Below are 115343 nucleotides of genomic sequence, written 5' to 3'. Positions count from 1 at the left end.
CCAGGCCCGTGCCGATCATCTCGACATTGATCGACATCCGGCGGCCGTCATCGGTAACGGTGCTGCCGGCGGCGATGTGATCGGGCGGGCAGCAGCGCTGGTATTCAGCCTCGGCAAGATTGAACAGCCAGTCGGCAATGTCGATCTTTTCGATCGGCACATCGATCTCGGCGCTGAATGCCGACTGCGACAGGATCGTATCGGTGAGAACCTTCATAGTTAATTCCTTTCGACTGTAACGGTGTCTTGTTGTGGGTACGGAGGGTGAAACGAGGGAACGGTCAGCCCTGGGTCGGCTTGCCGTCGACAAGGCGCCACAATCCCTGCGGATTGCCGTCGCGGATCGCATCCGGCAGCAAATCCAGGGGCAGGTTCTGGTACGAGATCGGGCGCAGGAAGCGGTCGATCGCGGTCGCGCCGACGGAGGTGAAGCGGGGATCGCTGGTCGCCGGGAACGGACCGCCATGGATGGTGGCGTGCGATATCTCGACCATGTTGGAGAAGCTGTTGGCGATGATGCGATTGGTGCGGGTCTCCAGCACCGGGATCAGGCGGCGGGCAAGGTCCATGTCCGCTTCGTCGACCTGTAGAGTCGCGGTCAACTGCCCGTTCATCCTTGCGGCAAATTCCAGCATCTGTTCGAAATCGGTGCAGCGCACCAGCATCGCCGAGGGGCCGAACATCTCCGAGGCAAGCTCGATGTTCGCAAGCAGGTCGGAAGCCGCAATCTCCAGGATATGGCTCTGACCCTCGCCAGGGCGGGAGACTTCGCCGCCGCTGGCGATCAGCTTCACATGCTCGCTCGCCATCTCTGCGGCGACTTCGCGGTTGTAGTTCCCTAGGATTCCGGGGCTCAGCATCGTCGCTGCCGGAGCGGCCCCGATCGCCGCCACAAGCGCAGAGCGCAGCGCCTCGTAGCCGTCTCCGTCGATCGCGAGGATCATTCCCGGCTTCAGGCACATCTGGCCGACACCGGCCGTCATCTGCCGGGCGAAGCCGGCCGCGAATTCGGCGGCGCGGGCGGCCTGGGCCGCAGGCAGGAGGAACGTGGGGTTGATGCTCGTCATCTCGGCAAAGACCGGGATCGGCTGGGGACGGGCGAGACCTCGGCGGACCAGCGCCATGCCGCCGCCCTGCGAGCCGGTAAAGCCGACAGCCTGGATCAGCGGATGGTCGACCAGCGCTTCGCCCAGTTCGTTGCCCGCGCCGATCAGCACCGAGAACACACCCTCATGCAGACCGTGATCGCCGACCGCCTTCTGGATGGCGCGTCCGACCAGTTCGGAGACCCCCATGTGCGAGCCATGCGCCTTGACCACCACCGGGCATCCGGCGGCGAGCGCCGAAGCCGTGTCCCCGCCGGCCACGGAATAGAGCATCGGGAAGTTGCTCGACCCGAATACGGCGACCGGGCCGATGCCGATCTTCTGCATGCGCTGGTCGAGACGCGGCGTGGGCTTGCGCTCCGGATCGGCGGTGTCGATCGTGGCGGAGCGCCAGCGGCCCTCCTCGGTCAGATCGGCGAACATGCGGAACTGTGCAACGGTGCGCGCGGTTTCGCCTTCTGCACGGGCCTTGGGAAGCCCCGTCTCGCGGGTCAGGCGATCGTAGAGGACATCGCCCAGCGCCGCGATATTGTCGGCTGCGGAGCGCATGAAGGCAGCACGCGCCGAAGGTGCCAGATTGCGATAGGAAGCGAAGGCTTCCGCTGCCAGGCGGCAGGCGCGATCGACTTCGGCAGCGCCGCCGCCATGGAAGACCGGGTCGATCTCGGCGTTGAGAGTGGGATCGAAGGCGCGGACCTGCCCACTGGTGCCGCGCACCGAGGCCTGGCCGATCAGCATCTCGCCAGTTACGTTCATTTCAAGCTCCAGAAGATTTCGTGTGGTTCGGATCGGGACTGCGGAAACCGGCAGGCGCCTAGTCGCCGCTCAACGGGCCGAGGGTTTCGCTGGCCCGTACCGAGGCGGAGATCGCGGCGGGAAAACCGGCGTAGAATGCCAGGTGCGTGATCAGTTCGCTGAACTCGTGCTTGGTCACGCCGTTGTCGATGCCGCGCCGCAGATGGGCCGGAAGCTCTTCGAAGGCCCGCAGCGCGACCAGCGCCGCAACCGTCACGAGACTGCGATCGCGCTTGCTGAGCGCCGTGCCCTCCCAGACCTTGCCGAACAGCGGGTCTTCGACATAACCCGTCAACTGAGGGGTGAAGGCCCGTGCCGCTTCACGCGGGCTCGTCATGTCGGTGGCTGCCATTCTCGTTACTCCGCATCATCATCCATGAGCGGCATCGACAGAATGGTTCCGCCTCGCCGCCGTCACGGATATCGACGCGAAAGCGCTGACTAACAGGCAAACCTTGGTTTAATGATTTGAGACATTGGCACTAGAGGCCGAATCCGGCGGTTCGGCTTCGTCGATTTTCAGGGACCGTAAAACCTCCGGGTTTCCCCACCGGGGATGGTCTGCCAAAGCCTCGGGCGATGAGCCTGTCCGAAATTCAATCTGCCGGAACAACGTCCTGGCGGTCCCTGCGACCGAGCACGACAGACCTGCTGCTGCTTGTCGTTTACGGCCTGGCCTTCGCCGTGCTGCACTGGAGCGCCAGTCCCTGGAGCGGAAAGGGGTTCTTCTCGCTGTGGTATCCGCCCGCTGGCCTTCGGTTCGCAGTGCTTTGGAGCCGGGGGGCGCGTCTTGCACCCTGGCTGATGCTGACCGAACTCATTGCCGACTGGTGCAGCGGCTCTCTGGTGATCGCCCATCCGGGAACGCTGCAGGCGGTCACGGGCATCATGCGCCCCGGACTGACTTGCGGGCTGGCAGTGGCAAGCGTGCGCCGGATCGCCCGTCGACGTGCCGATACCCTCTCGCTACCGCCCATGACCCTGGGTATCGCCGCAATCGCCGCGCCTGCCCTCAATGCCTTGACCGTCATTCCGATCGAGGCCCTGCTGCCCGCTGCGGCCGGGCGCTACCGGATCGACGTCGATATCGTCATCTCGCTTACCGGACTTGCCGTGGGCGATCTGCTCGGCATTCTCGTCCTGGCACCGCTGCTGCTGTGGATCGCCGCGCTGGTCGATAAGCCGCCTCGCGCCCGGCCCGGTTTGCCGCGGCTGCGCCCGGTGATCGAAGACGCGCTGGTGATCGGCGGCTGCCTGTTGCTGACGGTCGCCCTATGGCGCGCGGGGCTTGGTGCCCAGCCCGCCCCGGTCTGCTTGCGGGTGCCTGGATCGGCCTGCGCCACGGCCGTATCGGCGCCTGGTTGGCGATCCTGGCACAAATCGCGGTTTTCCTGCCCTATTCCGCCGGACACCTGAACGATGCGACCCGTCTGGAACTGCACCTCGGCCTCGCCGCCGTCGTTCTGGTCACCTGGCTGGCTGGCAGTTTCTCGGATGCCCAGAAAACCGCCGGCGAAGTCCTCGAACGGCGCAACCGCCTGCTGTTTCAGGCCGAGCGGCTCAAGACCCTGCGCGCCATGTCCGTCGCCGTGATACACGAGATCAGCCAGCCGCTTTCCACCCTCGCCATCGAGGCCGGACACCTGGCCCGCGCGACCAAGGGCCTGCCCGCCGATATCGCCGACAGCGCCGCGCTGGTCGACCGCAAGGCCCGCGCCCTTTCCGACCTCGTGCGAAGGCTGCGCCGCTTCGGCGGGCGTGATGTCGACGAACCCTCGCCGCTCCCGGTCTCCATGTTGCTGCAGACCGCGAGCCAGATCGTCGCCGCCGAGATGCGCGCATCAGGAGCACGGATCGCACTCCCCACCGTCGCGCCCGATCTGATCGTGCAGGCGCAGGAGATCGAATTGACGCAGGCGCTGGTAAACCTTCTGCGCAACGCCCTTGCCGCCAGTCCCGGCAAAACGATCTCGCTGCACGCGCAGGCGCGTGGAAACGACGCAGCGATTGAAGTGACAAATGCGCTTGGCACGGCGAACGGGGCGAGCGCAGGCATGAGTATCGGTCTCGTCGTCGCCCGCACCATCGTCGAGGCGCATGGCGGCACGCTCACCAGGCAGGACATGCCGGGTCACGCCCGCTTCATCGTTTCGCTTCCCCTCCTCGTCGGATCTTCAGAATGAACGATACTGCAAGCCTGCTCGTCGGCGTCGTCGACGACGATGCCGATCTCGGCGCCACCGTCGCACGGCTGCTCGGCCGCAACGGCCTTTCCGCGCGCGCCTTCGTGACGCCGCATGACCTGCTGGCCTCCCTGCCTGACTGCACCTTCGGCTGCGTGGTCAGCGACATCCAGATGGGCGAGATGGACGGGTTTGCCTTCGCCGACGCCTTGCGCGCCCGCGACCCCGCGGCGGCACTGGTGTTCATGACCGCCTGGCCCACGACCAGTCACGCCGTCGATGCGGTGCGCCGTCACGGCGGGCTGGACTACCTTGAAAAGCCGATCGACGAAGCGCGCCTGCTCGCATCCGTCCACGAGGGATTGGCCTGGTCGGCGCGAGAACGGCGCATCGCTGCGCTGACCGGACTGTTCACCCGGCGCGAGCGTCAGGTGTTCGACCTGCTGGTGCGCGGCCATTCCAACAAGGAAATTGCCGAACACCTGACGATCTCGGCACGCACGGTGGAAGATCACCGCGCCGCTATCGTCGCCAAGACGCGCACCAACGGCCTGGCCCAACTTGTCGCGCTCAGCCGGGGCGACGAGCTGTAACCCCTACCGCGGGGGAACGGCCAAGGCCTCTCACTTTCGTGGAAAGCGCGCCGGCTGCGATCGCGATCTCGACGTCTCCGGATCTCGCCTCGCCCGGTGTGCCGTCGGCCGAGCGGATGCGCCAGTCTCGCACGGTCGGGCTATCGATACGCAAGATGGCCTTGCGGGGCGGACCGGCCTGATGCTCCAGCGTGATCTCCCATTCATCGAGAGCGGGAGACAGCACGATCGGCACACCTGCGGCAAAGCGGGTGCCGCCTGGCAGCTCGATGTCCAGACCGGCCCCCTCCAGGCGGGCATGGAAGCGCCGTCGCACGCCGTCGCGCGGCTCGACCAGCAAGTGCTTCCCGCGCCGTTCCAGCGTTCCGCCGATCGCCACGCGCCCGAACAGGTCGTCATCGACCAAAGTCGTGCGGGCCGCACGAAGCGCGCCGCAGAACCCAAGGTCGATCTCGCAGGAATAGTACCATGAGCCATGGCGGTGCGGCTGATCGAGCCAGGTCTTGCCTAGCGCGGCCGGTTCGAACCCGCCGCCCGCCGCGCCGTCGTTCGCCTTGCCGGGATACCAGTAGCCGTAATCGCTCTCCGCGGTGCCGCTGTTGAGCAAAGCCCAGCTGCTCAGCGCCGAAGCATGGCCGAGCCGCAACAGGGCGCGCGGATCTTCGGCGTCGTTCAGCGCATAGTCGAGGATTGCCCATCCGCCCATCTGCGCCATGTAGCTCAGCAGGTAACTGTCCCCCGCATCTGCCCGGTAATCGCTGCCAAGCGTATAGTAGGCGGGTTGCAGCCACCCCCGGCAGAACAGATTGGACTTCATCTGGTGGTGGCTGAAAGCCCGCGCGCGCACCGGGGAAAAGCGCTCGGGCCGATCGAGCGCATAGCGGGCGATCGCCTGCGTGGATTCGAACCCCGTAGAATCGAAAGCATATTCCGAAACGAACAGATCATCCACTTCGTCGATGAAGTGCGCGACCTTGTGCTCCCAGATCGCGGTCAGTTCTTCGGCCTGCACCGCCCGTCCTTCGAGGCGGAGCGCCGCGATCAGGTCGGGAATGACGATTTCGTTGTAATAGCCGATCGAATTCGCTTCCCAATCCGCAAAGGCCTTGGGAATCACGAACATCGCCCTGGCCGTGCCGAATGCCCGCTCCAGGTACTCGGCTGCCGGAAGCCGCGTATGCACGCCCGGATGATCCCGCGCGATGCGGAAGAGCGAATAGTACATCAAGACGATATGCGGATAGTCGTAGGGCCGCCAGAAATGCTGCTGTCCCTTCGGCCCCGGATCGCCGCTGTCCCGGTTCCGTTTCCAATCGGGAATGCCGTAGATCGCATAAGCATGGCTTTCGCCGGTCGAACGCTGGAGCCCACCCCAGACGAAGTGCTCGACATAGTCGTCGAGTGCGTCGATTTCGGCCTGGACCGGCAGCTCCGCATTCTTGGCCGCCAGGAACGCGGGCTTCGACAGACCGGGATCGTCGCAAGTGACTTCGTAGATGCGCCAGCCCTTGATGCGATCGTAATTGTCGGGGCCGAGCAGGACCTCGCTTTCCATGTTCCACTCAGCCAGCAACCCGTCGTACCATTTGGCGGGATCGCGATATCTGTGCGCGGCTATGAAGGCGCCGCGCTTGGCGATCATCGTCTCGACCGGCTGGGTCACGAAGAATTCCAGCGTGGTGAGGCCGCCATCCGCCTGCTCGACGGTTATCTGGTTTTCGCCGAGACGGCTGAAGCGCAACTGGAAGACCTGCCGCCCCGCTCTTTCCGGCAGGGACCGGACTTGCGTGGCATTGGCATGCTCCGCCGTCAGGCCGCGAACCGCAACGGTGGAGCCGATGGATAACAATACGTCCAGATCGCTGGGCACGGTCATGCCCGGAACCACCTCGATGTCGAGCAGGCCATTGCCGGCAATCGTGCGGCGCATGTCCTCATAGCCGCTCACGAAGAAGAAGCGCAGGCCCATCTCCCGGCGTTCTCCGGCAGGCACGACAAGGCTGGTGGCAGGCAGGCGCCAGCGAGAACCCGCCGCTTTCCAGGCGGAAACTTGCGTCGCACCGTGGAAATGGATGCGGAAGCTATCGGCGGCGTCCCCCGGTCGGTCCCAACATTCCAGGGCGGTTCCCGGTGATGGCAGCATCGCCAGCCAGGGTTCCTTGAGGTCCTTGCGCTGCCAGAAGATGTGGGAACTGCGACCCGAAATGAAGCTGTGCTTCAAAAGGGCATCGGGGTCCTTTTCGTCGCTATGGATCTTGTTGATCGGCAAGGGCAGCGCGATATCGCCGAATTCGACCGGGTTCGGGGTATGATTGGCAAGCTCCACGGCAAGATGCAGACCTGCCTCGTCGAGCGAGAAACGGCACACGGCCTCCACTCCTTTCCCGATCGCATAGCGAACGGATAGCCCGCCTTCGGGCAGAGGGCGGATTTCGCCCTCCAGATCGGCCGTGTCGAACGGCTGCCATTCTCCCAGGCCCGTCCGAAAACATCCCGCGACATTGCCGAGCCTGCCGCCGGCATGCAGGAAGTCGCCGGGAATCTGCCCACCGGCGTCGCGAAGGCTGGTGATGCGCCCGCCGTCGAACCCGATGGTGAAAGGCCGCCCCGGACCGGCCAGTGTCCGGCTGACCTTACGCGGCAGAGGCGCCGATTTCGCCTGCGCCGGGCTGCGATATGCGAATGCAAGCGCGAGCAGACTTGCTCCCAGCATCGCCCGGCGATCCAAGCCGCCGAAACAGGGCAATCGGGTCGGCGAACGGAAGCCAAATCGCCCGATCGAGCGCGGAGCAAGGCGAGACATCGAATACCCTTCTACGGTTTCGAATATCGTATACCATTATAAATGCGGCGCAATCCGTTTTTAAGCCCGATGCCGCAACGATCCGCGCCTTATATAAAGCTGCTCCATGCGCCGGAGATACCAGTTCGGGCGTTCTCGCCGCAGGATCGAAGTGAACGACAGCCGAGCGGGCACGGAAATGCGGTATCATTTCAGGCGAACTCACGCCTGGCTCGAAACTGCCGTCCCAGAAGCAGATCGGGAGGCAAACCTCCACCGCCTGCTGGATGACTGGCCAGTTGATGAACGTCATGCCTTAGCCGACCAAGGCGTGCCATACTCCCGGAATGCTCATGCCTGTCTCAAGACTGCCTTTTTCGGAGCGAGATCGTGCATTGGAAAACGCATGAAATCGATCGCAGCTATCCAGCGCACCGAATTGCATTCAGCCTGAGAAAGCCGCCTCCGTATGACGCGGCACCCAGAGCAAACCGACAAGGCTGAGCACCGCGGCAACCGAGATGTAGAGGCCGACGAACAGCACCCCGCCCTTGTCCACCAGCCCCTGCGCAACCGCCGGCGCGAAACCGCCGCCGAGAATACCCCCGACGTTGAAGGCGATCGAAGATCCGGTGTAACGCACCCGCGCGCCGAACAGTTGCGGCAGCAGTGAGGCAAGCGGACCGTAGACGAAGCCCATCGTAAACAGGCCCAGCGACAGGAACGCGGCGATTGCGCCCAGCGATCCGGCCGCGAACATCGGCCCCATCAGCAGGCCGACGACAATGGCACCAGCACTCCCCGCGATCAGCACCCCGCGCGAGGTCCAGCGATCCGCCGCATAGCCGGCCAGCACGATACCCACCGCCATGAACAGGATCGCGAACAACTGTACGCCGAGGACCGCCTGACGATCATACCCAAGCGTCGTGGTTCCGTAGCCCAGCGCGAAAGCGGTGGTCAGGTAATAGATCGCAAAACAGGCGACGACCGCGAATGTGCCCGCCAAGGTCTGGCGCATGTGGGTGCGGAACAATTCGACGATCGGGATCGATTTCGGTTGCTCGCCGTGCATGGCCGCGAAAGATGGCGTTTCGGCAAGGCGGAAGCGGATCCACAAACCGAGGCCGACCAGCACCGAACTCAGCAGGAACGGAATGCGCCAGCCCCAGCGCACGAAATCGCTCTCGGAAAGAGTGAGGCTCAGGACGAGGAACAGACCGTTCGCCGCGATAAACCCCACCGGCGCGCCCAGTTGCGGGAACATGCCGAAGCGCGCACGCCAGCCGGGCGGGGCATTCTCCACCGCCAGTAGTGCCGCGCCGCCCCACTCACCGCCAAGTCCAAGGCCCTGTGCGAAGCGCATCAGGCAGAGCAGGAAAGGCGCGATCCAGCCGACGCTCTCGTACGTCGGCAGCAAACCGATGGCGACTGTCGCGCCGCCCATGAGGAGCAGCGAGGCGACAAGCGTGGACTTCCTGCCGATTCTGTCCCCGAAATGGCCGAACAACGTGGCCCCGACCGGTCGGGCGACAAAAGCCACGCCAAAGCTGGCATAGGCGGCAAGCTGCTGGATCGAAGCGGAATGGGCGGGGAAGAACAAAGGACCGAACACCAGCGCTGCGGCAGTGGCGTAGACGTAGAAGTCGTAGAACTCGACCGCGGTGCCGACGAGACTGGCAGTCAGGATGCGCGCGTTGCGACGGTACTCGTTCACCGGCCCGCGCCTTCAACCACGCGGTCACCCCGATCTGCCGTCACTTGTCCTGCCCTTTACGAAAATTACGAATCGGCGTGGATTTACGGCAATTGTTGCTTGAGTACACCCAAACTTACGCATTTTTCGGGGAGCGCCTCACGGTCAGAACCTACGATATGCTCGCACTGATGGGATCGGTTGGCACAATCGTGGCACGAGGAGGCGTTTCCGTGCGTAATGTGATCCGCCTTTTATAGGCACATTTTCCGCTGTCCCACAGTGCCGCCAAAGGTGGATGACGTCGATCAATTAGCGACATCGTCTTCGTCACAGCAACGGCCTGCGATGGCGCGATGCGCCAAGCGACTATGGCTCGGCGCAGACGACCTGCCACCGCTTGATCCCGCCGAGCTGGGCACCTCGAAGAACCGTCGAATTCCGGCAGTATGGACCGCAGAGGGTTAACAGAGCAGGCGCGGCTACGCATTCTGAGGACATTTCTACGTCGCCGGTGTCAATGGAGAACTGCATTCGCATCAAACAAGCGCAGTTCCCCCTCGATCCAGGTCAGGCGCTGGAAGTTATAGGCAAGGTTGAGCAATACCTATCTTGACGATGACGCGAGCAATGCCGATAGCGCGCAAGACGAGTTCCATCCGATGCTTTATGCCCAGCGAACATATGCTCGAACTGAGCACGGATCTTGGATCGCCAGCTGTTTGCTTTGGCGATCTGCTCTGGCAGCGGGCGCTAAGATCAGGACTTCTGTGGTTGCCGCCCGTGATGCAAGAGGTTTCTGACCGTGTGGGTTGGTGATCGAGTGCGGTCTTCTGTCAGGCCTTTTGATACGGCATTCAGAAGCCGCTGGCCGGTATGGTGATCCGCGGATCAGATCCAAATCTCATTGGCGAGCTGTAGCGCTCAGAGTCCTGAACTGGTTTTTCTGATCCAGATCTGTTCGATCGTTTTGCCCATTCGGGTCGTCGCCTTCTCACACTCCCGTTTATCCGGCCTCAGGCAGAATTTTCAGCATAAATGTTATGCTGCTCCCGCCTGTGCCGGACCTCGATAATCCTCGTTTTTCGTCAGCATTGCCCAGACCGTCCGCGCCATCTTGTTGGCTAAGGCGATTGCCACGAGCATCCGTGGCTTCCGCGATGTGATGCGTGCTAGCCACGAGTCTTCTGGGATGGATTTGCGTCCCATCCAGTTCAACCGTGACATTGCGCCAATAATCAGCAATCGGCGAATATCAGCCTGCCCTGCCTTTGAAGTGCGGCCGAGCCGCTCTTTGCCGCCTGAGGAGAACTGGCGCGGAACAAGGCCTAGCCAGGCTGCAAAGGCTCGGCCGCAATTGAAACTCTTCATCGACGGCGCAAATGCCTCGACCGCCAGTGCCGTCATCGGGCCGACCCCAGGGATTGTTTGCAAGCGACGGGCGGTGTCAGCCTCGGCTGCTAGAGCTTTGATCTTTTCCGTCCGCGCGTTGATACGGACCGTCTGTTCGGCGATCTGTTCCAGCAGATCGCGGCATTCGTCCCGCATCAGATCAGGTAAGTCACTGTGTGGCGCGCCTACGATTTCCTCGATCCGTCCAATCTGACGGATGCCTTGCGGCACGACATGGCCGTATTCGTAAAGGGCTGCCCTGAGTGCATTGATGAGCTCAGTACGCTGGTGGACGAGCCGTTCGCGAGCGCGAAACAGGATCGCTCGGCTTTGTTGCTCGGCACCTTTGGGCTCGACGAAGCGCATTTCAGGCTGCCGGGCCGCGATCACGATGGCCTCTGCATCGGCCGCATCATTCTTCTGTCGCTTTACGAACGGTTTTACGTAGCGCGGCGCAATCAGCTTCACCTCATGACCAAACCTGATCATCTCTCGAGCCCAGTAATGAGCGCTGCCACACGCTTCCATCACGACCAAAGCGGGAGGCTGCTCGGCCATGAACTTGAGGAAACCTGGGCGTGACAGCTTCTTACGAAATCTCGGCTCCCCGGCCATCGATGCTCCGTGAACCTGGAAAATAGCCTTTGCCAGATCCACGCCAATCACCGTCTTGTTCATCATGGTCGCCGTCCTCTCCGCTAAGCTTTTGAGCACCGTATTGTTGGCATAGTGCGATGCCGTCTGGGAGGGCGGCAACCACCCCATCTCATTGATTGATCCAGAAGATGACGGTTGCTGCGATGCAGATGGCGGATATGAATGTGTGGGCGCGTCGATCGTAGCGAGTATGGATGCGGCGCCAGTCCTTGAGCCTGCCGAACATGTTCTCGATCCTGTGGCGCTGGCGATATAGCATCGCGTCGTGCGGGATCGGGACCTTCCGGTTCATCTTTGACGGGATACAGGCCGCGATGTTGCGCTGCGCGAGTGCTTTACGGAACCAATCGGTGTCATAGCCTCGATCGCCGAGCAGGGCTTTGGCGTGGGGCAAAGCATCGAGCATCGGGGCGGCTCCCTTGTAATCGCTCATCTGGCCCTCGCTCAGCAACATGGCCAGCGGCCTGCCCTTGCCGTCGCACACGGCATGGAGCTTCGAGTTCAGGCCGCCTTTGGTGCGTCCGATACGTCTGGGAACAGCCCCTTTTTGAGCAGACTGGCGGCTGTCCGGTGTGCCTTCAGATGGATCGCATCGATCATCAACTGGTCGGGCTTGCCGCCTTGCGCGGAAAGGGCAGAGAAGATCTTATTGAACACCCCGAGCCGGCTCCACCGGATGAAACGATTATAGATCGTCTTGGGCGGACCATAATCAGCGGGCGCGTCGCGCCATCGCAAGCCGTTCCTGATGACGAAGATGATACCGCTGATGATCGGGCGATCATCCACCCGCGGCACACCGTGAGACAGCGGGAAATATGGCTCGATCCGGCGCATCTGCGCCTCCGACAACCAGATCAGATCTCTGATGGCGACGCCTCCTTACGCCGACATTGAAACAACCAATCGCCCGATCGGCAACAAATTTAATAGGTCCTGACCTTAGCCTCTGCCGGTTGTGCCTAGCGCCTACTGCCCAAGTGCTTTGGGCCGGTCTCGACAGTGCAGCGCTACTTCTACGCCTGGCGAAACGCAGGCTTGTTCGAAATCATAAACGCCTTGCTGGTGATGAACGTGCACGAGATCGAAGGCCGCAAAGCCTACCCCAGTGCGGGTGTCATCGATAGCCAGTCGTTCAAAACGACCGAAAGCGGCGACTCCTACGGATATGACGCGGGTCAGAGGATCAAGGAGCACAAGCGCCATATCCTGAACGAGACCTGCGGATTCCTGATTTCCATTCTAGTTCACACCGCAGATATTCAAGACCGCGATGGCGCCGTAGATGTGCTCGTGGGCGTTCGAAAGCGCTTCCCTTGACTACACCATGTTCTGCCGATGGCGGTTCCGCGGTCGACAAGCTCAGGAAAGCTCTATGCCGAGAGGGATATTGGACGATCGAGATCATCAAGCGCTCTGATCGGGCGAAAAGCTCTACGCCTTGCCCCATGTTGGATCGTTGAGAGCACTTTCGCATGACTGGGGTTATACCGACACCTCGCCCAAGATTGGGAGGAAACCATCGCATCATCAACAGCGTGGGTCACGATTGCCTCCATCCGCTTGCTCATCCGCAAAACCGCAAGGTGGGCACCTTCATTTACCTCTCGCCAAGGGGGTCTTGGGATGCTTCACTGCCATTGTGCTGCGGGAGCGGTCGATGCGGCAGACGGGGCTTTTCGGTTTATCAGACCACATGAAGCGGCTTTCAGCGGACGGCGATCCGCTGGAGGTCCTGGCTCGTGTCGTGGACTTCGAGGCGTTTCGGCCGACGTTGATGGCGGCGCTGGCCTATTCCGATGGCGCGAAGGGTGGCCGCCCTACGATCCGATCGTGATGCTCAAGATCCTGGTGCTGGCGGCGCAGAACAACGTGGCCGACGCGCGCATGGAATGGCTGATCCGCGATCGTCTGAGTTGGCTGCGCTTCCTGGGATTTGACCTTGGGGCTGCAACGCCGGATGCGAACACGATCCGCACATTCCGCGAGCGGCTCACCAAGACTGGGGCGCTGAAGACGATATTCTCTGACTTCGACCGGCAACTGAAGGCGCAGGGCTACCTGCCGATGGGCGGGCAGATCGTCGATGCCACGCTGGTCGCCGCGCCCAAGCAGCGCAATACCGAGGCTGAGAGGGCAGCGGTCAGGGAAGGCAAGACTGCCGCCGAGATATGGCCGGGTGAACACGCGAAGGCGCGGCAGAAGGATACCGATGCGCGCTGGACGCTCAAGTTCGCCAAGGCCAGGCCGGCCGCCGATGGCAGGCAGCAACCGTACATCGCGATCCCGAGTTTGGGCTACAAGAGCAGTATTTCGATCTGCCGAGCCTTCGGCTTCATCCGCAAGGGCAAGGTTACCGATGGCGCGCGCTACGACGGGCGCATGCTGCGCGATGTTGTCAGTGAGGACAACACCGCTGGGCGGATACCGCCTACCGCAGTCAGAGTAACGAACGCTGGTTAAAGGCCCATGGCCGGGTCAGCCGCATTCACCGCAGAAAACCCAAGGGGCGGCCGATGCCTGCCCATATCCGACGTGGCAACGCCTCCAGATCCAAGGTCCGTGCCCGGGTTGAACACGTGTTCGCGCATCAGAAGGCGAAGATGGGCCTCTTCATACGTACCATCGGCATCGCCCGCGCCGAAGCCAAGATCATGCTCGCCAATCTGGCCTTCAACATGCACCGCCTGGTCTTCCACGAAACCCGGCAAGCCACAGGATAGGTGCGCCTTGATACGGTGCGAGGAGCCCCGGCATCCAGGGATACAACACAGAAACCCCCAGCGAGCATGTGACATCGACGCTTTAACGCTCGATCAGCCAATCAATTCGTCAGCCCGTTCCAATTCGACGGGTAAATGGAGGTGCACAGGTATTGCTATGCCCTGCCGAACTTTTGAATCGAACCCTTATAAATAGAGAGTAATTTGACGCATTAACCTAAATTACGAAATATTTCAAAGCCTCACTATAATGACGAATTATTTCAACAACCCAATCTTCTTGGCCATTAGATAATTTTATATATGAATTAAACCCGTTTTCCGACATTTTTTTACCAAAAGATCATTGGCAAATAATTTATTCACCGCCTCAGATGATTCATCAAAATTATGAATATCTATAGTAATTCCAGCTTGAATTTTTTCTATATCCCTTGCCATTAGTGCATTTTTACTAACTACCGTCGGGACTCCAGATCCAATTGCTTCCACGGCGGCGAGGCCAAATGGCTCAGGCCACCTTCCCGGCATCAATGCAATTCGCGATTCATGGAGGATTTATCTAATACCCTCCCTATCAACATGGCCAATAAAATTGGCCGTCGGGTTTATAGATTTTACAAGATTTTCTTGATCCCCTGAACCAACAAAGGAAATATCAGCCCCCACTGAAAGTGCTAATCTTGCAGCAACGTCAGCACCTTTTTCCCTAGACACCCTTCCAATAAATACTATCTTCTTATTTTTTTCTGCAAAAACTCTTTTATCACTAATTGGAACAATCGGATTCTTGATAACAGAAAGATTTTCTCTAGGCCACCCAGAGATCACAAAGTTCTCCAACTGCCCTGGGTGTATCAAAATCACCCTCGCCCCACCGGATCCTATAGAGCACAATGATTTTCTAGTAATATCCCTAGATAATCTCCAAATTTTCTGCGCATAAGAATTTTTATCACACTGAGTTGCAACACACCTCAAAGACCCTGGCTTTAAGCGACACTCCAGTTCTTTTTGAAAATCATAAAACGCTCCATTAGGGCAGGCATTAAAGTAGTCATGGGCGTGCAAAATAACCCTATCTGACACACTTCTTAAAGCGTTAAATATAGAAACACTTAACGTTTTCGTCCAACCATGAAGATGATAAACGGTTCCTTTTGTATCATTAGCCTTTATCCATTCAGATATTTTAGAACTCGATGCCTGATTCCAAAACCCTTTAAAAAAGGCATCTGAAACAGATCTTTGCAGCAAAGACACCCCACCCAATGGAATAAACTCCACTCCTTTTACACGAAAATTATTGCCAGAATCTCCAGAAAAAAAGTAACAGGAACGCCCATTTGGGCCAAATTTTTAATTAACAAATTAACAAGATAAGACGCCCCACCTAAAACCTCACTATAATCATGCATTATCACGACCCTATCTATTTTTTTTAAATCACCCCTCATAGATCACCTTTGTTGAAAAAATTACATATTATTCCAATTAAATACGCTGCATGTATATTATTATTCTCGCAAAGACCTATTTAATTGATCCATCAACGGCCTTGTGATATATTGCAGAATTGTGCGACGATCGGTTTGAATGAATACCTCAACCGGAAGTCCGATAGGAATTCTTGCGCGCCCTAATTTTTTTAATTCATCATCAGGAATTGTAATTTCCACAGGATAGAAGGCATCGTTTGAAACAGTCGCGTCGTTAATATTCACGGCTACAAGCTCAACTGAACCAGATAAATCAGGAGTTTATCGCCCACTGAACGAAATAAAGCGTAGCCTTGCCAATTGTCTCCACGAAATTTTATCTATATCTCTTGGTTTGACCCGGGCCATCGCAATCACCCCTTCTCGTAAGGGAACTATTTCCATCAGCATTTTTCCTGCTGGGACAACACCCCCCGGTGTACGAACTTGAAGTTTATCGACGACACCATCCTGCGGCGCTCGAACAAGCATTCGATTATATTGGTCGCTTGTAACAATTCGCTGCTTATTCAAATCAGCAATTGCCGTCTCGACTTGAGCAAGTTCCATGGCGGCTTCACTTCTTGAAGCGCTATCGGCTAGGTACATCTGGGCCCTGAACTCCGCGGCTCTAGCGCGCGCTTCAACAATCCCCGCCCTCGCAGATGCTACTTGCGCATCGACCCCCACCGCGGCGCGCTCTAATGCGTTTAGACGGTCCAGTGTTGTCAGTCTATTTTCATAGAGCCCTTTTGTTTGCTGCAATTCTTGTTGCAATAGGGAAGACTGCCTATCCAGCGCACTCACCTGACTTAAAAGGGACATTATTTCCGCATTTGATTGAGAAATTTTTGCTTTCCACTGCTGGGCTTGGTCAAATCGCACTTTTTTGGTTAAGTGAAAATTCTTCAACTCGTCATTTAAAACCGCTCTTGTTTCCGAATTTGATTGAGCGCTCAATTCCAATGGAGTGGGAAAAGATACCATTTTGGCGCCCTCCTGTGTCGCTCGCAATCGAGCCTCCTTTGCGGACAGCCGATCTATTCCCAATCTGGTAAGTTCCAGAACTCCCCCGGAGACCGTGCTGTCCAGTTGAATAAGGGGCTGCCCCTTACGGACGAGATCTCCATCCTTGACCAATATTTTTACAACAACACCTCCAAACGGATGCGTTATTTCCTTCACATGTGTTGCGACGGTGATTTCTCCGGGAGCAATGACTGCCCCGGAAATAGTAAGAAATGCTATAAGCGCTGTAAGACACATGCCCAGCATAAATATTGATAAGAATCCGGCATCGAATATTCTACTCAGTTTTCTAACTGAATTTTCACCATCGGTGTCCAAATATGGTTTAGCAAGGATATTGCCGAATGGCCTCATGCCGCCCTCCCAGCAAAGCTGGTTCCTAAATTATTCCTAGAAATCCATTTATTTTCCTAATAGCATTCGACAAGAAAATTGCCCCCCTTTCACTGCGTGAGTGCAACCTTATTTTCTACGTTTACTGACTGCATTTGAGTTTCAAATTTCAAACGAGTGTCAAAACGCTCTATGCGACCATTATTCATGACCATAATATGGCTGACATTCGCGATTACATTTGATCGATGCGCTACGATAATTGATATTCCTCCGCGCGCGCGGATAGCTTTTATCGCGGCATCCAAAGCACGCTCACCTTCATGATCCAGGTTGCTATTGGGCTCATCCAAAACGACCAAAAAGGGATCACCGTAAAGCGCTCTGGCTAAAGCAATTCTTTGTCGTTGCCCCGCAGATAACCCATTTCCGTTAGGGCCGATGAGATGGTCATATCCGTTTGCAAGTCGTACTATCAGTTCATGGCAATCAGCAGCCCGTGCAGCTTTCAAAACAGCCTCCTTGTCGGATACCTCCTGAAAGCGGGCGATGTTCTGGGAAATCGTTCCTTCGAACAATTCTATTGTTTGTGGAACATAACCGACGATCTGGCCAACTTCATCGCAGGTCCATTGATCGAGGGTAGCGCCGTCAAGGCGAACGGAGCCTCTTGATAGCGGCCATATTCCACACAAGGCCCTGGCCAAAGAGGTTTTGCCCGATCCACTCCTGCCAACAACGGCAAGAGCATCGCCAGCAGCCAGTTTGAAACTGATATCATTCAGGCTGACATTCTGCGCTCCTGGGGGAAGCACTGTCAGGTTCTTTACTTCCAGATTATGACGAGGTGGCTCCAGGCCCATAGGTTCCTCACGATGCGGCAGTGCCCTAAAGACATCCCGAAGACGTATCATCGACACCCGCGCCGCGAGCATTCCCTTCCAGTTCGCTATCACCTGCTCCACGGGGGCAAGGGCCCGGGCAGTCAGGATCGAACCGGCAATGATAATTCCCGCCGTTGCCCTCCCTTCCATTACAAGGAATGCACCGAGAGCTAGTGTTGCCGATTGCAGGAACATTCGGAATGCTTTGGTCAAGCCCCCCAAAGTGCTGGAAATATATGAAAATCTGTCGCTTGCTTGGAGATAGGATGATTCCAGCATCGTCCATTGCCTGCGCCAAGCCGGAGCCATTCCCAGGGCTTTCAACGTCTCCGCATTCCGTCTTGTCGTTTCGGCCAAGCCCATTCGATTTGCCGAGGCGCGCAGAGCGCTTTCCGCCAACGGTGCGGTCATGTGATTATTGATAAGCATGAGCATGATCAACACACCCACACCGCACAGCGAAAGCAGCCCGATGCTCCAATGAAAGATGCTCAGCACAAGTAAGTAGACCAAGATCCACGGCAGATCGAGAATGGCCAGCGGCCCAGCGCCGGACAGATAGGACCGTATTGTATCCACGTCGCGTGCGATCTGGATACACTGCGGCATAGGACCACGGACCAGTTCATATTCGGAAATCACGCCCAACACGCGCGGGCCCACCGATTCCATGAAAAAAGATCCGATATGAACCATGATCCGGCCTCGTATTACATCGAGCACGGCCTGAAACGTATATGCCACGGTGACGAGTACGAGGAGGCTTATTAACGACGGAATACTTCCGCTTGGAAGTACATTGTCATAGACAAGCAGCATGAAGAACGATCCTGAAAGCAGCAATACGTTATATATGCTGCTAATGAACAGGGCCGGCAGCGTCGCGCGCCATAGAGGTGCGATGGCATCTTCGAGTTCGCTCGGAAGCTGGAAGAGGAAACTCATGTAAAGTGTCCTGGCCTCATTGCCGCGGAGTTTCGGAACAGGCTTCCCGTAAAGACGCCTCCAGCTCAAGGCAGAGCTTTTCAATACTCAGCATCTCTGTCGCCTGCTCCTCGATTGCGTCCTCTCTGGAACAATCTCGACCTCCATTAGGCCAGCAGGAGCGATAGAACGCCACCAGGGTTTGCTCAGAATTGGCGCATTCAATTCCTTCGCATCAACCTGTATCGTTCTATTGGGGGTTACACTTGGGTAAACTTACCTATACTCGCTATATCTGTATTCTTCCTTATTTCCTGACACCTATTCAGGCACAGGCGGAGACATTGGAGGAGGCACTCGTCAGCGCCTATCATAACAACCCTGATCTCGAAGGCGCCCGTGCCTTGGCGAAAGCGGCCGGCGAAGGTGTCGTGCGCGCCAAGGCGGCTTATGGCCCAACGCTCAATATCAGCGCGCAGCATCGATACGCCGATGCGCGTCTGCACGGCTATATCGCAAACTCCTACGAAGCCGGTTTCACGACTTCTGCGGAGCTAGCCCTGTCACAGCCCTTGTTCAGTTTCGGCCGCCTGGCAGCAGGTGTGGATGCATCCACGGCCGATAAAATGGCAAGTGAAGCCCGGATGGATGAAGTCGGGCAACAACTGATCGCCGATGTGGTCTCCGCATATGTAGCACTACAGCGCGATGTCGAACTTTATGGGGTGGCAGAAGAGATCCACGGCTTGTTGCTGCGCCAGCACGAGGCAACCACGTCTCGTTTTCGCTTGCGCGACGCCACTGCGCCCGATGTCGATCAGATAACGAACCGCCTGGAATTGGCCGCCGCGCGCCTAGTGTCCTCACGCGCCGATATCGATGCGAGCACCGCACGCTACGGAAACCTTGTGGGGCATGATCCAGACCGGCTGAGTGCATTGCCTCAGGCCCCGACTCTGCCGACACTGGAAACGCTCTACATCGATGCGGAAAACCACAATCCTTCACTTGCGATCTCAACGTTCGTCGAAGCAGGGTCTCGCGCTTCCGTGGCTGCCGCAAGATCGGAAATGCTGCCTCAAATCAACGCATTCGCAGCAGCCGTACGGGAGCCTATCGCCTCGGATCGGAATTCCCCCTGGAGGGAATCCGTTGTACTGGGGGCTCGTTTCAGCATGCCCCTCTACACCAACGGCCAGCTGTCGGCTTCCCTTCGAGCAGCAAGGGACCGCAACCTTGCCGATCAGAGGTTTCTCGAACAAACCCGGCGCGACGTACGCGAGAAGCTTGCCACGGACTGGGCGCGGCTCGCCGCAACCCTGGAGGCCTTGCCGCGTCTCGACGCCGCGGTTGAGGCTGCCGAGCATGCCGTCGAAGGCGTGAAGCAGCAGGAAACGGCAGGCATTCGCACCTTGCGAGACGTCCTGGACGTCACCAACGACCTCCTCGCAGCAAGGACGGCGATGGTCGAAGCGCGGGCGCAGGCATACATCCTTCGCGTTGCCGTTCTACGAGATGCAGGCCTTTTGAATCTGGATCTGTTTTCCGCCTCGGCCGAATGAGTCCACGCCCCCTCGCATCGGCGATCAGAAATGGAACTCCACCGGCACCACCAGTTCGATCCGTTCCCCTGCCATGTCCTCAGGAGGAGGCGGTAGAGGGGATGCTCGCCTGGGCAAGGCAACCGCCTCGCGATCGAGCAAGGCGAAGCCGGAACTCTGCACCAGTGAAACTTCGAGAACCACGCCCCGACGGTCCAATGTGAAACGGATCATGGTGACGCCCTGCTGACGGCGCGCGCGGGCAGAGGCCGGATAGGATTTCACCGCGTTGAGCCGCCCGAGGACGTGCGATTGCCAGTCTGCGGGCTTTTGCGAAGAAGCTGCCGAGGCGGAACGCTGGGGCGCCGGTCTTGCCGGCTGCGCCGCCTCTGCGGGTTCGGCGGAAGGAGGTCGGACGGGCCTGGAAGGCCCCGCGGCAAGGATGATCTTCGGCGCAACCGGCGCAGGTTCTGGCAGCGGCTGAGGCGATGCGGGCGCTTCATCGGCCTGAGGCATGTCGACCGGCTCTTCCGGCTCGGGAGCAGGCTCGACGTCTGGCGTTTCGGGCTGGGTGACGTCATAGACCGAAAGTGTCGGTACCGGAGCCACCTGAACCGTCGCCGGTTGCCACAGCCACAGGGCGACGATCACCGGGATCGACTGGATCAACGCCGTCAGACCCAATGAAACCGGCGACCATCGCCGCGGTCGGTACTCCCCTGCGCGCCGCAAGGCCTCCCCCGATTCCTCGGGAGAGGCCGCAGCTTCGCCGGGTATTCTCAATGCTACATTGGTTGCCATCGCAACATTCCTAGAAACGAGCGCGAACCGTGCCCGTCACGCGGCGCGGGGTGCCGAGATAGAGGTTGCTCTCGCTCTGCACGCCTTCGATGTAGAAGCGGTCGGTAAGGTTCTGCGCATTTACCGACAGCTCCCAATGCTCATCGATGGCGTAACGGATCGAAGCGTCGAACGTCTCGTAACCTTCGATCGTGAAGCTGTTGTCGAGATCGATCTGCCGCTTCGTCGCCACGCGCATGCCCCCGGCGACCGACAGTCCCTTGAGAGCGCCCTGCCCAACGGTATAGCTGGTCCAAAGACGTCCGCTCCATTTGGGAACGCCGGTCAGTTCATTGCCGATGGCAAACACGTTGTCGCGGGTGATCGCGGTATCGAGATAGCCGACATTGGCAATGATGTTCCAGCCCGGCAGGATTTCTCCGGTAAGATCGAATTCGACACCGCGTACCCGCTGTTCGCCGGTCAGGATCGAAAAATCGGAATCGGTGGGATCGTCGGTCGCGACATTCCGCTTGGTGATCTGGAACACGGCGCCGGTCAAAGTCAGGGCATCGGGAACCAGGTCAAGCTTTACGCCCACCTCGTATTGTTCGCCCTTTTCGGGGGCGAGCGGCGAGCGATCGATCAACTGCCCCTGCTGAGGAATGAAGCTGCGCGAATAGCTGGCATAGAGCGAGACGGCAGTGCTCGGTTGATAGACCAAGCCAGCCCGCCAGGTCAGAGCATCGTCGTCCGTGCGGGTCTCCTCCTCGTTGAAGATATCGTCGGTATGACTTTTCGCCCGATCATAGCGCAGCCCGACAAGCGCCTTCCACTTCTCGCCAAGGCTGATCTGATCCTGGATATAGAAACCCCAATTTCGCGCTTCACGGTCGTATCGGGCATTCTGGCGCGTCACCGGCACCGGCGTGGCACCATAGACCGGCTCATAGATATCGATGGAGCCGATATTGGCGCGGGCGGAATCGAAGGAGAATTCTCCGCGATTGTGCTCCGCGCCCAGCATGATGCGATGCTCGATCCCGCCGGTGAAGGCATCGACGAGGCCCTCGAAGCGCATGGTCAGTTCTTCCGGCGCTTCGGTGCGCGTCGTCACACGGCGGCGCAAGGTGCGATTGTCGTCCTCCAGCCCCTGCAGGTCGACGCCATTGCTGTCGAAGGATGTCGCATCGCTGTAGCGGCCGGTGAAGCGCAGCATAAGCCAAGGCGTTACCTGCCGCTGCGCGGCAAGCCCCAGGATCAGCTTGTCGGAGGTGTTAGTCGACCATTTTTCGGCGAGATAGCGACTGGCGTCATGGGGATAATTGCCGTTCTCGTCGGCATAGAGACCGCGATCGAAGGGCTGCTTGCTATCGAGATAGTCGGCGCTCAGATCGACCTGCGTCAGCGCATCGGGCTGCCAGCGCAGCGCCGCCCCGCCGAAAGCACGCTCACTGGCGCGGGCTTCGTCGCGGAAGCCCCCATCGGTCTGGATCGCGCCTGTCGCGCGGGCGGTCAGGGTGCCCGAAGCATTGAGCGGACCGCTGACGGAAATTTCGCCGCGATAGAAATCGAAGCTACCGCCCTGGAAGGAGGCATCGACACTGAACGCCTGGCTGGGTGCGCGGGTGACGATGTTTATCACGCCGCCCGGATCGGTAAGGCCGACCAGAACCGATGCCGGTCCTTTCAGGACTTCCACCCGCTCGACATTGGCAAGGTCGAGAAAGGCTTCGGGTCGTCCGGCCGGGCTGGTGATCGCAAAACCGTTGATGGCGTAGCGAGAGGCCACGAAACCACGGATATTGTAGGTTTCCGCGCGATTGCCGGCGGTGCCGTTCATCTGCACGCTCGACACGTTCTGTAGCACGTCGGTCAGGCGGACTGCGGCCTGATCTTCGATCACCGTGCGGGGAACGACCTGGATCGAGGCAGGAACGTCGCGAACCGCCGTATCGGTACGGGTAGCCGTGGCGCTGAGCGTCGCGCGATAGCCGGGGACCGGGCCGGTGGCGGTTTCAATCGGGGTCTGCGCCGAGGCTGCACCCGCAGCCCCCTGCACGCGCACCGGGCCGAGCTGCGTTGCATCGCCGCTTCCGTCGCTTGCCAGACGTTGCAGTCTCACCGTCTCATCGCCATTCGAACGCGCGGTCAATCCATTTCCGTCCAGCAGGCGGGACAGCGCTTCGGTGGGCGACATCGAACCCGAGATCGCAGCGGACGACCTGCCGGTGACATCGCTCGGTTCATAGGCGACCTGTACGGCAGACTGGCGCATGTACGATCTCAGCGCCGCTTCCAGGGGCTGCGCCGGGATGGAAAAATTCTGCCGATCGGTGCTCTGGGCGGCGGCGGCCACTGGAATCGTCAATGCCAGCGGCGCCACGCTACCGAGCAGAACGGCGACCAGAAAATTGCCGGATTTCGAAATCATTATTCCCCCGTATCGAAAGTCAGGTGCTTGATGCTGCGTGTCATTCGCAACGTTCATGCTCTTGACGCCTGAGGGAGCGGCACACCCAAGGGGACGGTGAAAATTAATCTTCCAGGGAGGCGGCGAGGAACGACCCTTCCTTCGGAAAGGCCGATGCGTGCGTGATGGTCGGCCCATGCATCGAGGGGAAAGCAGCGCCACGATGCTTCCGGTCGCAACAGAAAGGCCCTGCTCGCTAATTGCGACCAGGGCCTTTCTGCTTTGGATGCGACCTCACATCAATATGTGAGGTCAGAACGGAATGTCATCGTCCAGATCGTCGCCGAAGCCGCCGCTGCTGCTGGTGCGCCCCCAGTCGCTGCCGCCCGACGAACCGCCCGAAGACGAACCACCGCTGCGTCCCCAATCATCGCCGCCCGACGAGGCTGCCGACGAACCACCCGAGCGTCCGCCGCCGTAGCCGCCGCCCGAAGAGCCGCCTTCGTTCCAGCCCCCGCCGGAACCACCACGCGCACCGCCGCCGGAGCCGCCCTGGGCGCCGTCGAGCATGGTCAGCACGCCGCCGATGCCGCCCACCGAGACTTCGGTGGTGTAGCGGTCGTTACCGTTCTGGTCCTGCCACTTGCGCGTGCGCAGCTGGCCTTCGATGTAGATCTTCGAACCCTTGCGCAGGAACCGCTCGACCACGCCGACCAGGCCTTCGCTCTGGATCACGACGGAGTGCCACTCGGTGCGCTCCTTGCGCTCGCCGGTGGCGCGGTCCTTCCAGTTTTCCGAGGTGGCGATGCGCAGATTGGCAATGCGCCCGCCGTTCTGGAACGACTTCACTTCGGGATCGGCTCCGAGGTTGCCGATCAGAATGACCTTGTTGACGCTGCCTGCCATGAGGGAATCGCTTTCCTGTATAAATTCGGCGAACGGGGTAGCGAATGGGGCGCCCCCGCGCGAGTCTGCCTGAGCGGGTTTTCTACAACCCAGCCCCGACCGCGATCCAGTAAGTCACACCCGCCGCCACATAGGCAAGGCCGAACAGGTAGGCGAGCATGAAGACCGGCCACTTCCAGCCGTTGGTCTCGCGGCGGGTGACGGCAATGGTCGACATGCACTGCGGCGCGAAGACGAACCAGGCGAGGAACGCCAGCGCCATCGGCAGGGTCCAGCGGCCTTTCAGGCGGTCGCCCAGTTCCACGGCCTGCTGGTCCTCGTCGTCACCGGCATCGACGGCATACGTCGTCGCCAGCGAGGAGACCGCCACTTCGCGCGCGGCCATGGCCGGGATCAGCGCCAGCGCCATGTCGCGGTTGAAGCCGATCGGCTCGACCACCACGGCAAGGCCATTGGCGATCTTGCCCGCGATCGAGGCATCGACCTGGCTCTCGCCCGGTTTAGCCTGCGGGAAGTTGAGCAGCACCCAGAGCACCACGGTGACGGTAAAGATGATCGTGCCGGCGCGGCGCAGGAAGATCCAGGCGCGCTGCCACAGGCCGATCGCCATGTCCTTGAGCCGGGGCAACTGGTACTTCGGCATTTCCATGATGAAGCCCGAAGCCGCGCCCTTGGTGATCGAACTGCGCAGCAGCAGCGCCACCACCATGGCCCCGACGATGCCCGCCACATAAAGCGCGAAAAGCACCACGCCCTGAAGGCCGATACCCCAGCCGAGATCGGTGTTCGGAATGAAGGCGCCGATAATCACGGCATAGACCGGCAGGCGGGCCGAGCAGGTCATCAGCGGGGCGATCAGGATCGTCGTGAGCCGGTCCTTGGGGTCGGTGATCGATCGGGTCGCCATGATGCCGGGAATGGCACAGGCGAAGCTGGAGAGCAGCGGGATGAAGCTGCGGCCCGAAAGCCCGACATAGGCCATCAACCGATCCATCAGGAACGCCGCGCGGGCCATGTAGCCCGAGGCTTCCATCGCCAGGATGAAGGCGAAGAGGATGACGATCTGCGGCAGGAACACGATCACCGCACCGACGCCGGAGATCACGCCGTCGGTCAGCAGTCCGCGCAGCAAGCTGGGCGACATCGCCCCCATCACGGTATCGTGCAGGTACCCGACACTGGCATCCAGCGCATCGGCGAAAGGCGCCGCCCAGGTGAAAACCGCCTGGAACATCACGAAGAGGAAGGCGAAGAGGATGATCGGCCCGATCCACGGGTTCAGCAGAACCCGGTCGAGGCGCGCGTGCAGGCGGTGCTGCTTCGATTCCGAGAGGATCGTGGCATTGGCCATGGCATGGGCAGCGACGCGGCGCTCGGTCGGCCCGAGGTCGGTAAGGCCCGGTCCGGCATGGCGGCTTTCGGCGGACGCGATCGCCTCGCCCAGTTCGGCAAGGCCCCGGCGGCGCACGGCGACGGTCGGCACGACCTTCACGCCGAGTTCCTCTTCCAGCACGGCGGCATCGAGCACCAGCCCGTCACGCTCGGCCAGGTCGACCATGTTGAGCGCCACCACCGAAGGCTTACCCAGCGCCAGCAGTTCCTGCGCGAAAACGAGGTGCTGTTCGAGGTTGGAGGCATCGAGCACGATGACCAGAACGTCCGGCTCGGCTTCCCCGGCGAACTTTCCGGCGATGACCTTGGCGGTCACTTCCTCGTCCGGGCTGGTGGCGTCGAGACCATAGGCGCCGGGAAGGTCGGTCATTTCCACCGGCTCGCCGGTCGGCAGGACCATGCGGCCCGACTTGCGCTCCACGGTGACGCCCGGGTAGTTCGCGATCTTCTGGCGCGCGCCGGTCAGCGCATTGAACAGCGCGCTCTTGCCCGCATTGGGGTTGCCGACGAGGGCGATCTTGCGCTGGCGACTCATAGCGGCGAGACCTCCATCGCCAACGCATGGGCGCGGCGCACGGCGATGGTCATTCGGCCGATGGCGATGGCGATCGGGTCCCTGCCCCCCGCGACTCCGCGATGCGCCACGGAAACGGTCGCCCCCTCCTCCAGTCCGAGCGCGCGCAGGCGCTTGGCTTCTTCGGGAACGAGAGCATTCCAGTCCACTGCGACGATTCGAGCGCGCTGGTCGATGGGGAGCAGATCGAGAGTCATGCGGCTCCGCTGCCAGATCAGCGCAGCGATTGCAACTTGTTCGCAATAACTAACAAATCTGCCCTCGATCGGCCCGACCTCAGATCAACGCGCCGGATAACGCAGCCGACCCAGCAGCCGCACCAGGCTGATCCGCTCTTCCGGCGCGCGAAGGAACTGCGCCTTGGTCTTCTCGAAGCGGATGATCCCCTCGATCCGGCGGTCAAGGAAAGCGCGGGTCTCGGCCTTGTCCTCGCTCTTGTCGGAGGCGAAGACCCGCAGCGTGGCGGCGTAGATGCCGCCCAGGATCGTGCGCTTGGTATAGTGGTTGTAGTCGGTCGCGGTATCGCCCGCGAGGCGCCACATGGCATCGGCGCTGTGCCAGCCGAGCCGCAGCGAGGTGCGCAGGTTCTGCGGCATCGCCATGATCGTCAGCGCCCGGTTCAGCGCTTCCTCTCGGCCCGCGACGGCATCGAGCCGCGCCATCACCAGACGGCGGATACGCTCGCGGATGGACACGCCCGCCAGCGAAGCAGCCGGAGTGGTACGCTCCATCTGCTCGTCGACATGGCTGACCCAGGCGGCGATCATCGCCATCTGTCCGTCGCGGAATGCGAATTCTGCCAGCGCGGTATCGACTCCGGCCATCCCGGCAGCCTGACGCACCGCGTCCATCGTCCAGCCGTCGAATACGGCGGCATCGGCAATGGCGGGCGCAAGCTGGCGGCGCAGCGCCTCAAGAGTTTCTGGCTGTTCCATCATGGTTCTCAGAACGTCGGGCCGTAGATCGCCTTGGCCTTGCCCGCGTTCTTCTTGGCATATTCCTCGACGAGGTTGGCGAGCGAGCTGCCCCGTGCTTCCTGCGCCGCGTAATCGCGCGCGTTGCGGCCGGAATTGTCGGCGCGGTTGGGGTTGGCACCCGCTTCGAGCAGCGCCTTCACCATGTCGGTGTCCTTGCGATGGACCGCGAAGATCAGCGGCGTTTCACCGGCGTCGTTCGAAGTATCCGGGTTGGCCTTGCTTTCCAGCAGCGTCGTCACGCCCTCGCGCCAGCCCAGGCTGACGGCGACGGCCAGCGGGGTGCGGCCGCGATCGTCGGCGGCGTTGACGTTCGCGCCCTTGCCGATGAGGAAGCCCAGCCAGGTGGCGTCGCGGCGATTGGTGACGATCAGCAGCGCGGTCTCGCCGGTCGTCACGTCCTTCGCGTTCACGATCTGGCTGTTCTCGCTGAGCGCCTGCTCGACTTTCTCGCCTTCCTTTTTCTTCACCGATTCGAGGAACTTGTAGCCATCGGAGAAATCGGCGTGCGCGGGGGAAGCGAACAGCACGCCTGCCGCGAATGCGGCCAGCACGGCCCTGACAGGACCCGCTTTCAGGATTCCGCGCGAGCGCTGCGAGACGTTCCCGGACATGGTCTTCGACACCTTAAATACCTCCAGACAGACAGAGGGGCCGTGAAAACCGGCCTTCCCTTCCGGCATCGCACCCTTGCACCGCAGGCTCTAGCAGAGCATGAAGCGCGGCGCCATGACATACCTGCTGCGCCGCATTGCACCGATCGCACTCGCTCTTTCGTTGAGCGTGACACTAGCTGCCTGCCAGCAGAGCGCCACCGAAGCGCCGCCGCTGGAAGGCGCGCAGATCGGCGGGCCTTTCACCCTCAGCGACAAGGATGGCAAGACCGTCACCTGGGACACGTTCAAGGGCAAGTGGCGGATCGTCTACTTCGGCTATACCTTCTGCCCGGATGCCTGCCCGATGGACGTCCAGGCGATGATGCGCGGGTTCACCCTGTTCGAGAAGGCCCATGCCACCGAGGCCGCGAAAGTGCAGCCGATCTTCGTCACCATCGACCCCGAGCGCGACACCCGCGAGGTCGTCGGCGAATGGACCGCCGCCTTCGGCCCCCGCCTCTACGGCCTCACCGGCACCCCTGCGCAGATCAAGCAGGCGGCAGGCGCCTTCGCCGTGTATTACAAGAAGGGCGAATCGACTCCGGGCGGCTACCTGATGGACCACAGCCGCATTGCCTACCTGATGGACCCGGACGGCAAGCCGATCGCGATGCTGCCGGTCGACAAGGGACCGGAAGCGGTATCTGCCGAACTGGCGAAGTGGGTGAAGTGAACGCAGGCAAACCTTCCGGGACCAAGCCTTTCTGGGAACGCCCGATCGAGACGCTCAGCCGCGAAGAGTGGGAAGCGCTCTGCGACGGCTGCGGTCAGTGCTGCCTGCACAAGGTGGAAGATGCCGATACCGGCGAAATCTACCACACCAATGTCGCCTGCAAGCTGCTCAACCTCAAGACCGCCCAGTGCAGCGACTATCCGCATCGCCACAAGTTCGTGCCGGATTGCCTGAAGCTCACGCCCAAGTCGGCCGGCAACCTCGCCTGGCTGCCGCCGAGCTGCGCCTATCGCCTGCGCGCCGACGGCGATCCGCTGCCCGAATGGCACTACCTCGTTTGCGGAGACCGCGAGGCGGTGCACAAGGCGGGCATGTCGGTGGCGGGCAAGGCGATCAGCGAGACGGTGGCCGGTCCGCTCGAAAACCATATCGTCTGGCCCTATGGCGAGGATGAGGACGAATATCTGGAAGCCGAAGGCCCCGCGCCCTGGGAAGTCGAACGGGGTGAAATCGGGCGAGAGACCGACTGACCCGTGCTCGACTGGCTGCGCCGAGACCCTTCCGAAGAACCGATGATCGAACTGGCCGGGCGGCAGGTTCCAGTGGTGATCCGCCGGCTGGCCCAGGCCCGCCGCATGACCATGCGCCTTGCCCCGGACGGCAGCGAAATCCGCATCTCGGTCCCGCGCTGGACCCGCACCGAAGACGCGCTGGAATTCGCCCGCTCCAAACGATCCTGGCTGGCCATTCAGATCGAGGCCCTGCCCGAGGCGCGCCCGCTCTCGGATGGCGCCATGCTCGATTTCCGGGGCCACCGCTTCACGATCCGCCACGACAGCGCCCTGCCGCGCCGCCCGGTACCCGACGATGGCTTCCTGCTGGTCGGCGGGCCGGAAGGCTCGCTCTCCGCGCGGCTCAAGCGCTGGCTGGAAGGCGAGGCGCGCGAAGTGCTCGCCGTCGATCTTGCCGAATATTGCGCGCGCGCCGGACAGCAGATGCCCTCGCTTGCACTGTCAAGCGCCGCGCGGCGCTGGGGAAGCTGCGCCGCCGATGGCTCGATTCGCATCAACTGGCGGCTCATCATGGCGCCCGACCCGGTACGCCGCTCGGTGGTAGCGCACGAAGTCGCGCACCTCGTCCACTTCGACCACTCGCCCGCATTCCATGATTTCCTGGGCGAAATCTTCGAAGGGAGCGTCCCTTCCGCCAATCGCTGGCTGAAGGAAAATGGCCGGTCGCTCTATGTGCCGTTCGGCTAGCGTTCGCGCGCATTAGTCCCTACATAGCGCCACATGGCTCTGTTCAAGCGTTCTGGTTACTGGAAAGACGTAAATCCCGTCGGCATGATCGCGGATTTCCGCGCCGTGTGGAAACAAGCGGGCGGCAACCGCTGGCGCATCGCCGCGGTGTCCGGCGCCTGCACCTTCTCGGTCTTCTATCTCATGTCGACCCAGGAGGCGCGCGGGCCGCATCCGCCGCCGAAGATCACTTATATCTCGGTCCTTCCCGAACATCAGACGGACGCCGAAATCCTGGCCTCGAACATCGCAAACCAGAAGCGCAAGGAAGCCTGGGCCGCCGAACAGGCCAAGCGCGATAAGGAAGTGCGCGAGATCTACAAGACCATCGGCCGCTATTCGGGGATGGACGTGGACAAGATCGCCCGCGACGCCGAAATCGAGGAAGCCGCGCGCAAGAAGGCCGAGGCCGAGCGCATCGGCAAGCCGCGCCTGCCCGAAGGCCGCACCCTGCCGCAAGTCGATCAGGTTCCGACGCAGCAGTGATGGACGACGCCCGCTGGCTTGCCGCCGCCGCAGCCCTTGCCGCGCGCGCCCGGCCTGCGAGCAGCCCCAATCCCGGCGTCGGCGCAGTGCTCGTGAGGCATGGCAAAGTCGTCGCGCGGGGCTGGACACAGCCTGGCGGTCGCCCCCATGCCGAAGCCGTGGCGCTGGCCGCCGCCGGTGACCAAGCACGCGGCGCCACGCTCTATGTCACACTAGAACCCTGCGCCCACCAGTCGCCGCGCGGCCCCGCCTGCGCCGATCTCGTCTGCGCCTCCGGCGTCGCGCGGGTCGTGATCGGCTGCATGGACCCCGACCCGCGCACGTCTGGCGCCGGTCTCGACCGCATCCGCGCCGCCGGAATCGCAGCGGAATACCTGCCCTCGCCCGCCTGCGAGCGCAGCCTCTCCGGCTATCTCGTTTCCAAGCGCCTCGGCCGCCCGGAAGTGACGCTGAAGCTCGCGCTCTCGCTCGACGGGTGCATCGCCCTCGCCAGCGGCGAGAGCCAGTGGATCACCGGCCCGCAGGCCCGCGCCCATACACACGCCATGCGCGCAAAAGCCGATGCCATCCTCGTCGGCGGCGGCACCCTGCACGCCGACACGCCCCGCCTCGATGTGCGACTGCCCGGACTCGAAGCCCGCAGCCCCCAGCGCTGGGTTCTGACCCGAGGCGATGTCCCGCAAGGCTGGAACCGCCTCTCCTCGCCGCAAGCGATCACGGAGATGGAAGGCGTCCAGTACCTCTTCCTCGAAGGCGGCGCGGGTGCAGCTTCGGCGTTTCTGCGGGCAGGTCTGGTCGATCGCCTGCTGATCTACCGCGCCCCGATCCTCATCGGCGGTCGCCCCGCCCTCTCCGACTTCGGTCTCGCCAGCCTTCATCAGGCACACGGCCAATGGCGCCTCACCGAACGACGCCAGCTTGGCAGCGACACGCTGGAAGTCTACGAAACCGCCCATTCATCAGAGCAGCCGCTCGAAAGGTAGCCATGTTCACCGGAATCGTCACCGCCGTCGGCCAGATTCGCGAAGCCCGCCAGACCGGCGACTTGCGCGCCGTCATCACCTGCCCCTTCGATCCCGCCCATATCGCGATGGGCGCCTCGATCGCCTGCTCGGGCGTATGCCTGACGGTCGTGGACAAGGGCGGCGTGGCAGGCGATGCCTGGTTCGCGGTGGACATCTCCGCCGAATCCGTCTCGCGCACCGTCGCGAACCGCTGGGCAGAGGGTACACCGCTCAATCTGGAGCAGGCGCTCAAGCTGGGCGACGAACTGGGTGGGCACATCGTCACCGGCCATGTCGACGGTGTCGGCACCGTGGTCAGCATCACGCCGGAGGGCGATTCGCTGCGCTTCGTGATCGCCGCCCCGGCGCAGCTCGCTCCCTACCTCGCGCCCAAGGGCTCGATCACGGTGGACGGCGTCTCGCTGACCGTGAACGACGTGGCCGACCAGAGCGACGGCACCTGCCACTTCATGCTCAACATCATCCCCCACACCGCCGAAGTGACGACCATCGGCGCGCTCAAGGCCGGTGACGGGGTGAACCTCGAAATCGACGTGCTCGCCCGTTACCTGCAGCGGATGCAGTCGCTACGGGGATGAGGGCGAAGTCGGGAGTCCCGGCGACCCGCTCGGGACTCCCGTCTATTCGGCGACTTCCTCCACCGCGCGATAACGGTTCTGCGCCGCCAGCCTGATCCCGGCATTCGGCGCGCCATATCCGACATAAGTGCCGCCCCGCTCCACGAATTCGAAGAAGAACAGCTTGTCGAACGCCCGGCTGTAGAGCTGGCGATAGGCATTGCCCGCAATGTCCTCGTCATAGAGCATCCCGGCTTCTTCCATCCGCGCGGTAACGTGGCCATCGAAGCCGAAGCGGGCGACGAGATCGTCGTAGTAGTTCGCCGGAATGTCGAGCATCGCCGCCCCCCGCGCGCGAACCACCGAAGCCGTGGCCCGAAGGTCGTCGCTGGCAAGCGCAACGTGCTGGAAGCCGCCGCCCATGCCCTGCGCGAGGAAGCGCGAGGACAGCGTCTCGCGTGCGTCGGAGGCATTGAGGGTGAGACGGAAGCCCCCGTCCGGCGATTGTAGCGCCTGACTATGAACGAGACCCGAGGGATCGATCACATCGTTGGCGTCGCGCCCTTCGAGGCCGAACAGCGCACGCCAGTAGAGCTGCCAGGACAGGAACTCGTCGTTGTGGACCACGGCGGCGAGATGGTCGATCGAGCGTGCGCCGGCATCGTCGGTGAGATCCTCGACCGGCACCGCCTCGAATTCGCGCGCCCAGAGCGCTTCGGCGCCGTCGTCCTCGACGAGGTAGACGAGGCTGCCGCCGACGCCGCGCAGCGCGGGCATGGCCATGCGGCCGGGGCGGCCCTCGGGGCTATAGGCACGGATACCGAGCGCCGCGGCGCGCTCCATGACCGCGTCAGCGTTCTTCACCCGCACGCCGATCGCGCAGATCGAGGTGCCGTGGACGATGCGGTAGGACTTGGCGAAGCCCTTGGGTTCGGCATTGATGACGAGGTTGACGTTGCCCTGCCGCCAGCGCGTCACCTTCTTGGTGCGGTGCGTGCCGCCATGCACGAAACCGAGCGTGTGGAAGGTGTGACCGAGCCGCGCCACGTCCTCGCCGTTGGCGGTGAACTCGACGAATTCGGCACCGAGCGGCGGCTGCGGCGCGGGCATCGTGGTCGGCTGATCCAGCAGGCGCCGGGCGGCATCGCGGACATATTGGAGCGAGCGGTGCCCATCCTGCGCGACGAGGCGCGAGGAAATCGAACGGAACCGGTCGTTGAAGATTTCCAGCGAAAGCGGCCCGTCATAGCCGGTGCGCAGGATCTCGGCGACATAGCCCGGCAGGTCCAGTCCGCCCTGCCCCGGCAGGTTGCGGAAGTGGCGGCTCCAGTAGAGCAAGTCCATGTCGAGCAGCGGTGCGTCGGCGAGCTGGACGTAGACGATCTTGTCGCCCGGAATGTCACGGATGCTCTCGCAGGGGATGCGGCGCGAAAGCGAGTGGAAGCTGTCGAGGATGATACCGATGGCGGAGTGGTCGACTTCCTTGACGATCGACCAGACGTCGCGGTGATCGTTGACGTGACGGCCCCAGGCCAGCGCCTCGTAGCCTACGAGAATGCCGCGCGCGGCGGCGCGATCGCCCAGTTCGCGAAAATCGTCGACGATGCGCTGCCGTTCGCCCAGCGAATGAGGCGAGCAGTTGGAGCAGACCAGGATGCGGTCGGTGCCGAGTTCGCCCATCAGGTCGAACTTGCGCTCGGCACGGTCCATGGCGCGGGCACGCATCTCGCCCGGCATGCCTTCGAAATCGCGGAACGGCTGGTAGAGCGAGCAGTGAATGCCGAGGTCGTCCATCATCGCGCGCACTTCGCGCGGGCGCAGGGCCGAGCCGATCAGGTCGTTCTCGAAGATCTCGACACTGTCGAAGCCCGCGTCGGCCGCGGCTTTCAGCTTTTCTTCGAGCGTGCCGCGCAGCGAGACGGTGGCGATGGCGTTGGTGTCGGCCTTGGACATGGCGATCTTCCCGGAATTGTGATCCTTGCAATATCGCTCCGGAAGCGGCGCGATTGAAGCGGGATCGTTGCAGTCTCCCATGCCATCTTGTTATGGAATAGCCGCAAATCCGGTCTTTTCAGTATCGACGTCTGTGCGTGACAGTATGGCGCGAAGCTCGCTCCTCGCAGGTCACGAATGGGCCGCGTCGGGACAACCATGTCCGATGCGGTGGTTTACTCGCTGGCAAGATTTTTGCGGCAGGAGCATGAGATGGGAGGAACCTGCTCGTGCTTCCAAGGAGCGGCAGGGGAGCAGGAAACGGCATGCGCATAGCGACGATCACCAACTGGGCTTACGGGGCGACGGTCTGCCTGACGATCGCCGCCGGGGTTACCATGGTCATGGCCTCCAATGCCGACGGAGTGGAACGCGAGGCGGTCCGGCAGCGCGATCTGTTCGACCAGCTCGCCTTCGAGGTCGAGGCTGATGAAGCCCAGCTGACCGATCAGGCGCGTTTGGCAGCCGTCACCGGCGACCCCAGCCACGAGATTGCCTATAACCGCACGCTCACGGCGATCGGGCCGGTCGAGCAGCGCCTTGCGAGGCTCAAGGACAATGGCGCAAAGGAAGAGGAACTGCGCTCGCTCGAAGAAGGGCTGCGCTGGGCCGCGACCCTCCAGGACGAACAGAAGGCGGCCATCGCCGCGATCAAGGCGGGAGACGAGATCACTGCCCACAAGATCATTTTCGGCGCCGAATACGAGCGCGAACTGGAACGCGTGCACTTCCTGCTGGGCCGCTTCCGCTACATGCTCGACAACCGTTCCGACCGCGCGATCGAGGAAGCCAGCCGCGCCTCGCAGCGTCTGCGCACGGTTTCGGAATTCATGGTGGCGATCACCGCCGTGCTGTTCCTGTTCGTGCTCGGCTTCGTGCTCAAGCGCCGTATCCTGAAGCCGGTGGTCAAGCTGAGCGACGTGGTGAACCGGCTGGCCGACCAGGACTATGCGGTGGAGCCGCCGCAAATCTCGCAGATCGACGAGATCGGCGACATGGCCCACGCGATCCGCGTCTTCCGCGAGAACGGCATCGAGCGCCAGCGGCTGGAGCGCGAACGCGATGCCGACTGGCACGTCCGCGACCTGCTGGCGCGCATGACCCAGCGGTTGCAGGGCTGCGAGTCGGTAGCGGACCTGTTCGAAGTCGTGCGCCTCTTCGCCCCCAGAATCGCGCCGGAACTTGCCGGGCGGCTCTACACGCTCGACACCCGGCTGGGGATGATGGCCTGCGCGTCCGAATGGCAGTCGCCCCACGGCAGCGATGCGGCCTTCACCCCCGACGATTGCTGGGCGTTGCGGCGCGGTCAGTCACACATGCCCGGCGGCGATCTCGTGGACGTGCCTTGCAAACACGTCCCACCGGAGACCGCAGAGGCCACGGTCTGCGTGCCGCTTACCGCACAGGGCGAGACGATCGGCCTGCTGGTGCTGGAAAACGTAGCGGACGGGAACGACGCGGACCGGCGCGGGCCGAACGGCAACACCCAGGTCTATATCGAGCTGATGTCGGAAACGGTGGGGCTGGCGCTCGCCAATCTCAAGCTGCGCGACGCCCTCCATGAAAAGGCACTGTTCGACGCGCTGACGGGCCTGCGCAACCGGCATGAACTGGCCGATACCCTGCGCCGCAACGTCGCCCAGGCCGATGCCTCGAAGACGCCGCTGAGCTGCCTCATGGTGGATATCGACCACTTCAAGCAGCTCAACGACCGCCATGGCCATGATGCCGGGGACATGACGATCCGTTCGGTTGCCGGCGCTCTCGACAATGCGGTGCGCGAGGACGGCATCGCCTTCCGCTACGGCGGCGAGGAATTCCTGCTGCTCCTGCCCGGCTGCGACCGCGACCGGGCGCTCGACCGCGCCCGCCTGATCCAGGACCGCATCCTGGCGATGACGCTGGTGCATGACGGGGTGCCGCTCGGCCCGGTCTCGGTCTCGATCGGCGTTGCGACATATCCGGACCACGGCCCAGCACATGCGCTGATTGCCACGGCGGACGCAGCCCTGCTGCGCGCCAAGGATGAAGGCCGCAACCGCATCGTGCTGGCAGGGGAGAGCAAGGAAACAACGCCCTCTGCCGCAACCGGCTGAACACCGGGGATTGCTTCGCCGCGTAGTGCCCCTAAGATTTGCGAACGATTCGCAAATAAGGTTTGGCAATGAGACAGGCAGAAGCGGCGGAAGCCCGAATTCACAGGGTTTCCGACTGGAACGGCTCTACCGGCGACAACTGGGTCTCGAACCAGATGCGACTCGATGCGATGCTGGAAGTCTTCGGCACCGAAGCGCTTGCCGCCGCCGCTCCGGCAGTGGGCGAACAGGTGATCGACATCGGCTGCGGCGCGGGCGCGACCAGCTTCGCGCTCGCCCGCAAGGTCGGCCCCGGCGGGCGGGTACTCGGCGTCGACATCTCGCAGGCCTTGCTGGACCGAGCACGCCGGATCGCGCCAGCCGATACCTCCATCTCCTTCGAACGGGCCGATGCGGGCGAGGCGCTGCTGCCGCAGACCGCCTTCGACCTGCTGTTCTCCCGTTTCGGCGTGATGTTCTTCGACGACCCCGCCCGCGCTTTCACGCATATGCGCGGCGCCCTGAAGCCAGGCGGACGGCTCGCCTTCGTCTGCTGGCGCGGAGCGGCGGAGAACGACTGGGTGCGCCTGCCGATGGGCGCGATCGCGGATCTGGTTCCCACTCCGCCGGCACCCGATCCGGAAGCGCCCGGTCCGTTCTCCTTCGGCGACGCAGACCGCATCGAACGCATCCTCGGCCAGGCGGGCTTTGCCGATGTGACGGTCCTGCCCTTCGACCACGACATTCCTTTCGGCCGCGGCGAGAACCGCGAGGCCGCGCTGGACGATGCCGTGGCCATGGCCTTCGCAGTCGGCCCGCTGTCCCGCGCGCTGGCCGACCGATCGCAGGACTTGCGCGAACGTGCCGCCTCGGCCGTGCGTCAGGCTTTCGCGCAGCGCCCCGGCGAGACCTCGGTAATGATCGACGGCGCGGCCTGGATCGTCACCGCGCGCAATCCTACGGGTTGACCAGCCCTAAACCGAGACCGCGCTCGCCACTCGGCCCGCCTCACCGAACACGCGCAGATAGCGCTGGATTTCGTCCGGCCTGCCGGTCGCCTTGGCCGGGTTGTCCGAGAGCTTCACCGCCGGACGCCCGTTCGCCGATACGACCTTGCAGACCAGCGAAATCGGGTCGAGGTCCGCCGTCTCGAACGGCGCGCAGCCACGGAAGTCGTTGGTGAGGTTGGTGCCCCAGCCGAAGCTCATGCGCACGCGGCCGTGGAAGTGGCGATAGGTCGCCTCGATGCTGTCGATGTCCATACCGTCGGAGAAGATCAGCAGCTTGCTCTTCGGATCGCGGCCCTTTTCCTGCCACCAGCGAATGATCTGCTCCCCGCCCTCGATCGGCGGGGCACTGTCGGGGCGGAAGCCGGTCCAGTCCGCCACCCAGTCGGGCGCGCGTTCGAGGAACGAGGCCGTACCGAAGGCATCGGGCAGCGCCACCCTCAGATTGCCGCCGTAGTGATCGCTCCAGTCCTTGAGCACGCGGTAGGGCGCCTGCCGCAGTTCCTCGTCGCTGTCCGCCAGCGCCGCCAGCACCATCGGCAGTTCGTGGGCATTGGTGCCGATGGCCTCGAGATCGGCATCCATCGCCAGCAGGACATTGGAGGAGCCGATGAAGCGGCTGCCCAGCCCCTCCTTCAGCGCCTCCACGCACCAGCGCTGCCAGAGGAAACCATGCCGCCGCCGCGTGCCGAAATCCGAAAGGACGAGATCGGGAAGCTGGGCGAGCCGCTCCACCTTCTCCCAGAGCTTGGCCTTGGCGCGGGCATAGAGCACGTCGAGCGCAAACCGGCCGCGATCCTTCATCGCCGCGCGCGAACGCAGTTCGTTGACGATGGCCAGCGCGGGAATCTCCCACATCATCGTATGGGTCCACGGGCCTTCGAAGCGCAGTTCGTACTGGCCCTCGACCTTGCGCAATTCGTATTCGGGCAGGCGAAAATCGGCGAGCCAGGCGATGAAATCCGGACTGAACATCTGCGCCTTGCCGTAGAAGCTGTTGCCCGCCAGCCAGATCAGCTCCTTCTTGCCGAAGCGCAGCGTGCGCGCATGGTCGAGCTGGGCGCGCAGTTCCGCCTCGTCGATCACTTCCGCCAGTCGTACCGACTTCGTGCGATTTATCAGCTCGAAAGTCGCCTGCACATCCGGATAGAGATGCCGGACCATCTGCAACATCAGCAGCTTGTAGAAGTCCGTATCGAGCAGGCTGCGCACGATCGGATCGAGCCGCCAGTTGTGATTGTAGGTGCGGGTTGCAATATCCGTATAGACCATGAGCCAGTCTTAGCACGCCGCGGAAAAAGTCAGTTTCGGACCGTTTGAGCGCCTGATTTTGATTAGGTTTAGCGCCAACGGGGTGGTGTCATCGGTATCTGTTGACTGCCGCGCTTGCCAGGACCCTTCTTTCTGCGGATTTCGGGCACAGTTATGCTGCCACCAGCAGCTTTGGTAGCCTGATGAGATTGTAAGCCGCAGCGGTCAATGTGAAGTTCCACCCCACGCGGGCTTGCCCTCGATGTCGGGTCTTGCGCAGGTTTCCGCTGGTCTTGGCCCAGCCAAAGACCTCTTCGATCCGTTTCCTGATCCGCTGAGAAACCGCGTAACCAGGGTGGCGGGTGGTGCGCCCATCAATGGCGGAGCGCCTGCCATTGACGTTCTGTGCCACGTGCGGGGTAACTCCGATCTCGCGCAACGCGGCGACGAAGTGGACGGTATCGTAGGCTTTGTCTGCCGCCAGCGTGATGCGATGACGCCCCTTCATACGGCTAAGCATGGTCAGCGCGGCCTCCCGTTCGGCCGTGCCCGTGGCATGGGTGAGCGTTGCATCCACAACCAGACCGTGCCGGTTTTCCATGAGGACATGGGCCATGTGGCACAGCTTCGCGGCCTGACCGCGTGCCTTCTTGAATAGCCGGGCATCAGGATCGGTGGTTGAGGCGTGGGTGAGGTTGCTCCACTTCTCGCCATGGAAATCGCGCTCAGCATTGCGCCCCTTGGCCTTGGCGTGACCGTTTTGTCCGGTACCCGAAGCGCTGTCGTCGTCGTCACCGTCCGAGGCGGTGTCATCCTTGGGCCTGAAGCTCTTTATGCTCGCCCAGGCTTCGATCAGCGTACCGTCCACCGAGAAGTGGTCGTCTGACAGCAGCGCCTGCACGCGCGATTGCCCTACGATCGCGGACAGAAACTTGGCGGCGATATCGCCGCCAAGCAGCCTCTCGCGGTTCTTGGTGAAGACCGTCACATCCCAGATCGGCGCATCCATCGCCAGCCCTACGAACCAGCGGAAAAGCAGATTGTAATCCATCTGCTCCATCAGCTGGCGTTCCGAGCGGATCGTATAGAAGGCCTGCAGCAGCAGCGCACGCAGCAGCTTCTCGGGCGGGATCGACGGCCGGCCAATACGCGAGTACATCGCGTCGAAATCCCCCGACATCACCTCAAACGCCTCGTCGACAATTGCACGGATTGCCCGCAGCGGATGATCCGCCGGTACCCGAGCTTCGCAGCTCACGTAAGAAAACAGCCCTTCGCTCCGGTGATCGCCGCCGCGCATCTTCAATCCTTCAACCTCGGTCGAGGCGACTTGAATCACCTCAACGGCCTCAAGGGAAGTTCCTTTTTCCGCGACCTGTTAGGACGATATGCGCCAATGACAAACCTTCCCGCGATCGAACTTTCGGCAACTCCGCTTCCGGTTTCCGGCGGGAAGCGCTTCGTCATCGTCGTCGACATGCAGGGTGACTTCGTGCACGCCTCCGGCGCCCTGCCGGTTCCGGACGCCGAAGCGATCGTTGCGCCGATGCAGGACTGGCTTGCCGCGCTTACCCCGGAAACCACGGCGGGCGTGCTGCTCACGTTCGACACCCATGTTCCCGAAGTCTACGCCGGGTCGCCCGAAAGCGCGCAGTTCCCGATCCACTGCGTCCACGGCACGCCGGGCTGGGAGAGTGTGCTCGACGCGGGTGCCATCGCGGCCTCGATCCCAGTCTACACGCTGGACAAGGGGGTGTTCGACATGTGGGCCGAGCCGGGCCTCTCGCTGAAACCGCTAGGGGAAGAAAGTGGAGAGATAGACCGAGAGGCCTTCTTCGCAAGCCTCGCCGCGGAGGGTCTTTGCGATGTTACCGTGGTCGGCGTTGCCGCGGACTTCTGCGTGAAATGGGCGATAGAGGGACTGCTGGCACGCGGATTCCGTGTGGAGTTGCCTGCCTCGCTGACGCGCGGGATCGGCATGGAGGCCGCCGCCGTGGTCGCGCTGCTGCGCGGCCAAGAACGCTCGGTGCCTGCCGGATAGCGAAGGTCAGGTCCGCAGGACGAAGGGAATCTCGACCAGCCCGCGCACCATGACCGCCGCGCCGTCACGCTTGGTGGGAGACCATTTCCAGCGTCGCACCGCGGAAAGCGCGGCCTTGTCGAGCCGGTCGAAGCCGCTGCTCTTCGAAACCGAGATATCCGCCACCGTGCCGTCGACGCCCAGGATCACCATCAGCACCACCGTGCCCTGCTCGTGCTTGCGACGCGAATCCACGGGATAGCGCGGCGGTTCGGCCGAGATCATCTTCGAGGAAAGGTCACCGGCATTCTCGATACGCGGGGCCGGGGCCACGGCGACGCTCCGGGTCTGCGGCGCGGGCGGGCCGGGCACCGCGACCTGCACCACGGGCGGCTCGGGCGACGTGCTGATCGTGGCCGGGGCCGCAGTCAGCACGATCGGCGGCGGCGGCACCACGACCGGAGAGACCGGCTGCACAGTCACTTTTTCCGGCTGCGGCTGGGGCTTGGGCGGCGGGGGAGGTGGCGGCGGCTTGAGCTGCTGAAGATCGGCGACGACCAGCCGCTTGGGAGACGCGCGATGGGCCTGGACGATGTTGAGCGCCAGCATGGAGGCGATCATGCCGCCGACGATGGCGGTAGCGCCCAGCATGGCCGCAAGATTGGGTCTGCGGCTTTCCCCATAGCGCGAAGCGATCCAGGGCGCTTGAAAGGCGACGATGTCAGCCTGCGGTCGCGGTTGCGGGACCGGGGCGCTTGCCGGGAAATCCGGCGCCAGCGCGTCCGGGTGAGGAATGGTGGCGTACATGGTCAAACGATCTAACCCCGAGCGATCAAATCCACAGGGTCGCCCTTTCGACCCGGCTAATGCGAGTCATTCGCATAGCTTAAGAGAGTGCGCCGGTCGAGTGCGAATCGGGCCCACTCCGGCGCGAATGCTTCCGAATTCATGTCACGAGGGCGCCTGGCGCGTTATCGTTGGCCCCAACCAAGCAACACCCCTTTGTTTCCGCGGTGTTTCCACTGCCTTTCGCCTCGGTGAGCAGGTCGAAATAAAGCGCTGCCGACCCGATTCGCGATTATTGCGACTGAGAGCAAGTTGCAATAATCGCGAACCATGGCGCTGCCGATCTCTCCCAACCTGCTTCTGACCCTGACCCTGTTGCTCAAGACAAAGAGCGTCAGCGGCACCGCTCTTGCGCTGGGGGTCAGCCAGCCGAGCGTCAGCCGCTCGCTTTCGCAGCTGCGCACCGCGCTCAAGGACCCGCTGCTGGTACGCTCGGGCAGCGGCATGGCCCGCACGCGCCGGGGCGAGGAACTGGTAGGCCGGCTGGCGGACTGGATGGCAACCACGTCCGCCCTGCTGGTGGAGGAAAGTTTCGACCCCGCCCACGTCGAACGCCGTTTCCGCGTGGCTTCCACCGATTTCGGCGTCATGTCCGTGCTTCTTCCCGCCATGGCGACGCTGCGCAAGGAAGCGCCCGCGATCGCCATCGACATCGTGCCGCTGAGCCACGCCACCCACCGCGCGCTGGCCGAAGGCGATATCGACTTTGCGATCTCCGGTCTCGACCATGATCCCGCACAGCTGCACCGCGACCTGTTGTTCGAGGATCAGTTCCTCTGCGTCACCCGCACAGACCATCCGCTGGCACGAAAAACGGCGCCGGTTTCCGTCGATGAATTCCTGGCCCATCCTCATCTCGGCCTGACCGTGAGCGAAGCGGAACTGGACCGGGTGACGGTCACGCTCGGCCCCGCCGCCGCCGCGCGCAAGGTCGTGGCCAGCCTGCCATACTTCGCCCTTGCGCCGGACATGCTGGCGGCGGGCGACCTGGTCATGGTCCTGCCCTCCCGCGCCGCCGCCCGGTTCGACGAGCACGACGGACTGGCCACACGCCCTGCGCCGTCCGAACTCGGCCTGCTGCAATACTGGCTGCTCTGGCACGAGCGCAGCCACCGCGATCCCGCCGCACAGTGGCTTCGCGAACGGCTGGCCCGAATATGCAAGCTACAGCCGACGCGCGCGATTCCTGAATAGTCGATATCCGATCTTGATTGTTGGCCTGCGGGTCACCCCACGCCAAGGGCGCTACTGCAAAGCATTCGCATTAGTATCCCAAAGGGGGGTTATCGTGATCCACAAGTTCCGGCTGCGCGCGAGCGCGGCCACCCTGAGTCTCGCCGCAGCTACACTGTGCCAGCCTGCACTGGCCGAAGAAGCCGAGGGCACCACCAGCGCTTCCACCATCGTCGTCACCGCCACCAGCCGCGAGCAGGAAGTGAAGGACGCGCCCGCTTCGATCAGCGTTATCACCCGCGAAGAGCTGGAGCGCCTGCCCTACCGCGAAGTGACCGACGCGCTGATGGAAATCCCCGGCGTCACCGTCACCCCCGGCGAGGGCAACAGCCGCGATATCTCGATCCGCGGCATGTCGCCCCAGTACACGCTGATCCTGGTCGACGGCAAGCGCCTGAGCAGCCGCGAGACCCGTACCAACGGCGGCAATACGTCCGAAGGCGGCCTGCTGCCGCCGCTGGAATCGATCGAGCGCATCGAAGTCGTGCGCGGTCCGATGTCCTCGCTCTACGGTTCGGATGCGATGGGCGGCGTCGTCAACGTCATCACCCGCCGCATCGCTCCGTCATGGCGCGGCAGCATGCGCGTGAACGGCACGATGCAGCTCGGCAGCGACTACGGCAATTTCTACGACGGCAACTTCTACCTCTCCGGCCCGCTGGCCAAGGGCGTTGGGCTTCAGGTCCAGGGCTCGCTCAACCGCCGCACCGAGGACCGCGTCGTCGGCGGCACGCCCGAGCGCAAGGACGAGAGCCTCGGCGGCAAGATCGGCTTCTCCGCAGGTCCCGACCACGACTTCCTCGTCGAGGGCGGCTTCTACCGCCAGGAAGTGACCGCAACCGCCGGCAAGACCGTGGAAGTGACCGCCACCGTCCCCGAAGGCACGCTCGATACCCAGACCCAGGAGCGCTACGTCGCCGCGCTCAGCCACTCGGGCCGCTGGGGCTTCGCCAATTCGGAAAGCTACGTCCAGTACGAGGACGCCAAGAATCTCGAAACCACCAAGCGGATCAGGAACACCGTCGCACAGTCGATCTGGTCGGTGCAACTGCCGTCCAACATGCTGAGCCTCGGCGGCTTCTTCCGTAACGAAGACCTTGCGGACTCGGTCGGCAACCTGCTTGCCGGTTCGACGCGCACGGGGGCCAGCCGTACCAACTGGGCGCTGTTCGCCGAGAACGAACTTTCGATCCTCGACAGCCTCCGCCTGACCGGCGGCATCCGCATGGACAACGACGAGCAATACGGCAAACACTGGACCCCGCGCGTTTATCTCGTGTGGAACACCACCGAGCGCTTCACGCTCAAGGGCGGCTATTCGCAAGGCTTCCGCGCGCCGAACCTTCGCCAGACCCTGCCCGACTGGGGACAGTCAAGCCGGGGCGGCACGATCTACGGCAACCCCGATCTCGAAGCGGAAACCTCGCGCACGATCGAGGCGGTGGCGATGTACGAAGGCAAGGGCTTCCAGGCCAGCCTGACCGCCTACGACACCCGCTTCAACGACAAGATCACCCGCGTTACCTGCATCTCCGCCGGAGCCTGGTGCGTCGATGAGCCGCTCAGCTCGATCGGCCGTCCACCGACGACTTACGTGAACGTGGACAAGGCCAAAGTGCGCGGCATCGAGGCGACCATCGACCTCGATCTCACCCGCACCCTGCGCCTCAGCGCCTCCGGTACGCTGACCGACTCCGAGCAGCTCACCGGCGCCAGCGCGGGCATGGCGCTCAACGACACGCCGAAGCAGCAGGCCAGCGCCTCGCTCAACTGGCGCCCCGACGACCGCCTCACCATGTATGCCCGCGCCGTCTATCGCGGCGAGGAAGCGGTGACCGAGGCGCAGATCAGCGGCAACAACCTCGTGGTCGAATCCTACACGACCGTCGACCTCGGAGGATCGTACAAGGTCTCGCCCGGCCTCACCTTCCATGCCGGCGTGCAGAACCTGTTCGACAAGCGCCTGAACTACGACGAGGCGGGCTACATGATCGACCCGGCCCGCGTCTGGATGGGCGTGACCGCCCGCTTCTGACGACTTGAGAGAAAGCGCTCCCGACTGGCTCGGGAGCGCCTTTTTCAGATTTCCAGCTGACTGCCCAGTTCGATCACGCGGTTAGTCGGCAGCTTGAAGAATTCCATCGCGCTCTGGGCGTTGCGGACCAGCAGCGCGAAGAGCTTCTCCCGCCAGAGCGCCATGCCCGGTCGCGCGGAGGGGATCAGCGTCTGGCGCGAGAGGAAGTAGCTCGTCTCCATCGCCTTGAACGGCCCGCCCGCCCGGTCCTCTGCGGCGAGCGCGGCGGGAATGTCCGCCTCGTCCATGAAGCCGTAGTGCAGGACCATGCGGTAGAAGCCCTGCCCCATGTCCTCGACTTCGCAGCGGTCATCGGAGGCGACATGAGGCACGCCGCGGTTGGACACTGTCAGGATCACCACGCGGTCGTGCAGGATGTGGTTGTGCTTGAGGTTGTGCAGCAGCCCCGGCGGCACGCCTTCGTTGGTCGAGGCCAGGAATACCGCCGTTCCCGGCACGCGCCGCACCCGCTCGCCCACGGACTTTAGGAAGACGCCGAAGGGGATCGAATCCTCCTTCAGGCGCGTGCGCACCAGCTGCCTGCCGGTCGCCCAGGTCGTGAGCAGGGTGAAGACCACAGCCGCTACCAGCAACGGGAACCAGCCGCCGTCGGGAATCTTGGTGACGTTCGAGGCGAAGTACAGTCCATCGATGACCAGCAGGCCCAGCGTCACGGCGCCTGCAACGAGTGGATGCCATTTCCACACGGTGAAGGTCAGCACCCCGAGCAGGCAGGCGGTGATGACCATCGTGCCGGTCACGGCGATGCCGTAGGCCGCGGCCAGGTTGCCCGAACTGCGGAAGCCGAAGACCAGCAGGATCACCATGACCAGCAGGCCCCAGTTGACCAGTGGCACATAGATCTGCCCCGCCGCCTTGGCGCTCGTGTGCAGGATCTTGATCCGCGGCAGGAAACCGAGCTGCACCGCCTGCTGCGAGACCGAGAAGGCGCCCGAGATCACCGCTTGGCTGGCGATGACCGTGGCCATCGTCGCCAGCGCCACCAGCGGCAGACGCGCCCAGTCCGGCGCCATGAAGAAGAAGGGATTGCTGATCGCCTCGGGATTGCGCAGCACCAGCGAGGCCTGCCCGAGGTAATTGAGCAGAAGGCAGGGAAAGGCGACATAGAGCCATGAGATCGAGATCGCCTTGCGGCCGAAATGCCCCATATCGGCATAGAGCGCCTCGGCCCCGGTCACGGCCAGAACCACCGAACCCAGCGCCAGGAAGGCCAGCTTGGGATTCGCCATGAAGAACTCGACCGCATGATGCGGACTGAGCGCCGAAATCACCTCGGGCGCGCGCAGGATCGAGGATACACCCAGCCCTGCCAGCACCAGGAAGTAGACGATCATGACGGGTCCGAAGAACTTCCCCATGATCCCCGTGCCGTGCGACTGGACCGAGAATAGCGCGATCAGGATCACCACCGCGATCGGCAGCACGAAGCGGGCGAAACCGGGGTTCACCACGGTCAGCCCCTCCACCGCCGAAAGCACCGAGACCGCCGGAGTGATGATGGCATCGCCATAGAACAGCGCGGTCGCCGTCACCCCCAGCATGGCGATCAGCGGCGTCCAGCGGTTCTTGCCGATCGTCCGGCCGATCAGGGCTAGCAGCGCCAGGCTGCCACCCTCACCGTTGTTGTCGGCGCGCAGGATGATGAAGACATACTTGATCGTGACGATCAGCATCATCGTCCAGAACATCAGCGAGATCACGCCGAACATGTGCAGGCGGTCCACCACCAGCGGGTGATGGCCGATGAAGCTCTCCTTCAGCGCGTAAAGCGGCGAAGTGCCGATATCGCCGAACACGACGCCGATGGCGCCGATCGACAGCGCCGTGAGGCTTTCATTGGGGGCGTGATGCCCGGAAGTCTCGCTCATGAAACGGGCGCCTAGTCTCACGCGCGCGAAGGCGCCATATTCTCTATGTAATCTTTATGCGATCCGCGCAATTCCCCGTGGGAATCTTGAGCGCCTGTCCGGGGCCTGACCGCTTTGCCGAGGCACCGCGCGACATTCTCAATCGGCCGGACTTTCTCTCAGGACTGGGCGGAGGGTGTCCCGACCTGGCGCGCCTTGCGCAGCGGCGAGAAACCGGCATAGCGTCCCGGACGCAGCCAGAGTGCCGTCACCACGCCCATGCCGATCGCGCTGGTCGCCGACCAGGCCAGCTTGTCCAGCGGGAGGAACACCGAGGACGCCGCAAGGATCGCAAAGTCGATCAGGATTTGCGAACGCCCGATGTTCCAGCCGCGCGTACGCTGGAGCCAGACCGTGACGATCCCGACGCCGCCCACGCCCGCTCCGTGACGCACAACCGCCAGCGTCCCCATGCCAAGCAGCGTGCCTGCGCCCACCGCAGCGGCGAAGGGGTCCTTGACCTCGATCGTCAGCGCATGTTCGGACAGCACCGAAGCCAGCGCGATGCCGCCGCTCGCCGCGATCGTGCGCAAGGCGAAGAGCGAACCCATGGCCCGCAGCGCCAGGAACAGGAACGGCACATTGAGCGCGGCGAAGAGCAGGCCCGGCGGCAGCGGTGCGAAATGCCCCACCAAGAGCGCCAGCCCGGCCATGCCGCCCGTCACCAGTCCCGCCGAATGGAGAATCGTCAGGCCCAGCCCGATGAGCAGGCTACCCACCGCAAGCGCGTAGATGTCCTCGATGCGGCCGTGGCGGATGGCGGTCATGGCGAAAACCTCGTCAGGAGGAGTGATTCGCCAGCCGTTTATGCACTTGCGAAGGCACTGTCGAGGACAACTGAAACCACGCAATAACCCACTATTCGCGGGACCCTCCAGCGCAATCCGGACACATCTCCGTCACCCGGACAGACGGAATTGTTTCGCAGGCGCAACATCGCCGCCGGGACCTCCGATCGGCACTCGCCTGGGACGACGAGACCATGTAGGCTCTGCCAAACCAACTTTGCCCACCGAGCATGACCGCCAGATCGAAATTGAAACTGCACGCCCGAATCTATTGCGGAGACGAGATCGCCATGGGGCCGGGCAAGGCCGACCTGCTGGAGGCCATCGACCGCGAAGGATCGATCTCCGCCGCCGGGCGCGCCATGGGCATGAGCTATCGCCGCGCGTGGCTGCTGGTGGATGCGATGAACCGCTGCTGGCAGGCACCGCTCGTGGAGACCGTCGCCGGAGGCGGCCGTGAACGCGGCGCCAGAGTGACGGACGCCGGACGCATGGTGCTCGGGCAGTTTCGCGGCCTTCAAGCGCTGATGGCCGGTCTGGGGCAGTCCGACGAATATCGGGCGCTGGAAGGCGCCGTGCGCGAGGAACCGCTCCCCGCGCAGGGCGAGTGAACGGTATCAGGGCAGGCGCGTCACCAGCAGCGGCAACCGGGCAGCGGCATTGCCCGAGATCTGGAGCAGATAAATGCCGGGCTGGAGCGTGAAGTCCACCATCTTGCGGATGCCCGAGCAGTCCGGCCCGTGGCCATGCGCGGTCGAAGTCATGACCGTGCCGTTCCCCGCCTTGGCTCCGGCCTTCACCACGTCGATCCAGGCCGCCGCGCCGAGCGCCACGCGGTAACTGCCCGCATCAGCGACGGAGAACGTGTAAAGCCCGCCGAAGCTCACCGAACCGCCGGGCTTCTCGGGACGCTGGGCATAGCGCATTTCGGAAGTCGGGCGCAGACCGCCCTCGATCGCCTTGCCGAGATCGATCTTCGCGCCGGACAGCGAGCGCGTGTCGCGGGCGGCCAGCAAGGGCTTACGCGATCTCCACGCCGCGAGCTCAGGCGGCAGGTCCACCGGATCGGACGGACAGGCCATCGGAGTGGGCATGTTATCCGGCTGCCCTGAAGGCTTGCCCTCCGACGACGGCGACGCGCTGGGGGGCCCGACCGGCGATTGCATCGGAAACTTGTCGGGCGAGACTTGCGCGAAGGCCATGCCCGCAGGCAGAACGACGGCCAGCGTCAGCACCGATGCCAAACAGGCGGCGCGGGACAGGAGAGGCCGGGTCATCGTCTAGGTTCCTTCATTGCAGAGGTCTCTTCAAGCTTGGCGATATAGCCGATCATGGTCAGTCCAACAGGTCAAAAATGCGGGCTGAGGTGCATACGATCGCTCAGAAAATCCACGAAGACCCGCACCCGCGCAGGCATGTTCGTCCCTCCAACGAAGACCGCGTGGACGAGTTCCACGTCGCCGGGGTTATAGTCTTCCAGCACCGGCACCAGCCGTCCCGAAGCGATCTCCTCCACCACGCTGAAGCGGCCGACGCGGGTGATGCCCACGCCGTCAGCCGCCAGTTGGCCCAGGGTCTCGCCATTGTTCGCCTCGATCGAGCCGCGCACGCTCAGCGCATAGTCGCGGCCATCCTTGCGAAACGGCCATACCGGCTCGGCGCGGCGGAAGTTGAAGTTCAGGCAATTGTGCTCCAGCAGGTCTTCGGGCACCTGCGGCATGCCGCGAAGCGCCAGATAGCCAGGCGCGGCAACGATGACGCGGCGGTTCTCGCCCAGCTTGCGCGCGGTGAGCGAACTGTCGGCGAGCGGCCCGAAGCGGATCGCCACGTCGGCCTCTCCCGCCGCCACATCGACCAATCGGTCGCTGACCCCGACATCGACCAGGATATGCGGATAGAGCCGCGCAAATTCGCCCAATAGCGGCACAACGGTCAAGCGGGCATGGGCATGGGAGACGCTGATCCGCAGCCGTCCGCGCGGCGCGCCGCGATCGGCAATCGACTGCTCGGCATCGTCGAGATCGGCCAGAATCCGCCGCGCCGCGCCGAGATAGGCCTGCCCTTCCGCCGTCAGCGACAGCGCCCGCGTGGTGCGGAGCAGCAACCGCACGCCCAGCCGTGCCTCGATGCGGTCGACCGTCCGGCTGACGGCGGAGGGGGTCAGATCGAGCAGCCGCCCGGCGGCGGAAAAGCTGCCTTCCGACACCACCGCGGCGAAAACCTCCAGCGCCCTCGCCCGATCCGCTCCTAGCGGCATCTTTGCATCCGGTTCAAAAATCTTTCGCATCCAGGCAGCCTACCGCGCGGGGTTGGAACAGTCCATTTTTGCACCATGCACTTATCACCTCTCCGCCTGACGATCGATCGAAGGACTTTCCCGTGACGGCCAGCAATCCAGACCCAACCCATCCCCGCCGAGTCCTGCTCGCCCTGGCGATCGGGGCCTTCGGCATCGGCACCACCGAGTTCTCGCCGATGGGCCTGCTTCCGGTGATCGCCGAGGGCGTCAAGGTCTCGATCCCTACAGCGGGCCTGCTGGTCAGCGCCTATGCCCTTGGCGTCATGCTCGGCGCGCCGGTCATGACGCTGGCCTTCAGCCGGTTCGGGAAACGCACCGCGCTGATGCTGCTCATGGGCATCTTCACAATCGGCAACCTGATGTCCGCGATGGCGCCGGGCTACTACACGCTGCTGCTGGCCCGGCTTGTCACCAGTCTCAATCACGGGGCCTTCTTCGGCCTCGGCGCGGTGGTTGCGGCTAGTGTCGTGCCCAAGGAAAAGCAGGGCAGCGCCGTCGCCACGATGTTCCTCGGCCTGACCATCGCCAATATCGGCGGCGTGCCGGCGGCGACGTGGATCGGCCAGCAGGTCGGCTGGCGAACCGCTTTCGGGGGAACCGCACTGATCGGCCTCACCGCGATTCTCGCACTCTGGGCCGCGCTTCCCAAAGGCAGCAGCGGAACCCGGCCGGACGTGGCGCGCGAACTCAGGGTCCTGACCCGCGGCCCGGTCCTGCTCGCCATGGCGACCACGGTCATGGGGGCTGGCGCGATGTTCACGCTCTATACTTACGTGGCGCCCGCCCTGACCCAGCTCGCCCATGCCTCCAACACCTTCGTGACTCTTGCCCTCGCGCTGATCGGCGTCGGCTTCACCATCGGTAACTGGATGGGCGGACGACTGGCGGACTGGTCGCTCGACGGCGCGACCAAGCTGTTCCTCGCTCTCTTGGCCGTGGTCATGCTGGTCCTGCCGCTGGCGCTGACCTCACAGATCGGCGCCGCGATCGGGCTGCTGGTCTGGGGCGCCGCTGCCTTCGCGCTGGTGCCGCCCGTGCAGATGCGGGTCATGGCGGCGGCCTCGGAAGCGCCGGGCCTCGCCTCCTCGATCAATGTCGGCGCGTTCAATCTCGGCAATGCGCTGGGCGCGGCCGCCGGCGCCGCCGTCGTCAAGCTCGGCCTCGGTTATGGCGCGGTCTCCGTTACCGGCAGCCTCCTGGCCGTGACGGGACTTGTGCTCGTATTGTTCGGAAACCGATCGATAAAGGTCGGCCAGCCCCATCTGGCAGAAGCCTGACAGTCGAGAAAAGCCACTTTCCTGCAAACCGTAGAGAGTTTGTTTCCGTCCTTTTCAGAAAGCGGCAAACTCTCTACGCTCGGCAGACCATCTTTTCGGGGTCTGTCATGTTCGGATTTCTTCGCAAACAGTTCGTGGACGTCATCGAATGGCTCGAACAGCCGGGCCAACTCGCCTGGCGCGTGCCGTTCGAGGACCGCGAGATCCAGAACGGCGCCCAGCTGACAGTGCGCGAGGGGCAAGTCGCGGTCTTCGTCAACGAAGGCTGCGTCGCCGATTTCTTCGAGGCCGGTCTGCACACGCTGAACACCGCGAACCTGCCGGTGCTCACCAGCCTGATGAACTGGGACAAGGGCTTCAAGTCGCCCTTCAAGTCCGACGTCGTGTTCCTTTCGCGCAAGGAACAGCACGGGCTGAAGTGGGGCACCGCCCAGCCGGTCACGGTGCGCGATGCCGAGTTCGGCGCGCTGCGCATCCGCGCCTTCGGGTCCTATTCCTTCCGCGTCGCCGATCTCGAACCGTTCGTGTCGCGGGTCGTCGGCACGCTGGAGGGCTTGAACGTCTCCGCGCTGGAGCCACAGCTGCGCGCCGCGATCCAGACCGCGATCGCCACCGCACTGGGCAGCGGCGGCATCCCGTTCCTCGATCTCGCCGCCAACCAGCAGGCGCTGTCGGACCGCATCAAGGGCGAAGTGGACAAGGCCTTCGCGCAATGGGGCCTGGAATGCCTGAGCTTCTACGTCGAAAGCGTGTCGCTGCCGGAAGAAGTCCAGGCCCACCTCGACAAGGGTTCGTCGATGCGGGTGCTCGGCGACCTGGGACAATATACCCGCTTCCAGACGGCCGAGGCGATCGAACGGGCGGCCGGAGTCGATGGCGGCGTGGCCGGTGTCGGCGCTGGCATCGCGGCGGCGACCGCGCTGGGCGGGGCGATGTCGGCGGGTCTCGGCGCTACGGCGCCATCTTCCCCGCCGCCAGAGGAAGACCCGATCGCCACGATCGAGAAGCTGCACAAGCTCGTGACGCTCGGCGCGCTCAGCCAGCAGGAGTTCGACGCCAAGAAGGCCGAACTGCTGTCGCGCATTCGCTGATCCGCGTTTCGGGGGGAGCGACAGCGTGATCCATTGTCCGTCGTGTGGCGCCGCCCTGCCCGTGCGCGGACTTTCCGTGCCTTATACGACCTGTACCCATTGCCAGTCGCTGATCCTGCGCAAGGGGCAGGCGCTCGAAGAGATCGGCAAAGTGGCCGAAGTGCCGTTCGACATCTCGCCGGTCCGGCTGGGCACGCGCTTCACGATCGCGGGTATCGAATATACCGCAGCGGGCCGCGTGCGTTGGGGCTGGAGCGGCGGCTCGTGGAACGAGTGGCTGCTGGCGACACCCGGCGGCGAAAGCCGCTGGCTGGGCGAGGCCATGGGCCTCTACATGCTGACGGCGCAGCGGCCTGACGTGATGGCCGATCCGCTGGCGCACGCCTTTGCCGAAGGTCGCGACCCGCTTGTCGGACAAGGCCTGGAAGTGGACGGCATCGCCTTCGAGGTTTCCGACATCAAGCAGGCCGAATGCCTCGGCAGCGAAGGCGACCTGCCCTTTCCCACCCTGCCCGGCTGGTCGATGACCAATGTGGACTTCCGCGCTCCCGGCGGCGAGGCGCTCTCGCTCCAGCGCGACGCCGAGGGCACCAGCGCCTGGCTCGGCACCTGGCACGAGCTTTCCGGCCTCTCGCCCCGCGCCTTGCGTGAGATCGAGGGCTGGCCGCTCCCGGCAGCGCTGCAATGAACGAGGCGCAGAAGGGCACCCGCACGCTGGCCTGCCCCGCTTGCGGCGGCACGCTGGAAGTGCGCGCGGCGGGCTGGTCGGTCAATCTGGCCTGCCGCTATTGCGGCTCGATCCTCGACGTCTCACGCCCCGAGGTACAGATCATCGAGCGCCACAAGCGCGCTGCCGGGCAGTTCTCGCTGCCGCTCGGCGCGCGCGGCAGCCTGTTCGATAGCGAATGGGAAGTCGTCGGCGCAATGAACCGTCGCGGGCCGACTGATCGCTGGCGCGAATATCTGCTTTTCAATCCTTACGTCGGCTATCGCTGGCTGGTCGAGTGGGATGGCGAGTGGCAATTCGGCACTCCGCTGCTGGGCCGCCCCGACGCCAAGGCCAATTCCGTGTTCTGGCGCGGCCAGCGCTTCCGCCAGGAAGACGACGAGAGCGAGGCCGTGACCGGCACGCTGATCGGCGAGTTCTACTGGCGCGTCTCCAAGGGCGACAGCGCGCGCGCCACGTCCTACACATCCCGAGACTTCACCCTCTCGCGCGAGGACACGGACGGGGAAGTCAACTGGACCCAACTCGCGGCCCTTTCGCCGGGTCATGTCGAAACGGCTTTCGGCATCGCGCCTTCTCGTCTGTCTCGGGAAACCCGCTCCGCGCTCTACGCGCGCGGCGAAGAGACCGGAAAACCGGACGATCTCGGCCGCATCTGCCTGCTCGTGCTGGCGAGCGCGATCCTTGCCCTGCTGGCAATGATCGTCATCTCGGGACCTGTCGAGCGCGTGAGCGGCACTGTTACCGCGCCTTTCGGATCGACGCGCGAAGGCCAGAAAATCGGCGCGATCACAGTGCGGCGGGGCTGGCAGTTCGTCACCGTCACCGCCAGCGGGGAGAATTTCGACAACCGCTGGATCGAACTCGACTACCGCCTGGTCGACCGGACCACGGGCCAGTCGATCGACGGCTACGGCCTTTCCGAGCACTATTCGGGCAGCGACTCCGACGGCGCCTGGACCGAAGGCAGCCGCAGCGCCAGCACCCTGTTCGGACAAGTGCCGCGCGGCACTTATGACCTCTACGTCGATGCCGCCGCGCATTCGTGGCCGGTCGACGTGGTGCCTGACAGCAGCAATTCCTGGTATGCCCCGGAATCTATCGAAATCCGCATCGACGCGCGCACCGGCAGCCTGCCCTGGGGCAACTGGTGGACCCTGGTGATCCTGCTTTCGATCTATCCCTGCGTGCTCGTCTGGCGACGCTTCAGGAACCAGAACTCATGACCCCGCGCGTCATCCTGTTCACGCTGTGGTGCCTGCTGCTCGTCGCCGGAACCGCCACCGCCTCCTATTACGCCTGGTCGCCCTTTTCGGACGAGAGCCGAGAAGCGGGGAGCGGCGGCAGAAGCGGCGGCGGCTTCTACGGCGGGCGCGTCGGTCCCACGCACAAATAGCCAAGCCAAGCCAAGCCCAGCCCTCTCACCGGGCCTCTCACTGGAAGGAGCCGACATGCTCACACTTTCCGTCTTCCTCGCCACGCTGCTTTACGCGGGGCTGGGCATCGTGATCTTCGTCGTCAGCTTCGTGCTGGTGGACCGGCTGACGCCCGGCGAACTCTGGCGCGAGATCATCGAACACAAGAACGTGGCGGTCTCGATCCTTGCGGGAGCCGTCGCCATCGGCATCTCGAACATCATCGCCGCGGCCATTCATGGCTGAAGACATTGCGGCCGCGAGTCCGGACGGCGGGAAAGCGCCCGCCTCGCTCGCGGTCATCCTGCTGGTCTCGGTCCTGGTCGTCGCGACGTGCGGGCTGATCTACGAACTGCTGGCCGGGACCCTCGCCAGCTACCTGCTGGGCGACAGCGTAACCCAGTTTTCCACCGTGATCGGCACCTACCTATTCGCCATGGGCGTGGGCAGCTGGCTCTCGCGCCACGTTCGCGGCGACGAGATGGGCGTCTTCGTGCGCGTGGAGATCATGATCGCGGCGCTGGGCGGCTGGTCCGCCGCAGGCCTGTTCATGCTGTTCCCGCTGGTCGGCGACTTCCGCGTGGTGCTCTATGCGCTGGTGCTGGCGATCGGCGTGCTGGTGGGCCTCGAAATCCCGCTGCTGATCCGCATCCTGCGCCACCGCTTCGCCTTCCGCGAACTCGTGTCGAACGTGCTGACGTACGACTATGTCGGCGCCCTGATCGCCTCGCTGCTGTTCCCGCTGGTGCTGGTGCCCTGGCTCGGCATGATCCGCACCGGCTTCGTCTTCGGCCTCGCCAATGTCGCGGTGGCGCTGGCCCTGCTCTTCGCGCTGCGCCGCCAGCGCAGCGTCGCCGCCGACATGGCCGCCGCCCTCGTCGTGACCGCCAGCCTGATCGCGGGCCTCGCCATGGCCGACCGCATGCAGCGCTGGTCGGAAGTGGCCTTCTATGCCGAGCCGGTGGTCCATGCCCGCTCGACGCCCTACCAGCGCATCGTCATCACCCGGCGCGGCGAGGACCTGCGGCTCTACCTGAACGGCAACCTCCAGTTCTCCACCCGCGACGAGTATCGCTATCACGAGGCGCTCGTCTGGCCGGTGCTGGGCCGCGTCGCCGATCCCGCAAACGTGCTGATCCTCGGCGGCGGCGACGGCCTTGCCGCGCGCGAAGTGCTGCGCGACCCGCGCGTTCGCCACGTCACCCTGGTCGATCTCGACCCGGAAATGACGCATCTGTTCCGCGATACGCCGCAGCTCGCCGCGCTGAACCAGGGCGCGCTCTCTTCCCCGCGCATGACCGTGCACAATGCCGACGCCTTCCGCTGGGTCCGCGAGGCCGAGGGGCCTTACGACGCGATCCTCGTGGACTTTCCCGACCCCACCGAATTCTCGCTCGGCAAGCTCTATACCGAGAGTTTCTACCGCGAAGTCGCCCGCCTGCTCGCGCCCGACGGCGTGATGACGGTGCAGAGCACCTCGCCGCTGATCGCCCCGCGCTCCTACTGGACCGTCGCGAGCACGCTGGAGGCCGCCGGGTTCACGGCGCGCGGCTATCACGCCTATGTGCCCAGCTTCGGCGAATGGGGCTTCACGCTCGCCGCGCACCGCCAGATCGGCGACAGCGTGCGCCTGCCCAAGGGCCTGCGCTTCCTGACCCCGGCCAGCGAGCGCGCGATGTTCGATTTCCCGCCCGACATGGCGCGCCGCCCGGCCCCGGTGAACCGCCTCGACAACCAAGCCCTCGTGCGCAGCTTCGCCGAGGAATGGGGCAAGTATGAAGGCTGAACCGACGCGGCGCGAGGTGCTGGCAGGTGGAACACTGGCGGCCGGCAGCGCGCTGGCGGCCAGCACGCTCGCCGGGTGCGGCGAGGAAGCCATTCCCGGTACGCTAAGCGGCGCCGACTGGCAGCGCGGCCACCTGCTGCGCGACGACCGCTTTCCCGAACCGGAAGGCGCGGTCGAGGATGTCGACGTGGTCGTCGCGGGCGGCGGTGTGGCCGGTCTCGCCACGGGCTGGCGCCTTGCCGAAGCAGGGTTCGAGCGCTTCGTCCTGTTCGAACTGGAGGACCGCACCGGCGGCAATGCCCGCTCCGGCCGCAATGCCGTGAGCGCCTATCCGCTCGGCGCGCACTATCTGCCGGTGCCGAACCGGGAGGCCGGTGCCCTGCGGCACATGCTCCGCCAATTCGGCATGATAACCGGCGAGCGGGACGGCGTGCCGGTCTACGATCCCTACCAGCTCTGCGCCGATCTGGAGGAACGCCTGCTCTGGCGCGGGCACTGGCAGGAGGGCCTGTTCCCCCGGCAAGGCATAACCGCGCAGGACCGCGCCCAGCACGAAGCCTTCGAGCGGCGCATGGCCGAATACCGCGCCGCGACCGGCAGCGACGGCAAGCCCGCCTTCGCGATCCCGATGGCCTTCTCCAGCGAAGACCCGCGCTTCCGCTCGCTCGATCGCGAAACTTTCGCGGCGTGGCTGGACAGGGAAGGCTTTACCTCGGGCGTCCTGCGCGCTTGGCTGCGCTATGGCTGCCGCGACGACTACGGCAGCGAACCCGAACATGTCTCGGCCTGGGCGGGCATCCACTACTTCGCCGGACGCCGGGGCTGGGCAACCGATGACGACGGGGACCGCGAACTGACCTGGCCCGAAGGCAACGACCGCCTCGCCGCCCGCATGGCCGGGCGCATTGCCGGGCATTTGCGCCCCGCCCACACCGTCTTTCGCGTCGCCCCCGCCGGGAAAGGCGCGCATGTCGATGTCTTTGATCACCGCTCCCACCGCAGCCGCCGGCTGCGCGCGAAAGTCGCGGTTCTGGCGATGCCGCACTTCGTCGCCGCCCGCGTCGCCCCGGAAACCGCCGAGGCGGGCGGTTTCAGCTATGCGCCATGGGTTACGGCGAATGTCACGGTCGCGCGGCATCCCGAAGGCAAGGGCATTTCGCTGGCCTGGGACAATGTCTCCACCGCCAGCGAATCACTCGGCTACGTGGTCGCGACCCACCAGAGCGAAGCGACCGATGGCGGCAAGACGGTACTGACGTGGTACATGCCGCTTTCCCGGGAAGCTCCGAAGGAGGCGCGCAAAATCATGATGACCCGCCCCTTGCGCGACTGGCAGAACCTCGTCCGCAGCGATCTCCTCGCCATGAACCCGGACCTCGAAGGCGCCGTCGAGCGCATCGACGTCTGGCGCTGGGGCCATGCCATGGTCCGCCCCTCACCCGGTTTTCTGAGCGACCCGGCCCGCCGCGCGGCGAACGGAGCCGCGCCGCCTATCCTCTTCGCCCATTCCGACCTCAGCGGCCTCTCGCTGTTCGAGGAAGCCCATCACCGCGGCGTGATCGCAGCGGAAAAGGCCCTCGCCCACCTTCGCCACCCCTTCGAAAGTCTCGCCTGACATGGCGCATAGCCCCGACAGCAGCCTGCACCTGATCGCCGACGTCGACCACTGCCGGGGCCTCGGCGACATCACCCTGATCGAGACCAGCCTGCGCGAGGCGGCCCAGGCTGCGCGAGCCACCCTGCTCGACGTGCGGCTCCATCATTTCGGCCCCGGCATGGGCGTGACCGGCGTGGCCCTGCTCGCCGAATCCCACATATCGATCCACACTTGGCCCGAGCACGGCATCGCGGCGGTCGATCTCTTCGTCTGCGGCCGAGAGGCGGATGCCGAAGCCGGGCTGGAGACGATCTGCCGCCACTTGCAGGGAAAGGTGCGCCGCAAGCAGGCCGTCAGGCGGCTAGGTCTCGTAAACCCGACCGCTTGACCGCATTGCGATCAATCGACCACGAAAGTGGTCGTCGCCACCGTGTGCAATGTGGCGACCTTGCCGAGGCTCGTCTCGCCGCCGCTTTCGTTCTTGTGCGAGGCCGTCAGGATATACCGCCCCTTTTCCCGCGCGGGGAGCGCGAACCGGCCCTGCGCATCGGTCTTGACCGACTTGGACCACTTGTCCGGCGAGATCACGGTAACAGGCGCATTCGCCACCGGCTTCCCATCGCGCACCAGCACGAAACCGTTGCCATGCGCAGTGACGGGCGCGATCTCGAACGGCATCGCCGCGCGCGCCTCGCCGCGACCGGCGCGGGCGTAGTAGACGATGCCTTCCTTCTTGTCGTCCGGCCCCCAGGGCGCGAACACGGTGTCGTCATGGGCGCGAACGTCCCCGGCGGGGACGGCATATTCGATATAGCCCGCCTTGCGGACACCGGCGGCACCGGCAGCCGGGATCAGCTTCGGCGCCTTGAGGTGGTCGAATTCGGGATCGCCGCCCTGCGGCAGCGGCTCGCCCGGCTCGCCGAGATAGACGCGGGCGGGTCCCGCACCGTCGCGCTCGATCCAGACCTCATGGGCCTGCACGCTCGGAGCAAGGCATGCGAGGACAAGCGGGGTCAGATATTTCAGGTTCATCTCGATCTCCATGACGTTGTTTTCGCAAAGGGCCGGGTGCTGGAATCCGCAGCTCTTCCAAACGCGTCATCACCTCCCCCGGATCGGGGCAGACGCTATCTATATTGATAATTAATTGCAACATCACAACGACGTCCAAAGCCCGCTCAGCCTGCAGGCAATCGGCAGCAACAAAGCGCACCCGAACTTTGCCCTGAGAGCTTTGACCCAAACCTATGGGAAAGAACGTATTTCGGCCTGCAAAGGATTTTCGACACCCTGCTTATGTTGCAGCTTTGCTACAATATTTCACCTTTATTTCAAAAACGAAGGAGCCCCCCACAAAAGTCGTTGCGGCGCACCATCAGGCAATAGACCTTTGATTTCACCCGTTTCGAGGCGACTTCATGAAGGGGTGAAATAATGAATTCCAAGCGTCTTCATTTGCATTGCAGCATGGCCGCACTGGCTCTCGTACTTCCCGCCACGGCCTTCGCGCAGGATAGCGCAAGTTCCTCCGCCGATCCCGCCGATGCCATCATCGTCACCGGCTCGCGCATCCGCCAGAACCCGCTCGACAATCCCAGCCCGGTCGTTACCGTCAGCGATCAGGACCTCGCCAGGACCGGCCTTTCCTCGGTAGCCGACATCTTGCAACGCCTGCCCAGCGCGGCGGGCGGCCTCAACAGCAAGGCGAACAATTCGGGCAATATCGGCAATCCCCAGGATGGCGGCGGCGTCGGAGCAGGCACCAGCGAGATCGACTTGCGCTACCTCCTGGCCAAACGCACGCTCGTGCTGGTGGACGGCATGCGCTACGTCAACGCCACCGCGGCCAGCGGCATCCCGTCCACAGTCGACCTCAACACCATCCCCGTCAGCCAGATCGAACGCATCGAAGTGCTGCAATCGGGCCAGTCCCCGCTCTACGGTTCCGACGCCATCGCGGGCGTCGTCAACATCATCACCAAGACGAAGCAGGACGGCCTGCGCGCCTCCGCCCAGTTCGGCACCTTCCGCCAAGGCGACGGCCATACGCAGGACTACAACGTCAGCTACGGCGTGAACGGCCCGACCACTTCGGTCGTGTTCGGTGCCAGTTACGTGAAGCAGGAGAAGGTGAGCACGGCGGATCGCTCGATCTCGCAGTTCCCCAATCCGGGCCAGACCAGCTGCGACGATCCGCGCGGCGGCTGCTCCTCCGCTGCGGTCGATGGACGCATCGTGTTCAATCCGGGCAATCCCTCGCTGCCCGCAGGCGGCAGCGTGACGCCCCGCAACCCGCCGCTGCTGACGCGCGGCACTTACGATCCGACCCTGGTGGGCGGAGACTTCCGCGCCTTCACCACGGCCGACCGCTTCAACTTCGCGCCCTACAACTACTTCCTGACGCCTTCCGAACGCTACGGCTTCTTCGTCAACGCCAAGCAGGAACTCAGCTCCAACGTCACCTTCCGCGCGAAGATGGTGTACAACCGGCGCAATTCGCAAAACCAGGCGGCATTCCTGCCGCTGTTCCTCGGCCCCGACGCTGGTAACGGCAATCTGCTCGATACCGTCTCGATCGACGCCACCAATCCCTACAATCCCTTCGGCATCACGCTCAATTCGGGCGCGAACGGTGAACCGGCGACCTACAGCTTCATCGCCCGGCGCCTGGTCGAGGCCGGACAGCGCACGTATACCCAGCATGTCGATACCTTTACCGCCAATGCCTCGCTCGACGGCAGTTTCCAGGTCGGCTCGCGCAAGTTCTACTGGGACGTGAACGCTGCCTTCGGGTGGAACGACGCGCATCAGGTCTTCACCGGCAACGTCAACGCCGCGCGCGTCCAGCAGGCGCTCGGGCCGCTGGCCAATTGCACCGGGGACTGCGTTCCGCTCAACGTGTTCGGCGGCGCCGGATCGATCACCCCGGCCATGCTGAACTACATCTCGTTCACCGAACGTGACCGGTCCAGCCAGCGGCTTCAGGACTATACCGCGAACCTCACCGGCGACCTGTTCGACCTGCCCGCGGGCCCGGTCGGCATCGCCGTCGGCTACGAGCATCGCTACCAGTTCGGCTCCTTCACCCCCGATCCGATCATCCAGGCCGGATTGGGCGCCGACATTCCCGCGCAGGCGGCAGCCGGCAGCTACAATTCGGACGAGTTCTACGGCGAAATCCGCGTGCCGATCCTCAAGGACACGCCGTTCTTCCACTTGCTGGAAGCGGACGGCGCGGTTCGCCACGCCAATTACTCGACGAGCGGCTCCAGCACGACCTTTACCGCCACCGGCCTGTGGAAACCGGTGTCCGACCTGCTGCTGCGCGGCTCCTATGCCGAAGGCTTCCGCGCACCCGCCATCGGCGAACTGTTCGGGGCCCGCTCCCGTGCGGACGCACCGATCGACGATCCCTGCACCAATGTCGCCGGCTCGCTCTGGCAGAGTTCCGCGACGGTGCGCACCAACTGCATCGCCAACGGCGTCCCCGCCGACGGCAGCTACCAGGAACCGCAAGGCGGCCAGATCCCCACCCTGACCGGCGGCAATTCCGATCTCGCCCCGGAAACCAGCAAGACCTGGCTGTTCGGCGGCGTCTACAGCCCCAGCTGGGCGCAAGGCGGCTTCGCGCAGAGCCTCAGCCTCGAAGTCAATTACTACGACATCAAGGTCGACGGGGCGATCTCGGCGATCAACCCGCAAGTCACCCTGGCTCGCTGCGCCGAACTCGGCGATGCCGATGCCTGCGCCAACGTGACCCGCACGCCGAGCGGGATCATCTCAGGCGTGGTCGGCCTGCTGCAGAACATCGGCAGCATCCGCACGCGGGGCCTCGACGTCAGCCTCAACTACCGCTCGCCGGAAACCGGGGCAGGCACCTTCGGGCTGGCCTTCAACGCCAATCGCCTGCTGCGCTATACCGAAACGCTCCCCGCCGCGAACGGCTCGGCGACGATCAGCTACAAGGGCACGACCCGCGGCTTCCCGGACCAGTCCTACCCCAAGTTCAAGGGCACCGGCATTCTCAGCTGGTCGCTGGCGGGCGTGGATGCCTCGTTCACCGGGCGCTACATCGACAGCGTGACCGAGAGCGACGGCCACAAGATGAAGAGCCGCTTCTACGGCGACGTTCAGCTCGGCTATACGCCCAGCTTCCTCGATAGCGCCCTGACCTTCACGCTCGGCGTCGTCAACGTGTTCAACAGTGATCCGCCGCCCTGCAACACCTGCACCGGCCCGAACTACGATCCTTCGACTTACGACGTGCCCGGCCAGTTCGGCTACCTGCGCGTCTCCTATCGCATGTAATCCGGTACACCGGCGCGGGAGCCAGACCTTCCGCGCCGGTCCTTCGATCAGCGCCCGTCAATCGGCAGGTGCAGGCACCGCTCCGAACAGCGGCAGCGCGGAATCCTCGGCTGGCCGATCGAAGTTGGAGACGGTCACACCGACCAGGCGGATGCCCTTTTCGGTGGGCAATACCGAACGGATCAGCGCCAGGCTCGCGTCCCGCAAATCCTCGTGACGACAGACGACGCCCGCGTGGGTGCGGCTGCGGGTGATGATCTGGAAATCCGCATATTTGACCTTCACCGTCACCGTACGTCCGAACGCCTGGGCGCGTTCGCACCAGGCCCAGACATCGTCGGCCTGCCCCAGTACCCCCGCCTCGATCTCTTCGCCAAGCGTCAGGTCGCGGTCGAACGTCGTTTCCGAGCCGGACGACTTGCGCTCGCGGTCCGGGTTGACCGGACGCTCGTCGATCCCGCGCGCGATCTGGAAATACCATTCGGCCGAACTGCCGAAATTCTGCTGGAGAAACGCCAGCGGCTTCGCGCGAAGGTCCGCCCCGGTCTCGATCCCGAGCCGCTGCATCTTCGCCGCCGTGACCGGGCCGACGCCGTGGAAGCGCTTGACCGGCAGGGTCTCCACCCAGTCCGCCCCCATATCCGGGGTGACCGCGAACTGCCCATTGGGCTTGCGCTGGTCGGAGGCGAGCTTGGCGAGAAACTTGTTGTAGGAAATCCCGGCGGAAGCGGTCAGTCCTGTTTCCTCCAGGATGCGCGCGCGGATTTCCTTCGCGGTCTTCCACGCCGTGGGCAGGCCGCGCCGGTTCGCGGTCACGTCCAGATAGGCCTCGTCCAGCGAAAGCGGCTGGACCAGGTCGGTGTAGTCGGCAAAGATCGCATGGATCTGCCGCGACACCGCCTTGTAAACATCGAACCGAGGCGGCACGAAGATCAGGTCCGGACAGCGGCGCAGCGCCGTGACTGAAGGCAGGGCCGAACGCACCCCGAACTTGCGCGCCTCATAGCTGGCCGCCGCCACCACGCCGCGCGCCGCCGCATGACCGACCGCGACCGGCTTGCCGCGCAGGGCCGGATCGTCACGCTGTTCGACCGACGCGAAAAATGCGTCCATGTCGACGTGGATGATCTTCCTGTCCGCAGCATCCGGCATGGACTCGGACTTAGCACCAAGCGAACAAAATGTGAACTTCGTAAATGTCGCCTGCGCCAGTGTCTCGTGATATGCCCTTGCCTTCGATATCGGGAGACGGAAACATGGGCGTGACGGGGATCGGCGGCTTCTTTTTCCGTGCAAGCGATCCGGACGCCCTGCGCGCCTGGTATGCCGAGCATCTCGGCGTCGGCTCGGCGCCCTACGGCGCCTGGGACACGCAGGCTGGTCCCAGCGTCTTCTCACCCTTCCCTGCCGCCACCGACTATTTCCCCCCCGACAAAGCCTGGATGCTCAACTTCCGGGTCGACGATCTGGACGATCTCTGCACCCGGCTGCTCGTGGCGGGCATCGTCGTCGTCACCAACCCGGAATGGAACATGCCGGGCGTGGGCCGCTTCGCCCGCATCCACGATCCGGAAGGCAATCCGATCGAACTGTGGCAACCCGACACTTCGGATTGAAACGACGGCACGGATCATGACATCGAACGACTTCGCACTCCCCCAGCTCGCAACCGCACGCCTGACCCTGCGCCTCCGCACGCCGGACGACGCCGAGGCCCTGTTCCCGGCGATGTCCGATCCGGTTAGCATGACATGGTGGTCACGCGCGCCCTTCGCGGACCTTGACGAACTGCGCGCCGATTTTGCGCTGGAGAAGGCCGGTTCATGGCGCACTTGGGCCATTCTCGAACGCGGCGGGGACCGGGCACTCGGCTTCGTCTCAGCGGGGCAGAAGCGGCCCGGCGTCAGCGAGATCGGCTATTTCCTCGCGCGCGAGGCTCAGGGACGCGGGATCGGCCGGGAAGCGGTCGGCGCAGTGATCGAACAACTTTTCGCCGAAGGGCAAAGACGGGTCTTCGCCGATACCGATCCTGACAATCGCGGATCGATAGCGCTGCTGAAGGCCCTCGGCTTCCGGCAGGAGGGGCATCTGCGCGCCGAATGGCAGACCCATATCGGCATTCGCGATACCCTCCTCTTCGGTCTTCTGGCCGAGGAGTGGCCTAGCGCTCAGCGCGCGGCGGGCATCGCTTCATCGGCATAGATCGCGGTCTGCGGTGCGCTCGCCGCGGAGACCTGCCCGCGGTACATGCCCGAAGAATTGAGCGCGAAGGCCGGAACGCCCTCCGGCCCCATCGCGATCAGCCCGCCGTCGCCGCCGATCGCACCGACCGAAGCGATCGTCTCCTGCGCGGCAGCGGCCAAGCTATGGTGCAGATAGCCGACCCGGTCGCAGACCTGCCGTGCCGCGCTCTCGCGGATGAAGTATTCGCCGGAGCCGGTCGCCGAGACCGCGCATTCGCCATTCCTCGCATAGGTGCCCGCGCCGATGATCGGGGAATCGCCGATGCGGCCCCAGCGCTTGCCGGTCATGCCGCCGGTCGAGGTGGCGGCGGCCAGGTTCCCGGCGGCATCGAGCGCCACGGCGCCGACAGTGCCGTAGAGATGGGTGGGATCGAGCGCGGCCTGATGATCCTTGCGCCATTTGAGCAGTTGCTCCCAGCGCTTCTCCGTGCGGAACCAGGAGGGATCGACCTGTTCCAGCCCCTGCTCGCGCGAGAAGCGATCGGCGCCCTCGCCCGCCAGCATGACGTGCGGGCTATGGTCCATCACCGCCCGCGCGGCGTCCACCGGATGGCGGGTGCGGGTGATCCCGGCGACAGCTCCGGCCTTGAGCGTGCGACCGTCCATGATCGCCGCGTCCAGTTCGTTGCGTCCCTCGGCCGTGAAGACCGCACCGCGCCCGGCGTTGAACAGGGGGTTGTCTTCGAGGACATGGATGGCAGCGGTCACAGCGTCCAACGAAGTGCCGCCCTTGTCCAGCACGGCGGCCCCGGCGCGAAGCGCTTCGTCGAGACCTGCGCGATAGGCCTTTTCCTGTTCCGGCGTCAGCGAGCCGCGCTCGATCACGCCTGCGCCGCCATGAATCGCCAGCGACCAGCGCGGGGCGGCAGCCGCCGATCCTGCATCAAGGCCTACAAGGCCAAGCGCCAGAGCAGTCAGACCGGCAAATTTCCCGAGGCGCATTCGAATTCTCCCTGCTGCATGGCGATCGCATTGCAATCGCCTTCAGGACAGCATTGCCGGATTTGCAAGGGCGCTTACGCATGGAAGACAAAAAAAATGGGCCGGTCCGAAGACCAGCCCTTGGAAAGTTTTTGGGAGAGGATGCCTGAAAGGCCCGCTCTAAATGGTCGAGAATCGCGATTATCGCAAATGAAGAAAAGAAATCAGCAGTTGCGCGTCATGCAACTTGCAGGGATTTTGCGATCATTCGTAAAAGTCGGGCGACGTTCTGGCAAATGAACGATTGCGCTTTCCGCACCGCTATCCCGGTGAAACCGGAACGGATCACCGATGGCAAAACCTTCAATCATGTATATGTTATTGCTAGCTTAATCAGCATGCCCACGATGGGCCTGCGCTATGCTGAACCGCTTGAACCATGATGTCGAACCGATTTCGCTATCCATCGCATCACGATTTTCCGTCGCAATAACCGCAACTTTGGCCATCATGGAACACGGCCAGGACGGGGAACCGCTTGAGCCTCGGCCGCAGTTGCGTCATACGCAGAGGTACATGCAATTAGAGCAATCGATCAGAAGTGAGCCAGGTAGCCACCATCGACGCCGATGACCTGTCCGGTCACATAGCTCGCCGCATCGGAAGCCAGAAACACGACCGGCCCTACGATTTCTTCCGGCCTGCCCCAGCGTCCCAGCGAAGTCCGCCGCGCCAGATGCTCCGCCACAGCCGGGTCCGCAACCATGACGGCATTGGCTTCGGTCGCGAAATAGCCGGGGGCGACGGCATTGACCGTGATCCCGCGCGGCCCGAGTTCCGCCGCGAGCGCCCGCGTCATCGCGTCCAGCCCGCCCTTCGCCATCGTATAAGCCGCATCGCCCGATCGTGCGATCTGCCCGGCAATCGAGGTTACGTTGATGATCCGCCCGCCCTCATCCATGCCCGGTGCGAGTGCCCGCGCCAGATCGAACGGCGCAACGAGATTGATCTCCAGCATCCGCCGCACGGCCTCGCGGTCCAGTTCCGCCATGGCGCGCCGATCGCGATGGCCGGCATTGTTGACGAGGATATCGACCTTTCCCATCCCCCGCAGCGCCTCCTCCGCAGCCTCGGCATCGGCCAGATCGAAGGCCGCGATCTCCGCTGTGCCCCGCGCCTCCACGATCTCGCGAAGCAAGGCGGCAAGCTGCGCCTCGCGCCGTCCATGCAGGATCACGTGTGCACCGGCCCGCGCCAGGCCCAGAGCAATCTCACGACCGAATCCGCCCGCCGCGCCGGTAACCAGCGCACGGCGATTTTGCAGCGGCGTCGAAGAGGGATTCGCAGGCGAAACAGAGGGAAAAACGGTCATCCCGCTTCGTTACAACCCTCTTCCAAAACGGGCCAGCCGTCTCTCCGGCGATTATTCCAGAAACGAAACAGGCAAGCGAGATAGCAACAAAATACTGATATTAAGTCATATTCCTAGGATGAAGAGAACACCCCGAAATCGGTACCATAGCCCCCGATAGAAAACCTTGCATTGACCCGACTTTCTCAACCAAATAGCTAGACAAGCACACCGCACGGCAAACGGCTGACCAGTCCGCCCGTGCATTCAAAGGTTCACCGGTCCGCGGCATTTGATCGGGAAGCAGCTTGCTCCGCGTTACCAACCGCTAAAGCGCGCGATGCTCCAGGCGACAGCGCCAGGCATCGTGTTCCCCTCACGCCAATGATGAGGTGATACGATGCAGACCATGATTCCGCGCGCCTGACGCGCCGCGACGGACCGCCCTGCCGGCAGTCCGCGCCTTTCCTGACAGACTTCACGCACCTTGCGCGCAGACCTGAGGTTTTGCGGCGAGAAGGCATGTGCTCCGGGCCCTCACCGCAGGCTCCGGCTGCGGCCTCTCGCGTCGAAGTCAGCCAGCCCGACCAACCGAAAAACCAAAAAGATCACGCCCGACGAACGACTCGGTGCGCACTCATGAAAACAGGGACCGACTTGAATGTTTCGCCGTTTCGTCACCGCCAGCAGCCCGCTCGCCCTCACCGTTTCACTGCTCACCGCCGCGCCTGCCGCTCTGGCTGCCGAAGAGGCACTCGCAGCCGCCCCTGAAACCGCCCCCGAAATCAGCGCAGAAAGCGGCAGCGGAGAAGCCATCGTCGTTACCGCCTCGCGCCGCCGCGACGAGAACGTTCAGGACGTCCCGGTCGCCATCAGCGTAATCAGCGCCGCCAGCCTCGAAAGGCGCGGCGACTATACGCTCGGCTCGATCCAGCAACAGGTGCCGAGCCTTCAGGTCATCACCTACAATCCGCGCAATACCAATATCAACATCCGCGGCCTCGGCTCCAATATCTCGCTGACCAATGACGGGCTGGAGAACGGCGTCGGCTTCTATATCGACAACGTCTACTACGGCCGCGTCGGCCTCGCCCAGTTCGATCTCGTCGATCTTCAGGGCATCGAAGTGCTGCGCGGCCCTCAGGGCACGCTGTTCGGCAAGAACACCACTTCAGGCGTCATCAACGTCACTTCGAGGAAGCCCACCTTCGACCCCGAACTTTCGGCCGAGGCGAGCATCGGCAACTACGGCTTCTACCAGTTCCGCGCTTCCGGCTCGGCCGGAATCTTCAAGGACCTGCTGGCCGTGCGCCTGTCCGGCGCGATCAGCGAGAACGACGGCTTCCTCTGGAACAAGACCACCAGGACCCGCGCGCAGGACTATCTGAACAAGTCGATCCGCGGCCAGCTTCTCTTCACGCCCGACCCGGACCTCGAAGTCCGGATCATCGGCGATTATGCGCGGCAGAAACAGAACCACGTCCTCAACGTCTTCGCCGGACTGCACACGACTTACGAGAACGGCGCGACGATCGCCAACAACTGGGCGCAGCGCGCCGCGCGCTTCCCCGGCTATACGCTGCCCAGTTTCCAACCGTTCGACCGCGTGGGCGAGGCGGACAGTCACTATCAGTCGAACATGGCCGGATACGGCGTCTCGGGCGAGGTAAACTGGAACCTCGGCGGCGCCGCGCTGACCTCAATCACCGCCTATCGCTGGTGGGACTGGGACCCGGCCAACGATGGCGACAGCACCTCGCTGCCGATCGTCACCAAGGCGCAGCAGGCCAATCGCCAGCGCCAGTTCAGCCAGGAACTGCGCCTTGCCTCGAAGAGCGGCGGCAGCTTCGACTACGTGATCGGCGCCTATTACTTCTGGCAGATCGTGCGCGGCTACGGCGCCTCGCGCTACGGCCCGGCGGCGGCGCTGTGGAACCTGCCGAACGCCAACCAGACGATCGCCAATGCCGCGCTCGACGGTTTCGAATCCAACTCCACCTCGACGCCGGAAACCAAGACTCTCGCCGCCTTCGGCCAGACCGACTGGCACATCACCGATGCCCTGACCCTCACCACCGGCCTGCGCTTCACCCATGAAAAGAAGTCGGGCGCCTTCTCGCAATACTGGGTGGACGGCGCCGACATCTCCGGCTTCACCGCTGCGCAGCAGGCGGCGATCACCGCGATCCGTACCCAATTCAACCCGGTGACGAGCTATGCCACCAGCTTCACCGACAACAGCCTGTCCGGCCTCGTCACGTTGAGCTGGAAGGTCGCACGAGACGTCAATGTCTACGGCTCCTATTCGCGCGGCAACAAGTCGGGCGGGCTCAACCTCTCGGTCCTGCCCGCCGGGGTCGATCCGGACGTAAAGCCGGAGAAGGTCGATGCCTTCGAACTGGGCCTCAAGTCGCAGTTCCTCGACCGCCGCGCGACCTTCAACGCCGCCGCCTTCTGGACCGAAATCCGCGACTACCAGACCACCATCACCGATCTGCCCGCAGGCGCCGTCGTCGGCCGCCAGTACATCTCGAACATTCCCAAGGTCCGCTCGCGCGGCATCGAGGGCGAGTTCAATATCGCGCCGACCGACAGCCTGAGCTTCAACGCCTCTGCCACTTACACCGACGCCACCTATGTCACGTACAAGAACGCCCCCCAGGCCTTCGAGCGCCAGAACCTCGGCGCGATCCAGGACCTTTCCGGCGAGCGTCTGCCCGGCGTGCCGAAATGGGCCTGGACCGTGGGTGCGGACTTCAACACGCCGCTCGGCGATCTCGGCGGCAAGGGCCTCGGCCTCTATGCCCATGCCGACTACGCCTATCGCTCGAACTTCAACACTTCGGCCTCGAACTCGGCCTGGGCGCAGATCCCCGGCTTCGGCATTGCCAACGGCCGCATCGGCCTGAGGACCGACGACGGCCTCTGGGACTTCTCGATCTGGGCCAAGAACCTGTTCGACAAGAACTACTTCGTCAGTCTCAGCGCCGCCAACACCGGCGCGGTCACCGCCCAGCTCGGCGAGCCGCGCACTTTCGGCGCGACCTTGCGCACCAAGCTCTAACCCCGCTCCCAGCCAGGAGGCGCCAGCCATGACCCGCGAGACATTCTCCAGATCGGCATCACGACCGGAACAGCTCGACAGCTGGCGCCTCCTGCGCTTCTCCGCGATGTCGGTTCCTCTCTATGCCGCCGCGCAGCCGGTGATCGCCTTCGTGCCCGCGATCCTTTCCCGCCACTACGCGATCCCGCTGGCCGGGCTCGGGCTGATCTACCTTGTGGGGCAGATCTTCAACTCGCTGCTGGACCCGGTGATCGGCACATTGAGCGACCGCACCGTCAGCCGCTTCGGACGGCGGCGCCCGTGGATCGCGGGAGGCGGGCTGCTGTTCATCGTCGGCAGCGCCATGCTGTTCTTCCCGCCTCAGGGCGTGGGCCTCACCTGGGTGGCGATTGGCGTGCTCGCCTATTTCAGCGGCTATTCGATCACCCAGACCACGCTCTACGCCTGGTCCGGCGAGGTCAGCGGCGACTACGACCAGCGCACGCGGATCGCCTCGCTGTTCACCCTTCTCACCTCCGGCGCCCTGGTCCTGACGCTGCTGCTGCCCGCCATTGCCGACCAGCTTCGCCCCGACGACGGACCGCTGCGCCTGACCCTGTTCGGAACGCTGGTGCTCGTCACCGCCATCCCCGGCCTGCTGCTGACCTTGACTTCCGTACCTGACCGCAGCGCGCCCAGCGGCGCCGAACCTTTCGCACTGGGCAAGACGCTGAAAGCGGTCTTCGGCAATGCCCTGCTACTGCGCGTGCTCGCCGCCGATGCAGCCGTCACTGCCGGACAGGGCGTGCGCACCGCACTGCTGCTGTTCATCGTCACGATCTACTTCCAGCGCCCGGAATGGGCGGCGGGCTTCTTCCTGCTCCAATATTCGTTCGGCATCCTGGCCGGACCGATCTGGCGGCGCATCGGCCAGCATCTCGGCAAGGGCCGCGCCGCCGTCGCCGCCGAACTGACCCAGGCCGCGATCAACTTCGGCCTCGTCTTCCTCACGCCCGACCGTTTCGGCCTGATGATGGCGCTGGCCGTGGCGCAGGGCCTTTCGCAAGGCTCGGGCAACCTGATGCTGCGCTCGATGGTGGCCGACGTCGCCGACCTCCACCGCGCCGAGACCGGCGAGGACCGCGTGGGACTTTACTATTCGGTCTTCAGCGTCTCGATGAAGCTGGGCAGCGCATTGGCCTTCGGTATCGCCCTGCCGCTCGTCACCGCCTTCGGCTTCGACCCCAAGGCCGCCACCAACACGCCCGAGGCGCTGAACGCCCTGCTGCTGGTCTTCGCGCTCGGTCCGGCCCTCGCCCATACCCTCGCCGCCGCGCTGGTCGCAGGCTTCCCGCTCGATGCCGACCGCCACGCCGAAATCCGTCGCCAGCTCAAGGCCCGCGACGAAGTCTACGCCGCCGCCCTCGTTCCCGCTGAGTAAGTTCCCGACATCAATAAGAAGGAGTGAATGCCATGACTTCGATTGCCACTTACGCCAATGCCAAGGACCCCGCCTCGCCGCTGGACATCGTGCCGATCACCGGCACCATCGGCGCCGAAATCCGCGGCGTCACCCTTTCGGGCGACCTCGACGCCGAAACCGTTCAGGCCGTCAAGGACGCGCTTGTCCGCCACAAGGTGATCTTCTTCCGCGGCCAGCACGAACTGACCGACCAGCGCCACGAGGACTTCGCCTCGCTGTTCGGCGCTCCGGTCGCTCACCCCACGGTGCCGGTGGCCGAAGGCTCGCGCTACCTGCTCGAACTCGACAGCAAGGAAGGCTACGCCGCCTCCAGCTGGCACACCGACGTAACCTTCACCGACGCCTATCCGGCCGGTTCGATCCTGCGCGCTATCACCATTCCGGAGGCGGGCGGCGACACCGTCTGGGCCAATACCGAGACCGCCTACGAAGGCCTGCCCGAAAGTCTGCGCCAGCTGGTGAACGGTCTCTGGGCCGTCCATTCGAACGACTACGACTATGCGGCCGTGCTGGCCAATGCCCCCAAGGCCGACGAAGCCGCAGAACAACGGGTCAAATTCCACAAGAGCGTCTTCGCCTCGACCGTTTACGAGACCGAGCACCCACTCGTGCGCGTCCACCCGGTTTCGGGCCAGCGCGGACTGCTGCTCGGCCACTTCGTGAAACGGATCGTCGGCCTTGGCCAAGCGGACTCGGATCGCATCTTCTCGATCCTTCAGGAACACATCACCCGCCCCGAAAACGTCGTGCGCTGGCGCTGGCAGCCGGGCGACGTGGCCTTCTGGGACAACCAGGCGACCCAGCACCGCGCCGTCGCCGACTTCGGCCTCCAGCGCCGCACCCTGCGCCGCGCGACGATCGCCGGATCGGTGCCGGTCTCGATCGACGGCCGTAACAGCCGCACCATCCGCAAGGAGAAGGCAACCACCTACGAAACGGCCTGATCCCTCATACCTGCACAGGCCGTTCCCTTCCCGCGCCGCGCTCCGGAGCATTGAAAGACCGGACACGGCGCGGGACTTTTCCACCAAGGACCACCTGATGAAAACCTCGCGTTTCGCCTTCGCCGCCGCCCTCGGAGCCGCCCTGCTCGCCACGACCACCGCGGTTCCGGTCGCGGCCAAGGCGCCCGCGCCCTCACCCGCAAGCGTTCCCGCGCAGCAGCGCCCGAACTTCCTCGTCATCATCGCCGACGACCTCGGCTTTTCCGATATCGGCGCCTTCGGCAGCGAGATCGCTACCCCCAATCTCGACCGGCTGGCGCTGGACGGGCTGCGGCTGACCGGCTTCCATACGGCGCCGACCTGCTCGCCCACCCGCTCGATGCTGCTCTCCGGCACCGACAATCACCGCGCAGGTCTCGGCAGCATGGCGGAACTGACCGCCCCCAACCAGAAGGGCCAGCCGGGCTACGAAGGCTATCTCAGCCGCGACGTCGCCAGCCTGGCCGAGCGCCTGGCCGCCGGCGGCTATCGCACGCTGCTCTCGGGCAAGTGGCACCTTGGCCTGACACCGGACCTCGATCCCCATGCACGCGGCTTCCAGCACAGCTTCGCGCTGCTGCAGGGCGCCGGAAACCACTACGGCCGCGATCTCGGTCCCGATCCGAAGAAGAACACGACCTATACCCGCGACGGCCAGGTGCTGACCGAACTGGACAAGGACTTCTACTCGTCGGACACTTATGCGACGAACCTGATCGCCGAATTGAAGCAGAGCCGCACGGAAAGCCCGGACAAGCCGTTCTTCGCCTATCTCGCCTTCACCGCGCCGCACTGGCCGCTCCAGGCACCGGACGCGGACGTTGCGCGGCAGGCAGGCAGGTACGACGCCGGATTCGACGAAATCCGCCGCCGCCGCCTCGCCCGGCAGGAGCAACTCGGCATCCTGCCCAAGGGCACGGTCCCTCACAGCGTTCGCGCGCCGCGCGGGGGCTGGGATTCGCTCTCCGTCGCCGACAAGCGCGAGGCCGCGCGCGACATGGAAATCTACGCCGCCATGGTCGAGCGGATGGACAGCAACGTCGGCCGCGTGCTCGACGCCTTGCGCGCCAGCGGCGAACTGGACAACACCGTGATCGTGTTCCTCGCCGACAACGGAGCCGAAGGGCTGGACTATCGGACCACCGGCGCCAAGATGCTCGCCAATCGCATCGAGGCGGCAGACAACAGCTTCGCCAATCGCGGCAAGCCCAATTCCTACGTCACTTACGGCCCCGAATGGGCACAAGCCGGCACCGCGCCCGCCTGGCTGACCAAGGCCTATGCCTCCGAGGGCGGCACCCGCACCGTCGCCTTCGTCAGCGCGAAAGGTCTGGCCAACGCCAGGGGCATCGGCGGTGCCTATGTCAGCGTGGCAGACATCGCGCCGACCCTGCTCGACTATGCCGGTGTGCCGAGCGGCGGTACCACGTTCCAGGGCCGCACCGTGCTGCCGATCACCGGCAAGAGCGCCCGCCCCTGGCTCGAAGGCAAGGCCGCCTTCGTCCATGCCGCCGACGAACCGCTCGGCACCGAGCTGTTCGGCAGCCGCGCGCTGCGCAAGGGCGACTGGAAAGTGACCGACATCGGCGACGGCCAATGGCGCCTCTTCAACATCGCGAAGGACCCCGGCGAGACCGAGGACCTCTCGGCCAGAAACCCCGACAAACTGCGCGAGCTGACTGCCGATTGGGACGGCTACGCCAAGGCCAACGGCGTGATCCTGCCCACCGAAACTCTCTACCGGCCGTAAAAAGGGGCACGAGCCGGTACCCGGCCCTTCGCGCGAAAAGCCGAAGGGCCGGGATCACGCAAGGTTCCCTCTCGTTTCGCCAACCCAGCGAACAAAAACCCCGCTTATCAAAGCCGCGCGGCGATAGATGGCAACGCTGCGGATACCCCCGATGGGCCACGGACTGGCCCTTTTGTTGAATATCACCAACGCGCCGCGCTGGTTACGCTTGCACCTGCTCCAGGATCACGAGAGGTCGCATGCGTTCCGAATCGCCGCTTCGCGCACTCTTCGTCATAAACTCGCTGGCCGGCGGCGGCGCGGAGCGGGTGTTCACCGCGCTGGTGGACCAGCTCGGTCGTCGCCCCCATGAATTTGCGATCACGGTCGCGCTTCTCGATAACGAGGCGGAGGAGGCCTATCGCCTGCCCGCTGGCGTGCAGGTCGAGCGCCTCGATACGCGCGGCGGGCTGCTGCGCAGTGTAACCCGCACGCGCAAGCTGGTGCGCCGCCTGCATCCGGACGTGACGCTGTCCTTCCTCTCGCGCGCCAATGTCGCAGCAATCCTCGCGATGCGCCGTACCGGCGGTGCGGCGGTCATCAGCGAGCGGGTGAATACCACTGCCCACCTGAAAAGCGGCCGCCTCGGCTCCTTCAGCCGCATGCTGATCCGTCGCACTTATCCATCGGCCCGGCGGATCATCGCCGTTTCCGAAGGCGTCGCACACACGCTGGAAACCGACTTCGCCATCAAACCCGCGCGGATTTCGGTGATCTACAACCCGGTCGACATCCCCCGCATCCGCGATCTCGCCGCGCTCGAACCGGCGATCCCGGTAAGCGCCGCCGACTTCGTGACGATGGGCCGTCTGGTCGACAACAAGAATACCGCCATGGCCATCCGCGCACTCGCGAAGGCGGAAACGAAAGGCAACCTGATCGTGCTGGGCGAAGGCCCCCTGCGCGAGGATCTGACCGCGCTGGCGGCATCGCTGGGGCTTGCCGAACGGGTCCGCTTCGCGGGCTTTGTAGCCAACCCCTACGCCGTCCTGGCGCGGGCGGGATGCTACCTGCTCACGTCCAACGCGGAAGGCTTTCCCAACGCAATGCTGGAGGCGATGGCCGTCGGCCTGCCGGTTGCGGCGACGGACTGCCCATCCGGCCCGGCGGAAATCCTCGAAACGCGCCGCCACGGCCGGGAGCCTGCATTCGGCCATGGCTGCGCACTCGTCGCCATGGACGACGACCGGGCCATGGCGCTGTGCATGGCCGAACTCACCGGCGACAGGCACGACGCTTTCGCCGCCGCCGCCGCCGGGCGCGCCGCCGCCTTCTCGGTGGAACGCGCCGTCGAACGGTTCCGCGCCGTGCTGATCGATGCCGCGCAGGAAGCCCGGCCATGAAAGTCTGCGTCACCGGCCTGCGGGGCATTCCGGGCGTCATGGGCGGCGTGGAAACGCATTGCGAGGAATTACTGCCGCGCATCGCCGCGCTCGATCCCGGCATCGAGATCGAAGTCTGCTGCCGCGCGCCCTATGTCGATCCGGCAATGACGAGCTTTCGCCATGTCGCGCTGACCCCCCTCTATTCGCCGACCGGGCGCGTGAGCGAAGCGCTCGTCTCCACGCTCGTCGGCATTCTCCACGCCCGCCGCCGGGGTGCGGACGCGGTGCATATCCATGCCGTGGGGCCTGCATTGTTCGCCCCGCTCGCCCGCCTGCTAGGCCTCAGCGTGCTGCTGACCCACCACGGCGCCGACTACGACCGCGAGAAATGGGGGCGCGGCGCGCGGATGATGCTGAAACTGGGCGAGTGGCTCGGGGTCCAGTCCGCGGACCGCGTGGTCTGCGTTTCCCCTTCGCTCGCGTCCCGCATGAAGGCGCGCTATCCGGCGCGGGCCGAGCGGGTCGAATTCATTCCCAACGGCGTCAGCACGATGCCCCCTTCCCCGCAGAGCGATGCGGAAGTGCTCGACGAACTTACGCTGATTGCCGGAAACTACATCCTCTGCGTGGCCCGTCTGGTGCCGGAAAAGGGCATCCACATCCTTATCGAAGCGTTCCGGCGCAGCAACGACACCCGCACGCTGGTCATCGCCGGAGCCGGGCGCAAGGACGACCGCTATGCGCAGGACCTGCTGGCGCTGGAGGAACCGCGCATCCGCTTCCTCGGCATGGTGACGCGCGCGCGGCTGGGCGTGCTGCTACGCAATGCCGGACTTTTCGTGCTGCCCTCCTTTCACGAGGGCCTGCCGATCGCCGCTCTGGAGGCACTGGCCTGCGGCTGCCCCGTCCTGCTCAGCGACATCCAGCCCAATCTCGACCTCGATCTGCCGGCCAGCCGGTACTTCCCGGTCGGCGATGTCGTCGCTCTCGCCGCCCGCCTTGCGGATCGCGCCGAGGCGCGCGAGGTGAAAGGCCTCCTGCCCGACACCCTGATGGACTGGGACGAAGTGGCGAAACGCACCGCCGCCACTTACCGCAAGCTCCGGCCCCGCAGGAGGCATCGCCATGCGCTCACCCATGCCAACTGATCAGCCCCGGAGCACGCGATGCTGGCTTTGACCGCGGGCAGCCCGCCCATCCCGATCTTCCTGCTGCTACCCTCGATGATGCTGTTCTGCGTGCTCGTCATCGTGCTGTGCCTGCGCGTCGGCGCCTCGGCACGGTTCCTGATCGTGGCCTTCGCCCTGCGCCTTGCGATGTCGGCAATGCCAAAATTCTCTTTCGCGTCCTCACCGCTGGGGCTGAGCTGGAACGCGCTGGCTTCGGTCGTGCTGGTGCTGATCGGCAGCCTCCTGCTCCTGCGCAGCCGTGCGGTGCCGCTGATCCTGGCGCCGGTGGTTCCGCTGCTGCTCGTCATCGTGATGAGCGCGATGCTCAACGGCGAAGCCTCCGGCGCGGTCGAGAGCCTGGTGAAATACGCCTATCTCGCGATCATTGCCCTTACCGCCTACGATGCCTTCATGGCCGACGGAGCGGGAAAAGTGCTGCTGCGCCTGCTGTTCACGTTCTTGCTGCCGCTGGCGCTTCAAGGCTTCAGCCTGGTCCTGCACATCGCCAAGGCAACGGAGAGCGACGGCTCAACCTCCTACATCGGCGGCTACAACCACGAAGCCAGCTTCTCGATCATCCTCCTGACCGGCCTGCTGACCGCAATCCTCAACCCCCGGTTGCGCGCGCTCTACAAGCTGGCCATCGCCGCGATCTGCCTTGGCGGCATTCTTGCCGCCAATTACCGCACGGCGATCATCACCGCCGGACCGCTCATGCTGGGCCTGTTCATCGCCTCCATCACCGGCGCGGTGCGCCCTGCCCAGCGGCCGATTGCCGGTATCCTCGGCGTGCTGCTGGTGCTTTCCGCGGTTCCCGTCATCCCGATGGTCGCGGGCGACCGCTTCGATGCGGTCAAGGCGCTGGCGCAGAACCCCGCGATCCTCAGCAAGGCGCCCGGCGAATTCAGCCGCGCCGATCAGGCTCTGCTCTCGGGTCGGCTGCTGCTCTGGAGCCAATACGTCAATGCCTGGGAAGACGGCACCCCGCGCCAGCACGTGCTGGGCTTCGGCGCCAACGCCTGGGAGGGCCGCTATCGCTACTATGCCCACAACACGCTGATCTCCACGCTCTACGAACTGGGCGTACTGGGCGTGGCGGCGATGCTGCTTCTCTGGATCTGGATGTTCGCGCTGGCCCTGACAGCAAGAACGCCCGCGCGCTTCACGCTGGTCATGGCACATCTGGGCTTCTTCCTGCTCAATATGGCGACGATGCCGTTCTGGATGATCGAGGGCCTGCTGTTCTACGGCCTGCTCTGCGGATTCACTGTCCACGCCAACTTGCAGGGCCGCACCGCGAAACGGTCCGTCGCAAACGCCGCAGCGCTTCGCCCCGTTTGAGGACCTTTGATCCGCTCCGGAAGTTGCGGCCCCGCGATCCATTCGGCAAGTAAACTCATAGAATCATGCCTCACAAATGAGAATAGACTCGAGACAATTTGCAATAAATCTCAAATAAATACCTGAATCATTGGAAAACAACATGTTCCGAACGCTTGTCTTTGCACTTCCGCTGACCGCGATGGGATCATCCGCCGGCCTGGAGAACGCTTCCCTGTCGAGCGTCGCCGCTGCACCGATGACGGCGGCAAGCGCAACGACCGCGGCCACGACATTCCGGATGCCCGCGATCGCAGCCCCGCAAGTCGGTTCCGCAGCCTGCAAGGTCGTGCCGACGATCCGCCTGACAGGCTCGACACCGGACGTAACGAAGCTCTGCGTGATCGACGGCAAGATCCTCGTCAACGGCAAGAATGCCAGCGGTTTCGTGATGCAGGACGTCAAATCGCTGCGCTACGGCCCCTTGATGCGCGGCGAGAACGTCCCGGACCTCCAGGTCCGCCGCGTGTCCGATACGCAGGCGCGCGCCGATGCGACACTGGGTCTCGGCCTCGTCAATGTCAGCAACGGCATCGGCAAGGCGGTGTTCCGCGACCTCGTCTGGATCGGCGACAAGAACCGCCCGGCCATCAACAGCGACGACGCCTGGGGGGCCATCACTCTCAAGGGAAAGGACGCCAACGACGTCGGTACGTTTGAAATCAGCAACTTCGACTTCCAGAATCTGTTCATGGCGCCGGGCAGCCATTACCTGAACGTCGACGGCATTTCGACCGAAGCGGGCTATTCCGGCACGATCTCCAATGGCCGCGTACTGAACGCCAGCGATGCCTGCCTCGACATCAAGGGCAATGTCCGGGTGGACAACGTCTACCTCGCGGGTTGCCGGCAGGGTATGAAAACCTGGACCAGCCAGAGCCACGGCCTCGTCGAACTCGGCACCAACCGCTTCGTCGGCATCATCGGCAAGGGCAGCAAGACTGCCACGCGCACCATCACCATCGACGTGCTGATCGCCTCGGGCGATCCCAAAGTGCCGCTGTTCCGCGCCGAGGACGGCGTGGTCAACCTGCAGATCAAGCGCCTGATCGCCAAACCGGGCCAGGTGCTGAACAGTTCGACCAGCTACACAGGCTCCAAGGTCACGGTGGACCAGCGTCTGGCAATCTAGCGCCTGTCTCCCGCCCCTTTCTCCCCGTCGCCCCCGCGAAGGCGGGGGCCCCGCTTCCTTTTTCCGACCTCTCGCCCTGCCGCAAGAAAAGCGGGATCCCCGCCTTCGCGGGGATGACGAAGGTGGTTTGGGCAAAGTCAGAGATAGCAAGTCGAAGCGCTCGATCTAAGCGAGCAATGCCTTGTAGACCTTGAGGATCTGCGCCGTATGATTGGCAGCCGAAAGGCTGTCACGGGCATGTTGGCGCTCCTCCGTGAAATCCGGGAGCATGGTGCCGAGCGCCTGCACCACTGTCGCCGCGAAAGCACCGGGACCTGCCCCGCGCGGCACCAGCAGCCCGCCGCCGAAACGGCGCCCGGTCTCGCCCAGTCCGGCATCGTCAGTGGCGACGTAAGGCACCCCCAGCATCAGCGCCTCCAGCGGGGTGCGCCCCAGCGGCTCCTCGATCGCGGTGATCGCCAGCAGGTCGAGCAGGGCGATGTTCTCCTCCACCGGCAGGCGGAAACCCGCGAAGATCACCCGGTCCGCGATCCCCAGCCGCGCTGCGAAGGCTTCGAGGTTCTGCTGCGTCTCGTCCACCGCCCGCCCGAAGATCACGAAGACGGCGCGCGGCATCTCCAACAGCACCGCTCGCGCCATTTCCAGGAAGAAACGCGGGCGTTTGCGCTCGGCGAAGTTGCCGATGAAGCCGATCAGCGGGCCTTCCCGCGCGATCGGAAATTCCTCTGAGAAGCGCCGCCGCAGTGCCGCGCCGTCGACGTCTGCGGGCAGTTCGAAAGGGTTGTCGATCCGCACCGAGCGGCGCCGCAGCCAGTCGGGCAGACGACCCTCCACCGCGCGCGAGATGCAGACTATCCGCTGCGCCGTGGCCATGACCATGAGGTTCGGCAGCACCGGCCGGTTGAAGGCACGGTTGTGATAGATGCAGGCGATCCCGCGCAGCCGCGCCGCCGGTCCCCAGCTCTGCTGCGCCGAAAGGTCGTTGTTGTGGATCACCGTGCCTTGCGGCTGCCGCGCCAGCCGGGCCAGCCGCTGCGGCAGCAGGCGCGCTTCTGCGGCGAGGCCGTGACGGAAGGCAGGCTTCTCGTCGAGCGGCCAGATCGCGAAACCACGATCGCGCGCGACCTGCTCGATGAGGCTGCCGCCCGGACAAGCCACCACCACCTCTACGCCGTGGTCGCGCTGCAAGGTCGTACCGAGCGTGAAGGAGGAGACGTGGCTGCCGCCGATCTTCTCATTGGTGAAAGGAAAAACGACCCGTTCGACTCGCATCAGCGCCCCGCGACTAGACTTAATCGCCATTGTGCGGTGCAAACAAAGAAACTAGCCAATGCAATTAGGTATATAAGCCGTAGCAGAAGGAAGCCATGCTTCGAATCTGGTGCTTCCCCGGCGAGGAAAACCGCCTCAGCAATCCCTATACCGCGATCCTCGTCACACAGCTCAGGCGGCTGGGGCACAAGGTTTCCGCACCCGGCTGGGTGAAGCGCTTCACCAGCCGCTGCGACGTGATCCACCTCCACTGGCCCCAGAAAGTCGTCCGCGCGAGCCTCTTCGGCAGCCTGCGCACGATCGCGGTCTGGTCCGTCTTCCTCGCACTGCAAAAGGCGCGGGGGGCGAAGGTCGTCTGGACCATGCACAACGTCGCCTCGCACGAAGGCGAAAGACCTCGGCTCGAACGCTTCTGGATGAAACGCCTGATCGCCCGGCTGGACGGCATTCATGCGCTTTCGCAAGACAGCCTGGATCAGGCGCGCACGCACTACCCGGCGCTTGCCGCACTGCCCGCGCTGGTCGCACCGCACTGGACGTATTCGGATGCCTACCCCCAGCCGGCCCCACCGGCGCCGGACACCCCGGAAACCATCGCCTTCCTCGGCGACATCAAGGCCTACAAGGGCCTCGATGCCTTCCTCACCGCACTGGAACAGACGCAGCCCGACGCGCGATGCTACCTCGTGCACGGGCGCCCGGAGGACGAGGAAGCCGGTAATGCACTGGACCACCGTCTGCGGACTCTGGCTGCGCGCGGCTGGCGCATCGAATGGATGCTGGAACGCCTGAGCGACCAGCAAATGGCCGACCGTCTCGCCGAAGCCGCCCTGCTGCTACTCCCTTACGAGAGCGGCGAGAACAGCGGCCTTGCCGTGCTCGCAGCGGAGCGCGGCACGCCGCTGCTGGTCTCGCGCATCGCCGCCTTCGCACCGCTGCTGGAAGAACTCGGTCCTCCCCGCGTCGCGGCTATAGATGCACCGCTGGGCCATACGCAGATCGCCGAGGCAGCGCAGGCCGCGCAGTCCTTGGCCGGTACGGTGCCCATGGACTTCGTCCATCGCCGCTCGCCCGAGGCCGTCGTGGCTGAGATTTCGAGTTACTACCTGTTTCTCATGGATTTCAAGGGGCGAAGGCTCGCAAAATAAATCCGCGATTTTCCTCGATTCCCGGAAGGTAGAAACTTGCACGTGGCTACGAACAAGCTTGATCCTTCCGCCTCCCAGAGGCTGGGACTGACCGACCCCGCCCCTTCCGGTGCGACCGCCGGCCCCGACGGGGGCAAGCTCATCGACCTGTCGTGGCTGGCGACGCTGGCCTGGCGGCACAAATGGGCCATGCTGCTCGCGATCCTCGCCGTGCTGGCCGCCACCGCGCTCGCTTATGCTCTGGCGGTCAAGAAATACGATGCCAGCGTCGTCCTCGCGCTCGACCGGGGCGACCAGCAGCTCGTCCGCACCGCGCAGACCAACAAGGATACGATCGTCGATTCCCCGGCGGTCGATACCGAAGTGCAGGTTCTGCTCTCGCCGGAAGTGGCGGCAGCGGCCGTGCACAATGCCCGGCTCAACACCAACCGCGCCTTCATCGCCGCTTCGGCGCCCGATGCAATAGAGCCGCTAAGCGAAGCCGCCGCCGCCAATATCCTGCGCGCCAATCTCACGGTGGCGCGGCAGGGCCTCTCCTATGCGATCAACCTCGCCTACCGCTCGCGCGATCCGCAAGTCTCGGCGATGGTCGCCAATGCCGTGGCCGACGCCTATGTCAGCGGGCAGGTGCAGGGCGAGCAGAACGCGCGCAGCCAGGACATCAACATGCTGCGCAGCCGGCTCGACCAGCTGCGCGGCGACGTGATCAAGGCCGAAGCCGCCGTCGCCTCCTATCGCGCCAGCGCGGACCTCGTCGCCGTCAGCAACGACAGCACTATCGCGCAGCAGGAGCTGTCCACGCTCAACACCGAACTCGCCTCTGCCAAGGCGGAACTCGCCGCCTCGCAGGGCCGTGCCAGCGCAAATGCCGGGGAGAACGGCACCGCCGTCAACAGCAGCCCGGTGATCCGCGACTTGCGCACCGATGTCTCGACGCTGGAAGTGAAGCTGGCCGAACAGTCCTCCACGCTCGGCCCCAATCACCCCGACCGGGTGAGGACGGAAGCCCAGCTGAACAGCGCTCGCCAGTCGCTGCGCCGCGAAGTGGCCCGCGCGAGCGCCGGGGTCAGTTCCGACGTCAAGGTAGACAGCCAGCGCGTGGGCGCGATCCAGGCCGCCATCGGCGGGGCCAAGGGCCGCCTGCTCGCTGGCAACAACGCCTCGGTACGCCTCAACGAACTGGAGCGCGTGGCCGAAAGCTCGCGCCAGCTCTACCAGACTTTTCTCGACCGCTACCGCGTCGAACTCGCGACGCGCGGGACCGAGAAGAGCAAGGCCCAGGTCATCGCCCGCGCGCAGGTGCCGCCCCGCCCCTCCTCGCCCGATCTGCTCGTCTACATGCTGGGCGGCGGCATTGCCGGGGTGATCGCCGCGGTGCTGCTGGCGCTTACGCTCGAATGGCGCGAACGCGGCATCCGCACCCGCGCCGAGGCGGAGGAACTGACCGGCTACGAAGTGGTCAGCAGCCTGCCCGACATCGCGACGATGGACGAACCCGACTTCCACAAGGATGAGGCATTGGGCGTGCCGGACTTCCTGATCGAGCACAAAGACTCGCCTTTCGCCGAATCCGTGCGCGCGATCTGGACGGCGCTGAAGATCGGCCACAAGGGCCAGGTCGCCCGCTCGGTGGGGATCACCTCCTCGATCCCCGGCGAGGGCAAGACCAGCACCGCCATCGCGCTTGCCCGCTCCGCCGCACTGGCCGGTCGCCGCACCCTGCTGATCGATTGCGACGTGCGCCGCATGGGCACGACGATCGCGCTCGACTTGCGGGGACGCCTCGGCCTTGCCGAAGTGCTCACCGGCGAGGCGCGGGTCGAGGACGTGCTGGTGGTGGACGAACCGTCCGGCGCTCATGTCCTGCCGCTCAATTCCACCGCGCAGACCCCGCTCGACATCATCCATTCCGACGCCACCGCCACCCTGTTCGACCGCTTCCGGCAGGAATACGACCTCGTGGTGCTCGATATCGCCCCGGTCATCCCGGTGGCCGAGGCCCGCGCACTAGCGGCCATGGCGGACGTGACGCTGATGATCCTGCGCTGGCGCACCACCCAGCGCAATGTCGTCAGGACGGCGCTGCGCGAACTCGACCGCGCCGGGGCGCATATCTACGGGCTGCTGCTGACCCAGGTGGACACGCGAAGCTCGGCGGTACTCGGCGAGGAAATGGCCTATTATCAATACTACTACGCGCGCGGAGCGAGCTAGATCGCTTCGTCCGCGTAGCCGAAGAACGCCAGCAAGTCCGGCGCTTCGGCCACGGTCTCGGCAACGATCCGACGCTCTCCGGTCGTCAGCATGAGCACTTGCGCCGAACCGGCTTCGTCCTCCGCCGCAGGAGCCGAGGCCCCTACCTCCAGCCCGAAAGCCGTCAGGATCGCATCGTTATCGCTGCGAAAGCGCTCATAAGTGACGAGAGGATAGCCGTGCCGCTCGACAGCATCGCGCAACAACCCGCTGCGCCATATCCACGTGCGTGCGAGATGGCGCACCACCTGCTCGCGCGGAACGCCGCGATAGGCAGGCAGGGCATAGCGCTTGAGCTGGGCGTCGATATTGGTCAGCGGCGCGCGGTTGCACACGGCGACGCGGTATTCGGCGAAGTGGGAAAACAGCGTCTCGTAGCGGACGAGATGGGGCGGGCTTTTTTCCAGAAAGAAGGCGTGGCTGCGGCTGCGCTCCACTTCGGCCATGCGCGCGCTCCAGCCGCCGAGCACGGCCTCGTAGTCCACGAATTTCTGGGCGAGCCACTGGTCGTTGTCCATCAGCCCCCGCACCAGTCGCTGTCCCTCGAAACTGGAATGCAGGCCGACGACATCGGCGCGCGCGGCGACATGGCGGGCCACGGCGGTCGTCCCCGCTCCCGGCGGCGCGAGAAGGAAGAGAAAGGGGTGATGAATGCGCTCCACCCGGCGCCTTGGCCAATAAGGCCCCGGATCGGCGGCACGGGCCTGAAGCCCGAGCGGTTTCAGGAAGCGGTCCACCGCCACGTTCACAGAGAGGCCCCGTCCATGAAATTCTCCCGATGCAGGGAATCAGGATAACCGCTGGCTTCGCGGCGGGCCCGGCTATTGCGAGCGGCGGCCTACCCCTTTCGGCGCTTCAGAGCAGTTCGAAGCCGGTGATCCGCAGAAGGCTTTCGGTGATCGGCTTGCCGTGCAGGACCAGCACGCGACCTTCCTGGAGGCGCCGGACGAAATCCTGCTCGCCGCGCCCGTTCAGTATCAGGTCGATCTCGATCCGGTCTTCGTAGACCCGGCCCTGCCCGAGTACGCCCTCGCGAAAGGTCGTGCCTGCGGGATTGAGAACGATGCGGACCTCGGCACCTTCACAGGCCCAGCCCGTCGCGGCCACGCCCGTGATCTCGAATCCCGACGGCTTGGCGGCAACCTCGGTCACGTCCACAGCCATCACCGTGGCGTCACTGCGTTCGATCATCCGAGCCATGCCATTCATTCGTACAGGATAGAACGCAATGTCTAATGAAATGAGAAGGAAACGGCGCGATTGCGCGCCTCGCGATCAGGGCTGCGGCAGAACTACCGGCGTACCCGGCGCATCGCGCAGGCGCAGATAGAGCTTGCCGCCGACCGGATGCGGCACCGCAAAACTGGAACCGGTGAAACCGGGCGGCACCGCAGCAGGCTGCGCAAAGGCAAGTTCGGCTGCCACGGCGTCGATCAGGAAGAGATCGCGCCCGGACAGTGTGCAGGCCTTCGCCTCTGTCTTTTCACCCGTATCGCAAGTCAGGTTCTCGACGCGCGGCAGGCGGACCAGAGTGGCGAGCGGGCGCCAGTCTCCGGTCATGTCGTCCCCCACCAGCCGGAAACGCAGTGGGCCGAACGATCCGGCGGGCAAGTCTGCCGCCTTGAGCCGCCCGACCAGCACTTCCCGGCTCTCCAGCGTCAGCCCTTTGCCGGCGGACAGGCGCGCGGCCACGGGGCCATCGCCGGTCGCCACCTCGATCGTGTCGCGCATGCCGAACGTGGCGCCGGGCGCGGCCTTGACCGAGAAGACCAGTTCGCCGTTGTCCGGCAGCAATTCGCCCGCGCCGAGTTCCAGCGCTTTTGCGCCGGGCGCCACCGGGCCGGGATAGACGGTACGGCTCAGCACTTCAGCCTGAGGCCGGGGCGCGCCCACGCGGACCGGCAAAGTCAGGTTGCGACCATCCGCCAGCCGCACTTCCGCCTTGGTGGATGTGCCTGCCTCCGGCGCACGGGCATTGCCCTGCGCGATCAGGCGCAAGTGATCCACCGCGTCCTCTCGGGTAAGTCCATCGGGACGGAACTCGGTCTCGCCCAGCTTGACCGATTGGACCTGATCGAGCCGCTGCCCGGTAAGCAGACCCTGGCTGTCCCCGGCGTGAAGCTCGAAACCATCGACCCGGCTTGCCTCCGCGCGCGAATGCAGGGCCACGGTTTCCGGCCCCTTGGCGCCCTGATAGCGCACTTCCAGCCGCACTTCGCCGGGCTTGGCGCCCGTCAGCGGCACGTTGAAGACGAGGCGGTTGCCGTCCTGCACTTTCCAGTCGAGCGGCTTCGGCGCGCCGCTGCCCTGTCGCAGCGAGACTTCCTCGACACAAGAAGGCGCCGCGCCTTCCAGGGTCACGCTGTTGTCGCGCCCGACCACCAGCGCATCGGGATCGCCCGTAACCTTCCAGGCATTGCCGTCCGGCCGCTGCAACAGGAAGTCGGGACCGCCGAACGGCGCGAAGCCCCAGATGCCGTGTAGCTGCGCGCGCACGGAACCGGCAAAGGCGCTCGGCAAGTCGTCCGGCCCGATCATGTAGCCGCCCCGGTCGGCGCGCGGCACGACCGGCAGGTCCACCGTCTGCCCCGAGGCATTGGTGAGCTTCACCTTCATGTCGTGAGCGAAGGCGGTCGAGAAGACAAGCGGCGCGCCTTCCACGGGCAATACCGCACCGGGGCGGGCGACGCAGATCGGCGCCTTGGCGGTGCTGCGCAGTTGCGGCGGAATATCCGATTCCACGGCAGGCAGCGCTGCGACCATGACCGACTTCGGCTTCTGGAACGAGGGCGCGGCATTGAGCAGCAACGACATCGTCGCCTCCTTGCGCACCCAGAGCGTCGGCAAATAGTTGAACTGCGGGTTGGAGAAGGCCCCGAATATCCGCGCGATATCGCGGGCAGCGCCGATATAGGCGCTGTAATAGCCCGCGCCGCCCTCGGGCGTGGCGCTCAGTTGCAAGGCGAGATCTGTCGGCGCGCCCGTCAGCGTATCCGCCAGCGAACTGGAATGGACATCGTTGAGCACCAGCGATTCGCGGTTCTCCAGTAGGCAGGAAGCCTGCATGTCGACGACCTTGGACAGGCACTCGTCGTTCAGCTTGATCGAGAGACTGCGCGCCAGCACCGGCGCCAGCGTGCGCAAGTATTCCGGCCCGGTGTTGTCCTGCGCCTGGATCGCGGCCATGAAAGCGGCCAGACGCGAATGGTCGAGCGAGGCCTGGTTGAGGTCCTGGCTGGCGCGCACGAACTCGCCCGGCTTGCCGCGCACGGCGTCGAGCAGCACGCCTTCGGCCCCGCCGGTATCCGCCACCATCAGCAGCACGACCTGCCGCGCGCCCTTGGGCACGGTGACGGCGATCGCCTTGTCCTTTTCCTTCTGCTTCCAGGTGCTGACCGTGGTGATCCAGTCCTTGGGAGGCGGATTGGTAGCGCCGCGCAGGAAGGCCGAAGTCAGCAGGAACTTCTCGCCCTGGTCGCCCGGCAGGTCGGCATGGATCGAGAGCTTGTCCCCCTCGGCCAGGCTGGGCACTTGCGCGATCGGCAGGGTCTGCTGCCCGCGCGTGACCTCGATCCGCAGATCGGGTCCGTTCAGTTCGAAGGGTGCGGGATCGGCGAGGGCCGATGCAGGCGCCAGCAAGGCCGCAGCGAGCACGCCCGCCGACGACAGGGTGAGCGCTCCGGCGCGCGCGATCCGCGAATCATCGTCCTTCATGCTGATCGGCAAAGCGCGTCCATCCTGTCGGTTGCCTGACTATGGGTTCCGGAGCGCAAAATTATTCACGCCCGCGCCCGCCTTGCCAAGACCACGCAGCCGATTTGCCGAACGGACCATGGCTTCCTCCCCGCACGAAGAAGAAGGTTCAGCGCTGCTTCTTCGCCGGAGCGACCGTGAAATCGGGGTCCTTGTTCGCCACCCAGTCGACGAACTTACGCACATTGGGATGGGCCAGAAGGCCCTCCACGTCCATGCCGTGGCGCTGCAGTTCGGAATTGGTGAAATTGGTGGTCAGTGTGTTCTGGCAGATGGCATGCATCGGCACGACATCGCGCCCGCCCCGGCTCTTGGGTACGGGATGGTGCCAGACGATGGTCTTGCCGGTGGGACGGCCGCAGAGCCAGCAGGGGACCGGCGGCGGCGCCTGTTCCTCTTCGTCCTGAACGTCGTCCCAGGAGCCGTGTTTACGATGCTTGCGGGCCATGCCTCTGCCTGAATTGCGTGAAAATCGGGCCGCACCTAGACCGTGACGGCTGACATTGCCACCGTAACCTCCTATCGCGCCGCCCATGGCCAGGAAAAAACGATATCTGACCGCAAGGATGCCCGACGGCTATGTGAAGACGATCGGGCCGACCGCCGATCCCTTCACCCATTACTGGCGCATCGTCGCCGAGCTGGAAAATGGCAAGACCGAAGTCTTCTGGGGCCATACCCGCTCGCTGGCCGAGGCGAAAAAGAGACGCGCCGCGACGCAGGACGCCGTGCGCATGCGGGGCTGGAAGAGTTTCGTCTTCGAGATCGCCGAACTGGAGGAAAGCGCGGAGCCGCCTGCCCGCGCATGAGCTGAAGACCAAACCTCAATCGTTTTAGTTGCAAATCATTCGCATTAACAATATAGCGCCAGCCGTTAGCCTTCGCAAAGGATGGGCGGCATGTCGCAGTTCGCCGAATGGCGGTCGGAGTTCAGGAAAACCGTGCCCGGGCGCAGTCTCGCCCTTGCGCTGACGTGCCTGTTTCACGCCCTGCTGCTGGCGGCGCTGCTCTGGCAATGGCGGATGCAAAGCGCCTTTCCCCCGCCGCCGCCGATCACCGTCGTTCCGCTCAAGGCGGTGGAAGCCACGCTGGTCAAACCGCCAAAACCGCACATTCCCCCCTCCCCCGCAAGGCCCAGCACTGCCCCGGAACAGCAGCAGTCTCGCACGATCCAGACGCCGCTGCCTACTCCCCTGCTGACGCTACGCCCGCCGCTGGAACTTTCCGCGCCCGCCATGGCAATCGAGCCTCGGCCCCTGCCTGTCCCGTCCGAGGAAACCGCGCCGCCGCCCTCCCCGCGTTCGCGCAAGGGCGAAGTGAGCTTCGAGGGCCTGCTACTCGCCCGCATCGAGGAAATGCGCCGCTACCCCGCGAGTGCGCTCAGCCGCCGCCAGCAGGGCGTGGTGCAGCTTCTGTTCCGGATGAACCGCGAGGGCGAAGTGCTCTCCGCCCGCGTCACCGGCGGATCGGGCTTCGCCGTGCTCGACAGCGCCGCGTTGCAGATGCTCCGCCGCGCTGAGCCGCTCCCCAGGATTCCGCCCGAACGCCCGGACGAGATCGAGGTCGCAGTGCCGATCGAATTCTCGCTGAAGCAGCAGGAGCGGCTGGCCCGCGCCAATTGACATCAGGTGTTTCCACCGGCCCCTGAAATCGTCTAGGCCTCTGGGCGATGTCCAGAATCTCCATGCTGCTCGCCGCCCTGTGCGCCACAGTTCCCGCCCTATCCATCACCGCAGAGGCCGCGCCCGTGACCCAGCAGACCGCTTCGCCGCTCGATTTCCAGCGCGTCTTCGCCAGCCCCTCGCTCGACGGGCCGCAACCGCGCGAAGTGAAGATCTCGCCGGACGGGCGCTATCTCACCCTGCTGCGCAACCGCACCGAGGACCGCCAGCGCTACGACCTCTGGGGCTACGACCGCGAGAGCGGCGAGTGGCGCATGCTGGTGGATTCGCTCAAGCTCGGCTCCAACCGCGAGCTTTCCGAAGCCGAGAAGATGCAGCGCGAACGCAAGCGCGTGGGCGATCTCAAGGGCATCGTCGCCTATGACTGGAGCGACGACGGCCGCTCGATCATCGTCCCGCTCGACGGCGATCTCTATCTGGCCGGACTGGACGGCTCGGTGCGCCGCCTCACCGATTCCCGCGAGGACGAGCTGAACTCCGCGCTCAGCCCCGGCGGCAAGTACCTCTCCTTCGTGCGCGAGCAGCGGCTCTGGGTCGGCTCGCTCGAACAGGGCGCGCAGAAGCCGATCACGCCCGAGGAGAGCGCCAGGACCATCCACTGGGGCGAAGCGGAATTCGTCGCCCAGGAAGAGATGGACCGCATGTCCGGCTACTGGTGGTCGCCGGACGAGAGCCGCCTCGTGGTAGAGCGCTACGACGAGGCGCCGGTCAATGTCGTCACCCGCGCGGCGATCGGCGCCGAAGGCACGCGGACTTACGAGCAGCGCTATCCGGCGGCGGGCACGCCCAATGCGGTCGTCTCGCTCTTCGTGATGAAGCCGGACGGCAGCGGCCGGGTGGAGATCGACCTCGGCGCCGATAAGGACATCTACGTCGCCCGCGTCAACTGGGCGCGCGACGGCAAGACGCTCTACGTCCAGCGCCTGAACCGCGAGCAGACCCGTCTCGACATGCTCGCCGTCGATCCCGGCACCGGCAAGAGCCGCATCCTGTTCAGCGAGAACGCCACGCCGAAAAGCTGGATCAACCTGACCAGCAATTACCGCTTCCTCAAGGACGGCAGCCTCGTCTGGTGGTCGGAACGCGATGGCTTCGGGCACCTCTACCACTACGCGAACGGCAGGTGGCGCCAGCTGACCTCCGGAGACTGGGTGGTGACGAAACTCGTCGCCGTCGACGAGGCGCGCGGGCGGATCACTTTCACCGGCACCCGTGACGACGTGCTTGCCCCGCAGCTCTACGCCATCGATCTCGACAAGCCCGGCACGCCCGAGCGGCTGACCGAAGCCGGCTGGTCGAATGCGGCGGTGGCCAACAAGGACGGGCGGACGTTCGTCGTCACCCGCTCCTCGCCCACGCAGCCTTCGCAGAGCTACGTCGCCGATGCGGCAGGCAAGCGCCTTGCCTGGGTCGAGGAAAACCGCCTCGACGCCGCGCATCCTTATGCGCCCTATCTCGCCGCGCACCGCACCCCGACATTCGGAACCGTCAAGGCCGAGGACGGCAGCGACCTGCACTGGATGATGATCACCCCGAAGATGGAGCCGGGCAAGCGCTACCCGGTGTTCTTCGAGCACTACGGCGGCCCGCACAACCAGCAGGTCTCGCGCGGATGGACTGGCGCCCTGCCGCAGGCGATCGTCGACAAGGGCTATATCTACTTCCGCATCGACAACCGCGGCAGCGCCAATCGCGGCGTGAAGTTCGAAAGCCAGATCTGGCACGCAATGGGCACCGTTGAAGTGGCCGACCAGCGCGCCGGGGCCGAGTATCTGAAAACCCTGCCTTTCGTCGATCCGAAGAAGATTGCGACTTATGGCTGGTCCTACGGCGGCTACATGACGCTGAAGATGCTCCAGGCCGACCAGGGCCTCTACGCGGCGGGCATCTCGGGCGCGCCGGTGACGAAGTGGGAACTCTACGACACCAACTATACCGAGCGCTACATGGGCGACCCGCGCAAGGTGCCCGAGGCCTACCAGGCCTCGGACGCGATCGCCAATGCCACGAAGATGACCGACCCGCTGCTGCTGATCCACGGTATGTCGGACGACAACGTGGTGTTCGAGAACAGCACCGTGCTGATCTCGAAGCTCCAGGCCAGTGCCGTGCCGTTCGAGATGATGCTCTATCCCGGCTATACCCATGCGGTGAAGGGGCCGATGATCAGCAAGCACGTCTGGGATACGATCTTCGCCTTCCTCGGCCGTCACGGCGTGACGCCGCCCGAGTAATATTTCGCATCCCTGATGCGCTCCCTTTCGGGAGACGCTTTTTCGAAGCGCCGGGCCTTATTGGTCCGGCGTTTTCGTTTGCAAACTGCCGCCTCTCTGCCGGACCTCGCTGGCGCTGCGTGAAGCGAGTCGGCAGCGGCCCGAAGCCCCCCCATACAAGGCTATACGAATGGTTGGTTTCGCCCAACTTTCGCATGGCGTCATATGCGCTCCGCAAGCACGGCAACCGCTGCCGGATCGGTCCGAAGCCAACTATTCAATTTTATAGAACGTTTATCGTCATTTTATCCAACTTCACCGGAAGCCGAAATGCCGCAAAAACAGCTTCACCAGACAACGACAGGAGCTTACCAATGACCGTCACCGCAACCCCCACCGCTACCGCAACCCCCGGCAAGTCGCTCATTTCGCCTGACAATCACGCGCTTGTCCTGATCGACTTCCAGTCGCAGATGGCGTTCGCCACCAAGTCGATCTCGGCCGAACTGCTGCGCAACAATGCCGCCCTGATCTCGCGCGGCGCCAAGTCCTTCAACGTCCCCACGATCCTCACCACGGTTGCCGAGAAGAGCTTCTCCGGCCCGATGTTCGACGAGATCACCGAAGCCTTCGAAGGCCAGGCCATGCTCGACCGCACCAGCATGAACACCTGGGAAGACGCAGGCGTGATCGAAGAGATCAACCGCATCGCCAAGCCGCGCATCGTCTTCGCCGGTCTCTGGACTTCGGTCTGCATCGTCGGCCCGGTGGCCTCGGCCATCGACCAGGGCTTCGAAGCCTATGTCATCACCGATGCCTGCGGTGACATCTCGACCGAAGCGCATGAGCGTGCGGTCGAGCGCATGATCCAGCTCGGCGCGGTGCCGATGACCTCGCTCCAGTACCTGCTCGAACTGCAGCGCGACTGGGCCCGCACCGAAACCTACGACAGCACCACCGGCATCGCCAAGAAGTGGGGCGGCGCCTACGGCCTCGGCATCAAGTATGCCAAGACCATGTTCGGCGCTTCCGAAGGCGGTCACTAATTTCAGCTCGGGGCCCTTCGACAGGCTCAGGGAGAGCGGCAGTTGCTCTGCCCCCGAACCCGCTCAGGCTGAGCTTGTCGAAGCCCCCGCAGCACAAAACCCAACTCTCATCTGAAGGATCAGCATCATGGCATATGTAACCACCAAGGACGGCGTCGAAATCTTCTACAAGGACTGGGGTCCGAAGGATGCTCAGCCGATCGTCTTCCACCACGGCTGGCCGCTCTCGTCGGACGACTGGGATGCGCAGATGCTGTTCTTTCTTTCCAAGGGCTACCGCGTCGTCGCCCATGATCGCCGTGGCCACGGCCGCTCGGAACAAGTGAGCGAGGGTCACGACATGGACCACTACGCCGCCGACGCCGCCGCGGTGATGGAACACCTCGACCTCAAGAATGCGGTCCACATCGGTCACTCGACCGGCGGCGGTGAAGTCGCGGCCTATGTCGCCCGCTACGGCATCCCGCAGGGCCGCGTCGCCAAGGCCGTGCTGGTCAGCGCCGTGCCGCCGATCATGCTCAAGACGGAAGCCTATCCGGGCGGTCTGCCGATCGAAGTGTTCGATGGCCTGCGCGCCGGTCTCGCCGCTAACCGTTCGCAGTTCTTCCGCGACGTCGCTGCCGGCCCGTTCTACGGCTTCAACCGCGAAGGCGCGAACGTGCTGCCCGCAGTAATCGACAACTGGTGGCGCCAGGGCATGACCGGCAGCGCCAAGGCGCACTACGACGGCATCAAGGCCTTCTCGGAAACCGACCAGACCGACGATCTGAAGGCGATCACCGTCCCCACGCTGGTTCTTCACGGCGATGACGACCAGGTCGTGCCCTACAAGAACGCCGGCGTTCTCCAGGCCGAGATTCTGCCGAATGCGACGCTCAAGATCTACGAGGGCTTCTCGCACGGCATGCTGACCGTCAACGCCGACACCATCAACCCCGACCTTCTGGCCTTCGTGCAGGGTTGAGGCCGTACCGCCGAGGAGACTGATCCATGAAAGCCTACCTTTTCTCGATTACCGCCGGGTTGCTGGTGGGCGTGGTCTACAGTCTTCTCGGCGTTCGTTCGCCGGCGCCGCCGATGATCGCGCTGATCGGGCTGCTCGGCATCCTGCTGGGCGAACAGATCGTGCCGCTGGCGAAGAAGATCTGGGCGCACGAGGAAGTCGCCCACTTCGTCCAGACCGATTGCCGCAAGCATGTGCTCGGCCGTCTGCCGGGAGACAAGTTCCCCTGCCGCACCGCCGACCATAAGGCCGAGGCGTGATCACCCGCCGCCAGACTCTTGCAGGAGCGGCGGCCACCTCGCTCCTGCCCTCCCTGCTTGCCAGCCAAACAGCACGTTCCAAGGAAGCCGTCATGACCGATACGATCATCGTCAACGCCAAGATCACCACCCTCGACCGGGAGAACCCCGAGGCCGAAGCCGTGGCGATCCGCGACGGCAAGTTCCTCGCCGTGGGCAGCGAACAGGAAGTCCGCGCCGCCGCCCCGCAGGCCGAAGTGATCGACGCCAAGGGTCGCCGCCTGATCCCGGGCCTGATCGACAGCCACATGCACATCATCCGCGGCGGTCTGAACTTCAACATGGAGCTGCGCTGGGACGGCGTGACCTCGCTGGCCGAGGCGATGGCGATGCTGAAGAAGCAGGTCGACAACACCCCCGCCCCGCAGTGGGTCCGCGTCGTCGGCGGCTTTACCGAGCACCAGTTCGCCGAGAAGCGCCTGCCGACCATCGCGGAACTGAACGCCGTCGCCCCCGATACGCCGGTGTTCATCCTCCACCTCTACGACCGCGCGCTGCTCAATGCGGCGGCCCTGCGCGTCGTGGGCTATACCAAGGACACGCCGAACCCGCCGGGCGGCGAGATCGTGCGCGATGCCGCCGGCAACCCGACCGGCCTGCTGCTGGCCCAGCCCAATGCGACGATCCTCTATTCCACGCTCGCCAAGGGACCCAAGCTGCCGCCCGAGTACCAGCTCAACTCCACCCGCCACTTCATGCGCGAAGTCAACGCCCTGGGCGTGACCGGCGTGATCGACGCGGGCGGCGGCTTCCAGAACTATCCCGACGATTACGACATCATCGAGAAGCTGCACGCCGAAGACCAGCTCACCGTGCGCATCAGCTACAACCTCTTCACCCAGAAGCCCAAGGAAGAACTGGCCGACTTCGCGGGCTGGGCCAAGCAGGTCACGCCGGGACAGGGCGACGATACCTACCGCCACAACGGCGCGGGCGAGATGCTGGTCTATTCCGCCGCCGACTTCGAGGACTTCCGCCAGCCCCGCCCGGACATGGCGCCCAGCATGGAAGGCGATCTCGAACCCGTCATCCGCCTGCTCGCCGAGAACCGCTGGCCCTGGCGCCTTCACGCCACTTATGACGAGACCATCGGCCGCGCGCTCGACGTCTACGAGAAGGTCAACCGCGACATCCCGCTCGAAGGCATCAACTGGTTCTTCGACCACGCCGAGACCATTTCGGACCGCAATATCGACCGTATCGCCGCGCTCGGCGGCGGCATCGCGGTGCAGCACCGCATGGCCTATCAGGGCGAATATTTCGTCGAGCGCTACGGCGCCAAGGCCGCCGAACGCACGCCGCCGATCGCCCGCATGATCGCTGCCGGTATCCCCGTGGGCGGCGGCACCGACGCTACCCGCGTCGCCAGCTACAACCCCTGGGTCTCGCTCTCGTGGCTGGTCACCGGGCGCACCGTGGGCGGCCTCTCGCTCTATCGCGGCGACAACCGCGTCAGCCGCGAGAAGGCGCTGCGCATGTGGACGCACGAGAACACCTGGTTCTCGAACGAAGTGGGCAAGAAGGGCCAGATCAAGGCGGGCCAGCTGGCCGACCTCGCGCTGCTCTCGGACGACTACTTCAGCGTGCCGGACAATGAGATCGTCCATATCCGCTCGATCCTGACCCTGCTCGGCGGCAAGGTGGTCCACGGTGAGGGCGACTATCACCCGCTCGCGCCGCAGCTGCCGCGCCCGATGCCGGACTGGTCGCCGGTCGCGACCTTCGGCGGCTATTACCAGACGCCGGAAGCCAAGCAGAAGCTCGCCTCCGCCTGCGGCTGCGCCAGTTCCTGCGGCGTCCATGGCCACGACCATGCCGCTGCGCTCGGCGCCAACGTTCCTGCTGCCGATGTCCAGACTTTCTGGGGATCGCTCGGCTGCGGCTGCTGGGCCGTCTGATCCGATGTGGCCCCTTCCGACGAGAAGGGGCCGCATCATCCACATTTCCATAATCTCGAACATATCGAACGATATTATTCGGATCGATAGCCGTTCGTCTGCGCCCTACACCGTTCCCGGAAGTTCACTCCCGCTCCTCGCTGCGGGTTTGGACACGCCCGAGACGACGATGAAACTCGCCCCCCGAGCAATGCCCCCCAGGAGACTTTCGATGAAGCGCTTTGCCTTCCTCTTCGCCGCCGCCGTGATCGCCGCCAGCCCGATCGCCGTTCCCGCCGCCATCGCCAAGCCTGCCGCAGCCTCCGCCGACTATTCGGTCGGCGCCCAGTACGACACCACCCACGTCTACGTGCCGCAGGATCAGTTCGACACCTTCGTTGCCAGCTTCGTCGCCACTTTCGGCGGCACCACCAGCAAGCAGGGCGAGTTCCAGGTGACGCCGACCAAGAGCCTCACCAAGTCGCAGCTCGTGCTGACCCCTGCGGGCACCGTCTCGGTCTTCGGCTTCAAGACACCGATCCCGGTCCCCTTCGGCGATGAGCGCACCGGCTATCTGGTCACCGACCTCGACGCCGCCGTGAAGTCGGCCCGGGACCATGGCGCGGTGCGCCGTCTGGAGACCTTCCCCGATCCGATCGGCCGGGATTCGGTGATCCAGTGGCCGGGCGGCGTGAACATGCAGCTCTATTGGCACACCGCCAAGCCCAGCTACACCGCGCTTGAAACCGTGCCCGAGAACCGCGTCTACCTGACCGCCGATGCCGCCGATACCTTCATCAAGGGCTGGACCGGCTTCGCCCACGCCAGGATCACCGCCGACGACAAGGCAGCGAGTGGCGCCGAGATCGGCGAGCCCGGCAAGACCATCCGCCGCGTCGCGCTCACCAGCGGCTACGGCAAGATGGTGGTCTATGTCTCGGACGGCCAGCTGCCCTGGCCCTATGGCCGCGACATGACCGGCTATGCGGTCGGCGACCTTGCCGCGACGCTCGCCAAAGCTTCGGCTGCAGGCGTGGAAACGCTGGTCGCGCCTTACACGACGGGCAAGCGCCAAGCCGCCATCGTCCGCTTCCCCGGCGGCTACATCGCCGAAATCCACTCGGGCGAGGTTAACTGAGCCATGTCCGGCACCGGTACGCCCAAATTCGTCGCATCGGTGCTGGACTTCGCACCGACGGCATTCCTCGCCCGCCTGCTGCTGGTGGGCGCCTACCTCGTCGGCGGGCTTGCCAAGCTCACCGACTGGCAGGGCGCGGTGGCGGAACAGGTCCACTTCGGCCTGACCCCGCCCGCGCTCTGGGCCGCGCTCACCATCGCGGTGGAGCTGATCGGCCCGCTACTGATCCTGACGGGCCGTTTGGTCTGGCTGGGCGCGGGCATGCTCGGCGTATTCACCTTCTTCGCCGCGATGGTCGCCAATGCCTTCTGGGCAATGCCCGCCGGCCCCGAGCGCTTCGCTGCCACCAATGCCTTCTTCGAGCACATGGGCCTCGTCGGCGGCTTCATTCTCGCGGCCATCCTCGCCTACCGGGCGCAGCGCAGTGTCTAGGTTTCTTCCGCTTGCCGTTCTCGCATCGGCCTTCCTGCCCACTCCGGCACAGGCCGAGCCCACCGAGGCCTGGCAGGCCCCTACCCTCTCGATCACCCGCTACGACGAGGACTGGTCCGACCTCGCCAATGCCGAGAAGCGCGCGCACCACTGGACCGGGCAGTTCAAGTACATCCCGATCAGCGACGACGCCTGGCTCTCCACCGGCATCGAACTGCGCGTGCGTAACGAAAACCTGGAGAACAACCTCTGGGGCAGCGCTCAGGCGCCGAACGACAGCTACGTCTGGCTGCGCGCCCTGCCCTATGCGGACCTGCATGTCGGCAAAGTGCGCGCCTTCGTGCAGCCGATCGCCTCGACTTCGGCCAGCGTCGCGCCCTCGCCCGGCCCGGTAGACGGCACCGGCCTCGACCTGCTGCAAGGCTTCGTCGAGGCCGACCTCGGCCCGGTCACCCTGCGCGGCGGGCGGCAGATGCTCTCGCTCGGCACCGAGCGGCTGATCGGCACCCGCTACGGCCCCAACGTGCCGCTCGCCTTCGATGGCCTGCGCGCGAACGTAAAGCTGGGCGCGGCCAGTGTCAGCCTGCTGGCGGTAAAGCCCGTGCAGGCGCGCAGGGGCGACTTCAACGACCGCACCTCGCCCGACAAGTCGCTGTGGGGCGCCTATGCCGCGCTGCCCAGCCTCGACCTCTACTACCTCGGCTACCGCAACGATGCCGCCCACTGGGGCCCCCGCACCGGCACCGAGACCCGCCACAGCCTCGGCGCGCGCTGGCACGGCACGCGGGATGACTGGCACTGGAACGTCGAGGGCGTCTACCAGTTCGGCCGCTTCGCAAATGGCCCGATCTCGGCCTGGACCTTGGGCACCGAACTCGGCCACGCCTTCCCGGATGCCCCGCTGGCGCCCGACCTTACCGTGCGCGTCAATGTGGTGAGCGGCGACAAGGACAGGTCCGACAACCGCCTCGGCACCTTCAATGCGATGTTCCCCAAGGGCAAGTACTTCGGCGAACTCTCGCCGGTCGGCCCCTACAACATCGTCAACGCCTATTCCTCGCTCGGCATGCAGCTGGCGCCGGATATCTCGGCCAGTTTCGCCGCGATGGCCTACTGGCGCTATTCCCGCGAGGATGGGATCTACGACATTCCCGGCAATCTGATCCGCGACACCGCAGATAGCCGCGCGAAATTCGTCGGCAAGGAAGTGGAAGCCACCCTCGCCTGGCAGGCGACGCCCGAGCTGGAACTGTCCGCCTCGCTCTCCGCCTTCGCGCCGGGGGCCTTCATCAAGCAGACGGGTTCCGCAAAGACCATCCACATGCTCGGCCTCGAAAGCAATTTCCGGTTCTGAACCACGTTTCCAATATATCGAACAAACCGAACGATCTTATTCGGATACCTGAGAAAGCAGCCGCCTCCTAGAACAGGACCAAGCCCACCGGCATTCCCCCTATCCCCCCGGAGATCGACATGACCGCCACGCCCGCCACTACGCCCGCCAACGGCCCTGCCACCCCGCTCAAGTCCACCCTGCCGCGCCTGCTGCTGCTGCTTTCCGCCACGACCGGCCTCGTCGATGCTGCCTCGGTCCTTGGCCTCGGCAAAGTCTTCACCGCCAACATGACCGGCAACGTCGTGTTCCTCGGCTTCGCCACGGCGGGCGCGCCGGGCTTCAAGGTGATCCCGGCGGTCATGGCGCTGCTGGCCTTCATGGTCGGCGCCTGGGGCGCAGGCCGCCTCGCCCGCGCCCATGTCGACCTGCCGCTGCGCCGCTGGCTGCTCTGGGCCGCCATCGCCGAGACCGCCCTACTGTGGATCGCCGCGGCCATCTCCACGAAGATCGACATCGCCGCCCAGGCCCCCGAGATCGCCGTGCTCTCGGTGATCGTGCTGACCGGCTTCGCCATGGGCCTGCGCAATGCCACCGTCCGCGCGCTCAAGGTCCCCGACCTGACCACCACCGTGCTCACCCTCACCATCACCGGCATCGCCGCCGACCGGACTGCCGGAAAGTCTCCCAACCTCCTGCGCCGCTTCGGGGCCGTATTGTCGATCTTCCTCGGCGCCGCCATCGGCGCCCTCCTCCTCCTCCACGTCGGCCTCGCCATCCCCCTCCTCCTCGCCGGCGCCATCGTCCTCACCGCAACCCTCCTCTTCGCACGCGATCCTCAAGCCGCCATGCCTCATCGCGCTTGAGCGAGCCAATCGCACCTTTCGGGCGAACCGGCGCAGGATTTTTACCTGCGCCGGAACCTCCCGCTCTCCCAAGCACTACCCAGGTCATACCTTCGTGTTGTTCCGTCATCGGCGTCCGCGCGATACATGTCCGCCCGCCGGAGCCGGGCATGAAGCGTGCCCACGCGGGTAGCGGAAGGAGAGACCATGAAGGAGCAGTCGAACCATGCGGACCTTAGTTCCTCTTCCCGACAGGTGGCCGACAGGTTCCTCCGCACCCGAAATCTCAGCCGCGCCCTTGCCGAGAACCTGAACGAGGCGGATGCCACCGTCCAGTCGATGCCGGACGCCTCGCCCGCCAAGTGGCACCTTGCCCATACGACCTGGTTCTTCGAGACATTCCTGCTACGCGATCACGCCCCCGGCTATCGCCTGCACGACGAGCGCTGGCCCTTCCTGTTCAATAGCTATTACGAGGCCGAAGGCGCCCGCCTCGCCCGTCCGGAGCGCGGCCTGCTGACCCGTCCCACAGTCTCCGAAGTGCTCGCCTATCGCGATCATGTCGAAGCGGCCATGCTGGAAGCCTTGCCCCTGCTGCTGGAGCGGCACGGCGACCTGATCGAACTGGGTATCCAGCATGAGCAGCAGCATCAGGAACTCCTGCTGACCGATATCAAACACCTGTTCTCCCGCAATCCTCTCGGCCCGGCCTATGCGCCGCCCTTGCCCCGGCGGACCGACCGGAGCGTGCCGCTGCGCTGGATCGAAGGTGCGGAAGGCCGGTTCGATATCGGCGCGGACGAGAACGCGCGCTTCGCCTTCGACAACGAACTACCGCGCCACCCGGTGTGGCTGGCGCCCCATGCATTGGCCAACCGCCCGGTCACCAATGGCGAGTGGATCGAATTCATCGCCGACCAGGGCTATAGCACCGCCGCGCTCTGGCTCTCCGATGGTTGGGACTGGGTGCGGCGCGAGGATATCAACGCTCCGCTCTACTGGCGCGGCGGCGGGCGGCAGTGGGAGCATTTCACGCTCTCGGGCTGGCATCCCGTCGATCCCGAAGCGCCGGTCACACACATCTCGTTCTACGAGGCCGACGCTTTCGCGACATGGGCCGGTGCCCGCCTGCCAACCGAGCAGGAATGGGAAGCCGCCGCTCGTACCCGCGATCCAGCGGGCGAGGTGCAGCTCGACCGGGCCGAGGCAGTCCATCCGCGCCCGGAAACGGAAAACGACGGATTTGCCTCCCTATACGGCAATGTCTGGGAATGGACCGGATCGGCCTATCGCCCCTGGCCCGGCTACCGACCGGCGGCAGGCGCGGTGGGCGAATACAACGGCAAGTTCATGTCGAGCCAGTTCGTGCTGCGTGGCGGCAGTTGCGCCACCCCGCGCGGCCACATGCGCGCCAGCTACCGCAACTTCTTCCATCCGCACCAGCGCTGGCAGTTCACCGGCCTTCGTCTCGCAAGGAGCCTCTGACATGTACCTGACAGCCCCCCGGATCGACGAAACCCCGAATGCCCGTCCCGCCGTCCAGCCCGACCCCGCCTTCCGTGCCGAAGTGCTGCGCGGGCTGGCCCAGCCGCAGAAGGCCATTCCCGCGCGCTGGTTCTACGACATGCGCGGTTCGCAACTGTTCGAGGCGATCACCCAGGTCCCCGAATATTATCCCACTCGCACCGAGACCACGCTGCTCCAGGAGCATTGCCCCGCCGTCGCGGCACGGATCGGCAGCGATGCCACGGTCGTGGAGTTCGGCTCCGGCAGCTCGATCAAGACGCGCATCCTCCTTCGTGCCATGCCGGAGGCAACTTATGTGCCGATCGATATCTGCGGCGAATTTCTGGACGAGGCCTGCGCCGCGCTCGGGGAACTGTTCCCGGCGCTCACCATCGTTCCGGTCGAGGCGAACTTCATGGAGCCGGTACATCTGCCCCTGAAAAATACGGAGCGGATGCTGGGCTTCTTTCCGGGTTCGACGATCGGCAACCTCACCCCCGATGCCGCCGTGGACCTGCTGCGCTCGATGCGCGAGACCTTGGGCGAAGGGGCCTATCTGCTGATCGGCATCGACCGGGTGAAAGCGCCGGAGCGCCTCGTCTCCGCCTATGACGACGCGGGAGGGGTGACGGCGCTGTTCAACCTCAACCTGCTCCAGCGCATCAACCGCGAACTCGGCGGCTCGATCCCGGTCGGCGAGTTCCGCCATGTCGCGCGCTGGAATCCGGTCGCCAGCCGTATCGAGATGCACCTTGAGGCGCGCCGCGCGCTGCGTTTCGAGGTGGACGGTCGGCCTTTCCGCATGGAGTGCGGCGAAACGATCCACACCGAAAACTGCCACAAGTACCGCCCCGGAGAAATGCGCGTCCTGCTCGCCGCCGCTGGCTGGCACGCGTTGGAGCACTGGACGGACCCGCAAGGCGACTTCTCGCTGATACTGGCGAAGGCGGATGGCGGACAACAGGAGCCTTAGAAGCGCCTCCGTTCCGATACCCTACGAACGCGAACGGCTAGCAAAAGGACGCGGAAACCCGCTCCGTCCCAACCAAACTCCGTCGTCCCCGCGGAGGCGGGGACCCCGCTTGTTCTTCACCAGCACCAATTGCATGACTGCAGAGCAGCTCTCTTCGCCATTTAAGCGGATAACCGTCCTATGCTCTTAACGACGAAGGAGGCGGTATCGGCACCGGATGAAACCGCATCCGGAACACCGCACCCGTAGGAAGATTCCCCTCCGCTTCCAGATTGCCGCCACTGCGCGCCATAAGTTCGCTGGCGATCGCCAATCCCAGCCCCGAACTGCGCTTGAAATCGCGGCGGGCGGAGAAGAACCGCGCGAACAGTTCCCCACCTTCCGGCAAGCCCGGTCCATCATCGCTGACCCGGATCTCCGCGGCGGGGTCGACGGTGACCACCACATGCGTCCCCGGTGGTGTATGCTTCATCGCGTTTTCCAGCAACGAGTCGAGCGCCCGCGCCGCCAGATGATGCGGCGCGAAGACAAGCATCCGCTCCGCCCCGATGATCTCGATCTCCTGTCCGCGCGCGATGAACAGCGGCGCGATCGCCGCCACGCGCTCTTCGGCCACCGCGCGCATGTCCGTCACTTCGCCGGGATCGCAGGCCATGGCGTCCACTTCGGCCAGCAGCAGCAGACGCTCGACCATGGCTTCCAGCGCGTCGATCTGGCGTTGCAGGCGCGGCTGGGCCTCTAGCGATCCTTCCTGCTCCACCAGCAGGCGCAGGATCGAGAGTGGCGTGCGCAACTCGTGCGCCGCATCTGCCGCGAAATCGCGCTCGATGCGATAGGCCTCCTCCACCCGGTCGAGCGCGGCATTGATCGCGCTGAGCAGCGGCAGGACTTCCTCGGGCATCCCTGCCGTATCGACGCGCTGCTGGAGCTGATAGGGCGAAACCTGCCCGACCTCGCGCGAGGCGCGCTTGAGCGGCGCCAGCGACTGGCGCACGATGGCGACATCCACCGCCAGCAGCCCGATCAGGAACACCGCCAGCAAGGCCCCGCCCACCAGTGCGATATCCGCGCGCAAGTCATCAAAGATAACGTCGGGATGATCGAGGTTCTGGACGATCACCAGCCAGCTTCCCGGCTCGCCGATCAGCGGCATCGAAACGCCCGAATAGATCCTCGGTCCCTTCACCCGCTTGAAATAGGCGGTTCCCGTGCGCGTCGGTACGGCAAGCGAGGGATCGGAGCGCAAGTTCTCAATCCTGACGGGGCGCCCCTGATCCTCGATCCAGAAGCTGAAGCTGGAACCCCCGCCGCGCAGCGCCGAGGCGGACTCCTCCGAGATCGACCAGCCGCCCTTCTGGCGATGCAGGCCGCCCTGCATCTTCTGGGCATATTCGTCGAGCACCTGGCGTTGCAGCCGGTCGCCGGTGCTGTCGATCAGCAGCATCGCCCCCCAGGCCGCCAGCACTGCCGTCACCAAGGTCGCCGCCGCATGGAGCAGCAGGATGCGCCGCAGGATCGAGTGGCTGCGCATCAGGCCTCGGGCGCGGCGCGCAGCAGATAACCGAGGCCGCGCACCGTCACGATCTCGATCCCCGCCTCCAGCGACTGGAGCCGTCGCCGCAACCGGTGCACGCTGACTTCGGCGGCATTGGAGGAAAATTCCTCACCGAGGCCGAAGAACACCGATTCGATCTGGGTCTTGCGCACCACTTTGTCGCGGTGACGCATCAACAGGTCCAGCAGCTGCACTTCGCGCGGGGCAAGAACGATGCTGGTCTCTGCCACTCGCACCGTCTGCGAGGCAAGTTCGTAGCGCAGACGCCCGCAGGCGATCTCGCCGCCGTTCTCACCAAGGGAGCGGCGGAGCAGCGCGGCGACGCGGGCGATCAGTTCCTCGGCGGCGAAAGGCTTGGGCAGGTAATCGTCCGCCCCGGCATTCAGCCCGGCCACCCGGTCGGCGATCGCCGAGCGCGCGGTCAGCACCAGCACCGGCAGGAAATGCCCGGCCGCGCGCAGCGAACGCAGCAATTCGATGCCGTCCTGATCGGGCAGGCCGAGGTCGAGCAGCAGCGCGGAATGGTTGCCCGCGTCCACCAGGATGCGCGCTTCCTCGGCGGTGGCGACGATGTCGTTGCCGAACCCCGCCTCGCGCAAGTGCGTGCCGATCAGGTCCGCGAGTTCGGGATTGTCCTCGACGATCAGCAGACGCATGGGAAAGCCCCTCTCAGGCTGGTTCTCCTCGACGGGGGGCTGCCCTTTATCGCTGTCATGCCCGCATCTATCGCGGGGATGGCCCTAAGGTGCAACAGGCGGCGCGATCAGACGGGAACCTCGATCGTCACCCGCAGGCCCCCTTCCGCGCGGTTCGCGGCGGCAATCGATCCCCCGCACGTCGCCACGGCCCGCGAGGCGATGGTCAGGCCCAGCCCGAACCCGCCGCCCGAACCGGTTCCGCCGCGCACGAACGGCTCGAACATCGCGCTTTCCATGCCCTCGGCCACACCCGGCCCTTCGTCGCTGACCGAAATGCGGAAAGTCTCCGGGTCCGACAGCAGTTCGGCGCGGACCTCGATCCGTCCCCCGCGCGGCGAATGGCGCAAGGCATTGCGCACGACATTGTCGATCGCGCTGCGCAGCAGTTCGGCATTGCCCCGCACCGGCGGAAGCTCTTCGGTTTTCCGATCCGGCAGCGCAAAGTCGATCTTCACGTCCTTGGGCTGCGCCTCGTAGCGCGCATCCGCCAACACGCTCTCCGTCACGGCCACGAGATCGAAATAGTTCTCGTCCGAATCCCGGTCGTTCTCGGCGCGGGCGAGCATGAGCAATTCGCCGACCATGCCGTCGAGCCGCTCGACCTCGCGCTCCATCCGGTCCATCGAGTGCTCGAAGCGCTCAGGGCTCTGCCGGGCGAGCGCGATGGCCAGTTGCAGCCGCGCCAGCGGCGAGCGCAATTCATGCGAGACATCGTGCAGCAGCCGGTCCCGGCTCGCGACGAGATGTTCGAGACGCCGCGCCATGCCGTCGAATTCATGGGCAAGGTCCGCCACTTCGTCGCGGCGGCGGCCGATCTCCGGCGAGACCCGCGCCGTCAGTTCGCCGCGCGCCAGACGCCGGAAACCGTGCCGCAAGTGGTTGATCGGCAGGACCAGATACCAGGCAAGGAAACCGCTGAACAGCAGCCCCGCCACCCACCCGATCCCCACCAGTTCGGGCGGCACGTTGAAGCGCCACCGCTCGCCATCGCGATGATAGCGGAAGCGCAGCAGCCACTCGGTTCCGGACGGATCGCGCACCCGGCGTTCGAGCACGGCCGTCTCGCCGTCACCGGAAAACGGCGCGGCATGGCGGGCTTCCATCAGGTCCAGCCGCAGGCGCTGGCCCAGCGGCAGGTGCGAGACCATCTGCTCGTAGCGTGGGCGTCCTCCGGCAGAGAGCGCCTGCACACCCGCTTCCAGCACGGCAGGACCGATCTGCTCGGTCATCAGGAACGCCGGGAGTTCGCGGTCGTCGCGCAAGGCGAAGAGCAGCCAGACCGCCTGGGTCATCAGCAGGAACGTCACCAGGAAGCCCAGCAGGATCTTCCAGAACAGCCGCAGCCGGATCATGACACCTGCAACCTGTAGCCGACCCCGCGAATGGTCTCGACATTCGCGGCGCCTGCGGAAGCCGCTTCCAGCTTGATCCTCAAGTTGCTGACATGCACGTCGACGCTGCGGTCGTAGCTCTGCCGCGCCCGGCCGAGACCGCGCAGCGAGAGTTCGTCCTTGGTCGACACCGCCTCGCCCGCCCGCGCGAGGACGAGCAGGATGTTGAACTCCGAAGCGGTCAGTTCGACCGGCTCGCCCCGCCACGAGGCCCGGCGCGCGGCGATCTGGATTTCGAGCGCCCCCAACCGGCATACCGAAGGAAGCGGTGAGCCGCGATCCGCAGGCTGATGACGGCGCATGTTCGCGCGCAGCCGGGCGACCAGTTCTCGCGGAAAGCATGGCTTGGCCACATAGTCGTCGGCGCCGAGTTCGAGGCCGATCACTTTGTCCACTTCGTCGCCGCGCGCGGAGAGCATGATGACCGGCACGTCTATACTCTCGCGCAGGCGGCGCAGCACTTCGATGCCGTTCAGCCGGGGCAGCATGATGTCCAGCACGACCGCATCGTGTTCGCCAGAGAGGGCGCGCTCGATCCCGTCCAGACCGTCGGTGACGATCTCGACCCGGAATCCCTCGCTTTCGAGATACTCGCCGAGCATGGCGCCCAGTTCGAGATCGTCGTCGATCAGCAGGATGCGTCTGGCTTCCTCTTGCACCCCGCACTGATGCCGCAAAGCGCCGCACATGTCAGCCGCCGCCACGCGCCCTTACGGAAACTTTACAGAGCGCTTGCGAAGTCCTTACCCACAAGCCGCGCGTCTCGCTCCATAGCAAAGGGCATGTCGACCAAGCGCCGTCTCGTGATCGGGGGCATTCTCGTTGCCGCCGCCCTCGCCCTGTTTCTCGTCTGGAAACTGTTCTCCGGCCCTGCCGAACCCGTCGTCGCGACAGCCAAGGTCACGCGCGGCACGATGGAGCAGACGGTCGAGGCCACCGGCACGCTGGAACCGAAGGAACTCGTCAGCGTCGGCGCGCAGGTCTCCGGACGGCTCGACGAACTGAACGTGGCGGTGGGCGATGTCGTCCATCAGGGCGACCTGATCGGCAAGATCGATCCCCGCACCGCGACCAACAGCCTCGACACCTCCCGCGCCGACCTAGCCAACATGAAGGCGCAGGCGGCGGGCGCAAAAGCCACGCTGGCCCGCCAGAATCTCGCCTACCAGCGGCAACTGGCGCTCGGCGCGGGCGAGGCGACCTCGCAGCAGGACTTCGAGACGGCGCGGCAGGAACTCCAGTCCGCGCAGGCGAGCTACGAGGCGCTGCTCGCACAGATCCGCGCCGCCGAAGTGAGCGTCAACACCGCCGAAGTGCAACTGGGCTTCACCAAGATCACCGCGCCGATGGACGGTGTGGTCGTGGCGATCGTCACCAAGCAGGGCCAGACGGTCAACTCGGTACAGTCCGCACCGACCATCGTCATCCTCGCCAAGCTCGACGTGATGACCGTGAAGGCCGAAGTATCGGAAGCCGACGTCATCAATGTGAAGCCGGACCTGCCGGTCTACTTCACCATCCTCGGCGATCCCGACAAGCGCTACGAAGCGAAGCTGCGGCTGATCGAGCCGGCGCCGGAATCGATCGTCAACGAAGTCGATTCCACATCGACCAGCTCGTCCAGCAGCACTTCGGATTCGGCGATCTATTACAATGCGCTATTTGAAGTGCCCAACGAGGATGGCCGCCTGCGCGCGCTGATGACTGCCAAGGTCAGCATCGTGCTAGCCCGCCGCGCCAATGCCCTGATGATCCCCTCGACCGCGCTCGGCGCCAAGGGCAAGGACGGCACCTACAGCGTTCGCGTGAAAGGCGAGGACGGCAGGATCGCCACCCGCAAGGTGCGCATCGGCATCGACAACAATATCAGCGCCGAAGTGCTTTCGGGCCTGAAGGAAGGTGAATCCGTGGTCGTCGGCGAAGCGAAAGCCGAGGCCAAGAGCAGTCAGGGGCCGATGGGGCCACCTCCGGTCTGAGCCGCTCGATGACCCGCACCCCGCTCATTTCGCTCTCGCACGTCCGGCGCGAGTACCCCTCGGGCGACGGCGTCTTCGCCGCACTCAAGGACATCGACCTGTCGATCGAGGCGGGCGAGATGGTCGCCATCGTCGGCCAGTCCGGCTCGGGCAAGTCGACGCTGATGAACATCCTCGGCTGCCTCGACCGGCCGACGTCCGGCGCCTACCGCATAAACGGCCGCGATACCGGCGATCTGGAGCCGGACGAACTCGCCGCGCTGCGCCGCGAGCACTTCGGCTTCATCTTCCAGCGCTACCACCTGCTGACCGACCTTTCCGCGCTCGGCAATGTCGAAGTGCCTGCCGTCTACGCAGGCCGCGCACGCGGCGAACGGGCGGGACGGGCACGGGAAATTCTCGCCCGGCTCGGCCTCGGCGAGCGGACCGGGCACCGGCCGGGCCAGCTTTCCGGCGGCCAGCAGCAGCGCGTCTCGATCGCGCGCGCGCTTATGAACGGCGGCGAAGTGATCTTCGCCGACGAACCGACCGGCGCGCTCGATTCCGCCAGCGGCGTCGAAGTCATGCGCATTCTCGGCGAACTCCACGCCGAGGGCCACACCGTCATCATCGTCACCCACGACATGAAAGTGGCCGAGCACGCCAACCGCATCATCGAAATTCGCGACGGCGAGATCATCGACGACCGCCGCACCCGCGAGAATGCGGTGCGCCCGGCGGTGCAGAAGGTCCCCCCTGTCGCCAGCGGCTTCCAGCAGGTCCTCGACCGCTTCCGCGAAGCCTTCCGCATGGCCGTGCTCGCCATGTCGGCGCACAAGCTGCGCACGTTCCTGACGATGCTCGGCATCATCATCGGCATTGCCTCGGTGGTCTCGGTGGTGGCGCTGGGCGGCGGCGCGCAGGAGAAAATCCTCTCCGACATCAGCAGTCTCGGCACCAATACCCTGACGATCTATCCCGGCAAGAGCTTCGGCGACATGCGCTCGGCCAGGATCGAAACGCTTAAGGACGCCGATGCCGATGCCTTGGCGCAGCTGCCGTATGTGGACAGCGTGACGCCCAGCGTCTCGACCAGCGTGACCGCCCGCTACCGCAATGTCGCGGCGACCGCCCAGGTCAGCGGCGTCGGCGCCGACTACTTCCGGGTGCGCGGGCTGGAACTCATCTCCGGCGGCCTCTTCGATGCGCAGAGCGTGCGCGAACTGGCACAGGACGTGGTGATCGACGAAAACTCGCGCGACACGCTGTTCCCGAACGGCGAGGACCCGCTCGGCAAAGTCGTGCTGCTCGGCAAAGTGCCCGCCCGTGTGGTCGGCGTCGTCGGCACCCAGCAGCAGGGCTTCGGCGGCAGCGACAGCCTGACCGCCTATGTCCCCTACACCACGGTCATGAGCCGCATGCTCGGCCAGACCTATCTGTCGAGCGTGACCGTGCGCGTCAACGACGACACCTCGACTTCGGCGGCGGAAGCGGCGGTGACGCAACTTCTCGCCAAGCGCCACGGCACCACCGACTTCTTCATCAGCAATTCCGACGATATCCGCGAGACCATCACCAACGCCACCAACACGATGACCCTGCTGATCGCCGCCATCGCCGTGATCGCGCTGATCGTCGGCGGGATCGGGGTGATGAACATCATGCTCGTCTCCGTTACCGAGCGCACCGCCGAGATCGGCGTGCGCATGGCGGTGGGCGCGCGCCAGTCGGACATTCTCCAGCAGTTCCTGATCGAGGCGGTGCTGGTCTGCCTGATCGGCGGGGTGATCGGTGTCGGCCTGTCGCTGGCGGTGGGCGTAGCGGTTGCGTTCACGCCGATCGACTTCCGCATGGCCTATTCGGTGACGTCGATCGTGGCCGCTTTCGCCTGTTCCACCCTGATCGGCGTGGTCTTCGGCTTCCTGCCCGCCCGCCGCGCGGCCCGGCTCGACCCGGTCGACGCCCTTTCGAGAGACTGATCCCGTGCCCGAGCAGACCAGACCCTTCCGCCCCGCCCGGCTTGTCGCGATCTCGCTTCTCGCGCTGTGGACCGGCGGCTGCGCGGGCGTGACGCGCACCCACTATGCCGCGCCGGAACTGCCGGTGGCGGCAGGCTGGGACCAGACCTCGCAAGGCCCGGCGCGAACCGCAGGCGCGCCGTGGTGGAACGAGTTCGGCGACCCCGCCCTCACGGCGCTGGTCGATCAGGTCCTGGCCGCCAATGCCGATCTCGCCGCTGCGGGCTTGCGGCTGAAGCAGGCGCATCTCTCCGCCGAGCAGGCCCGGCAGGGCCTGTTCCCGAGCGGCAACGCCAGCCTCTCGTCCAACGGTTCGAAAGCCCTGAACGGCGGCGCGGACTGGGCGAAGTCCAGCGCCGCATCGGTCGGCGTCTCGTGGGAACTCGACCTGTTCGGCCGCCTCGGCGCCACCGCCGACGCCGCGAAGTGGGAAGCCGAGGCAAGCGCGCAGGACCTTGCCGAAACCCGCCTCTCGCTGATCGGCACGACGGCCCAGGCCTGGTGGCAGCTCGGCTATGCCAATGAGCAGATCGCCATCGGCGAGGAAAGCCTGGCCTATGTCCGCCGCGCGCTGGCACTGGTGCAGCGCCAGTACGATGCCGGAGCGGTCTCGCGCGTCGAACTGCGTGATGCGGAACAGTCCCTCGCCGCACAGGAGGCCTCGCAGACCCAGCTGGTGCAGGCCCGCGTCTCGGCGCTGAAGACCATCGCCGCACTGCTCGGCCGTCAGTCCTACGAAGGCGCCGAACTCAAGACCCTCCCCCGGCAGCCCCTGCCCGCCATCGCCGCCGAGGCCCCGGTCTCGCTGCTCGCCCGCCGCCCGGACCTCGCCGCCGCCGAACTGCGCCTGCGCAAGACTTTAGCGACCAGTGATGCGACGGTGGCCAGCTACTACCCCAGCTTCAGCCTCACCGGCACGCTGGGCACCGCGAGTTCCTCTCTGCTCAAGTTCTTCAGCGATCCCAGCGCCAGCCTCGGCGCGGTACTTTCACTGGCGGAACTGAACCCGGAGAAAGTCCGCCTCGGCACCGGTATCGCTCGCGCCGATTACGAGATCGCGGTGCAGTCGTTCCGCCAGACCTTCTACGACGCCCTGCGCGACACCCAGGTCTCGCTCTCGGCCCGCGAACAGTACTTGCGGCAGGCGGGCTTCGTGGAAGCCAACTACACCGCCGCGCGCGATGCCGAGCAGCTCTACGAACGCCAGTATCGCGCCGGAGCGATCACCCTGCGCAGCTGGCTCGACGCGCAGGAACGCCTGCGCACCGCCCGCACCGGCCTGATCCAAAACCGCTACAACCAGCTCGTCACCCAGGTGCAGGTCTATCAGGCGCTGGGCGGCGAAACGGCTCCCGGATCCTGAACGCAACGCAACCTTACAGGCTTGTAAGGTTGTCGTAAGCCGGGCCGGAATAGCGGGGATTTCGAGCATCGGCAGGTTTTGTATCTGCCGGCCGCAACATCGAAATCAGGATATGAAGCCGCAAGTCGAACTCGCGCCCGGCACGCGCCACACTGTCGCATCTCGCCCCTCCCCCACCTCCCGGCGCCCGCGAGTTGCGCTTTTCTCCGGAAATTACAATTACGTGCGCGATGGTGCCAATCAGGCACTGAACCGTCTGGTCGGCTATCTGGAACGGCGCGGCTGCACCGTGCGCGTCTATTCGCCGACTTCGCCGACCCCCGCCTTCGCGCCGGAAGGCACGCTGATTTCGGTGCCATCGGTGGCGATCCCCGGACGCGGCGACTACCGCCTCGGCCTCGGCCTGCCGCGTCGCATCCGCGCCCATCTGGCCGAGTTCGCCCCGGAAATCGTCCACGTCTCGGCGCCGGACTGGACCGGCACCGCCGCCCAGCGCTTCGCCCGGCAGTCGGGCATCCCCGTCGTCGCCAGCCTGCACACCCGCTTCGAGAAATATGCCGCCTTCTACGGCGCCAGCCTCGTGCGCCCGGCGATGGAGCGCCACCTCGGACGCTTCTACCGCAATTCCGACCGCATCCTCGTGCCCACCCCGGCCATCGCCGAGGAGTTCGCGCTGGAAGGCCTGGGTGAGAAGACCCACCTTTGGGGTCGCGGCGTCGATCGCAGCCAGTTCACCCCGCTCGCCCGCGACGAGGCCTGGCGCCGGGCGATGGGCGTGGCCGACGGCGAAGTGGCCGTGCTCCATTTCGGCCGCCTCGTGCGCGAAAAGGGCCTTGCAGCCTTCGCCGCGCTCTGCCGCCGCCTGATCGCGGAAGGGCTCCCGGTCCGCCCGCTCGTGGTCGGAGACGGCCCCGAACGCCAATGGCTGGAACAGAAGCTGCCGGAGGCGCGCTTCGCCGGACACCTGATGGGCGCCGATCTCGGCCGCGCCGTGGCCAGCGCCGACCTGTTCCTCAACCCCAGCACGACCGAGGCTTTCGGCAACGTCACGCTGGAGGCCATGGCCTCGGGCCTGCCGACCGTCTGCGTCGATGTGCCGAGCGGGCGCAATCTGCTGAAGGGCGGCTCCGGCCTGCTCTTCGCCCACGGCGACGAGGACGGCGCGATGAAGGCGCTGCGCCTGCTGGTGCAGGACGGCCGCCGCCGCGCCCAGATGGGTGCCTTCGCCCGCGAGGCCAGCAAGGCCTACGACTGGGACGGCGCCTCGCACCAGGTCCTCGAATGCTACATGGACCTGCTCGGACGCAGCCTTGCGCCGCCCTCGGCGCAGGACCTCGGCCTGATCTCGCGGGCGGCCTGACGGTTCGATGGAAGAGGTGATCGCCCATGCCAGCGCCTTCGTCCAGACCCACGGGATCTGGGCTGGGCCGGTCGTCGGCCTGCTCTGCTTCGGGGAATCGCTGGCGATCGTCGGTCTCTTTGTGCCCGCAACGGCGGTCATGCTGGCGATCGGCGGGCTGATCGGCGCCGACACGCTGGATGCCTGGCCGATCTTCTTCTGGGCCGTCGCCGGGTCGATCCTTGGCGACTGGGTTTCCTATGCTTTCGGCAACCGCATCGGCCCGCGCGTCTATCGCCGCTGGCCGCTGAACCGGCACCGCCCGGCAGTGGCGCGGACCCGCCTGTTCTTCCGCAAATACGGCTTCGCGGCGATCTTCATGGGCCGCTTCCTCGGCCCGATCCGCGCGACGGTGCCGCTGGTGGCAGGCGTACTCGCCATGCCCAGACGGCCGTTCCAGATCGCCAACATCGCCTCGGCCTGCCTCTGGGTGCCGCTGATGTTCGCGCCCGGCTACCTCGCTGCCGGTCCGCTCGGCGCGGCGCTGGCGCTGGACGAGAGCAAACTGGTGCTCGGCGGCCTCGTGCTCGCGGCAGTGGCGATGGGCGTGACCCTGCTCGGTTCGCGCCTGCTGGGGCGCCGGAAGCGGTCGAGAGCATGAAGTTTCAGCATGACGACAGCAAGCGATGGGGTGATGGAATGCGCGTGAAGACGATAGGACGAATTTTCCCGGGCGGACGAATTTTCATGGGCGGCACGGCGGCACTGCTGGCCGGGTGCAGCGGCACGCCGAAGGTAGCCGAGACCCCGCCGCCACCGCCCGTCGTCGCGGTGATCCCGCCGCGCCCGATGCCACCGCTGGGCGCATCCCCGAACATGGCCGTCCCCGCCAAGGCGGCCGACGGCACCCGCCGCACCGTGAACAGCGAGATTTCCGCCGCCCAGGCGCTGTGGAACCTGCGCTCGGCCTACAATGTCGCGGCGCTCAACTGCACCGGCGCCGAAGGTGCGCCGATCCTGGCGGGCTATACCGAGTTCCAGAAGAAGTACGCCAAGTCGCTGGCGACCACGAACAAGAACCTCGACAAGGAATACAAGGTCCGTTTCGGCGCCAAGGCGATCCGCGAGCGCGAGGCCTACCAGACCCAGGTCTACAACTTCTTCGCCCTGCCCCCGGTGGTGCCGTCGCTATGCCAGGCCGCACTGGAGCTGACCACCGCGCTCCAGACCGTGCCTGCCGCGCAGCTCGAAAGCTTCGCCACGTCGACCGGCCTCGCCCGCGCCGAAGCGCCTTTCCGCGCCTTCTTCGACAGCTACGAGCAGTACCAGGCCGACCTGCTGGCCTGGGAAACGCAATACGGCGCCGCCCGCGCGTCAGCCACGGAAGAAGCGCAAAGCATTGCATCGCCCGCCGTCGCTGCGAATCTCCTCTGAGATAGAAAACTGTGCACAAAGCGCTGTAAGGATACCGTAAGCCCGGTTAGTATAGCGCTTGCGTTGTCGGTTCCGTCTTATTCGCCGGAACCGCACGCGGGGGCAATCTGGGATAAAACGGCGTGGCGGATCACGAACTTATTTCGACGGCCTGCGTGCCGGCAAGCGAAGGTTTCTATATCTCCACCCGGCCCCGGTTCGGCCAGGAACAGGCCGTTCCCGCTGAAATGGATCAGGTGCTCGCCTGGCGCATCGATACCTTCAAGGTGAAGGGAGACGCCATTCCCCTTTCCACGATCACTCCGGTCACCATCAACGGCAGCCTCGATTCCGCCGAGTACGCACTGCTGCGGCCCGATGGGACCATCGAATATCCGGATGGCTCGTCGATCGCCGTGGGCGGCGGGGCACGTCTGCGCCTGGTCGACGACAAGCTCTGAATTTGCGGAATCCCGCGAACGGTAGCGGAACCGCGCGGCAGTCGCCCCGTTCCTGACTGATGTCGATAGAAGCTCTGATCGCCCAGTTCGGCCTTCCCGCCGTTGCTCTCGGGGCTGGACTGGAAGGCGAAACCGTCGTCATGACCGGCGGCCTGATCGCGCATCAGGGCCTGCTGCCGCTCTACGGCGTCATGATCGCCGCCGCGATCGGATCGTTTGTGGCGGACCAGTTCTTCTTTCTGCTCGGTCGCCGTTTCCGCTCGCACAGACTGGTGCGCAAAGTCACCGAAAGACCCGCTTTCGCACGCGTCCTGACGATGCTGGAACGTCACCCAACCGGCTTCATCCTCGCCTTTCGCTTCCTCTACGGCCTGAGGACGATCAGCCCGATCGCCATCGGCACGTCCGCCGTTCCGACCCACCGCTTCGTGCTGCTCAATGCCCTTGCCGCGATATTCTGGGGCGTCGTGATCGCCGGGATCGGCTACAGCTTCGGCGAAGGCGTCGAAATGGCCTTCGGTCATTTGCGCCGCTTCGGCCACGTCGCGCTGGCGATTGCCGCGCTCGTGGCCGTCGCAACGGCCGTGGCCCTGCTGGTGCGGGGACGGCTCAATCGCTCGATGGCAGCGAAGGACTGAACCTCACCCGCATTTGCTGAAGCCGCATTGTTGGCAGGTGAGGCAACCTTCCATCATGATCGCCGCGTCCTCTCCGCAGTTCGGACAGGTCTCTCCCGCTGCAGCGGCAGCGGGCGCAGCGACCGGGCCTTGCGCATGCTCGCGCAGGATGCGCCCGATCAGCGCGATCAGGCTCGGCGCGTAGCGGCCTTTGGTATCGTTCTCCAGCGCCACGAAAGCCCCGCCCTTGGCCGAATGGACCCGCTCCAGCTCCTCGAAGATGAACACCGCATCGCCCCTGCGGCAGACCGCCGAGAGCGTGCGCGTCAAGGCCGCCATCGTCTCGAAGTTCTCAGCCGAGCTGGTATTGATGAATATCTCGAAGGGAATACGGCGGCCGTCCGGCGCGAGATAGTCGTTGATGGTGAGGTAGTAGTTCTCCCCGTCCACCGGCCATTTGATCTTGATCGTGCGGCCCTGCAGCGTCTCCGGCCGCTTCGGCACCGGAGCCTCGGCCGGGAAGGACGGCGCCTCCGCCTGCTTCGGCTTTTCCGCGACCGGCTCCGACAGCACCGAACCGCGCACGCCACTGGGACGATAGGTGGTGCAGCCCTTCATGCCCTTTTCCCAGGCCGAGAGGTAGACAGCCCGGAATGCTTCGTAAGACATGTCCGCCGGGCAATTGATGGTCTTCGAGATCGCCGCATCCACCCATTTCTGCGCGGCGGCGGCCACGGCGATATGGTCCTCCACCGATAGCTCCAGCGCCGTCACCATGTAGGGCGGCAGCGGCGCGGCGGCATCGAAACCGGGCAGGCGGCTGTAGAGATACCAGCCATAGTCCTCGACCATGAAGCTCTCGGTGCGCTGCTCGGTCGCGGTCTGCTCGACGACGACGGCGCGGTTGTAGCGCCAGGAAAAGCTCGGCTCGATGCCCGAACTGACATTCCCGTAGAAGATGCTGGTGGTGCCGGTCGGCGCGATGGTGAGCAACACGCCGTTGCGGATGCCGTGCTTCGCCACGTCCTTGCGGATGTCGGCAGGTAACTTGTCCAGCATCGGCGCGCGGGCGAACTTGTCCTTGTCATAGGCCGGGAACGGTCCGCGCTCTTTCGCGAGATCGATCGAGCCCCGATAGGCCTCCGCCGCCATGGCCGCGCAGATTTCCTCGACCATCGGCACGCTCTCGGCGCCGTAGCGCAGGCCGAGCTGCTGGAGCAGGTTGCCCAGCCCGGTGAAGCCCAGCCCGACGCGGCGCTTGGCCTGGGCTTCCAGCCGCTGGTCCTCGGTGGGGAAAGGTGAAGTTTCCAGCACGTTGTCGAGGAAGCGCACACCGATCCGCACCGTCGCGGCCAATCGATCCCAGTCGACCCGCGC

101 protein-coding genes and 4 pseudogenes (2 of these 105 running past the window's edge) are annotated in these 115343 nt (G+C 64.7%); 62 read left to right on the top strand and 43 right to left on the bottom strand.

Features of this window, described 5'->3' with window-relative positions; genetic code table 11:
* The 3 genes from ACZ1II_RS04465 to ACZ1II_RS04455 form a co-directional block, all read right to left on the bottom strand.
* Positions 1-217, bottom strand: the beginning of a protein-coding gene (locus tag ACZ1II_RS04465) for a hypothetical protein (RefSeq protein ID WP_465143212.1). 332 nt of this gene lie to the left of the window's left edge; only the first 217 of its 549 coding nucleotides appear in the window; the start codon lies at positions 215-217; its stop codon lies beyond the left edge, outside the window.
* Between the two features lie 64 nt (positions 218-281).
* Positions 282-1862, bottom strand: coding sequence for an aldehyde dehydrogenase (NADP(+)) (locus ACZ1II_RS04460; RefSeq protein WP_465143211.1), 1581 nt, complete (start codon positions 1860-1862; stop codon positions 282-284).
* A 58-nt stretch (positions 1863-1920) separates the two neighbouring features.
* Complete coding sequence (locus ACZ1II_RS04455; protein ID WP_465143210.1) at positions 1921-2253, bottom strand: carboxymuconolactone decarboxylase family protein; 333 nt, start codon at positions 2251-2253, stop codon at positions 1921-1923.
* A gap of 227 nt (positions 2254-2480) precedes the next feature.
* On the opposite strand from ACZ1II_RS04455, the gene ACZ1II_RS04450 reads away from it, so the two are divergent.
* From ACZ1II_RS04450 to ACZ1II_RS04440, 3 genes are all read left to right on the top strand, one after another.
* Positions 2481-3317, top strand: coding sequence for an MASE1 domain-containing protein (locus tag ACZ1II_RS04450; RefSeq protein ID WP_465143209.1), 837 nt, complete (start codon positions 2481-2483; stop codon positions 3315-3317).
* 161 nt (positions 3318-3478) lie between these two features.
* Positions 3479-4084, top strand: coding sequence for a sensor histidine kinase (locus tag ACZ1II_RS04445; RefSeq protein WP_465144529.1), 606 nt, complete (start codon positions 3479-3481; stop codon positions 4082-4084).
* Positions 4081-4677, top strand: coding sequence for a response regulator transcription factor (locus tag ACZ1II_RS04440; protein WP_465143208.1), 597 nt, complete (start codon positions 4081-4083; stop codon positions 4675-4677). The genes ACZ1II_RS04445 and ACZ1II_RS04440 overlap by 4 nt, the downstream gene beginning before the upstream one ends.
* Here the strand turns inward: ACZ1II_RS04440 and ACZ1II_RS04435 are convergent.
* The 6 genes and pseudogenes from ACZ1II_RS04435 to ACZ1II_RS04410 form a co-directional block, all read right to left on the bottom strand.
* Positions 4655-7390, bottom strand: a complete 2736-nt coding sequence (locus ACZ1II_RS04435) for a DUF5695 domain-containing protein (RefSeq protein ID WP_465143207.1) — start codon at positions 7388-7390, stop codon at positions 4655-4657. The two genes, ACZ1II_RS04440 and ACZ1II_RS04435, sit on opposite strands and share 23 nt — an antisense overlap.
* Positions 7311-7772, bottom strand: a complete 462-nt coding sequence (locus ACZ1II_RS04430) for a hypothetical protein (RefSeq protein WP_465143206.1) — start codon at positions 7770-7772, stop codon at positions 7311-7313. Before ACZ1II_RS04430 ends, ACZ1II_RS04435 begins: the two co-directional genes overlap by 80 nt.
* A 132-nt stretch (positions 7773-7904) precedes the next feature.
* Positions 7905-9176, bottom strand: a complete 1272-nt coding sequence (locus tag ACZ1II_RS04425) for an MFS transporter (protein ID WP_465143205.1) — start codon at positions 9174-9176, stop codon at positions 7905-7907.
* Between the two features lie 496 nt (positions 9177-9672).
* A pseudogene (locus tag ACZ1II_RS04420) lies at positions 9673-9908 on the bottom strand (hypothetical protein); the annotation flags it as partial.
* Positions 9909-10196: 288 nt separating this feature from the next.
* Positions 10197-11228 carry an IS110 family RNA-guided transposase gene (locus ACZ1II_RS04415; protein ID WP_465143204.1) on the bottom strand — a complete coding sequence of 344 codons (1032 nt, stop codon included), beginning with the start codon at positions 11226-11228 and terminating at the stop codon, positions 10197-10199.
* 85 nt (positions 11229-11313) lie between these two features.
* Positions 11314-12074, bottom strand: a protein-coding gene (locus tag ACZ1II_RS04410) for an IS5 family transposase (RefSeq protein WP_465144528.1) whose coding sequence is annotated in 2 segments (ribosomal slippage) — positions 11314-11741 and positions 11741-12074 — 762 coding nt in all. Because the reading frame shifts where the segments join, the coding sequence is not laid out codon by codon here.
* Between the two features lie 63 nt (positions 12075-12137).
* Between ACZ1II_RS04410 and ACZ1II_RS04405 the strand changes: the two are divergent.
* A pseudogene (locus ACZ1II_RS04405) lies at positions 12138-12791 on the top strand (IS5 family transposase); the annotation flags it as partial.
* A gap of 73 nt (positions 12792-12864) precedes the next feature.
* Positions 12865-13927 (top strand): annotated as a pseudogene (locus ACZ1II_RS04400) (IS5 family transposase).
* 297 nt (positions 13928-14224) lie between these two features.
* Here the strand turns inward: ACZ1II_RS04400 and ACZ1II_RS04395 are convergent.
* From ACZ1II_RS04395 to ACZ1II_RS04375, 5 genes and pseudogenes are all read right to left on the bottom strand, one after another.
* Positions 14225-14485, bottom strand: a complete 261-nt coding sequence (locus tag ACZ1II_RS04395; RefSeq protein WP_465144527.1) for a glycosyltransferase — start codon at positions 14483-14485, stop codon at positions 14225-14227.
* Positions 14486-15214 carry a glycosyltransferase family protein gene (locus ACZ1II_RS04390; protein WP_465143203.1) on the bottom strand — a complete coding sequence of 243 codons (729 nt, stop codon included), beginning with the start codon at positions 15212-15214 and terminating at the stop codon, positions 14486-14488. It abuts the gene before it with no gap.
* A 230-nt stretch (positions 15215-15444) separates the two neighbouring features.
* Positions 15445-15675: pseudogene (locus tag ACZ1II_RS04385) on the bottom strand (HlyD family type I secretion periplasmic adaptor subunit); the annotation flags it as partial.
* A gap of 12 nt (positions 15676-15687) precedes the next feature.
* Positions 15688-16788, bottom strand: a complete 1101-nt coding sequence (locus ACZ1II_RS04380; RefSeq protein WP_465143202.1) for an HlyD family type I secretion periplasmic adaptor subunit — start codon at positions 16786-16788, stop codon at positions 15688-15690.
* Positions 16789-16877: 89 nt separating this feature from the next.
* Positions 16878-18596, bottom strand: a complete 1719-nt coding sequence (locus ACZ1II_RS04375; protein WP_465143201.1) for a type I secretion system permease/ATPase — start codon at positions 18594-18596, stop codon at positions 16878-16880.
* A 245-nt stretch (positions 18597-18841) separates the two neighbouring features.
* Between ACZ1II_RS04375 and ACZ1II_RS04370 the strand changes: the two genes are divergently transcribed.
* Positions 18842-20137 (top strand): TolC family protein, encoded by a 1296-nt coding sequence (locus ACZ1II_RS04370; protein ID WP_465143200.1) that lies wholly within the window; start codon positions 18842-18844, stop codon positions 20135-20137.
* A gap of 24 nt (positions 20138-20161) precedes the next feature.
* On the opposite strand, the gene ACZ1II_RS04365 is transcribed toward ACZ1II_RS04370, so the two are convergent.
* From ACZ1II_RS04365 to ACZ1II_RS04335, 7 genes are all read right to left on the bottom strand, one after another.
* Entirely contained in the window at positions 20162-20917 is a 756-nt protein-coding gene (locus ACZ1II_RS04365) for a TonB family protein (protein ID WP_465143199.1), read from the bottom strand.
* Between the two features lie 10 nt (positions 20918-20927).
* Entirely contained in the window at positions 20928-23330 is a 2403-nt protein-coding gene (locus ACZ1II_RS04360) for a TonB-dependent siderophore receptor (RefSeq protein ID WP_465143198.1), read from the bottom strand.
* Between the two features lie 291 nt (positions 23331-23621).
* The gene (gene ssb / locus ACZ1II_RS04355; protein ID WP_465143197.1) at positions 23622-24215 is read right to left on the bottom strand and encodes a single-stranded DNA-binding protein; all 594 of its coding nucleotides are present in this window, start codon (positions 24213-24215) and stop codon (positions 23622-23624) included.
* 82 nt (positions 24216-24297) lie between these two features.
* Positions 24298-26142 carry a ferrous iron transporter B gene (gene feoB / locus ACZ1II_RS04350; protein ID WP_465143196.1) on the bottom strand — a complete coding sequence of 615 codons (1845 nt, stop codon included), beginning with the start codon at positions 26140-26142 and terminating at the stop codon, positions 24298-24300.
* Positions 26139-26378, bottom strand: a complete 240-nt coding sequence (locus ACZ1II_RS04345; protein WP_465143195.1) for a FeoA family protein — start codon at positions 26376-26378, stop codon at positions 26139-26141. Before ACZ1II_RS04345 ends, feoB begins: the two co-directional genes overlap by 4 nt.
* A gap of 84 nt (positions 26379-26462) precedes the next feature.
* Positions 26463-27116: a COQ9 family protein gene (locus ACZ1II_RS04340; protein WP_465143194.1), complete on the bottom strand. Its 654-nt coding sequence runs from the start codon at positions 27114-27116 to the stop codon at positions 26463-26465.
* Positions 27117-27124: 8 nt separating this feature from the next.
* Positions 27125-27769 carry an ankyrin repeat domain-containing protein gene (locus ACZ1II_RS04335; protein ID WP_465144526.1) on the bottom strand — a complete coding sequence of 215 codons (645 nt, stop codon included), beginning with the start codon at positions 27767-27769 and terminating at the stop codon, positions 27125-27127.
* 100 nt (positions 27770-27869) lie between these two features.
* Between ACZ1II_RS04335 and ACZ1II_RS04330 the strand changes: the two genes are divergently transcribed.
* Genes ACZ1II_RS04330 through ACZ1II_RS04305 form a run of 6 tightly spaced genes read left to right on the top strand, consistent with a single transcriptional unit; the run spans position 27870 to position 31871 of the window.
* Positions 27870-28484, top strand: coding sequence for an SCO family protein (locus ACZ1II_RS04330; protein WP_465143193.1), 615 nt, complete (start codon positions 27870-27872; stop codon positions 28482-28484).
* Positions 28472-29014: a YcgN family cysteine cluster protein gene (locus ACZ1II_RS04325; protein ID WP_465143192.1), complete on the top strand. Its 543-nt coding sequence runs from the start codon at positions 28472-28474 to the stop codon at positions 29012-29014. Before ACZ1II_RS04330 ends, ACZ1II_RS04325 begins: the two co-directional genes overlap by 13 nt.
* 42 nt (positions 29015-29056) lie before the next feature.
* The gene (locus ACZ1II_RS04320) at positions 29057-29743 is read left to right on the top strand and encodes a M48 family metallopeptidase (protein WP_465143191.1); all 687 of its coding nucleotides are present in this window, start codon (positions 29057-29059) and stop codon (positions 29741-29743) included.
* Between the two features lie 33 nt (positions 29744-29776).
* Entirely contained in the window at positions 29777-30268 is a 492-nt protein-coding gene (locus tag ACZ1II_RS04315; RefSeq protein ID WP_465143190.1) for a hypothetical protein, read from the top strand.
* Positions 30268-31251 carry a bifunctional diaminohydroxyphosphoribosylaminopyrimidine deaminase/5-amino-6-(5-phosphoribosylamino)uracil reductase RibD gene (ribD, locus tag ACZ1II_RS04310; protein WP_465143189.1) on the top strand — a complete coding sequence of 328 codons (984 nt, stop codon included), beginning with the start codon at positions 30268-30270 and terminating at the stop codon, positions 31249-31251. The genes ACZ1II_RS04315 and ribD overlap by 1 nt, the downstream gene beginning before the upstream one ends.
* Before the next feature lie 2 nt (positions 31252-31253).
* Positions 31254-31871 carry a riboflavin synthase gene (locus ACZ1II_RS04305; RefSeq protein ID WP_465143188.1) on the top strand — a complete coding sequence of 206 codons (618 nt, stop codon included), beginning with the start codon at positions 31254-31256 and terminating at the stop codon, positions 31869-31871.
* Between the two features lie 42 nt (positions 31872-31913).
* Here ACZ1II_RS04305 and ACZ1II_RS04300 read toward each other — a convergent pair whose 3' ends face one another.
* A complete protein-coding gene (locus ACZ1II_RS04300; protein WP_465143187.1) occupies positions 31914-33803 on the bottom strand; it encodes a bifunctional sugar phosphate isomerase/epimerase/4-hydroxyphenylpyruvate dioxygenase family protein in 1890 nt (629 codons plus the stop codon).
* A gap of 305 nt (positions 33804-34108) precedes the next feature.
* Here ACZ1II_RS04300 and ACZ1II_RS04295 point away from each other — a divergent pair, with 305 nt between their 5' ends.
* Both ACZ1II_RS04295 and ACZ1II_RS04290 read left to right on the top strand, forming a co-directional pair.
* Positions 34109-35938 (top strand): sensor domain-containing diguanylate cyclase, encoded by a 1830-nt coding sequence (locus ACZ1II_RS04295; protein ID WP_465143186.1) that lies wholly within the window; start codon positions 34109-34111, stop codon positions 35936-35938.
* A 68-nt stretch (positions 35939-36006) separates the two neighbouring features.
* Complete coding sequence (locus ACZ1II_RS04290) at positions 36007-36885, top strand: class I SAM-dependent methyltransferase (protein WP_465143185.1); 879 nt, start codon at positions 36007-36009, stop codon at positions 36883-36885.
* A 6-nt stretch (positions 36886-36891) separates the two neighbouring features.
* On the opposite strand, the gene pncB is transcribed toward ACZ1II_RS04290, so the two are convergent.
* Together pncB and ACZ1II_RS04280 are read right to left on the bottom strand one after the other, a co-directional pair.
* Entirely contained in the window at positions 36892-38196 is a 1305-nt protein-coding gene (gene pncB, locus ACZ1II_RS04285; protein ID WP_465143184.1) for a nicotinate phosphoribosyltransferase, read from the bottom strand.
* A gap of 151 nt (positions 38197-38347) precedes the next feature.
* Positions 38348-39475, bottom strand: coding sequence for an IS5 family transposase (locus ACZ1II_RS04280; protein WP_465144525.1), 1128 nt, complete (start codon positions 39473-39475; stop codon positions 38348-38350).
* Between the two features lie 96 nt (positions 39476-39571).
* On the opposite strand from ACZ1II_RS04280, the gene ACZ1II_RS04275 reads away from it, so the two are divergent.
* On the top strand, positions 39572-40216 hold the full coding sequence (locus ACZ1II_RS04275; protein WP_465143183.1) for a cysteine hydrolase family protein: 645 nt from the start codon (positions 39572-39574) through the stop codon (positions 40214-40216).
* Positions 40217-40222: 6 nt separating this feature from the next.
* On the opposite strand, the gene ACZ1II_RS04270 is transcribed toward ACZ1II_RS04275, so the two are convergent.
* On the bottom strand, positions 40223-41002 hold the full coding sequence (locus ACZ1II_RS04270; RefSeq protein ID WP_465143182.1) for an energy transducer TonB: 780 nt from the start codon (positions 41000-41002) through the stop codon (positions 40223-40225).
* A 309-nt stretch (positions 41003-41311) separates the two neighbouring features.
* Here ACZ1II_RS04270 and ACZ1II_RS04265 point away from each other — a divergent pair, with 309 nt between their 5' ends.
* Complete coding sequence (locus ACZ1II_RS04265) at positions 41312-42235, top strand: LysR family transcriptional regulator (protein ID WP_465143181.1); 924 nt, start codon at positions 41312-41314, stop codon at positions 42233-42235.
* 94 nt (positions 42236-42329) lie between these two features.
* Positions 42330-44309, top strand: coding sequence for a TonB-dependent receptor domain-containing protein (locus ACZ1II_RS04260; RefSeq protein WP_465143180.1), 1980 nt, complete (start codon positions 42330-42332; stop codon positions 44307-44309).
* Between the two features lie 44 nt (positions 44310-44353).
* Here the strand turns inward: ACZ1II_RS04260 and ACZ1II_RS04255 are convergent, their stop codons facing one another.
* Positions 44354-46237 carry a potassium transporter Kup gene (locus ACZ1II_RS04255; protein WP_465143179.1) on the bottom strand — a complete coding sequence of 628 codons (1884 nt, stop codon included), beginning with the start codon at positions 46235-46237 and terminating at the stop codon, positions 44354-44356.
* A 158-nt stretch (positions 46238-46395) separates the two neighbouring features.
* Positions 46396-47043 carry a YitT family protein gene (locus tag ACZ1II_RS04250; RefSeq protein WP_465143178.1) on the bottom strand — a complete coding sequence of 216 codons (648 nt, stop codon included), beginning with the start codon at positions 47041-47043 and terminating at the stop codon, positions 46396-46398.
* A 251-nt stretch (positions 47044-47294) separates the two neighbouring features.
* Here ACZ1II_RS04250 and ACZ1II_RS04245 point away from each other — a divergent pair, with 251 nt between their 5' ends.
* Positions 47295-47675 carry a winged helix-turn-helix domain-containing protein gene (locus ACZ1II_RS04245; protein ID WP_465143177.1) on the top strand — a complete coding sequence of 127 codons (381 nt, stop codon included), beginning with the start codon at positions 47295-47297 and terminating at the stop codon, positions 47673-47675.
* Positions 47676-47681: 6 nt separating this feature from the next.
* Here the strand turns inward: ACZ1II_RS04245 and ACZ1II_RS04240 are convergent, their stop codons facing one another.
* A complete protein-coding gene (locus ACZ1II_RS04240) occupies positions 47682-48341 on the bottom strand; it encodes a homogentisate 1,2-dioxygenase (protein ID WP_465143176.1) in 660 nt (219 codons plus the stop codon).
* A gap of 71 nt (positions 48342-48412) precedes the next feature.
* Positions 48413-49321, bottom strand: coding sequence for a LysR family transcriptional regulator (locus ACZ1II_RS04235; RefSeq protein ID WP_465143175.1), 909 nt, complete (start codon positions 49319-49321; stop codon positions 48413-48415).
* A gap of 122 nt (positions 49322-49443) precedes the next feature.
* Between ACZ1II_RS04235 and ACZ1II_RS04230 the strand changes: the two genes are divergently transcribed.
* From ACZ1II_RS04230 to speD, 9 genes are all read left to right on the top strand, one after another.
* Positions 49444-50640, top strand: a complete 1197-nt coding sequence (locus ACZ1II_RS04230; protein WP_465143174.1) for an MFS transporter — start codon at positions 49444-49446, stop codon at positions 50638-50640.
* 107 nt (positions 50641-50747) lie between these two features.
* A complete protein-coding gene (locus ACZ1II_RS04225) occupies positions 50748-51731 on the top strand; it encodes an SPFH domain-containing protein (RefSeq protein ID WP_465143173.1) in 984 nt (327 codons plus the stop codon).
* Positions 51732-51807: 76 nt separating this feature from the next.
* Positions 51808-52419: a DUF4178 domain-containing protein gene (locus tag ACZ1II_RS04220; protein ID WP_465143172.1), complete on the top strand. Its 612-nt coding sequence runs from the start codon at positions 51808-51810 to the stop codon at positions 52417-52419.
* Positions 52416-53684 (top strand): DUF4178 domain-containing protein, encoded by a 1269-nt coding sequence (locus tag ACZ1II_RS04215; protein ID WP_465143171.1) that lies wholly within the window; start codon positions 52416-52418, stop codon positions 53682-53684. The genes ACZ1II_RS04220 and ACZ1II_RS04215 overlap by 4 nt, the downstream gene beginning before the upstream one ends.
* Positions 53681-53854: a hypothetical protein gene (locus ACZ1II_RS04210; RefSeq protein ID WP_465143170.1), complete on the top strand. Its 174-nt coding sequence runs from the start codon at positions 53681-53683 to the stop codon at positions 53852-53854. Before ACZ1II_RS04215 ends, ACZ1II_RS04210 begins: the two co-directional genes overlap by 4 nt.
* 55 nt (positions 53855-53909) lie before the next feature.
* Entirely contained in the window at positions 53910-54119 is a 210-nt protein-coding gene (locus ACZ1II_RS04205; RefSeq protein WP_334183498.1) for a DUF350 domain-containing protein, read from the top strand.
* Positions 54112-55659, top strand: coding sequence for a polyamine aminopropyltransferase (locus ACZ1II_RS04200; RefSeq protein WP_465143169.1), 1548 nt, complete (start codon positions 54112-54114; stop codon positions 55657-55659). The genes ACZ1II_RS04205 and ACZ1II_RS04200 overlap by 8 nt, the downstream gene beginning before the upstream one ends.
* Positions 55649-57274, top strand: coding sequence for an FAD-dependent oxidoreductase (locus ACZ1II_RS04195; RefSeq protein ID WP_465143168.1), 1626 nt, complete (start codon positions 55649-55651; stop codon positions 57272-57274). The genes ACZ1II_RS04200 and ACZ1II_RS04195 overlap by 11 nt, the downstream gene beginning before the upstream one ends.
* Position 57275: 1 nt before the next feature.
* Entirely contained in the window at positions 57276-57644 is a 369-nt protein-coding gene (speD, locus tag ACZ1II_RS04190) for an adenosylmethionine decarboxylase (RefSeq protein WP_465143167.1), read from the top strand.
* 11 nt (positions 57645-57655) lie between these two features.
* On the opposite strand, the gene ACZ1II_RS04185 is transcribed toward speD, so the two are convergent.
* Positions 57656-58300, bottom strand: a complete 645-nt coding sequence (locus ACZ1II_RS04185) for a DUF4198 domain-containing protein (RefSeq protein WP_465143166.1) — start codon at positions 58298-58300, stop codon at positions 57656-57658.
* Positions 58301-58723: 423 nt separating this feature from the next.
* Between ACZ1II_RS04185 and ACZ1II_RS04180 the strand changes: the two genes are divergently transcribed.
* Positions 58724-61564 (top strand): TonB-dependent receptor domain-containing protein, encoded by a 2841-nt coding sequence (locus tag ACZ1II_RS04180; protein ID WP_465143165.1) that lies wholly within the window; start codon positions 58724-58726, stop codon positions 61562-61564.
* A gap of 57 nt (positions 61565-61621) precedes the next feature.
* On the opposite strand, the gene dinB is transcribed toward ACZ1II_RS04180, so the two are convergent.
* The gene (gene dinB / locus ACZ1II_RS04175; protein WP_465143164.1) at positions 61622-62716 is read right to left on the bottom strand and encodes a DNA polymerase IV; all 1095 of its coding nucleotides are present in this window, start codon (positions 62714-62716) and stop codon (positions 61622-61624) included.
* Between the two features lie 104 nt (positions 62717-62820).
* On the opposite strand from dinB, the gene ACZ1II_RS04170 reads away from it, so the two are divergent.
* Positions 62821-63180 carry a VOC family protein gene (locus ACZ1II_RS04170; protein WP_465143163.1) on the top strand — a complete coding sequence of 120 codons (360 nt, stop codon included), beginning with the start codon at positions 62821-62823 and terminating at the stop codon, positions 63178-63180.
* Between the two features lie 16 nt (positions 63181-63196).
* Entirely contained in the window at positions 63197-63766 is a 570-nt protein-coding gene (locus tag ACZ1II_RS04165) for a GNAT family N-acetyltransferase (protein WP_465143162.1), read from the top strand.
* Here ACZ1II_RS04165 and ACZ1II_RS04160 read toward each other — a convergent pair.
* On the bottom strand, positions 63733-64749 hold the full coding sequence (locus ACZ1II_RS04160) for an isoaspartyl peptidase/L-asparaginase family protein (RefSeq protein WP_465143161.1): 1017 nt from the start codon (positions 64747-64749) through the stop codon (positions 63733-63735). The two genes, ACZ1II_RS04165 and ACZ1II_RS04160, sit on opposite strands and share 34 nt — an antisense overlap.
* Positions 64750-64767: 18 nt before the next feature.
* Here ACZ1II_RS04160 and ACZ1II_RS04155 point away from each other — a divergent pair, with 18 nt between their 5' ends.
* Positions 64768-65028 (top strand): hypothetical protein, encoded by a 261-nt coding sequence (locus ACZ1II_RS04155; protein WP_465143160.1) that lies wholly within the window; start codon positions 64768-64770, stop codon positions 65026-65028.
* 295 nt (positions 65029-65323) lie between these two features.
* Here ACZ1II_RS04155 and ACZ1II_RS04150 read toward each other — a convergent pair whose 3' ends face one another.
* Complete coding sequence (locus tag ACZ1II_RS04150; RefSeq protein WP_465143159.1) at positions 65324-66100, bottom strand: SDR family oxidoreductase; 777 nt, start codon at positions 66098-66100, stop codon at positions 65324-65326.
* Positions 66101-66740: 640 nt separating this feature from the next.
* Here ACZ1II_RS04150 and ACZ1II_RS04145 point away from each other — a divergent pair.
* The 8 genes from ACZ1II_RS04145 to ACZ1II_RS04110 all read left to right on the top strand — a co-directional run bounded on the left by ACZ1II_RS04145 (position 66741) and on the right by ACZ1II_RS04110 (position 78383).
* On the top strand, positions 66741-69143 hold the full coding sequence (locus ACZ1II_RS04145; protein ID WP_465143158.1) for a TonB-dependent receptor: 2403 nt from the start codon (positions 66741-66743) through the stop codon (positions 69141-69143).
* 28 nt (positions 69144-69171) lie between these two features.
* Positions 69172-70563, top strand: a complete 1392-nt coding sequence (locus ACZ1II_RS04140; protein ID WP_465143157.1) for an MFS transporter — start codon at positions 69172-69174, stop codon at positions 70561-70563.
* A 32-nt stretch (positions 70564-70595) separates the two neighbouring features.
* The gene (locus tag ACZ1II_RS04135; protein WP_465143156.1) at positions 70596-71549 is read left to right on the top strand and encodes a TauD/TfdA dioxygenase family protein; all 954 of its coding nucleotides are present in this window, start codon (positions 70596-70598) and stop codon (positions 71547-71549) included.
* A gap of 97 nt (positions 71550-71646) precedes the next feature.
* A complete protein-coding gene (locus ACZ1II_RS04130) occupies positions 71647-73338 on the top strand; it encodes an arylsulfatase (RefSeq protein WP_465143155.1) in 1692 nt (563 codons plus the stop codon).
* Positions 73339-73577: 239 nt separating this feature from the next.
* Positions 73578-74720: a glycosyltransferase gene (locus tag ACZ1II_RS04125; protein ID WP_465143154.1), complete on the top strand. Its 1143-nt coding sequence runs from the start codon at positions 73578-73580 to the stop codon at positions 74718-74720.
* Positions 74717-75850 (top strand): glycosyltransferase family 4 protein, encoded by a 1134-nt coding sequence (locus tag ACZ1II_RS04120; RefSeq protein WP_465143153.1) that lies wholly within the window; start codon positions 74717-74719, stop codon positions 75848-75850. The genes ACZ1II_RS04125 and ACZ1II_RS04120 overlap by 4 nt, the downstream gene beginning before the upstream one ends.
* Positions 75851-75868: 18 nt before the next feature.
* The gene (locus ACZ1II_RS04115) at positions 75869-77212 is read left to right on the top strand and encodes an O-antigen ligase family protein (protein ID WP_465143152.1); all 1344 of its coding nucleotides are present in this window, start codon (positions 75869-75871) and stop codon (positions 77210-77212) included.
* A gap of 142 nt (positions 77213-77354) precedes the next feature.
* Positions 77355-78383, top strand: coding sequence for a hypothetical protein (locus ACZ1II_RS04110; RefSeq protein WP_465143151.1), 1029 nt, complete (start codon positions 77355-77357; stop codon positions 78381-78383).
* Between the two features lie 165 nt (positions 78384-78548).
* On the opposite strand, the gene ACZ1II_RS04105 is transcribed toward ACZ1II_RS04110, so the two are convergent.
* The gene (locus tag ACZ1II_RS04105; RefSeq protein WP_465143150.1) at positions 78549-79655 is read right to left on the bottom strand and encodes a glycosyltransferase family 4 protein; all 1107 of its coding nucleotides are present in this window, start codon (positions 79653-79655) and stop codon (positions 78549-78551) included.
* A 95-nt stretch (positions 79656-79750) separates the two neighbouring features.
* On the opposite strand from ACZ1II_RS04105, the gene ACZ1II_RS04100 reads away from it, so the two are divergent.
* Positions 79751-80803, top strand: a complete 1053-nt coding sequence (locus tag ACZ1II_RS04100; RefSeq protein ID WP_465143149.1) for a hypothetical protein — start codon at positions 79751-79753, stop codon at positions 80801-80803.
* 42 nt (positions 80804-80845) lie between these two features.
* Positions 80846-83017 carry a GumC family protein gene (locus ACZ1II_RS04095; protein ID WP_465143148.1) on the top strand — a complete coding sequence of 724 codons (2172 nt, stop codon included), beginning with the start codon at positions 80846-80848 and terminating at the stop codon, positions 83015-83017.
* Here the strand turns inward: ACZ1II_RS04095 and ACZ1II_RS04090 are convergent.
* The 4 genes from ACZ1II_RS04090 to ACZ1II_RS04075 all read right to left on the bottom strand — a co-directional run bounded on the left by ACZ1II_RS04090 (position 83014) and on the right by ACZ1II_RS04075 (position 87257).
* Positions 83014-83805 carry a hypothetical protein gene (locus ACZ1II_RS04090; protein ID WP_465143147.1) on the bottom strand — a complete coding sequence of 264 codons (792 nt, stop codon included), beginning with the start codon at positions 83803-83805 and terminating at the stop codon, positions 83014-83016. The genes ACZ1II_RS04095 and ACZ1II_RS04090 overlap by 4 nt on opposite strands.
* A gap of 106 nt (positions 83806-83911) precedes the next feature.
* Positions 83912-84256: a hypothetical protein gene (locus tag ACZ1II_RS04085; RefSeq protein ID WP_465143146.1), complete on the bottom strand. Its 345-nt coding sequence runs from the start codon at positions 84254-84256 to the stop codon at positions 83912-83914.
* Between the two features lie 75 nt (positions 84257-84331).
* Positions 84332-86770, bottom strand: coding sequence for a hypothetical protein (locus tag ACZ1II_RS04080; RefSeq protein WP_465143145.1), 2439 nt, complete (start codon positions 86768-86770; stop codon positions 84332-84334).
* 148 nt (positions 86771-86918) lie between these two features.
* Positions 86919-87257: a hypothetical protein gene (locus ACZ1II_RS04075; protein ID WP_465143144.1), complete on the bottom strand. Its 339-nt coding sequence runs from the start codon at positions 87255-87257 to the stop codon at positions 86919-86921.
* 85 nt (positions 87258-87342) lie between these two features.
* On the opposite strand from ACZ1II_RS04075, the gene ACZ1II_RS04070 reads away from it, so the two are divergent.
* From ACZ1II_RS04070 to egtD, 13 genes are all read left to right on the top strand, one after another.
* Positions 87343-87618 (top strand): hypothetical protein, encoded by a 276-nt coding sequence (locus tag ACZ1II_RS04070; protein WP_465143143.1) that lies wholly within the window; start codon positions 87343-87345, stop codon positions 87616-87618.
* 90 nt (positions 87619-87708) lie between these two features.
* Complete coding sequence (locus tag ACZ1II_RS04065; RefSeq protein ID WP_465143142.1) at positions 87709-88431, top strand: energy transducer TonB; 723 nt, start codon at positions 87709-87711, stop codon at positions 88429-88431.
* Positions 88432-88478: 47 nt separating this feature from the next.
* The gene (locus tag ACZ1II_RS04060) at positions 88479-90725 is read left to right on the top strand and encodes a S9 family peptidase (protein ID WP_465143141.1); all 2247 of its coding nucleotides are present in this window, start codon (positions 88479-88481) and stop codon (positions 90723-90725) included.
* 353 nt (positions 90726-91078) lie between these two features.
* A complete protein-coding gene (locus ACZ1II_RS04055; protein ID WP_465143140.1) occupies positions 91079-91750 on the top strand; it encodes a hydrolase in 672 nt (223 codons plus the stop codon).
* A 127-nt stretch (positions 91751-91877) separates the two neighbouring features.
* Positions 91878-92714 carry an alpha/beta fold hydrolase gene (locus ACZ1II_RS04050; protein ID WP_465143139.1) on the top strand — a complete coding sequence of 279 codons (837 nt, stop codon included), beginning with the start codon at positions 91878-91880 and terminating at the stop codon, positions 92712-92714.
* A 26-nt stretch (positions 92715-92740) separates the two neighbouring features.
* Entirely contained in the window at positions 92741-93013 is a 273-nt protein-coding gene (locus ACZ1II_RS04045) for a DUF1427 family protein (RefSeq protein ID WP_465143138.1), read from the top strand.
* Positions 93014-93105: 92 nt separating this feature from the next.
* Positions 93106-94950 carry an amidohydrolase gene (locus tag ACZ1II_RS04040; RefSeq protein ID WP_465143137.1) on the top strand — a complete coding sequence of 615 codons (1845 nt, stop codon included), beginning with the start codon at positions 93106-93108 and terminating at the stop codon, positions 94948-94950.
* A 211-nt stretch (positions 94951-95161) separates the two neighbouring features.
* Positions 95162-96067, top strand: a complete 906-nt coding sequence (locus ACZ1II_RS04035; RefSeq protein WP_465143136.1) for a glyoxalase — start codon at positions 95162-95164, stop codon at positions 96065-96067.
* Between the two features lie 3 nt (positions 96068-96070).
* Complete coding sequence (locus ACZ1II_RS04030; protein ID WP_465143135.1) at positions 96071-96499, top strand: DoxX family protein; 429 nt, start codon at positions 96071-96073, stop codon at positions 96497-96499.
* Positions 96492-97853 carry an alginate export family protein gene (locus ACZ1II_RS04025; RefSeq protein ID WP_465143134.1) on the top strand — a complete coding sequence of 454 codons (1362 nt, stop codon included), beginning with the start codon at positions 96492-96494 and terminating at the stop codon, positions 97851-97853. The genes ACZ1II_RS04030 and ACZ1II_RS04025 overlap by 8 nt, the downstream gene beginning before the upstream one ends.
* 119 nt (positions 97854-97972) lie before the next feature.
* Positions 97973-98698 carry a YoaK family protein gene (locus ACZ1II_RS04020; RefSeq protein ID WP_465143133.1) on the top strand — a complete coding sequence of 242 codons (726 nt, stop codon included), beginning with the start codon at positions 97973-97975 and terminating at the stop codon, positions 98696-98698.
* 186 nt (positions 98699-98884) lie between these two features.
* Complete coding sequence (egtB, locus tag ACZ1II_RS04015) at positions 98885-100162, top strand: ergothioneine biosynthesis protein EgtB (RefSeq protein WP_465143132.1); 1278 nt, start codon at positions 98885-98887, stop codon at positions 100160-100162.
* Position 100163: 1 nt separating this feature from the next.
* Positions 100164-101156, top strand: coding sequence for an L-histidine N(alpha)-methyltransferase (gene egtD, locus ACZ1II_RS04010; protein WP_465143131.1), 993 nt, complete (start codon positions 100164-100166; stop codon positions 101154-101156).
* A gap of 178 nt (positions 101157-101334) precedes the next feature.
* Here the strand turns inward: egtD and ACZ1II_RS04005 are convergent, their stop codons facing one another.
* From ACZ1II_RS04005 to ACZ1II_RS03990, 4 genes are all read right to left on the bottom strand, one after another.
* The gene (locus ACZ1II_RS04005) at positions 101335-102687 is read right to left on the bottom strand and encodes an ATP-binding protein (protein WP_465143130.1); all 1353 of its coding nucleotides are present in this window, start codon (positions 102685-102687) and stop codon (positions 101335-101337) included.
* Positions 102687-103367, bottom strand: a complete 681-nt coding sequence (locus tag ACZ1II_RS04000) for a response regulator (RefSeq protein ID WP_465143129.1) — start codon at positions 103365-103367, stop codon at positions 102687-102689. The genes ACZ1II_RS04005 and ACZ1II_RS04000 overlap by 1 nt, the downstream gene beginning before the upstream one ends.
* A 107-nt stretch (positions 103368-103474) precedes the next feature.
* Positions 103475-104761: a sensor histidine kinase gene (locus ACZ1II_RS03995; RefSeq protein WP_465143128.1), complete on the bottom strand. Its 1287-nt coding sequence runs from the start codon at positions 104759-104761 to the stop codon at positions 103475-103477.
* Positions 104758-105504, bottom strand: a complete 747-nt coding sequence (locus tag ACZ1II_RS03990; protein WP_465143127.1) for a response regulator transcription factor — start codon at positions 105502-105504, stop codon at positions 104758-104760. Before ACZ1II_RS03990 ends, ACZ1II_RS03995 begins: the two co-directional genes overlap by 4 nt.
* A gap of 78 nt (positions 105505-105582) precedes the next feature.
* Between ACZ1II_RS03990 and ACZ1II_RS03985 the strand changes: the two genes are divergently transcribed.
* The 8 genes from ACZ1II_RS03985 to ACZ1II_RS03950 all read left to right on the top strand — a co-directional run bounded on the left by ACZ1II_RS03985 (position 105583) and on the right by ACZ1II_RS03950 (position 113987).
* Positions 105583-106776, top strand: coding sequence for an efflux RND transporter periplasmic adaptor subunit (locus tag ACZ1II_RS03985; protein ID WP_465143126.1), 1194 nt, complete (start codon positions 105583-105585; stop codon positions 106774-106776).
* 8 nt (positions 106777-106784) lie between these two features.
* Positions 106785-108734: a MacB family efflux pump subunit gene (locus ACZ1II_RS03980; RefSeq protein WP_465143125.1), complete on the top strand. Its 1950-nt coding sequence runs from the start codon at positions 106785-106787 to the stop codon at positions 108732-108734.
* A gap of 4 nt (positions 108735-108738) precedes the next feature.
* Complete coding sequence (locus ACZ1II_RS03975) at positions 108739-110136, top strand: efflux transporter outer membrane subunit (protein ID WP_465143124.1); 1398 nt, start codon at positions 108739-108741, stop codon at positions 110134-110136.
* 223 nt (positions 110137-110359) lie between these two features.
* On the top strand, positions 110360-111496 hold the full coding sequence (locus tag ACZ1II_RS03970) for a glycosyltransferase family 4 protein (RefSeq protein ID WP_465143123.1): 1137 nt from the start codon (positions 110360-110362) through the stop codon (positions 111494-111496).
* 7 nt (positions 111497-111503) lie between these two features.
* Complete coding sequence (locus ACZ1II_RS03965) at positions 111504-112136, top strand: DedA family protein (RefSeq protein ID WP_465143122.1); 633 nt, start codon at positions 111504-111506, stop codon at positions 112134-112136.
* A gap of 86 nt (positions 112137-112222) precedes the next feature.
* The gene (locus ACZ1II_RS03960; RefSeq protein ID WP_465143121.1) at positions 112223-112909 is read left to right on the top strand and encodes a hypothetical protein; all 687 of its coding nucleotides are present in this window, start codon (positions 112223-112225) and stop codon (positions 112907-112909) included.
* Positions 112910-113031: 122 nt separating this feature from the next.
* Entirely contained in the window at positions 113032-113349 is a 318-nt protein-coding gene (locus tag ACZ1II_RS03955; RefSeq protein WP_465143120.1) for a hypothetical protein, read from the top strand.
* Positions 113350-113408: 59 nt separating this feature from the next.
* Positions 113409-113987 (top strand): DedA family protein, encoded by a 579-nt coding sequence (locus tag ACZ1II_RS03950; RefSeq protein ID WP_465143119.1) that lies wholly within the window; start codon positions 113409-113411, stop codon positions 113985-113987.
* A 3-nt stretch (positions 113988-113990) separates the two neighbouring features.
* Here the strand turns inward: ACZ1II_RS03950 and ACZ1II_RS03945 are convergent, their stop codons facing one another.
* Positions 113991-115343: the 3' portion of an adenosylcobalamin-dependent ribonucleoside-diphosphate reductase gene (locus tag ACZ1II_RS03945; protein WP_465144497.1), read on the bottom strand. The gene runs 963 nt beyond the window's last position; 1353 of the gene's 2316 nt are visible here — the last part of the coding sequence; its start codon lies beyond the right edge, outside the window; its stop codon occupies positions 113991-113993.

Source organism: Novosphingobium sp. BL-S-20, from assembly GCF_055521635.1.
Note: the sequence above shows the minus strand (reverse complement) of the source record. Positions and strands in the feature narration are given on the sequence as shown.

Excerpts from the sequence above, each read along its gene's own strand:
- ACZ1II_RS04345 (WP_465143195.1), bottom strand. The coding sequence starts at position 26,378 with ATGACTCTCGATCTGCTCCCCATCGACCAGCGCGCTCGAATCGTCGCA.
- ACZ1II_RS04205 (WP_334183498.1), top strand. The coding sequence starts at position 53,910 with ATGCTCACACTTTCCGTCTTCCTCGCCACGCTGCTTTACGCGGGGCTG.
- ACZ1II_RS04030 (WP_465143135.1), top strand. The coding sequence starts at position 96,071 with ATGTCCGGCACCGGTACGCCCAAATTCGTCGCATCGGTGCTGGACTTC.
- ACZ1II_RS04210 (WP_465143170.1), top strand. The coding sequence starts at position 53,681 with ATGACCCCGCGCGTCATCCTGTTCACGCTGTGGTGCCTGCTGCTCGTC.
- ACZ1II_RS04110 (WP_465143151.1), top strand. The coding sequence starts at position 77,355 with ATGTTCCGAACGCTTGTCTTTGCACTTCCGCTGACCGCGATGGGATCA.
- ACZ1II_RS04215 (WP_465143171.1), top strand. The coding sequence starts at position 52,416 with ATGAACGAGGCGCAGAAGGGCACCCGCACGCTGGCCTGCCCCGCTTGC.
- ACZ1II_RS04450 (WP_465143209.1), top strand. The coding sequence starts at position 2,481 with ATGAGCCTGTCCGAAATTCAATCTGCCGGAACAACGTCCTGGCGGTCC.
- ACZ1II_RS04200 (WP_465143169.1), top strand. The coding sequence starts at position 54,112 with ATGGCTGAAGACATTGCGGCCGCGAGTCCGGACGGCGGGAAAGCGCCC.
- ribD (WP_465143189.1), top strand. The coding sequence starts at position 30,268 with ATGGACGACGCCCGCTGGCTTGCCGCCGCCGCAGCCCTTGCCGCGCGC.
- ACZ1II_RS04275 (WP_465143183.1), top strand. The coding sequence starts at position 39,572 with ATGACAAACCTTCCCGCGATCGAACTTTCGGCAACTCCGCTTCCGGTT.
- ACZ1II_RS04255 (WP_465143179.1), bottom strand. The coding sequence starts at position 46,237 with ATGAGCGAGACTTCCGGGCATCACGCCCCCAATGAAAGCCTCACGGCG.
- ACZ1II_RS04235 (WP_465143175.1), bottom strand. The coding sequence starts at position 49,321 with ATGCCGCTAGGAGCGGATCGGGCGAGGGCGCTGGAGGTTTTCGCCGCG.
- ACZ1II_RS04305 (WP_465143188.1), top strand. The coding sequence starts at position 31,254 with ATGTTCACCGGAATCGTCACCGCCGTCGGCCAGATTCGCGAAGCCCGC.
- ACZ1II_RS04100 (WP_465143149.1), top strand. The coding sequence starts at position 79,751 with ATGCTTCGAATCTGGTGCTTCCCCGGCGAGGAAAACCGCCTCAGCAAT.
- ssb (WP_465143197.1), bottom strand. The coding sequence starts at position 24,215 with ATGGCAGGCAGCGTCAACAAGGTCATTCTGATCGGCAACCTCGGAGCC.
- ACZ1II_RS04060 (WP_465143141.1), top strand. The coding sequence starts at position 88,479 with ATGTCCAGAATCTCCATGCTGCTCGCCGCCCTGTGCGCCACAGTTCCC.
- ACZ1II_RS04240 (WP_465143176.1), bottom strand. The coding sequence starts at position 48,341 with ATGACCCGGCCTCTCCTGTCCCGCGCCGCCTGTTTGGCATCGGTGCTG.
- ACZ1II_RS04300 (WP_465143187.1), bottom strand. The coding sequence starts at position 33,803 with ATGTCCAAGGCCGACACCAACGCCATCGCCACCGTCTCGCTGCGCGGC.
- egtB (WP_465143132.1), top strand. The coding sequence starts at position 98,885 with ATGAAGGAGCAGTCGAACCATGCGGACCTTAGTTCCTCTTCCCGACAG.
- ACZ1II_RS03985 (WP_465143126.1), top strand. The coding sequence starts at position 105,583 with ATGTCGACCAAGCGCCGTCTCGTGATCGGGGGCATTCTCGTTGCCGCC.
- ACZ1II_RS04155 (WP_465143160.1), top strand. The coding sequence starts at position 64,768 with ATGGCGATCGCATTGCAATCGCCTTCAGGACAGCATTGCCGGATTTGC.
- ACZ1II_RS03965 (WP_465143122.1), top strand. The coding sequence starts at position 111,504 with ATGGAAGAGGTGATCGCCCATGCCAGCGCCTTCGTCCAGACCCACGGG.
- ACZ1II_RS04195 (WP_465143168.1), top strand. The coding sequence starts at position 55,649 with ATGAAGGCTGAACCGACGCGGCGCGAGGTGCTGGCAGGTGGAACACTG.
- ACZ1II_RS04035 (WP_465143136.1), top strand. The coding sequence starts at position 95,162 with ATGAAGCGCTTTGCCTTCCTCTTCGCCGCCGCCGTGATCGCCGCCAGC.
- ACZ1II_RS04415 (WP_465143204.1), bottom strand. The coding sequence starts at position 11,228 with ATGATGAACAAGACGGTGATTGGCGTGGATCTGGCAAAGGCTATTTTC.
- ACZ1II_RS04075 (WP_465143144.1), bottom strand. The coding sequence starts at position 87,257 with ATGGCCCGCAAGCATCGTAAACACGGCTCCTGGGACGACGTTCAGGAC.
- speD (WP_465143167.1), top strand. The coding sequence starts at position 57,276 with ATGGCGCATAGCCCCGACAGCAGCCTGCACCTGATCGCCGACGTCGAC.
- ACZ1II_RS04000 (WP_465143129.1), bottom strand. The coding sequence starts at position 103,367 with ATGCGTCTGCTGATCGTCGAGGACAATCCCGAACTCGCGGACCTGATC.
- ACZ1II_RS04365 (WP_465143199.1), bottom strand. The coding sequence starts at position 20,917 with ATGGCAACCAATGTAGCATTGAGAATACCCGGCGAAGCTGCGGCCTCT.
- ACZ1II_RS04085 (WP_465143146.1), bottom strand. The coding sequence starts at position 84,256 with ATGGCTCGGATGATCGAACGCAGTGACGCCACGGTGATGGCTGTGGAC.
- ACZ1II_RS04165 (WP_465143162.1), top strand. The coding sequence starts at position 63,197 with ATGACATCGAACGACTTCGCACTCCCCCAGCTCGCAACCGCACGCCTG.
- ACZ1II_RS04135 (WP_465143156.1), top strand. The coding sequence starts at position 70,596 with ATGACTTCGATTGCCACTTACGCCAATGCCAAGGACCCCGCCTCGCCG.
- ACZ1II_RS04380 (WP_465143202.1), bottom strand. The coding sequence starts at position 16,788 with ATGAGGCCATTCGGCAATATCCTTGCTAAACCATATTTGGACACCGAT.
- egtD (WP_465143131.1), top strand. The coding sequence starts at position 100,164 with ATGTACCTGACAGCCCCCCGGATCGACGAAACCCCGAATGCCCGTCCC.
- ACZ1II_RS03995 (WP_465143128.1), bottom strand. The coding sequence starts at position 104,761 with ATGATCCGGCTGCGGCTGTTCTGGAAGATCCTGCTGGGCTTCCTGGTG.
- ACZ1II_RS04005 (WP_465143130.1), bottom strand. The coding sequence starts at position 102,687 with ATGCGCAGCCACTCGATCCTGCGGCGCATCCTGCTGCTCCATGCGGCG.
- ACZ1II_RS04080 (WP_465143145.1), bottom strand. The coding sequence starts at position 86,770 with ATGAAGGACGATGATTCGCGGATCGCGCGCGCCGGAGCGCTCACCCTG.
- ACZ1II_RS04245 (WP_465143177.1), top strand. The coding sequence starts at position 47,295 with ATGACCGCCAGATCGAAATTGAAACTGCACGCCCGAATCTATTGCGGA.
- ACZ1II_RS04455 (WP_465143210.1), bottom strand. The coding sequence starts at position 2,253 with ATGGCAGCCACCGACATGACGAGCCCGCGTGAAGCGGCACGGGCCTTC.
- ACZ1II_RS04125 (WP_465143154.1), top strand. The coding sequence starts at position 73,578 with ATGCGTTCCGAATCGCCGCTTCGCGCACTCTTCGTCATAAACTCGCTG.
- ACZ1II_RS04170 (WP_465143163.1), top strand. The coding sequence starts at position 62,821 with ATGGGCGTGACGGGGATCGGCGGCTTCTTTTTCCGTGCAAGCGATCCG.
- ACZ1II_RS04250 (WP_465143178.1), bottom strand. The coding sequence starts at position 47,043 with ATGACCGCCATCCGCCACGGCCGCATCGAGGACATCTACGCGCTTGCG.
- ACZ1II_RS04320 (WP_465143191.1), top strand. The coding sequence starts at position 29,057 with ATGATCGAACTGGCCGGGCGGCAGGTTCCAGTGGTGATCCGCCGGCTG.
- ACZ1II_RS03950 (WP_465143119.1), top strand. The coding sequence starts at position 113,409 with ATGTCGATAGAAGCTCTGATCGCCCAGTTCGGCCTTCCCGCCGTTGCT.
- ACZ1II_RS04185 (WP_465143166.1), bottom strand. The coding sequence starts at position 58,300 with ATGGAGATCGAGATGAACCTGAAATATCTGACCCCGCTTGTCCTCGCA.
- ACZ1II_RS04265 (WP_465143181.1), top strand. The coding sequence starts at position 41,312 with ATGGCGCTGCCGATCTCTCCCAACCTGCTTCTGACCCTGACCCTGTTG.
- ACZ1II_RS04140 (WP_465143157.1), top strand. The coding sequence starts at position 69,172 with ATGACCCGCGAGACATTCTCCAGATCGGCATCACGACCGGAACAGCTC.
- ACZ1II_RS03960 (WP_465143121.1), top strand. The coding sequence starts at position 112,223 with ATGGGCGGCACGGCGGCACTGCTGGCCGGGTGCAGCGGCACGCCGAAG.
- ACZ1II_RS04280 (WP_465144525.1), bottom strand. The coding sequence starts at position 39,475 with ATGCGCGGCGGCGATCACCGGAGCGAAGGGCTGTTTTCTTACGTGAGC.
- ACZ1II_RS04335 (WP_465144526.1), bottom strand. The coding sequence starts at position 27,769 with ATGTCCGGGAACGTCTCGCAGCGCTCGCGCGGAATCCTGAAAGCGGGT.
- ACZ1II_RS04040 (WP_465143137.1), top strand. The coding sequence starts at position 93,106 with ATGACCGATACGATCATCGTCAACGCCAAGATCACCACCCTCGACCGG.
- ACZ1II_RS04330 (WP_465143193.1), top strand. The coding sequence starts at position 27,870 with ATGAAGCGCGGCGCCATGACATACCTGCTGCGCCGCATTGCACCGATC.
- ACZ1II_RS04130 (WP_465143155.1), top strand. The coding sequence starts at position 71,647 with ATGAAAACCTCGCGTTTCGCCTTCGCCGCCGCCCTCGGAGCCGCCCTG.
- ACZ1II_RS04180 (WP_465143165.1), top strand. The coding sequence starts at position 58,724 with ATGGCCGCACTGGCTCTCGTACTTCCCGCCACGGCCTTCGCGCAGGAT.
- ACZ1II_RS04340 (WP_465143194.1), bottom strand. The coding sequence starts at position 27,116 with ATGGAACAGCCAGAAACTCTTGAGGCGCTGCGCCGCCAGCTTGCGCCC.
- ACZ1II_RS04375 (WP_465143201.1), bottom strand. The coding sequence starts at position 18,596 with ATGAGTTTCCTCTTCCAGCTTCCGAGCGAACTCGAAGATGCCATCGCA.
- ACZ1II_RS04150 (WP_465143159.1), bottom strand. The coding sequence starts at position 66,100 with ATGACCGTTTTTCCCTCTGTTTCGCCTGCGAATCCCTCTTCGACGCCG.
- ACZ1II_RS04065 (WP_465143142.1), top strand. The coding sequence starts at position 87,709 with ATGTCGCAGTTCGCCGAATGGCGGTCGGAGTTCAGGAAAACCGTGCCC.
- ACZ1II_RS04160 (WP_465143161.1), bottom strand. The coding sequence starts at position 64,749 with ATGCGCCTCGGGAAATTTGCCGGTCTGACTGCTCTGGCGCTTGGCCTT.
- ACZ1II_RS04225 (WP_465143173.1), top strand. The coding sequence starts at position 50,748 with ATGTTCGGATTTCTTCGCAAACAGTTCGTGGACGTCATCGAATGGCTC.
- ACZ1II_RS04460 (WP_465143211.1), bottom strand. The coding sequence starts at position 1,862 with ATGAACGTAACTGGCGAGATGCTGATCGGCCAGGCCTCGGTGCGCGGC.
- dinB (WP_465143164.1), bottom strand. The coding sequence starts at position 62,716 with ATGCCGGATGCTGCGGACAGGAAGATCATCCACGTCGACATGGACGCA.
- ACZ1II_RS04445 (WP_465144529.1), top strand. The coding sequence starts at position 3,479 with ATGTCCGTCGCCGTGATACACGAGATCAGCCAGCCGCTTTCCACCCTC.
- ACZ1II_RS03980 (WP_465143125.1), top strand. The coding sequence starts at position 106,785 with ATGACCCGCACCCCGCTCATTTCGCTCTCGCACGTCCGGCGCGAGTAC.
- ACZ1II_RS04435 (WP_465143207.1), bottom strand. The coding sequence starts at position 7,390 with ATGCTGGGAGCAAGTCTGCTCGCGCTTGCATTCGCATATCGCAGCCCG.
- ACZ1II_RS04315 (WP_465143190.1), top strand. The coding sequence starts at position 29,777 with ATGGCTCTGTTCAAGCGTTCTGGTTACTGGAAAGACGTAAATCCCGTC.
- ACZ1II_RS04050 (WP_465143139.1), top strand. The coding sequence starts at position 91,878 with ATGGCATATGTAACCACCAAGGACGGCGTCGAAATCTTCTACAAGGAC.
- ACZ1II_RS04020 (WP_465143133.1), top strand. The coding sequence starts at position 97,973 with ATGACCGCCACGCCCGCCACTACGCCCGCCAACGGCCCTGCCACCCCG.
- ACZ1II_RS04055 (WP_465143140.1), top strand. The coding sequence starts at position 91,079 with ATGACCGTCACCGCAACCCCCACCGCTACCGCAACCCCCGGCAAGTCG.
- pncB (WP_465143184.1), bottom strand. The coding sequence starts at position 38,196 with ATGGTCTATACGGATATTGCAACCCGCACCTACAATCACAACTGGCGG.
- ACZ1II_RS04105 (WP_465143150.1), bottom strand. The coding sequence starts at position 79,655 with ATGCGAGTCGAACGGGTCGTTTTTCCTTTCACCAATGAGAAGATCGGC.
- ACZ1II_RS04120 (WP_465143153.1), top strand. The coding sequence starts at position 74,717 with ATGAAAGTCTGCGTCACCGGCCTGCGGGGCATTCCGGGCGTCATGGGC.
- ACZ1II_RS04290 (WP_465143185.1), top strand. The coding sequence starts at position 36,007 with ATGAGACAGGCAGAAGCGGCGGAAGCCCGAATTCACAGGGTTTCCGAC.
- ACZ1II_RS04045 (WP_465143138.1), top strand. The coding sequence starts at position 92,741 with ATGAAAGCCTACCTTTTCTCGATTACCGCCGGGTTGCTGGTGGGCGTG.
- feoB (WP_465143196.1), bottom strand. The coding sequence starts at position 26,142 with ATGAGTCGCCAGCGCAAGATCGCCCTCGTCGGCAACCCCAATGCGGGC.
- ACZ1II_RS04430 (WP_465143206.1), bottom strand. The coding sequence starts at position 7,772 with ATGACGTTCATCAACTGGCCAGTCATCCAGCAGGCGGTGGAGGTTTGC.
- ACZ1II_RS04145 (WP_465143158.1), top strand. The coding sequence starts at position 66,741 with ATGTTTCGCCGTTTCGTCACCGCCAGCAGCCCGCTCGCCCTCACCGTT.
- ACZ1II_RS04295 (WP_465143186.1), top strand. The coding sequence starts at position 34,109 with ATGCGCATAGCGACGATCACCAACTGGGCTTACGGGGCGACGGTCTGC.
- ACZ1II_RS04440 (WP_465143208.1), top strand. The coding sequence starts at position 4,081 with ATGAACGATACTGCAAGCCTGCTCGTCGGCGTCGTCGACGACGATGCC.
- ACZ1II_RS04070 (WP_465143143.1), top strand. The coding sequence starts at position 87,343 with ATGGCCAGGAAAAAACGATATCTGACCGCAAGGATGCCCGACGGCTAT.
- ACZ1II_RS04270 (WP_465143182.1), bottom strand. The coding sequence starts at position 41,002 with ATGTACGCCACCATTCCTCACCCGGACGCGCTGGCGCCGGATTTCCCG.
- ACZ1II_RS04360 (WP_465143198.1), bottom strand. The coding sequence starts at position 23,330 with ATGATTTCGAAATCCGGCAATTTTCTGGTCGCCGTTCTGCTCGGTAGC.
- ACZ1II_RS04115 (WP_465143152.1), top strand. The coding sequence starts at position 75,869 with ATGCTGGCTTTGACCGCGGGCAGCCCGCCCATCCCGATCTTCCTGCTG.